This window comes from Isoptericola cucumis (genome assembly GCF_014635665.1).
GTDB classification, from domain to species: domain Bacteria; phylum Actinomycetota; class Actinomycetes; order Actinomycetales; family Cellulomonadaceae; genus Isoptericola; species Isoptericola cucumis.
The window spans coordinates 1-113,138 of record NZ_BMDG01000008.1; the positions used below are offsets into that span (position 1 = coordinate 1).

The following is a 113,138-nucleotide window of genomic DNA, read 5'->3' on the forward strand; positions in this document are numbered from 1 at the left end:
TCGGTGCAGCCATGACTCTCATCCTTCCGTGGAATGAGAGCCTCCATCAGACCCGGGGCGGGACAAACATCGGCCTGGGGCGGCACTGGCACGGACTGGGAGTGACGCTGTGGTTGATCAACGGCCTGCTTTACGTCGTCCTGCTGTTCGGCACCGGCCTGTGGCGGCGGATCGTGCCGACCTCGTGGGATGTGTTCCCCGAGGCGTGGGAATCCATGCGGATCTACCTCGGCTTCGGCGTGCCCTCGATCGAGCATTTCCAGCCCTACGACGCGCTGCAGATGCTCACCTACACCGGCGTCGTCTTCATCTTGGCGCCGTTGCTGATCCTGACAGGTATCGCGATGTCCCCGGCCGTGCGTTCGCGCTTCCCCTGGTACCTGAAGCTGTGGGGTGGGCACCAGGGCGCTCGTTCGCTGCACTTCATCGGCATGGTCCTGATGAGCATTTTCATCGTGATGCACATCGGTCTGGTGTTCTTGGTCCACCCCGAGTACAACCTGCCGCACATGGTCTTCGGTGTCACCGACACCGCCCGATACGCGCAGGCCTTCACCATCGCGATCGCCACGATCGTCGTCGTTATCGGCTTGTGGATCGCTCTGAGCTACCTCACGCTGGCCGACCGCCCGCGCTCCCAGCGCGTGCTCGTGGCGCTGACTGAGCCGATCCGCAAGGTCACCCTGAACTGGATGAAGCCCCGCATGGGACGCCAGAGTACTTACACCGAGAAGGACATCTCGGAGTTCCACTGGACCAACGGGCTCCCGCCGACCAAGGACGAGTCCACGGAGTGGCTCGCCCACCGGGACAGCGGCTTCCGTGACTGGCGCCTCGAGCTCGGTGGTGAGCTGAGCGGTAAGACGCTGCAGCTGAGCCTGGGGGACTTGCGTCAGCTCCCGAAGACCGAGTACATCGCGGTCCACACCTGCATGCAGGGCTGGTCGGCCACCTCCAAATGGGCCGGCGTCCGGCTCCGTGACCTCCTCGAGGTCCTCGGACCTCCCCCGGAGGGTGCCAACTACGTGATGATCACCTCCCACGGCCTGGCCCAGGAGATGTGGGACCACCGGCCGCGGGAACCGTTCTACGCGGTGCTGGACCTCGACACGGTCGCCGAGGACGACACGATCCTGGCGTACGAGCGCAACGGGCACCCGCTGGAGGTGCATCTGGGCGCGCCGCTGCGGCTGCGGGTGGAGTCGAACCATGGGTACAAGATGGTCAAGTGGATCAAGTCCATCGAGTGGATCACCGACTACGCCGCGTACGGTGACGGTCGTGGCGGCACCCGTGAGGACGCCGCGATGCAGGCGTTCAACGGCCGGATCTGACAGGAGCAGGGCATGATCAGCACTATCTACACCGTCGCCGGCATGACCACAGCCGAGGATGCGCGGGCCATCAAGGACAGGCTCTATCTCGTGGCAGGTATCGGTGCCGTCGCCACCGAGATCATTCCCGACGGCGAAGCGCGCATCATCCTCAAGCACAAGGACGACGTCGAGCTGAACCGCTCGGCCATCGAGGCAGCCGTGCAGGAGGCGGGCGAATACACGCTCGCCTGACCATTACGGCTACCAATAATGAGACGAAGCACGTGCTTATTCGTCTCGGCGCATCTAGCATCACTTTCAGGAGGCAATCGTGAGCAGCGAACCCGGCTCCGCCGCATCGCACGGTGCATCCTCCCCGGTCAATTCGGCTACCGGCGCACCTGGCCGACGACGAGTCCCGCTGCGCTCAACCTGCGCCCAGCCCCATCACTGTCCATTGCCGGTACGCATGAAGGTTCTCGGCCAGGTGCCGCTCTTCGCCGGTCTGTCCCACGAGGATCTTGTCGGTATCGACCACCGCATGGTCTCGCTGTCCTGGGCTGAGGACGACCCGCTCTACACAGCCGGCGACGTGGCCGAACATCTCTACGTCATGGCAGCCGGGCGCGCCAAGGTCTCCCGCCCGACCCCGAACGGCCAGGACGTCGTCGTCGATCTCCTGGCCCCTGGCGACCTCTTCGGAGGCATGCACACCCTGGGCCAGCCCACCTACCCCGAAACCGTTCGCGCCCTGACCACCACCTGCGCGTTACGCATCGACACACGCGCTTTCCGCGATGTCATGACGCAACACCCCGAGGTCGCCCTACGGGTGGTGGACGACGTCACCGCGCTGCTAGCGCAAGCGCGTGCGGACGTCACCGCGCAATCCACCGCCACCGTCGCCCAGCGGGTAGCGACCACGCTGTTGCGCCTAGCCGAGAAGTTCGGCCAGGACAGCTCCTCCGGTGCCACATTGATCCAGTTGCCGCTGTCTCGCACTGACCTGGCCGGCATGACCGGCTCGACACCGGAGTCCGTCTCCCGGGTAATGAGCCAGCTCCGCAAGGACGGCATCATCGACTCCGGCCGCAGATGGACCGCCATCCTGGACGGCGACCGTCTGCTCGCCACCGTGGCCGCCAGTGCCTGAGGGGCGAGGACTCTCTCACGTCTGCTGCGGTTGATTGATGCACGTCATGGTTCGGTTCCTGGCCCGCTCGTAACGTCGTAGTCAGCACCCAAGAAGGGTGAGACCTCGTCAGAGAAGGAAGGAACACACCATGAGCACCACCGCTCCCACCACCACCCACACGACCCTGCGCGCCGAAGGCTTCTCCTGCCCCTCCTGCGTGGCGAAGATCGAGAAGCGTGTCGGACGCCTGGACGGCGTCAGCGCCGTGAAGGTCCAGTTCGCCTCGGCACGCATCGAGGTCGACCACGACCCGGCCAAGGCCAGCGTCGAGGACCTGATCGCCGCTGTGGGCAAGGCCGGGTACGTCGCCAAGCCTGCCGCGTTCTGACGCCCGCCGCGCCAAGGAGAAGGACAGTGAGCGTCATGGCACAGGCGGCGCACCTGCAGCTGCGCCTGGGCGAGTTTTTCTGCCCCTCGTGCGCCACCGACATCAACCGGCACCTGAAGCGTCTTCCGGGGTGCAGGCCGTGCACATCGATCTGCACTCGCACCGGGTTGACGTCGACTACGACCCCCGACGCTTGGACGTCGAGGACATCCTGGTGACCGTCGGCGGTGCCGGCGTTACCGCAAGCGTTATCTCGGAGGACAGCTAGGACCCGCCTCCACTAGGGCGACCAGGGACGTCGACCGGTGCCCAGACCAAGCGCGAGCGCACTGCCCGGGCGTCATCCCGCCACCCATCAGGGCCGCACCGGGCCGCCGGGCCCGTCAATGATCAGCGGAAGCCTGCCCGCTGCATTCTCACGTGTGAACCGCTGGTAGACCCACGTCCCAAGAACTCAGGAGAGATTGCTATGAGCGTCAAGCTTCACCATGTCCCGCCGCGCCTGGCGAGCGGGGCCTTCATATTGAACACCGGAATCACTAAGCGGTCATTGGACGTCGACGGGGCAACGGGGCTGCGGGACCAGGCCGCCAACGCGTTCCCGTTCTTGAAGAAGATGGACCCGGTCCGCTTCGGGAAGGCGTTGTCGACCTTCGAGATCGCTCTGGGCACGGCGCTACTAGCCCCGATGGTACCCACCCGGGTGGCCGCGGCCGGCCTAAGTGGATTCTCGGCCGCATTGATGGCCGTGTACCTCAAGACGCCAGGGTTCACCCGTGATGACGGAATCCGTCCAGCGCCGGCTGGCATGGGGATCGCTCGGGACGTCTTCATGCTCGGTAGCGGTCTGGGCCTGATGGTGGAGGAACTGGCAACCAGGCGAACCTGACGGGGCCGTCCCGCCATGCGCGTGACACCCGGCCCCACGGGCCCCGCGGACTGGGGTGTGGTCATGGGCGCCCGCGTGCCGAGGCTACGTGGCTCGTCCGGTCGCATTCTGAGCCGGACCAGCTAAGCGTCACCGCCGATCAACTCGGCGGTGACGCTCTTCATTGCGCCAGCACGCTAGAGCAGCCCCGGCGGCGGTGCACGGATGGGTGTGCGGTTGATTGACGCCGGTCATGGTTGCCCGGTGCCGATCTTCATAACGTCGTTGTCAGCACCCCGAACTGGGGTTGGACAGCTACAGGAAGGTCGAACAGCTATGAACAAGCTGCAGCAGTGGTGGTACGGCAGGTGGGCGATCCCAGTGGTCTCCGGGGCGCTGATCCTCATCTCGTTCTTCGTGGCCCGCGTCCTGGGGTCCGATGCGTGGAGCAACGCCTTCATGGTGGCCGCCGCCGTGGTCGCGGGTACCCCGACCGTGACCAAGGCCGCCCGCGCGCTCATGGCCCGGGTCATCGGCATCGACCTGCTGGTCTCGGTGGCCGCGATCGGCGCGGTCATCATCGGGGAGTACTGGGAGGCCGCCGCGGTGACCTTCCTCTTCGCCATCGGCCACGCCCTGGAGTCCGCAACGCTGAACAAGACCCGCTCGGCGCTAGCCGAGCTGGTGGCCGTGGCCCCCGACGTCGCCGTGGTCATGCGCGACGGTGAGCAGGTCGAAGTCCCTGCCGCCTCGGTGGCCATGGGCGAGATCGTCCTGGTCAAGAACGGCGCCAAGGTCCCCGTCGACGGCGAGGTCGTCGCCGGCACCGGCGCCCTGGACGAGGCCTCCATCACCGGAGAGTCCATCCCCGTGGAGAAGTCCAAGGGCGACCACGTCTTCGCCGGCACCGTCGCCAAGGGCGGGTTTCTCCAGGTGCTGGCCACCGGAATCGGCGCCGACACCACCCTGGCCCGCATCATCCACCGCGTGGAGGACGCCCAGGACGCCAAGGCGAAGACCGCCCAGTTCATGGACCGGTTCTCCGCCTGGTACACCCCGGCCATCATGGTCCTGGCCCTCGTGGTGGGCCTGCTCACCGGTGACGTCGTCCTCGGGCTGACCCTGCTGGTCATCGGCTGCCCCGGCGCGCTGGTCATCTCCATCCCCGTCTCCATCGTCGCCGGCATCGGCCGGGCCGCCAAGGACGGCATCCTCATCAAGGGTGGGGAGTACCTGGAAACCTCCGGCAAGATCACCGCCGTCGCAGTCGACAAGACCGGCACCCTGACCAAAGGCCGCCCGCACCTGACCGACGTCGTCGTCCTGGACCCGACCATGGACCGCTGCCAGGTGCTGACCTGGGCCGCCCGGGCCGAGGCCGGCTCCGAGCACCCGCTCGCCCGACCCATCCTGGAGGCAGCAGCCGCGGAGGGGCTGGCCACGTCGGGGCTGCCCGAGGTCACCGAGCCCGTGCCTGGCAAGGGCATCACTGCCACCATCGGCGGGCGCCGGGTCCTCATCGGCAACGTGGCGCTGCTGGAGCAGTACGGCGTCGCGGACACTGTTGGCGCCGGGCAGGCCGCTGAGGAGCTCGCCGCAGCGGGCAGGACGGCGATGATCGTGGCCGTGGAGGATGCGGTGGCTGGTGTGGTCGCGGTGGCTGATGAGGTCCGTCCCGACGCGGCGCAGATGGTCGCCCGTCTGCACGACGCCGGGGTGAAGAAGGTGGTCATGCTCACCGGTGACGCCCCGCTGGTGGCGAAGGCAGTTGGTGCGGCGACCGGGGTCGATGAGGTCCGCGCCGGCCTGCTGCCCGAGGACAAGCTCGACGCGGTCGCGGACCTGCAGCGTCAGGGTCACGTCGTGGCCATGGTCGGTGACGGCGTCAACGACGCCCCGGCCCTGGCCACCGCCGATATCGGCGTAGCCATGGGTGCGGCCGGCTCGGCCGTGGCCGTAGAGACCGCCGACATCGCCCTCATGGGCGACAACCTGCTCAAGCTCCCCGAAGCGATCGGCCTGGCCCGGCGCACCGTGAACAACATGCGCCAGAACATCACCATCGCCCTGATCACCGTGGCCGTGCTGCTGGCCGGAGTGCTGCTCGGCGGAGTGACCATGTCCATCGGGATGCTCGTCCACGAAGCCTCGGTCCTGGTCGTGATCGTCAACGCCATGCGCTTGCTGCGCCGCCACCAGGACACCACCAGCACCACGGCGACACCTTCCGCGCCAGCCACCGCCGCACCGATCCCAGCTGCGGTCCGGTCCTGACCCTCTACCCCGGGCGGGACGCCTCATCCACCGTCCCGGCCAGGCGCGGATGTATCACCGCCGGGTAAGCCCGGCACAACCACAACAGGAGGAATCATGAGTAACGAAGAACACTTCACCATCGAGGGCAACGTCGAGCACTTCACCATCGCGCGGGTCGCCCAGGACAATCCCGACTTCCGCCGGGTGCTGTGGACCGGCCAGCACGCCCAGATCGTCATCATGACGATCTCCGCCGGTGGCGAGATCGGTGAGGAGGTCCACGAGCACACCGACCAGATCCTGACCTTCGTCAGCGGGGCCGGTCAGGCCGACCTCAACGGCCATACCCACCCGATCGAGGCCGGTGACCAGTGCGCCGTCCCCGCCGGCGCCCGGCACAACTTCCGCAACACCGGCGACGAGCCGCTCGTGCTCTACACCATCTACTCCCCGCCCGAGCACGCGGCCGACGGCGCCTACCCCACCAAGGAAGAAGCCGACGCCGCCGAGGCCGCTGGCCAGGACGAACCTCCCACCGCCGCCTGACCGGCCATCCCCGCGCAGCGAACTCAGCGGCTGTTGGCCGCACCTGTCTCACCCGCTTCGAACACACAGCAGAAGGAGAAGAACCCCATGTCCAAGGTGTACGTATTCACCGACTTCGGCGGCCCCGAGACCCAGGCACTCATCGACCGTCCAGCGCCGCAGCCCGGCCCCGGTGAGCTCGCCGTCCGGGTCCGCGCCGCCGGTGTCAACCCCGTCGACTACAAGATCCGCGCCGGCCGCTACCGTCGGGACCAGCCGTTGCCGGCCCCCATGGGTCAGGAGGTCTCCGGTGTCGTCACCGCCCTCGGTGAGGGAGTCGAAAGCTTCGCCGTGGGCGACGAGATCCTCGGCCCTGTGGTCCCGGACTACGGCGCCTTCGCCGAGGACACCCTCGTGCGCGCTACCGATGCCGTGGCCAAGCCGGACGAGATCGCCTTCGCCGACGCGGCCACCATCCCCGTCGCCGGGGCCACCGCCTACGACGCCACCCACCAGATCGAGCTCGAGCCCGGCCAGCAGCTCCTCATCCTCGGGGCCGGCGGCGGTGTCGGACTCATGGCCGCCCAGATCGGCAAGGTCCACCAGTTCACCGTCATCGGCATCGCCTCGCAGGCCAAGCGCGAGATCGTTCAAGCCACCGGAGCAACGTTCATCCCCTCCGGTGCAAATGTCGCCGACCAGGTGCGCCAGATCGCCCCCGAGGGGGTAGACCTGATCCTGGACCTCGTCGGTGGCGATGCCCTGCGTCAGGTCGCCGGACTCGTCACCGACCCGGCCAGGATCATCTCCGCCGCCGACCCCGACACCGTCACCGAGCTCGGCGGCAGTCCCCTGAAGCGCACCACCGAGGCACTGGAGAAGATCACCGGCGTCATCGAATACAACCTCGTCGACCCCAACGTCTCGGCCCTCTACCCGCTGGAGGACGCGGGCGAAGCCATTGCTGCGGTCGAGAGCGGCCACGCCACCGGCAAGATCGTCATCCAGCCTCACAACGCCTGACGCGGGTTGACCGGTTGCGCATGTGAAGCACCTGGGCCGGGCCCGGTAGCACCGCGAGCACCCTCGTCATCGGCGTCAGCTGACCCGGCCGCCACACAACCCCGATAGAACCCCGCCATATAACGGCGCAAGCCACACTGCTCGCCCGGGCGCACTTGTCACTTAATCCGTCACCCAGTCTAAGTCACGCGAAGGGCCCGCGGGAGCCAATATGGGACAGTCGACGTTGGGTTGAGTTGAGTCTCGCGCGCACCTCGCCTCGGAAGGCGCGTCAGTGGGAGGTTGTCGTGGGGGATGCCGAGGGCAATCAGGTCAGCGCGGGCCCGCACGAAGGCGGCCTCGCTATCGGTCCAGGCGGTGAGGACGGTCAGGAGCTTCCGGGCGGCTGCCGGGTCGTCGCGGGCGAGGGCGATCGCCTCGTGCAGCGCATCCTTGGCCTTCTGCCAGTGGTCATCCGGTCCGGGGACCGCTCGTGTGTCGGCGGGAACAGACGGTTCGGGGGTCAGGAGCGGAGCGAGGGTGCCGTGTGCGGCGATCTCGCCGGTTTCGATCAGGTGCACGGCGGTGGCTGCGGCCTTGAGGAACTTCTGCTGGTGCGGCCAGGCCAGGTCTTCGTAGGGCCGCCAGGCACCGACGATCCCCGCGCGGACGGGGTGGCCGGTCGAGTGCCAGATGTGTTCGAGGGTGCGCCGGGAGTGGGCATCCATCTTCGAGACGGGGGTGGACAGCTCGTCGATGAGCGTGCGCAGCAGCCGGAACCAGACGCCGACATGCACTGCGCGGCGAGGCAGGGTGACGGCGCCGGTGGAGAGGCCCTGGTGGGTGCGCACGTCCATGGCGCGGACGGCCGCTGAGGCGGGCGTGGTGCGGGTGTTCGCCTCTTCCCACCCGAGGAAAATACCGGCGGCGCCGAGGGTCGGCGCCAGGTGGCAGCCGTGCTCGGTGCAGCTGAGCGTCAGCGGGAGCTGCGAGGCGAGAGTGAAGAACGGCGCGGTCGCCACACACAGCGGGCAGGCTCGGCGCATCGGACCTGCTGTGGGTAGCCAGGCCCGCCAGCCGGGCACTGGCCGTCGGTCTCGTAGTCCGGTCGCCCACAGCAGCGAGTCCTGATGGACGTAGGTCTCGAACCCCACCCCGGGCTCTGGCTCCGGGCCGAGGGTGTCCAGCAGCCAGGGCACCTGCCCGGCGATCGTCATCCGGCGGATGTCGCCGAGTGGGACACCGGTGCGGTCGGCCAAGATGAGCAGCGCCCCGGCGGGAGGGTCCAGGTCCAGGTCAGCGCGGGTCAGGCTGGTCGTGTCGGTGCCGGGTGGGGCCACGTCGTGGCGGAGCAGCTCTTCGACCGTCATGCCGTATGGCTTGGCCAGCCGGGTCACCCAGGAGGAGAGGGCCTCTCCCTCACGTGGTGGCGGGTGCAGCGGCCAGCGGCGCGTCATGTCAGTTCGCGCTCGAACGTCCGGCGTCGTTCGGTAGGACCGACGTAGGGCGCGATGCGCAGGGTGCGCTGGTTGATCGCCTCCTCGCCGGACTCGATGGCGGCCACCGCGGCATCGGTGAGCAGGTGGGTGAGTTCGCCGATGGTGCCCTCACTGCGGGTGAGCAGGTAGCGGGCCATGTCCTCGGTCGCGATCGGTGAGGGCCGGTGCAGCGGGAAGGACGCGGCGAAGCTGGCCAGCAACGAGCAGGCCTCCTCGCCCGCCTCCCATCGGGGCAGGGTGAGTGGTTCGAAGCGGTTCTCCAGCTGGTCATCGGAGCGGATCGCCAGGTAGGCCTCCTGGGTGCCGGCCCCGACCAGCGGGATGCGCAGCTCGTTGCCCAGGAAGCGCAGCAGGTTGAGGAACTCCCGCCGGGTGTGCGCCTGTCCGGCCAGGACGTTGTGCAACTCGTCGATGACCAGGACCCGCACCCCGACCGCCCGCAGGAGGCCCAAGGCGGCTTGTTCCATTTCGGCCACCCGTTGCCGGGGGCGTAGCGGTGCACCGAGGGCAGCCAGCAGGGCGACGTAGAACCGGCTGGCCGAGGGTTCGGTGGGTATCTGCACGGCCAGCACCGGCACCTGCTCCCGTTCGGGGTGGGAGGTGGGCGGGTGAAGGCGGCGGAATTTCTCGATGATCATCGACTTGCCGTTGTTCGTCGGGCCGATCAGCAACAGGTTCGGCATCCGCTGCTTGCCCGGCCAGGTGTAGAGGGTCTCCAGCCGCTCCAGCGCCTCCGTGGCGCGGGAGTAGCCGATCCACCGGTCGGCGCGCACGTGCCGCACACGCTCCTGTGCCGGCAGCCGCGCGATCGACCGTGCGCTGACGTGTAGATGCTCCAGTCCGCCATTCACGACGTCTTCGCTGGCCCAGTCCTGGGCTTCGCTCACCATTGCTCAATCACCTCGAACGGCGCCGCAGAGCCCACGGGGGAAGCACTGCCCGACTCGAGCGCGGTGGCCGGGAGATCTTCGGGCGGGACTGACGCAGCAGGTGCGGCCCGTGAGCGCGTCGCGGCACCGGCCTTGTCGCGGCGTTCGGCGTCGCGGCGGGCCTTGCGCGTGCTCGACCGCGCGGTGACGGTGATGGCGCGCATCTGCTCGACCATCCGAAACAGCGCCTGCTCGTCGACCAGCGCCCGGCCCTCGTGGCGGAGTCGCTCAAGTGCAGCGCGGTGCTCCCACACGCTCATCGCTGGACGCGACAGCGTCCGGTAGGGCACCGACAGAAAGGTCTCGCCCTCGGGGTCAAGGACCCAGATGCGGCTGATGTCGCGCGGGTCACGGCGAATCACGAACTGGTCCAGCCGGTCGCGGCGGGCGATCCACGGCTTGAGCGCGTCGCTGAAGTAGTGCACGTGGTCGATGACGAACCCGGTGCGCGTCAGCCTCCGGCGGAACACCGGCAGAAAGTCGACCAGGAACGCGCTCTCGTTGGCCACCGTCACCGCGGGCGTCTCGGCATTGCCGGCCACCCAGCGGGCCTGTGGGGTCTGCCCCGTCGTGCCATGCACTCGCCCGTGATAGCTCGCCACCGCCAGCGCCAGCCACTTCTCCAGCTCCGCGACCGTCAGGGCAGCCTTGGCGTCGGAGTCGTAGCTGCCGCGCTGGGCCGGGTTGGAGAACGTCGTGCCGGGCAGCTCGTGGACCATCTCCATCAGCGTGCCGATGACCCGCTCGATAACCCCGCCATAGTGCGGGCGCCCCACTGGCCGGTAGTCCAGCGTGATCCCGTGCTCCTGGCAGCCCCGACGCAGAGCCTCGCTCTTGAACTCCGCGGCGTTGTCCAGAAACAGCTCGCCCGGCTTGCCGGCCATCGGCCAGTCCACCTCGATCCCCAGCCGCTCGACCCAGGCCCGCTTGTCGGTGACCATGTTCGCCAGGCACAGCCCAACCGACAGCGCCGAGGGGGCCTCCAGCGTGACCACCAGACCCACGATGGATCGAGAGAAGACGTCGATCGCGACCGTCACGTACGGCCGCCCGATCGGCAGGCGGTGCCGCTCGTCGACCACGATGAGGTCCACCACGGTGTGATCGATCTGGACCTGCTCCAGCACGCGGGTGACGGGCGGCACCCGTCCACCGGCCGACTCCAGCGACCGGGCCGCATCTGCTCCCTCGCGCGCCTTCATCGCGGCGAGCGGATCCAGGGCGGCGATGCGGCGCACGATCACGCCACGTGACGGGGCCGGCAGTCCCCGCGTACGGCAGACCCGGATGACCTCTCGGTGGATCGCGGTGATCTTCTTCCGCTGCCGGGTCAGGTAGTGCTTGCGCAGCACCTCCCGGATGACCACCTCGACCGCGCTCGGCAGTCGCTGCCCTCCCCGCCCACCGTTGGAACGACCCGGGATCAGGTCCGAGACCACGCCCTGCCCCTCGCGCCACCGACGCAGCAGGACATACACCTGCCGCCGCGAGATACCCAGCCGCTCGGCCGCCACCTCTGCGGCGACCGCTCCACCGGCCGTCCCGGCCACCGCCAATGGGCCGATCACCTCGGCTCGGCGAACCGCCAGCGCCCACACCTCATCGGAGACGGTCAGCAGACCGCGCTCGGCAACCCTGCCCTCATCGACTGCATCGTCGTGCGCACGACTATGGAACCACCGCGCACCGTCCGTGCACAGGGGTACGGACACGCCGCAAACTCACACCCGCGTGCACACAGCCCAGATAACGCAGGTCGCCGGTGCAGTCGACTTCGGACAATGACATCGTCGGGGAAGATCGAGCCGTGACCTCGCTCGCGCGCCGCCTGACCACCACCGACGCCGTCGTGATCGGGCTGTCCTCGATGATCGGCGCCGGGGTGTTCGCCGCGTTCGGCCCGGCGGCGCAGGCCGTGCTCCCCGCCGGGACGGGCGCCGCGCTGCTCGTCGCGCTCGGGCTCGCGGCCGTCGTCGCGTACGGGAACGCGACCTCGTCCGCGCAGCTCGCCGCCCAGTACCCGACGTCCGGCGGCACCTACGTGTACGGGCGCGAGCGACTCGGCCCCTGGTGGGGGTACGTCGCGGGCTGGGGATTCGTCGTCGGCAAGACGGCGAGCTGCGCCGCGATGGCGCTGACGTTCGCCGCGTACGCCGCGCCGCCCGGCCTCGAGCGGCCCGTGGCCGCGCTCGCCGTCGTCGCGCTCGCCGCCGTCAACTACCGCGGCGTCACGCGCACGGCGCGGCTGGCCCGGTGGATCGTCGCGGTGGTGCTGCTGGCGCTCGCGGTGTGGACGGCGGTGGCGCTGGCCGGGGAGCCGGCGTGGTCGCGCGTCGCCGACGGCACGGGCGCCGCGGGCTTCCTCGGCGGGCCGGCCGGCTGGTACGGGGTGCTGCAGGCGGCCGGCCTGCTGTTCTTCGCGTTCGCGGGGTACGCGCGCATCGCCACGCTCGGGGAAGAGGTGCGTGACCCGCAGCGCACCGTCCCGCGGGCGATCGTCGGGGCGCTGGGCGGCGCCGTCGTCGTGTACGGGGTGGTCGCCCTGACGCTGCTGGCGGTCCTGGGGCTGGCCGGAGTGGCGGGGACGACGGCGCCGCTCGCCGAGGCCGTGGCCGGCACGCCGTGGGCGGGCGTCGTCGTGCGGGTCGGCGCGGCGACGGCGTCGCTCGGGGCGCTGCTCGCGCTGGTCGCCGGCGTGGGGCGCACGACGCTCGCGATGGCGCGCGAGGGCGACCTGCCGCGGTGGCTGTCGGCCGTGCACCCGCGGTTCCGGGTGCCGCACCGGGCGGAGGCGGCCCTCGCCGTCGTCGTCGTGGCGCTCGTGCTCACCGTGGACCTGCGCGGCGCGATCGGCTTCTCGTCGTTCGGGGTGCTCGTCTACTACGCGGTCGCGAACCTTGCCGCGTGGACGCAGACGCCGGAGCACCGGCGGTTCCCGCGCGCGCTGCAGGCGGTCGGGCTGGCAGGCTGCGTGGCACTGTGCGCGACGCTGCCGGTCGCCGCCGTGCTCGCCGGAGCGGGCGTGCTCGCGGTCGGCCTGCTGGTGCGGTGGGCCCGGGTCAGGCCTCGCGCGGCCTGAAAAGGTCCGACCACGTGTCGCGTGGAACCATGACCCGGTGCGCCTCTGGTCCCTCGCTCCCGACTACCTCGACCGGCAGGGCCTGACCGCCTGCTGGCGCGAGGCCCTGCTCGCGCAGGCCGTGCTGGCCGGGCGCACCCGCGGGTACCAGCAGCACAGCCAGCTGGTCCGCTTCCGCGCCACGCCGGACCCCCTGGCCGCGATCGGGGCCTATCTCGACGGGGTCGCCGACGAGGCCGCCGCGCGCACGTACTCCTTCGACCGCGGACGGATCCTCGAGCCGCCGCGCGACGGCCGACCGCCCGTCCCGCGGGTCCCGGTGACCGACGGGCAGGTCGCGACCGAGCGGGACCACCTGCTCGCGAAGCTCCGTGCCCGCAGCCCCGAGCGTGCCGTCGTCCTGGACGGCGCGGGCGTGGTGCGCGTGCACCCGCTCTTCGTCACCGTGCCCGGCCCCCGCGAGGACTGGGAGCGCGCCTGAGCCGCCCTTCCCGCCGCCCAGGTGCGTCGGGGGCAGTCCCGATACAGGTTCCTCGAAGGTGTCGATCCGGGGGCGTCCCGTTCGACCTCGGAATGAGAACAGCCAGACGGCCCCGACACAGGAGCGAAAGATGACACGCGAGCTCGTCTACACCGGATTCATCACCCTCGACGGTTCCGTCGACTCTCCGGGAGGAACGGCCGAGGGCCATCCCGGAGGTGGGTGGGTGTTCGACACCGACTTCGTCCCGGAGGCCTACTCCCTGAAGGCCGAAGAGCTCGAGGAGACGACGGCCCTGCTGTTCGGGCGGCGCAGCTACGAGGCGTTCTCGAGCTTCTGGCCGACCTCCGAAGATCATGCCGCCTACCAGGATCTGCCGAAGTACGTCGCGTCCGCGACGCTCGGCGAGGACGCTCTCGTCGACGGGTGGGGTCCGACGACTGTCCTGCGCAGCACTGAGGACGTCGCCAGGCTCAAGCAGACCGAGGGGGGCGCGATCTTCATCCACGGGAGCGCGGAGCTCGCCCTGCGCCTGGGTGAGGCGGGCCTCATCGACCGCTACAACTTGCTGATGTTCCCCTACCTCCTGCCCGGCGGGAAGACGATCTTCGGCGCTCGTGGCGCCGACCGCCGCGACCTGTCGCTCCGCGACTCCGCAACGTACGCCAACGGCGTGCTCAAGCTCGTGTACGACGTTCGGCGCTGATCACCCGAGCGCCTCAGAAGCGGTCGGTTCTGAGTCGTCAGGCAGGCGAAGGCTTGTGGGCGCGGATTCCTTCGAGGATGAAGCCGGTGCGGCGGTCGTAGTCCGCGCGTCGCGGGCGGGCGCCGTGCTTGAGAGCGATGGCGTTGTCGACCACGAGCGCATGGAGGTCGTCCCGCGTGAACTCGGGCCGAAGCGTGCTTGAGGCATGACCCGCCGCGACGAGCTCGTCGTCGATCTCCTCCGCGGCGTGACAGATCGCCATCAGCTGCGGCGAGTGGGGGAACTCCTGCAGGAGGACGTCGTTGGCGGCGGGCCGGCTGTACTGCAGGTCGCGGATCGCGGTGACGTAGTACGCCATCTGCTCCTGGGCGTCGGCGATGGACCGCGTGCGGTCGACGATGCGGGACAGCTCGGCCGCGACGACCTCGTCGATGACGGCTTCCACGAGGCCGACGCGGCCGCCGAACCTGTTGAAGATGGTGGCCTTGCTCACCCCGGCAGCCGCGGCGACGTCCTCGAGGGGCACGGTGAGGCCACGGTCGCGGAAGACGTCCATCGCGGCACGCCGGATCTGGTCGGCGTTGCGCCGCGCGTCGGCGCGCAGAGGGCTGCCCGAGCTCGCTGCTCCCACACGACCACCTCCACCCGCCCCGACCACACCGGCCTCGACAACTTGACCAGGTCGGTCACCTTACCTAGCATCGCCGGACCCACGGAAACTGACCTTCCGGGTCAACTTACGCTTCCGGCCATCGGTCACCACCCCGACGCGACCTGTCTCGGGGCCACGAAAGGACTGAGCATGATCGTCGTCACCGGCGCGACCGGCACCCTCAACGGCGCCACCGTCGAGCACCTCCTCCGACGCCTGCCCTCCGCAGGGATCGGCGTCAGCGTGCGTGACCCGGCCCGGGCGCAGCACCTCGCCGACCGTGGCGTACGCGTGCGACGAGGGACCTACGACGATCCCGCCGCCCTGCTCGACTCGTTCGCCGGCGCCGAACAGGTCCTCCTGGTCTCCTCGAGCGATCTCGGTGCCGACGTCGTCGCCCAGCACCGCACGGCGATCGAGGCGGCGGTCGCGGCCGGCGCCCGCAGGATCCTGTACACCAGCCAGCAGGGCGCGGGCCCGGACAGTCCGTATCCGCCGTCGGCCATCCACGCCGCCACCGAGGCCCTCCTGGCCGAGTCCGGGGTCGCGTGGACCTCGCTGCGCAACGGCTTCTACGGCCCTCTCGACCAGCTGCTCGGACCATGGGAACAGACCGGGACGATCGCGATGCCGGAGGACGGGCCGTTCACCTGGGTCGACCGTGCAGACGCAGGCGAGGCGGCCGCGGCCATCCTGACCGGCGGACGCCCGTTCGACGGCCCCGTCACCCTGACGCCCACGCGGGCCGTCACCCTCGACGACTTCGCACGGTTCGCCTCAGAGGCGACCGGCCGCACGATCGAGCGCGTCGTCGTCGACGACGAGGAATGGGTCGCCGAGCAGACGACCACCGGCGTCCCGGAGGCCGTCGCCCGATTCACCCTCACCATGTTCCAAGCCACGCGCACGGGCCACTTCGGCGCGGTCGACCCGCAACTGGCCGAGCTGCTCGGACGTGAGCCCCGCAGCGCCACCGAGCTGCTCTCGGACGACCTCGCCCGGCGAAGAGCTGTGCGGGACCCTCAGAATGGTCGGCTCTGAGGCAAGCTTGAGGTCGCACCAACGCAATCTCACCATGGCCCGCGACACCGGAGCCCCAGACGTCTTCGTGAGCGGGCGGATGCCCCGCCTCGGGTTTCGAAGCCTCCGGAACCCGGTACTGGAGCGGCGCAGAATGCGTGGTCGTGCCGCGCCGTCCCGTCCGGACGCGATCCTCAGAGCCGGCCCAGGCTCACGGCAATGAGCAGCTGCGTGACCAGGAACCCGGAGACCATGTTGAGCCACAGGAACCGGCGCCACCCGGGGCGCGCCCGCTCGCACTCGTCGTCGGCGAGGCGGCGCAGCGGCGCGATGCTCACCAGGTACGGCACGGGCAGCACGGCGGCGAGCAGACCCGGCCACCCGGCGGCGAGCATGGCGACGACGGCGGCGGCGTATCCGGCCATGGCCGCCCGGACGGTGGCGCCGGCCCCGAGCCAGGTGGCCACCGAGGCGATGCCCGCCTGACGGTCGGCGCCGATGTCCTGCACCGCGCCGAAGGCGTGCGAGGCCATGCCCCACAGGAAGAACGCGACGACCGTGGCGACCGCGGCTCGGCCGGGCTCCGCCCCGGCGAGGACGAGCCCGAGCACCGCGGGGCTCACGAAGTGGGTGCTCGAGGTGATCGAGTCCAGCACCGGCCGCTCCTTGAACCGGAGCACGGGCGCCGAGTACGCCACCACGGCGACGACGCTCACCGTGAGCACCGCCGTCGAGGCCGGGGTGCCGACGGCGACGAGGAACGCGAGGAACGGCAGGTTGGACAGCGCGGCGGACCACAGGACGGTGCGGTGCCACGCGCGGTCCAGGACCACCCCCTCGACGCCCCCCTTGCGGGGGTTGCGCAGGTCCGACTCGTAGTCGAAGACGTCGTTCACGCCGTACATGAGCAGGTTGTACGGCACGAGGAAGTACAGCGTCCCGACCACGAGGACGGCGTCGAGCCCGCCGCCGCTCACGAGGTACGCGGCAGCGAACGGGTAGGCCGTGTTGACCCAGCTGATCGGCCGGGACGCGCCGACGAGCTGCCGCACCGCCGCGGCGCCGGACGGGCGCGGCCGCGCGGGCCCCGCCACCGTTCCCTTGTCGCTCACGGCTCGTCCCCCTCCGCCGGGGCCCTCGGGGGACGGCGGTGGCCGAGCAGCTCCCACGTGGCGGGCAGGAGCAGCGCGGCGGCGACGGGCCAGGCGAAGTCCTCCACCGGGGCGTCGATGATCCGCAGCCCGCTGAGCGACGCCTCGTCGTAGCGGAACAGGTCGGCGGCGATCATCACCGAGTCGAAGACCGCCGTCAGGACGACGAGCACGGCCGCCACGAGCCCGACCCTGACCCACCACCACGCGGGCGGGCGGACCCGCACCGCGCACACGAGAGCCACGACCGCGGCCGCGCCGACCACCACCCAGCCCAGCGTCGCGTAGCTCATCGCCGCTCCCTCCCGCGGTCCACGCGCCCCAGCAGGCCGAACAGCACCATCGTCAGGTAGCACAGGAACGTCACGAAGACGACCTCCTCGACCGGCAGGTGCGGGAGCACCTCGAGCCCGCTCAGGGACGCGCCGGCGCCGCGGCCGTAGAAGCCCAGCACGATCGCGGCGACGTCCACGAGGAGGAAGAAGGCCACGCCGCACGCGAGGGTGACCAGGCCCCGCCGCGGGCGGGCGAAGAGGAACAGCTTCCATCGCCGGTCCATCGCCACCATGCCCGCCGACGACAGCAGGAGGCAGGCCAGGTAGAGCCACCTCATGCCGGCTCCGGCAACGGCTCGGGCAGCGGGCCCGTCGACCGGTCGCCGTGCAACCGCTTGAGCAGGATCTCCGCGCTGATCAGGCACATCGGCAGGCCGATCCCCGGGATGGTGCTCGACCCGGCGTAGTAGAGGCCGTCCACCTTGCGCGACGCGTTGCGCCCCCTCAGGAAGGCGCTCTGCCGCCAGGTGTGCGCCGGCCCGAGCGCGCCGCCGGACCAGGAGTGGAAGTCTGCCAGGAAGTCCCCCGGGCCGACGGTCCGGCGCACCACCACACGCTCCCGCAGGTCGGGCGCCCGGGCCCAGTCCGCGACCTGGTCGATCGCCGCGTCGGCCACGCGCTCCACCACGGGGTCACCGGCACCGGCGAGACCGCCGCGCCCGATGCCCGGGTCGGGCGGCACGGGCACGAGGACGAAGAGGTTCTCGAAGCCCTCCGGGGCGACCGTCGGGTCGGTGGCCGACGGCCGGCAGACGTAGCAGGACGCCGGCTCCGGCACGCGCCGGTCGGGGCCGAAGATGTCGTCGAAGTTGCGGGTCCAGTCCCGCGTGAAGAACAGCGAGTGGTGCGCCAGCTGCGGCAGCCCGCCCCGCACCCCGAGGTAGACCAGGACGGCACCCGGCCCGGACTCCCGCCGGTCCCACCAGCGCTGCGGGTAGGTCTGCAGCTCCGGGGGCAGCAGCGCGGTCTCCACGTGGTGCAGGTCCGCGGCGCCCACCACGACGTCGGCCGGCACGGTGCGCTCCCGGCCGCCGCCCTCCCGGTAGCGGACGCCCGTGACGCCGGGCCGGCCACGGCGCGGCCGGGTCGTCGTGATCGCCGTGACGGTGGCCCCGGTGCGCAGGCGGGCGCCCTCCTTCTCCGCGAGGGCCGCGATCGCGTCGACGACGCGCACGACCCCGCCCTGCGGGTAGCGGACGCCGTCGACCAGGTCGAGCTGGCTCATCATGTGGTACATGCTCGGCGCCCGGTCCGGGGACGACCCGAGGAACACGGCGGCATACCCGAGGACCTGCCGCAGCCGCGGGTCGGCGAACGACCGGGCCACGAAGCCCTCGAGCGGGCTGCCGAACAGCCTCAGCAGGCGCCGGGACCGGACCAGCACGTCCCGGCGCAGCATCGGCGCCAGGGACTCGAAGCTCGTGTAGAGGAACCGCCGGGTCGCGACGTCGTAGACGTCCCGCGCGGAGGCGAGGTAGCGCTCGAGGCGCGCCCCCGCACCCGGCTCGATCGCCTCGAACGTCGCCAGGTTGGCGGCCTGGTCGGCGTGCACGTCGACCGGCCGGCCCTCCCCCTCGAAGTAGACCCGGTACCCGGGCTCGAGGACCTCGAGGTCCAGCTCGGCGTCGGCGGTGGTGCCGAGCAGGCGGAAGAAGTGGTCGAAGACCTCCGGCATGAGGTACCACGACGGGCCGGTGTCGAACCGGAAGCCGTCCTGCGCCCACGTGCCCGCCCGGCCGCCGAGCCCGTCGCGCTGCTCCAGCACCTGCACGTCGTACCCGTCACGGGCGAGCAGCGCGGCGCTCGCGAGCCCCGCCACTCCCCCGCCGACGACGACGGCCCGACGCGCACCCCGCCCAGCGCTCGTCCCGGTGCTCGTCCCGGTGCCCGCCGTCACGACCGGCCGCCCGCGACGCAGGCCCGCACGAGGATCCAGCCCTTGGCCGGGTTCGGCACCCGGACCCGGGTGGCCCGCAGGCGGCCGGCGGGCACCGCGCGGAGCCGGTGCGACAGCGCGGCGAACAGGCCGTGCGCGGCGCGCACCGCGCGCCGGCTGCTGGGCGGAAGCTGCGCGAGGGCGACGGCGGCGGCCGCGAGGTCGGCGTCGATCTCGTCGAGCAGCCGGTCCTGCCGTGCGGCGTCCAGCCGGCCGGCCGTGCCCGGCAGGTAGGTGCGCCCCCGCAGGTCCTGGTCGGCGCCCAGGTCACGCAGGAAGTTCACCTTCTGGAACGCCGCCCCGAGGCGTCGCGCGCCGGGCGCGAGGTCCGCGTACCCGACGCGGCCGTCGGCGTCCGGCGCCGCGAGGAAGGCCCGCAGGCACATGAGTCCCACCACCTCGGCGGACCCGTACACGTAGTCCCGCAGCGTCGCCTCGTCGTGGGCCGTGACGGTGAGGTCCGTGCGCATGGACGCGAAGAACGGGGCGATCAGGTTCGGCCCGATGCCGCAGGCGCGCGCGGTGAGCGCGAAGGCGTGCACCACGAGGTTCGAGCTGTACCCGGTCCGCACCGCGTCCAGCGTCTGCTCCTCGAGGGCGTCGAGCAGCGGCCCGGCGCGCGCGGGGTCCGGCACCATCGGGCCGTCCACCAGCTCGTCCGCGACCCGTACCAGGGCATAGACGTTCCGCACCTGGGTGCGCACCGGTTCGGACAGCAGCCGGCACGCCCACGCGAACGAGGTGGAGTAGCCGGCGATGACGGCGCGGGCGCTGCGCTGGGCGACCCGGTCGTACAGCGGGTCGGCCGGGACGCCCGCCGCCGGCTCCGCCTCCGTCCTGCTCATCCCGCCGCCCGGGTCAGCGGCGTCCGGGTCCGCGACGTCGTCATGCCTGCCGCCAGCAGCTCGTCCATCTGCGCGACCAGCCACGGGCTGAGCATCCAGGGCGTGAGGAACACGAGCGCCTCCAGGTCCTCCATGCGCACCCAGCGCGCCTCCAGCACCTCGTCGGGGTTCGGCGTGGGCGGTCCGTCCGCGAAGCCGAACAGCACGGGGCAGACCTCGTTCTCGACCACGCCGGCGGCGTCCACGGCCCGGTAGCGGAAGCTCGGCAGGACGAGCTCGAGGGCGGTGACGTCCACGCCGAGCTCGTGCCGGCCGTGGCGGCGCACCGCCTGTCCGACCGACTCTCCGTCGCGAGGGTGCCCGCAGACCGAGCTGGTCCACACGCCCGGCCACGTGCTCTTCGACAGGGCGCGGCGGGTGACGAGCACCTGCCCGTCGGCGCGGAAGAGGTAGCACGAGAAGCCGAGGTGCAACGGGGTGTCGGCCGTGTGCACCGTGGCCCGCGGCGCCGTCCCGACGGGGTGACCGGCGTCGTCGAGCAGGACCACGTGGTCCTGCGGGTCCGTGGCGTGACCACCCATCGTCGCCTCCAAAGTATCTAGCCTGGCTAGCAATAAGGAAAGGTAGCATCACCGGCATGGGACCCACCAGCCGTGCGACGCCGTACTGGTACGAGGACCGTGACGTCGTCGGGATGCTGGAGGCGCTGAGGACGTTCCGGCGGGCCGACCAGGACATGCGCGCCCGGCTCAGCGCGGGCATGCACATGAACGTCACGGACCTGCAGGCCCTGCGGTTCGTGATCGCCGCGGAGAACGCCGGTGAGGTCGCCACGCCGCGCGGGCTCGCCACCCACCTGCACATCTCCACCGCCTCGACCACCAAGCTGCTCGACCGCCTGACCGGCTCCGGCCACCTGGCGCGCGAGCCGCACCCGAGCGACCGGCGGTCGCTGGTGGTGGTCGCGACCGACCATGCGCACGAGGAGGTGCGCGAGCGGCTGGCCCGGATGCACGAGCGGATGGCCGAGATCGCCCGCGAGGTGCCGGTCGACGCGCGCCCCGCGGTCGAGGACTTCCTGGTCCGGATGGCGGCGCACCTGGACACCGAGGGGGACGTCCCGCCCTTGCGGCCCGCGCCCCGTCGCCCGGCTGCACCGACGACGTCGGGGTAATGTAGCTAGCCTGGCTAGCGAGAGGATTCGCCGTGAGCACCGACGAGCTCGTGCTGGTGACCGGCGCCACCGGCTACATCGGAGGTCGGCTCGTCCCGGAGCTGCTCGCGGCCGGCTACGCCGTCCGCGTGCTCGTGCGCCATCCCGAGCGGGTCGAGACGCGGGACTGGGCCGGCGACGTGGAGGTGGTCGCCGGAGACGCCGAGTCGCCCGACGACCTGGCTCGTGCGCTCGACGGCGCCGACGTCGCCTACTACCTCGTCCACGCCCTGGGGGCGGGCCCGGGGTTCGCGGACCGCGACCGCGCCACCGCCCGCGGCTTCGCGGACGCTGCCCGCACGGCAGGGCTGCGCCGCGTCGTCTACCTCGGCGGGCTGCACCCCGACCAGGAACGCCTGTCTCCCCACCTGGAGTCCCGCCGGGAGGTCGAGGAGATCCTGCTCGCCGGCGACGTCCCGACGATCGCGCTCCGGGCGGCGGTGATCCTCGGCTCCGGCAGCGCGTCGTTCGAGATGATGCGCTACCTCACCGAACGGCTCCCCGCGATGGTCGCCCCGCGGTGGGTGGACAACCGGATCCAGCCGATCGCCGTGCGCGACGTGCTGCGCTACCTCGTGGGCGCCGCCAGCATCCCGGGAACGGTCAGCAGGGCCTTCGACATCGGCGGGCCCGACGTCCTCACCTACCGGCAGATGATGCAGCGCTACGCCGCGGTCGCCGGGCTGCGACTGCGGCTGATCCTGACCGTGCCGGTGCTCACCCCCCGACTGGCAAGTCTGTGGGTCGGCCTCGTGACGCCCGTGCCCCCGGCCATCGCGCGCCCCCTCGTCGGCTCGCTGGTGCACGAGGTGGTGGCCCGGGACCAGGACGTCAAGGAGTACCTGCCCGACCCGCCGGGCGGGCTCGTCGGCTTCGACGACGCGGTCGCCCTCGCCCTCGCCCGGGTCCGCGACCTCGACGTCCGGACGAGCTGGGCGGGCGCCTCCACCCCCGGCGCGCCCTCCGACCCGCTCCCCGAGGACCCCGACTGGTCGGGCGGCAGCCTCGTCGTGGACGACCGTTCACGCACCGTCGCCACCAGCCCCGAGTCGCTCTGGTCGGTGATCGAAGGCATCGGCGGCGCCCACGGCTGGTACTCCTGGCGCCTCGGATGGGTGGCACGGGGCGTCATGGACCGGCTCTTCGGCGGCCCCGGCCTGCGCCGGGGCCGGCGGCACCCCGACCGGCTCGCCCCCGGCGACGCGCTCGACTGGTGGCGGGTGGAGAAGGTCGTCCCGGGGCGCCTGCTGCGGCTGCGCGCGGAGATGCGGCTGCCCGGGCTCGCCTGGCTCGAGCTGTCCGTCGAGGACGACGACGGGCGCACGATGTTCCGCCAGCGCGCGATCTTCTCCCCGCGCGGCCTTCCGGGCCAGCTGTACTGGTGGGCGATCAGCCCGTTCCACGGCATCGTCTTCGGCGGCATGCAGCGCAACATCGCCCGCGCCGCCGAGGAACATGGCGCCGCAGGGTGAGCGGCGTACGCCCTCGCCGCGCCACCTTGCCGCCCTCAGCCGCGGGCCCGGCGCGCCCCGAGGGGGCCGCCGAAGACCATCGAGATCCCCAGCACGTAGCCGACGTCGTACCAGTTGCCGTTGTTGTGCACCTCGTAGACGGACACGGTGTCCGTGAACAGGGAGACGACGAACGTCACCGGCAGGATCATCCCCTGCCACAGCCCCCACCAGAACCCGTAGGGGCCCGCGCCGCCGAGCGTCTGCGTGTCCACCCCCGGGTTCGGCCCCGCCGCGCAGGCGGACACGACGAGCAGGACCACCAGGGCGGTCGCGACCGCCGTCGTCGTGCGCACGCGAGCTCGCGAGGTCATGCCGTCACTGTCGCACTGCGGGACCGCCGTCGCGCGCCGTCGCCCCTGCCCGGCGGGTGTCGGTGGAGCGCGGAAGACTTGACGGTGCGCGCCGCCGGCACCGTCGCCGGGGCCGACCCCGAGGAGGTAGCGATGAGCACCGACACGACCGCTGGGCATCCCCCGGACCCCGACTCCGCCGGGACGCTGGGCTCGGTGGTGTTCGACGCCCCTGACCCGCGGGCCTCCGCCGGATTCTGGCGGGCGCTGACCGGGGCACGGGAACAGCCGGGCTACGGGCAGGACTGGGTCGCGCTGCGCACCCCGGACGGCTGGGGGCTGGACTTCCAGCCCGCCCCGGACCTGCGCCCGCCCGAGTGGCCCGGGCAGGACCGCCCGCAGCAGCTGCACCTGGACCTGCGCGTGCCCGACGTGGCGGCCGAGGTGGAGCGCGCCGTCGGCCTCGGCGCCACGGTGCTGCGCGAGAACCCGGAGTGGACCACGCTGGCCGACCCCGCCGGCCACCCGTTCGACCTGTGCCACGCACCCGAGGGCGACGGGCTGACCGTCATGGGCGTGACCTTCGACGTGCCCGACGCGTCCGAGGCGGCGGCGTTCTGGTCACGGATCCTCGGCGACCCGGTGGTCTACGACGCCGAGGGGATGGCGATGCTCGGCGGCGAGCGGGCCGTGCTGTTCCAGCAGGTCGAGGGGTACACCGCCCCGCGCTGGCCCGACCCCGCGTACCCGCAGCAGCTGCACCTGGACCTGCAGGTGCCGGACGGCGACCTCGACGCCGCCGAGCAGGCGGCGCTCGCGGCGGGCGCGACGCGACTGCCCGGCGGGGAGGACACCTTCCGCGTGTTCGCCGACCCGGCCGGCCACCCGTTCTGCCTCTGCACGTCCTAGCCGCGACCTGCCGGAGCCCAGCCCGGGCTAGGCGGGCAGCAGCAGGGCCGGGCGGTCCGGATGGTCGACCCGGACGACGACGTCCGCACGCCGCTCCGGTCGCGCCTCGCGGCGGTAGCGCCCGTAGGCGGCCAGGGTCCAGGCCTCGTCGAGCGGGGTGTTCCGGGTCTCGGTCGCGGGACTCAGCGCGAGGTGGACGGCGAGGTCGGCGTCGAGCCCGCGCCCGAGCAGCAGCGACCCGTCGAGCACGACGACGGTGCCCGCCGGCGCTTCGGCGTAGCCGGCGCGGGTGGAGCGGCCGGTCGCCGGGTCGCGCAGGGACGGCAGCCAGCGGCCCCGCCGCACGACAGACGTGAGCACCTCACGGTTGAGCGCCTCGACGTCGAGCCACGCGTCGAGCAGCGAGTCCGGGTCGCGGTGCCCGTGCTCGAGCCGCAGCGAGCGCTGGCGCAGGAAGTCGCGCGCGCCGACCCGGGCCGTCGGGCGACCCGCGGCACGCAGCGGCTCGACCAGCGCGTCCGCGAGCGCCTCCGGCCGCGTGGAGGGGTGCCCGTCGACGAGCACGCGTACCGGGCGCGCGTCGTGGGTGAGCACCCGTTCGACGACGTGCGCCACCACACCGTCCGGGGTCACGGGCTGCACGTGCACGCCGTCATGCTGCCACCTCGCCTCCGCGAACCGGAGGCGACTCCATCCGTTGTTCACCGAGTCTTCGGTTCCAGGTCCGACGGTCTCGTAATTCGCCGTCACCTTCGCCGGGTGTCCTTTCGGTATCGCCAGTCGCGATACCCCGCCGGTCCTGCCGGCCCACCGAAAGGAACGCCCATGCGTGCCCGCGCCCTCCCCGCTCTGGGCCTGCTCGGCCTCGGAGCTGTCGTCGCCCTCACCGGCTGCTCGACCTCCTCCCCGGACGCCGCTGCCGCCGCCTCCGACCCCGACGCGCCCATCACGTTCGCCACGACCCCGCTCGGCGACGACCCCGGCGCCGAGAACCCCATCGACGCGTTCGCGTCCCTCGTCGAGGCCGAGACGGGCCGCGAGGTCGAGATCGTCGACGTGCCGGACTACACGGCCGTCGTCGAGGCGCTGCGCAACCACCACGTCGACATCGGCTTCATGAGCGGCTTCCCGTCGGCGCTCGCCGTCAACACGGGCGAGGTCGACTCGCTCATCGCGTGGCCCGGCAACGACGACCCGGTCTCCACCTGCCTCGTCCCGGACGACTCGCCGCTGCAGTCGCTGGAGGACATCGCCCCCGAGACGGTCGTCGCCTTCGCCGACCCGGCGTCGTCGTCCGGCTACTTCATGCCGGTGGCGATGCTGCACGACGCCGGCCTCGAGCGGGACGCCGACTACACGCCGCTGTTCTCCGGCGGCCACGACATGAGCTTCACCGCGCTGAAGGAGGGCCAGGCGGACGTCGCGTGCACGTCGACGATCTTCCCGCAGCTGGCCGGCACGGGGGACCCGATGTTCCCGTTCGAGAAGGGCGAGACCCGCTCCATCGGCGAGAGCGCGTCGATGCCCGTGGCGGTGACGGTGCTCGCCGACCAGCAGCTCGCCGACGACAAGCGCGAGCTCCTGCTCGACGCGCTGCCGAACGTCTTCACCGAGGAGAACGCCGAGGAGCTCGGCGCGATGATGGAGGCGATGCAGGGCACCGAGCCGGTGCTCGAGCCCGACGACGCGCTGTTCCAGCCGTTCGTCGACATCGCGGCGATCGCCGACGTCGACATCTCGGACCTGAGCGGGTCGTGAGCACGATGACCACGGCCACCACCCTGTCCAGCGCCCCGCCCAGCACGACGCTGCCGCTCGCGACCGTGCGCGGGCTGCGGGTCGCCTACGGCGACAGGCCGCTCGTGCTCGACGGCGTCGACCTCGACCTGTTCCCCGGCGAGCTGGTGGCGCTGCTCGGGGCGTCCGGTTCCGGCAAGTCGACGCTCATGAAGGCCCTCACCGGCTTCGCCCCGGTGAACGAGGGCTCGGTGCGCGTCGCGGGCTACGACCTGACCAACCTGCGCCACGGCCAGCTGCGGGGCCTGCGCGCGTCGGTCGGGCAGGTCTTCCAGCAGTTCAACCTGGTGGGGCGCCTCAGCGTGCTGACGAACGTGCTCACCGGCGCCCTGCACGACGCGGGCCCGGTCAACCTCGTCGGCGGCTTCTCCGCCGCGCACCGCAGGCGTGCCCTGGAGCTCCTCGACCGGGTCGGCATCGCGCACAAGGCGAACGAGCAGGCCCGTTCGCTGTCGGGCGGTCAGCAGCAGCGCGTCGCCATCGCACGCGCCCTGATGCAGCAGCCGCGGATCGTCCTCGCCGACGAGCCCGTCGCATCCCTCGACCCCAAGATGTCGCACGCCGTGCTCGACCTGCTCCACGACATCGCCCGCCAGGACGGCATCCCGGTGCTCGTCAGCCTGCACGTGCTCCCGCTCGCCCTGGAGCACTCCGACCGGATCGTGGGGCTGCGCCACGGCGAGATGCTCGTCAGCGCCCCGACCCGCGAGCTCGACGCCGAGAAGCTCGACGTGCTCTACGCCGACGTCGACGGCCACGACGACCGCTTCGACGAGGAGGGAGACCACCGTGGCGCTGCTCTCGCCTGAGACGACACCCGACGGCACGACCGGGACCGCGGGGTCCCCCGAGACCGCGCGCCGTGGCCGGCCCGCGGAGCGGCCGCAGCTGGACCCGCGCGAGCGCGAGCGCCTCGAGCGCGCGTTCTCCGTGCCCCGCGCCCGGTTCCTGCTCGGCGTGCCGGTCGCCGCGATCTTGCTGGTCTGGTCCTTCGTCGGCGCGGAGTTCGACTTCGCCAAGCTCGGCGAGGGCGCGGCCAACATGGGCGAGTTCCTCTCGCGCATGTTCCCGCCGACGTGGGACAAGCTCGACGTGATCGTCGAGCTGCTCGTCGAGACGCTGCAGATGGCGATCGTCGGCACCGTGCTCGGGGCCGTGCTGTCGTTGATCGTCGCGTTCGGGGCGGCGTCGAACATCGCACCGCGCTGGCTGTACTACCCCACCCGGTGGGTCATGAACGTCATCCGGTCGCTGCCGGACCTGGTGTTCGCCCTCATGTTCGTCTCCGCCGTCGGGCTGGGACCGTTCGCAGGCATCCTCGCGATGACGGTCGGCTCGATCGGCTCGATCGGCAAGGTCTTCGCCGAGGCGATGGAGGCCGTCGACGACGGCCCCGTCACGGCCATGCAGGCCGTCGGCTCCTCGCGGCGCCAGGTCGTGCAGTACGGCGTGCTGCCGCAGGCCGGGCCGATGCTGGTGTCAGACACGCTCCTGCTGTTCGAGGGGAACGTGCGCGGCGCGACCATCCTCGGCATGGTCGGCGCCGGCGGCATCGGCCTGGAGCTCACCACCGCCATGAAGATGTACGACTACGGGCACCTGTCCGCGATCGTCATCTGCATCATCGTGCTGGTCACGGTCATCGACCAGGCCAGCGCCGTCATCAGAAGGAAGATCACGTGACCCTCACCGACCTGCCCGTCGACGCCACCGACGAGACCGCCCCTGCGCTGCAGCTCAGCCCGCCCGTCAACCTGCGCGACCTCGGCGGCGTGCCCGTGGTCGGCGGCACCGTGCGCGAGGGCTTCGCGATCCGCGCCGACGACCTGTCGATCGTGACGCCGGAGGCGGCGGACGCCCTGGTCGAGCGCGGCCTGCGTGCCGTCGTCGACCTCCGCTCGGCCGACGAGGTCGGCATCACCGGCCGCGGCCCGCTCGGCACGCGGTCGACGGTGACGTACCACCACGTGCCGTTCATGGCGAGCATCGCGCAGGCGGCGGACAGCGCCGCCGAGGACACCGACGGCACCCCGGCCGCCGAGATGCTCGACCAGAGCCGGTTCGGGCGCATGTACCTGCGCATGTACGAGGGCGCGGCGCCCCAGGTGGTCACGGCGCTCGCGATCATGGCGCACTCCCCCGGCGCCGTCGCGTTCCACTGCGCGGCCGGGCAGGACCGCACGGGCGTGCTCGCCGCGTCGCTGCTCCTGGCCCTCGGCGCCGAGGACGACGACATCGTGGCCGACTACGCCCGCACCGGGCGGAACTCGGCGGCGATCATGGCGCGGATCGCGCCGGTCATGCAGCCGCTGATGAGCCGGTACGGCTACGACCTCGACGAGGGCGCGCGAGCCGCGCTCCGCACCGAGTTCTCGCCGGAGCCCATGCGCGAGCTGCTCGCCGCTCTCGCGGAGCGGCACGACGGCGACCGCCTCGCCCCGCTGCGCGCGGCGGGCCTCACCGACGGCCTGATCGCCCGGCTGCGGGAACGGGCCCTCGCGCACGACGGCGCCGCGGGCGCTGCATGACGAGCCTGCCCACGGAGCGTCCAGGGGTCGCGGCGGAGCGCCGCGGCCCCCGGCGCCGTCCCGGCCGACCGCGGGCGGCGGGTCACGACGCGCGCATCCTCGACGCGGCCGGCCTGCTGCTGGAGCGCGGCGAGGAGATCACCGTGAGCCGCGTCGTGGAGCTCAGCGGCGTGAGCCGCGCCGCCATCTACCGCCGGTGGCCCAGCATGACCGACCTCGTCGCGGCGGCCCTCGACCGCGGGCGGGAGCCCTACGAGGTCCCCCTCGACGGCGACCTGCTCGAGAACCTCCTGACGGCGTTCGCGCCGGGTGCCCGGTCCGCCGGACGGGACTTCCCCGAGGAACGCTTCCGCCTGCGCCTCCGGCTCGCGCTCAGCGACCCCCGCCTCGCGCGGGCGTACTGGAGCTCGCACGTGGCCCGCCGCCGGGACGCGCTCGTCGCCGTGCTGCGGGCGGGCGTCGAGCGCGGCGAGCTGCGCCCCGACACCGACGTCGACGCCTGCATCGACCTCGTCAACGGGGTCTTCTACTACCAGTACGTCGTGCGGGGCGTGAGCCTGGACGACCCCGCCGCGGTGGCCCGGTGCCGCGAGGCCGTCCGGGTCGCCTGGCGGGGGATGACCGTCACCCCGGACTGACGGGGCCGATCAGCCGGCGTGCGCCACGCAGCGCGTGGCGGCGGGCCGGACCTCGAGCCGGGCCGCCGGGATCGCGCGGCCGCACACCTCGCAGACGCCGTAGGTGCCGGCGGCCACCCGGTCGAGCGCGGCGAGGAGGTCGCCGCGCTCCCGCTCGGCCTCGGTGGCGAGGGCCGCCTGCTGCTGCCGCTCCCAGGCCAGCGTCGACCCCTCGGGGTCGTGCTCGTCGTCGGCGTTGGTGTCCCGCGCCGCCTCGACGAGGCCGTCCACCGCCCGGCGCTGCGCGGCGAGGCGGGCGTCGACCTCGGCCAGCCGGGCGCGCAGCCGGGCCGTCGCGGCGTCGGGGCCGTCCTCGGGGTCCATCTCCGCAGTCTCGCACCGGAAGTTCGCCCCGCCGTCGCCCACGCGCTACCTCGTCGGCGGGCGCCGCACACCGCACCGACCTAACGTCACGAGAACCGCGGGTCGCCGGGCCGTGGCGACCTCGCACCTGAGGAGAGGACCGCCATGTCCGCGAGAGACCTGACCGCGCTCGGCGCGACCGCACGACGCCGCACGCTGCTCGCGCCGCCGGGTGCGCGCACGATCTCGGGCGCGCTCGCCTTCACGCTCGCCGCGGGGGTGGCCGCCGGGTCGGCGGCCGCGACCCTCGTCGCACCGCCGGTCGCGGCCGCCGCCCCGCTGCCGTCCGCGCCGGGCGACGTCGCCCTCGCCGAGGACTTCGACGACGTCGCCGACGGCGCGCTGCCGGACGGCTGGAACGCCGTCAAGGGCGACTGGGCCGTGCAGGACGGCGAGCTCGTGGGCGAGCCGGAGAGCCTCGGCCGGATCACGTTCGGCCCGCACCTGGAGAACTACCGGCTCGAGGCCACCGTCCGGTTCGACGCCGTGAACAACGACCGCCGCTGGCTGGCCCCGATCCTCGACATCGACCCGGCGGGCGGGGTGCCGTGGTGGCAGGCCGCGATGCGGTCGGCCACGACGGCGGGCAACGGGATCGAGATCGCCCAGCGCACCGCCGCGGACGCGTGGAGCGTGCCGTACACCGCGGCGGCGCCGTCGGACGCCGGCGTGGGCACCGACGTGCCGATCGCGATCGAGGTGCAGGGCCGGGACGTCACCTGGGTCTACGACGGGCAGGAGGTGCTGGAGGGCCGCATCGACCGGTCCTCGGGCGGCGTGCTCGGTTTCGCCGCCGACGGCGCCCGCGTGAGCATCGACGACGTCGTCGTCACGGAGCTGGCGCCGAAGCCCGTCGTGAACGAGCCCGGAGAGCTCCCCGTGACCGCCGCCCACCGCGGCTACTCGGCGGTCGCCCCGGAGAACACGCTGGCCGCGTACGCCTCCGCGGTGAAGTCGGGGGCGGAGTACGTCGAGATCGACGTGCACACCACCGCCGACGGGCTGCCCGTCGTCATCCACGACCAGACCGTGGACCGCACCACCGACGGGTCCGGCGACGTCGCCACGCTCGACGGCGACGCCGTGACCGGCTTCGACGCCGGGTCGTGGTTCAGCTCGGCGTTCACCGGCGAGCTGGTGCCGACGTTCGCCCAGACGCTCGACCTCGTGGACGAGGGCTCGTCGGACATGCTGCTGGAGATCAAGGGGCCGGAGACGCGCGAGGAGGTGCACCGCGTCATCGACATGATCACCGACGCCGGGCTGCAGGACCGCGTGGTCGTGCAGTCCTTCGACGAGAACGCCCTGCGCCACGCGTACGAGCGGGCGCCCGAGATCCCGCTCGGCCTGCTGCGCAGCACCCTCGACGCCGACCCGGTCGCCAAGGCCGACGAGCTGAACCTCACGTACTACAACCCGTCGGCGGCCGCGGTGCGCACGAAGCCGTCCGTGGTCGACGACCTCAACGAGGCGGGGATCGGCGTCTTCGTGTGGACGGTCGACTCCGCCGGCGACTGGGCGGAGATCACCGACCTCGGCGTCGAGGGCATGATCACCAACCGTCCCGGCGCGTTCATCGGGTGGAAGTCGGCGCAGGGCCAGGGCGAGCCCGCCCCCGGGCCGGGTCTCCTCGCCCGCCTGTCGCAGCTCGACCTGAGCACCGGCCAGGCGCAGCAGCTGTTCTCCGCGCTCGCGCACGAGGACTGGGACCGGCTCACCCGCGTCGTGGAGAAGCACGTCGACGACGCCGAGCAGCGCGACGCGCTCCTGGCGGAGATCGACGAGCTGCGCGGCTGACCGCCGTCTGCGTCCTGCCTCCGACGAGGCAGGGGCGGCAGACGAGGCAGACGGAGCACGGGAGAGGCCCGGACGGGCGGCGGTCGCCGCCCGTCCGGGCCTCTCGTCGTTGCTCAGCGGGTCGCCCGCCAGGGGCCGTACGGGTCGCCCGGGGCCTGGTTCCGGGTCCACCACTGGGCCTCGTAGCGCCGCCCGTCGTGGACGACGACGTCGCCGGAGTCGAAGATCCGCGACGGCGTCCACAGGTCCGTGCCGTCGGGGGCCGTCGCGATCTCCTGCCACGGCCCGTACGGGTCACCCGGGGTCTGCCCCCTGGTCCACCACGACGCCTCCCAGACGGCGCCGGAGTAGGTCACCCGCTCGTCGACGAGGTAGACCTGCCCGGCCTCCCAGGCCGGGGGCTGCGGGGCCGGGGCCTCGACCACGACCGGCTCGCTCGGGGCGGACGGCGCCGACCAGCCGGCGGCGTTCCGCGCCCGCACGGTGGCCGTGTAGGTGCCTGGCTCGCGGTCGGCGAACGTCAGGGTCCCCGCGTCGCCGGCCACGGACTTCGCCGTGCCGTCGGACAGCGTCACCTCGTACTCCTCGACGGCTGCCCCGCCGTCGTCGGCCGGCGCGGCCCACGTGACGACGACGTCGGCGCCGTCCACGGTCGCCGCGACGTCGCGCGGCGCGGACGGTGCCCCGGCCTCGGCCGTCACGAACGTGCGCGGCGCGCTCCGGGTGACGTTCCCCGCGGCGTCGCGCAGCTCGACGAACCACTCGTAGCCGGTGCCCGCCTGGACGCCGTCGAGCGTCGCCGTGACCGGCTCGGCCCCGACCGCCCGCTGCACGCCGCCCACCTGCGCCCGCTCCCCCGCGCCGAGCGTGAGGGACTCGGTCGCGAGCGTCCGGGTGGTGCTGCCGCCCAGGTCGAGGTCGAGGACGAAGTTCTCCGAGTCGCTGCCGTGGAAGCCCGGGATCGCGCCGTCCGGCACCTGCTGCCGGTACGGCCCGTCCGACGTGGCGGTGTCGAGCAGCGGGGAGTACGTGTTGACGTGGAGCAGGTCGTTCTCCGCGTCGACGCTGAGGTGCTTGAGGTACTCCTGCCCGCCGTACACCCGTCCCTGGTAGTCGGTGAGGATGCCGTAGACGGTGTGCCCGTCGTCCGCCTTCCGGCTCGCGACGCCCGTGGCGGAGATGTGCCCGCCCAGCACCAGCTTCACGTTGGGGTACGGGTCGATCAGCCTGCTCGTGACGTTCGCGTTGGACCAGGCGTTCACCCCCGCGTTCACGGAGTTGTGGTTGGCGATGATCACCGCGTGGTCGGGGTGCGACTCGATGACGTCCTGCGCCCACGCGAGCCCGGCGTCGTCCGCCTGGTCGGCGGAGAAGAAGCCGACCGTGAGCACCAGGAGCTTCGCCCCCGCCACCTCGCCCGTGTAGTAGTAGTTGTCGATGCTGTCGGAGCCCCCGAACGTCCACGGGCTGCCCTCGAGGCTCGCCTCGAAGCGGCTCATCGGGAAGTACCTCGGCAGCATGACGCGGCCGTTGCGCGCGTCCGAGTAGTCGTGGTTGCCCCACGAGACCATGAACGGCAGGTCGGCGTCCTCGAGCGCGCGGGCCGCGGGCTCGACGCCCTTCCACTGGTACTCCTGCGACAGGTACTCGCGGTTCACCCAGTCGCCCGACTGCACCACGAGCTCGGTCTTGCGCTCGTCGGCGACGTCGGCCACGTACCGGAACTGCTCGTTCATCATCGCGGGCGTGGCCTGCGCGTAGAGCTGGGTGTCGGGCACGTGGTCCAGGCCCCAGTCGTAGGTGGCCCCAGGCGGCAGCGACTCGTAGTCGTGGTCGTCGCCGGTCGGCAGCTCGGTGAGCCCGCGCCACACCAGCAGGTGCAGCGTGCCGCCCGAGACGGCGTGCTCGTCGGCCCGTGCGGTGACGTCCAGGGTGACGGTGCCGCCGGCGGTGTCGGAGCCCGTGTCCTTGCGCACCCACGACCCGGCCTCGTGGTCGTACACGTAGGCCGAGACCTGCCGGGTGTCGCCCGTGCCCCGCCACACCAGGTGGTGCTCCTCCTGGTCGGCCTGCTCGGCGGTCAGGGAGATCTCGTAGAGCTGGAACGGGTTCTCGTTCTCGCCCACCGTCGTGGGGGTCGGCTCGTCCGTCACCGTGCCGGACGTGGGCGTCAGGGCGTCGGGCACCCGGTCCGTCGTGGTCCCGGCGCGCACGACGACGTTCTGGTCGTCCAGCGGGATCGTCGGACCCGCGCGGAACGACACGTCCACCGCCTCGCGGCTCTCGGTGCGCGGCGTCGCCGTCAGGGTCACGGGGTCGCCCGACGACGCCGCGGCGGCGTCGTCGGCCAGCTCCGGCTCGGCCGGTGCGACGGCGTCCTCGACGGTGACGTCGACCTCCGCCGAGGAGGCCCCGCCGCCGTCCGTCGCCGTCGCGGTGAACGTCACCGCCTGCTCACCGGGCGCGTCGACGGGGACCCGCACGGCGAACTCGCCGGCGGCGACCTCCGCGGAGAAGACCTCCTCGCCCGCGACCTCGGCCGCGAGCGCCGACCGCTCGCTCACGGTGCCGGTGACGTCCACCAGGCCCGCGTCGAGCGTGGCGCCCGGCCGGGGCGTGCCCACGACCAGGGTCACCGGCTCGTCGGCCTTGTCGACCCGCTCGCCGGGCGTCACCGCGTCGCCCAGCAGCATCGCGTACCGGAACGCCTCGAAGTCCGGCGTGAACGCGACGCCTGCCACCTGGACCTCGTCGATCGTGCCGCGGAACGGCGACGCGATGCTCCCGTCGTCGGTGGCGACGTCACCGATCGTCGTCGGCAGCGCCGGGTCGCCGTACGTGGTGCGGTACTCGAGGAACTGGCTGTGCACCTCCTCGCCGTCCACGAAGACGGAGTACGTCATCCCGTCGTACGTCTGCGTCACCAGGTGCGGCTCGCCGTCGGCCGGCAGGGCGAAGTCGTGCTTCAGGTCGACGGGGTCGAACTCGAAGCTGTTGCCCGCGATCCGGGTGCCGAGCCGGTCGGCGTCGGCGCGGACGCCCTGCCAGAACGCGGCATGGCCGTCGCCCGTGGCGCTCTGCTTGGCGACCACGGTCGCGTCGCCGTCGGCGGCGGCCACGTCGTCGGCCGTCACCGAGTACACGCCGCTGACCGCGATGCGGTCGAGGTCGCCGCCGACGTCGCCCCCGTACTCCAGCCGCGAGGACTCGAACCGGGTCTGCCCGGTGCCGCGGTCGGACACCGTGCCCTCGAGGTCCTCGCCCACGACGACGCCCGTCGCCCGGCCCGTGGAGTCCGCGCGGCGCTCGCCGCCCGCCTCGTCGCGGCCGAAGTGCTCGACGAGCGCGTAGTCCTCGCTCCAGACCGCCGCCGGGTCGCCCGCGGCAGCCCCGCCGCCGTAGTACGCCCACACGGTGGTCGCGGAGCGGGCCGGCAGGTGCGGCACCCGGACCCAGACGCTCGAGGTCCCGCCCGGCTGCCACGTCTCCACCTCGTGCGGCAGCGGCGCGCCGTCGGGGCCGAACAGTGCCAGCTCCTCCGGCCCGACGTCGGGGGTGTCGGCGACCCGCAGCCGGACCGGGGTGTCGTCGAAGTCGGACCGGGTGTCGTTGCGCACCGTCATCGTCTGGCGCGAGGTCGCGTCGGCGTCCGCCCACGCGACGGTCGCCCCGTCCGTGGACACCAGCCCCCGCAGCTCGCGCAGCCGCAGCTCGACGGCCTCGAGCTTCGCCAGCCCGGTCAGCGCCCCGCGCTGGGCCGACGTCAGCCCGTCCACCGCCGCGCGCACCTCGGCGACGGTGGCCGCGTCGTCGAGCGTGACGTCGCCGGCAGCGGGCAGCGCCGTGATCCGGTCGTCGACCGGCGTGGTCCCGCGGTCGATGCCGAACCCCTCGAAGAGGCGCGGGACGCCCTGGTCGCGCACGTCGTACACCTCGACCGTGAGCCGGTCGGCGGTCACGTTCACGGCGGTGAAGTTCTCGGTGTCCTGCTCGCCCGTGCGGTCGAACAGCGAGAGGTACTTCTCGAGGTCGACGCCGTCCGGGTCCGTCGCCTGCCGGTAGTGCTTGGCGCCCGCCGTGTTGGGCAGGTAGTAGATCGTGCCGCCCGGGTCGACCGCGTACTCGATCCGCTTGCCGCCCCGCACCTCGGTGATGGTCGTCGTCTCGACGGGCCGGGCACCGGCGGTGCCGTCCGGGTCCGCCACGAGCACCTTCGAGCGGCTCATCACGTGGTCGTGACCCTGCAGCACCAGGTCGATGTCGAGCTCGTCGATCAGCGGCACGAGAGTCTTCCGCATCGCCTTCACGTCGGTGTCGTCGAGGTGGTTCGCCGTCGTGTAGACGCCCTTGTGCATCGACAGGACGAGCCAGCGCGCGCCGTCCGCCCTCGCCTGCTCGGCGTCCGCGCGCAGCCAGGCGAGCTGGTCGGCGGACACGCCGTCCGCGCCGCCCTCGTTGGTGTTGAGCACCATGAAGTGCGTGCCCTGGTACGTGTACGAGTAGTACGCGCCCGTGCTGGTGTCCTGCTCGTTCGGGGCCTCGAGCGTGAAGTGGTCGGCGAACGCGTTGGTCGCCGCGTCGTGGTTGCCGGCCGCGGGGGCGAGGGTGGTGCTCGTGAGGCTCGGCCGGGCCGAGTCCAGGAGGTCCTTCCAGTCCTGCTCCTTGTCGCCGTGCTCCACCACGTCGCCGTTGTGCATCATGAACGCCGCGTCCGGCACGGTGGCCAGCGCCTTCGACATCGTCTGCGCCGACAGCTCGGCCTCGCCCAGGTCCTGCGACTGGGTGTCCGTGAGGTCGACGAACGTGAAGTCGCCGTCGTCGCCGGCGGTCTCGAACGTGCCGGTCGCGCTCCACACCTGCTCGCTCGCGTCGCCCAGGCGGTAGTAGTAGCGGCTGCCCGGCTCGAGGTCGCCGGCCACCGCCCGGTAGAACGTCTCGCCGTCCTCGCTCTGCTCCGCCTTCGCCGCCACCTCGACGGTGGCCGCACCCTCGGGGAAATCGCGGTCGGTGCTGAGCACCACCGTGGCCGAGCCGGTCTCCAGCTCGGAGTACCAGGTGAACGCCCGCCGCGTGGCCGGGTCGCCGTGGAACGTGGTCGTGATCCGGTTCGGCGCCTCGGCCGAGCTCACGTACTTCGGCACCGGGTGGCCGGCCTCGTCGTCGAACTCCCACGCGCCGGCGAAGTCCCAGCCCAGCCCCTCGTAGGTGGCCCGCTGCGCGAGCCGTTCGGCCGTCGCGTCCGTGCCGTGCTGGTTCCGGGTGCCCGGCCCGGCGACCGTCTCGCCGCCGACCGTGATCGCGGCGTCCGCGAGGTTGTCGATCGCCGTCCAGCCCTCGTAGCCGGTGTACCCGACGACGCGGCCGGCGAACCCGTCGACCTTGCCGGAGTAGGCGATCGACCCGCCGCGCACGACGTTGCCGGCGAAGCTGCTCGACGTGCTCGGGTTGCCGGGGTAGGCCACGACGTGCGCGGCGTCGACGCCGCGGGTGCCGTCCGCACCGCCGTCGGCGGCCACCGTGAGGTCGCCCTCCACCAGGTTGTGCCGCACGACCGCCGTCTCGTTCGCGTACGCCACGAGGCCGGCCGGCATCTTCGCGGCCGACACGTCGGCGCGCACCCAGCTGTCCGCGACGGTGCCGCCGCGCAGCTCGGCCACGAGGCCGGCGGCCTTTTCGCCCCGGGTGGCCGTGAGGGTGGCGTCGACGACGGAGTTGCCGACCAGGGTGGCGTCGGTCGCGACGACGGCGATGCCGGCGACCAGGCCGTCGCGGTCGCCGCCGTCGGCGGTGAGGTCCGTCAGGGTGAGGTTCTCGACGGTGCCGCCGTCCAGCCGGCGTACCAGGCCGAGGTGGTCGGCGTCGTCACCCGCGTCCGGGTTCGGGGCGTAGACCAGGCCCGCCACCGTGTGGCCGGCGCCGTCGAGCACGCCGTCGAAGCGGTCGATCCCCACGAACGCCTCGCGGCCCGCCATGTCGAGGTCTGCCGTGAGCACGAAGTGCTTGCCGCCCGCGTACCGCGTGCTGCCGGCGTTGAGCTGCGCGGCGAGGTGCTCCAGGTCGTCGGGCGTGCCGATCTCGTACGGCCGGTCGGCGGTGCCGTGGCCGAACAGCGACGGGGTGTAGGCGGGGACGGGGTGGCCCCGCTCGTCGTCGAAGGTCCAGGCGCTGACGAAGTCCCAGCCCAGCTTCTCGTAGGTGGCCTGCTGCGCCAGCTCCGCCGCCGTGGCGTCGGTGCCGTGCTGGTTCCTGGTGCCGGGGCCGGCGACCGTCTCGCCCGCCACGGTGATGGCGGCGTTGGCGAGGTTGTCGCGCGCGGTCCAGCCGTCGTAGGCGGTGTAGCCGACGACGCGCCCGACGAAGCCGTCGACCTTGCCGGAGTACTCGATCGACCCGCCGAGGGCGACGTTCCCGGCGTACTCGCCGCTGTTGGGGGACCCCGGGTAGCCCACGACCATCCCCGCGTCGTTGCCCTTCGTGCCGGCGTCGCCGCCCGGCACGGTCATCGCCAGGTCGGCCTCCACGAGGTTGTGCCGGACGGTCGCGCCCTGGTTCGCGTAGGCCGCGATCCCCGCGGGCATCTCGCCGGCCGTCAGCGTGCCGCTCACCCACGAGCCGGAGACGGAGCCGCCGCGCAGCTCGGCCACGACGCCGCCCACCTTCTCCGCCGCCGGCGCGGACAGGTCCGCGCCCACGACCGACACCCCGGAGATCGTGGCGTCCGTGGCGATCACGGCGACCGCGCCGATGAAGCCCCCGCGCTCGCCGCCGTCGGCCCGCACGCCGTCGAGCGTGAGGTTCTGCACCACCCCGCCGTCGAGCTGCCGGATCAGGCCGAGGCGGTCCGCCTCGCCGCCCGCCGTCGGCTCGGGCACCAGCGTGACGTCGCTGATCGTGTGGCCCGCGCCCTCCAGCGTGCCGCGGAAGGAGTTGATCCCGCCGAACTCCGCTCCGCCCAGGTCGATGTCCGCGACGAGGCGGTACGCCGCGCCGCCGTAGGCGCCCGGGTCGTCGTTGAGGGCGGCGGCGGCGGCCCGCAGGTCGTCACCCGTGCCGATCTGGTACGGGTCGCGGGCCGACCCGGTGCCGTCGAGCCCCGGGATCGGGTCGGCGGCGTGGGCGGCCGGGACGATCCCGCCGACGGCGAGGACCGCACCGAGCACGGTGGCGACGACGGACGTCGTCCGCCCACCGCCGTGAGGACTGGGTCGGGACATGGGATGCTCCTGAACGCGCTGGTCACGGGAGTGGACACGTGCGCGTGCAGTTCATCGGGCCACCGTGAACGCCCCCGGGCCGGGCGCTGAACTCACGATGAAGGGCGGGCGTCAGAGCGCGCGGTGGGTCCACCGGCCGGCGACGAGCGTCCCGCTCACGGGCATCGTCCGCAGGTCGGCGTCGGGAGCGAGCGGGTCGACGTCGAGGACGGCCAGGTCGGCCGGGCCGCCGACGGCGAGGTGCAGCGGCCGGCCGCCGGTCGACGCCGCGAGCGCCGCGGCCACGTCGATGCGCTGCTCCGGGTGCCACGGCTCGCGGCCGTCGCGCGACCGGGTGACGGCGGCCGCGACCGCGACCCACGGGTCGAGCGGCGCGACGGGGGCGTCCGAGCCGAGCGAGAGCCGCACCCCGGCCGCACGCAGCTCGGCCAGCGGGAACGCCCGCGCCGTCCGGCCCGGCCACAGCTCCTCGGCGACGTCCCGGTCGTCCATCGCGTGCTCGGGCTGCACGCTCGCCGTCACCCCGAGGTCGGCGAACCGCGCGACGTCCTCGCGGCGCAGCAGCTGGGCGTGCTCCACCGACCCGCGCGCCCCGGACGCCGCGAACGCGTCCAGCGCGAGGGCGTTCGCCCGGTCGCCGATGGCGTGGATCGCGCACCGCAGCCCGGCCGCGTGCGCGCGGGCCATCAGCGGGACCAGGTGGTCGGTCTCGACGTTGAGCACGCCGTGCGCCGCGTGACCGACCTGGCCGTGGTGGCCGTCGTGCCCGTCGTGCCCTGCGCCGCCGTACGGGTCGAAGCAGTAGGCGGTGAGCGTGTTGAGGGACCCGTCGCTGATGACCTTCAGCGGCCCCTGCCGCACGAGGTCCGACGTCGCCGCGGGCCCGGCCGCGGGGTCGAGCAGCGGGTCGCCGTCGCGCAGGCCGGCGTCGAGCACGGCGTCCAGGTGCTGCTCCCACACGCCCGCTCGGACGCGCAGCCCGTCCCAGCCGCGGGCGACCCGGCGGCGCCAGGTGGTGAGGTTGTCGTCGACCTCCAGGTCGACGACGCCGACCACGCCGCGCGCGGCGGCGGCCCGCGCGGCGTCAGCCACCAGGGCGTCGGCGACGTCGTCCTCCACCGTGACGATGCGCGGGCTGGCGGGCATCCACTCCTCCTCGCGCAGCAGCCCGGAGGGGTGGTGCGCGATGCCGAGGAAGCGCAGGCCCGCCGTCGACGCCCACGCGCTGTGCAGGTCCCCGGACAGCAGGACGACCGGCACCTCGCCGGCGACGGCGTCGAGCAGCTCGGCCGTCGGCTGGTCCGGCCAGGTCGCCCACCGGAAGCCGTAGCCCACGAGCGGCTGCCCGCCCGCGGGCGCGGCGGCGTACCGGAGCCGGTCGCGCACGAGGTCCGCGGCGTGCGCGGCGCTCGTCGCCCACGACACGTCCAGGCGGTGGCGCACCAGCGCCCACTGGGTGAGGTGGGTGTGCGCGTCCCACAGCCCGGGCACCACCGTGCGTCCGTCCAGGTCGACGACGTCGCCCGTGACGACGGCATGGCCCGCGCCCGCCGCGCCCGTCGGCGTCACCGCGGCGATCCGCCCGCCGTCGAGCAGCACGTCCACCAGCCCGGCCGCAGCGCCGACCGCAGGGCCGGAGGCGCCCGCGAGGCGGGCGTTCGTCAGGAGCAGCGTGGTCACGGGCACACCGTAGACGGCCCGTCAGCCGGCGGCGAGCACCCGCAGCGCCTCGACGACCAGCGCGTGGTCGTCGCCCTGCGCCAGGCCCGAGACCGTCACCACGCCGACCGGGCCGACGCCCTCGACCCGCACCGGGAACGCGCCGCCGTGGGCGGCGAACTCCTGCAGCGCCAGCTGGTGCCTGGCGTTGAAGTCGTCACCCTTGGCGCGGGCGCGCAGGCCCACGAGGTACGACGACGCGCCGAACCGCTCGACCACGCGCACCTTGCGCGCCACCCACGAGTCGTTGTCGGGCGTGGTGCCCTCGCGCGCGGCGTGGAACACCTGTTGCGGGCCCTTGCGCACGTCGATCGTCACCGCCAGGTCACGCTCCGTCGCGAGCTCGACGAGCAGGCAACCGAGCTGCCACGCGTCGTCGTGCGTGAACCGCGGCAGCACGAGCTCGCGCTCCTGCGCCTCGACCTCGGCGACCAGGGCCGCCACGTCGTCGCTCGTCCTCTTGTCGGCGTCGCTCATGGGCCCAGCGTGCCACGGGTCACTCGCAGCCGACGCCGTCCCCGTCACGGTCCAGGTGCCCGCCGTACCCCGGGTCGCCGCGGTGGATCGGCGCCGCGCCTGCCGCGCGGACGGCGTCGCAGTTCTCGTAGGAGGTGGAGCCGCCCGACCCCGTGTCCGTCCCGTCGGCCGGGGCGGGCTCACGGGTGGGCTGCGGCTCCTGCGTGGTCGCGGTGCCGGGCAGCAGGGGCGCGGCCGCCTCGGTCACGTCGCCGCCGGGCAGCTTCTTGTCCGGGCAGGCGGACAGCACGTGGCGCATCGCGTCCCGCTCCGCGCGGGTGACCCACAGGTCGTAGGTGTGCTTCACCGCGACCTGCCGCGCCACGTACGTGCAGCGGAACGCCTTGTGCGGCGGGAGCCACGTCGCGGCGTCGGCATCGCCCTTGCTCGCGTTGAGCGACCCGTCCGCGGCCATGAGGTTGAGCGGGTCGTTCGCGAGCAGGCGGCGCTCCTCGGCGTCCAGCTGCTGCGCGCCCTTCTGCCAGGCGTCCGACAGCGCCACCAGGTGGTCGATCTGCACCAGCGAGGAGGTCGACCGACCCCGCTCGAAGCCGATCGTGCTGCCGGAGAACGGGTCGTCGAACGTGCCCGTCAGGACGACGCAGCCGTGCGTCCCCGCCCGGGTGGTGACGTCGTCCAGGTCGCGGCGCAGCACGTCGTTGCGGGTTATCTCCATCCTGGCCTCCTCTGCGAGGTACGTGAGGCACAGCCACGACGACGCGCCGTGCCTCTGCGTTATCCCACAGCTGTGAGGCACAAGGGTCTACCGTCCGGGCATGCCCTGGCGAGTGGAACGTGCGGACTTCGAGGACGGCCGCAGTGGTCACCTCGTCGTCGACGACGAGTCGTTCCGACCGCACAGCGAGGCGATGGAGTTCGTCGCCGCGATGTACGCGGCGGACCGCTCAGCCAACACGGTCCGTACATACTTGCGCCCGGTTGCCGGCTTCCTGAACTGGTGCGAACGGCAGGGGGTGGACTGGCGACGTGTGACGATCCTCGATATGGCCCGCTACAAGCGGTTCTTGGAGACGACCGAGACACGGAGGGGGCAGGTCCCGGCGCCGTCGACCGTGTCGGTCCACCTGACGGCGGTGTGCGAGTTCCTGCGCTACTGCGCTGCTGCCGACCTGATCGATTCGGAGGTGCCGATGCAGCTCGTCGAGCGCAAGTGGATGCCGCGTGCGGTGGGGCGAGGGCCGCTGCTGGAATCCGGGTACACGCGCGATGTCCGCGTCAGCGCGTTGCGGGTGCGTCCGATCGAGCGCGCGCCAGAAACGCTCTCGGAGGATCAGCAGCAGGCGATGATCGACAGCGCGCCCACGGCCCGCGACCTGTTCCTGGTGCGTCTGCTGCTCGACGCAGGGTTGCGCATCGGGGAGGCGCTCGGGCTGCGCTGGGAGGACATGCACTTCCTGCCCGACTCCAGTTCGTTGGGCTGTTCTCTGGCGGGCGCGCACCTCCACGTCGTGCGGCGCGCGACGAACAGCAACGGCGCACTCGCCAAGAGCCTCCGGTCGCGGCCAGTACCTGTGCACGAGTCGCTGGTGCGCCTCTACCGTGACTACCGGTTCGAGCGCGACGAGAAGCTGGCCAACGTGGATCCGTGCGACTTCGTGTTCGTGAATTACACCGGCCCGCGGACGGGCTTGGCGATGTCGTACTCGAACGCCTATCAATTCGTCCAGCGCCTTGCTGGACGAAACGGGTTCCGTGCGGCGCCGCACATGTTCCGGCACACGGCCGCGACTGGGTGGGTCGAGAGCGGCGTGCAGATCGACGTCGTCCAGGAGCTGCTCGGCCACGCCCAGGCAAGCTCGACGAAGATCTACCTGCACCCCTCGCGTGAGCGGATGCGCGAGGCCGTCAACGCGTTGGCCGGGAGGCGATGATGAGCTCGGTCGTTGCGCTTGTCGACCGTCAGACACCGGCCGACGAGCGCGAAGTGCCGTGGTCGCAGTTCCTGGAGTCCAACCTCGACGTCGTCTGGCGCGAGGGAGAGTGGGACCCGGTGACGTTCACCTTCACGGGCGACCCGGCCAGCGCGATGACCGGGGTGAACGTCTGCGCCACACCCCGGTGCACGACCTTGAGATACCTTCACGGTCGCGGTACTGCAACCCGGCGAGGACCTCGCGGCGGACACTCGCTGTCAGGTCGGCCAGCGTGAAGGTGTGCGGGATTGCACCCGGTCGTGGTGCGCGCCGATCGTGAGCGTGGTCAGGGAGGGAAGCGTTGGCGATACGGAAGGCCCGACGAGAGGACCGGCCTCGCGCTCGTTCGAGGGCAGAACTTTTGCTGGGGTGGGACATCCTCGTCCTTTCGGAAACCAAGCTGTGACGACTGCCGCAGCGCTGCGAGGTTAGCGGCGCCCGGCAATTACTGTCACTAGACCTAGCCTTGGTTCCGCGGGTGAAATTTGAGGACCGGGCTAATCGTTGTTGGGAGCAACAAATTCCAGGATGTCGCCCGGCTGACACTCGAGTTCGTGGCAGATGGCCTCGAGGGTCGCCAGCCTCACGGCTTTCGCCTTGCCGGTCTTTAGGATCGACAGGTTGGCCACTGTGATACCGACGCGGTCGGCAAGCTCGGTGAGCGTCATCTTCCGCTCGAGCAACATCCGATCGAGTCTGATCGTGATCGGCATCAGACTGTCAGCCTGTGCTCGGCCTCGATGCGCGCGCCGTAGCGGAAGACCTCGGCGACGAGGAGTATCAGTCCACCGATGGCGAGGTGCGCGATGTTGATGCCGCCCGGGTAGCCCGCTGAGTCGAGCGGTGCCAGGTTTGGCCCGATCCCGAACGCTTCGATCGAGTAACCGAGTTGGCTGGCGCTGGCGAAGTGGTTCAGCGCTGGCATCGCCAACGAGCCGGCGACTATGAGCCATCCGATCCCGCGCAAGTACTGCACGGCGCGCGACCCGAACACGCGACCTGTCGCAGCGGTTGCGAGCAATCGCCACAGGAGGAGCAGCATGCCGCTGAGAATCGCAAGTCCGATGACGTTTCTGGCGACCAAGACCGCGACGAGCGGGCTCCACCCGCCGGTCGTGGCGAGTTCGGCTGCGCCTGCGAGCGTTGCGGAAGTAGGTCTGACGTCTGCGTCCTGCTGGCGATCGCTGGCATTGCCCCACGTGCCCTCGTCCGGGTGCATGAAGAAGTTGAAGCAGTCGCTGGCGGAGTCTTGTGCGCTGATGTCCGCGTCTTGGCATACATCCGCCTGAAGCGTCACAGGCATCGAGATCCCGCTCTGGAAGGAGAGCGGCCCCAGACGGACTTCGACGGGGTATGCGATGCTTCCGGTCAACGCCAGAACGCCAAGGATCGTCGCCACTAGCGCGGCTGCAGCCGACAGCGCGCCAGCGACAAGGGCGGCCCAACTGGCGATCTCGAATGCGCGTCGGTTCATTGGGTGACGCCCCGTTCGTATTGAAAATCGATGCGTGCGTATCGAGACGCGATGATTCCGTATCGCTGCACAACGTGTCAAGAGGTCAGGGCCGATGAGTTCGTCGGGACATCTGGCGGAGTGTGCGGCCTGGGCCCCAGCGTCTCGGCGCGCGCTCCCCGGCGCCGGCGCGCTGACGGTCGCTCCCGTCCGCGCCGGAGTGCGGCCACGGCGTGCCACCGCGGGCTTGGGGTCGATCGCACGCAGAAGGGCGGAGGCCGCGTCGTTGAGTCGAGAGCTCGCCGACGCGCCCCGATCGGATTCGATGCCTCATCGACGGCGGCGCACGATGCCAATGCCAATGCAGCCGCGAGCGAACCGACGGCTCGGATCCCGCGGTCTGTCCCACTCGTGCCAATGACCCCGCAAAGTGCACGACGGGAACGTCACCGCAGGCCATGTGGCACTTCTTGCGCATCGGGGCATCGCTCAACTCAAGATAACGCGGGTGTCGCAGCCGTTGCGGTCGACGTCGGCCCAGGCCGGGCCGAACTCTTCGCGGTCGTAGCCCGTCTTCGGGGCGCGGCCCTTGACCTCCAGCGTCGCGACGGCCGCCAGGGCAGTGCCCTTCGCCGCGGCGGGCTGCTTCGGCGCCTTCGTGGCCGCGTCACCCGTCGGCGCCTTCGGCGCGGCCTCCTTCGTCGGGCGAGGCGCGGCGTCCTCGGGGAGCTCGGCCGTCTCGGCCGGCGCGGACGCCTCGACCGTCGACTCGGTCGTGGCCGCCGGCGACGGCGACCCGCCCGTGGCCGGCACGCCGGCGTCCAGACCCGGCGCGGTCGCGGCGACGAGCACCAGCGCGACCAGCGCGCCGCCCCCGGTGGCCGCCGCCCGCCCGCGCGGCATCGGACCCCACCAGGTGCGGGTGGTGAGCACGCCCCAGCCGGCGCTGAGCGCCAGGTACACGAGCGCGAGCCCGAGCGCCCCGGACCAGCCCGACGTCGCGCCCAGCAGGGCGGCCACCCCCAGCCCGACGAGACCGACCCAGAACGCGGGACGACGGCGTGAACGGGAGGCGGGCATCAGGACTCCGAAGGGTGGGACGGCGGGGGTCGGGACCAGTGTGCGCGACGACCGCGCCGGCCCGTGCACGGGACTCGGGTGAAACGCCGGGCCGGTCACGGATACCCTCCTGCCCATGACTCGACTCGTCCTCGTGCACGGCCGTGACCTCGACGGACACGACCCCGAGGAGGTCGAGCGGGACTGGCTGGGAGCCCTGGACGCCGGGCTGGCCGCCGCCGGGTCCCCGCTGCGGGTCGGCGACGACGACACGGACTTCGTCTACTACGGCGACACCCTCGCCCACCTGCTCGAGGGTCGCGACGGCCCCGCCCCGCCGGTCCTGGCCGAGGCGGTCGGCGCCGAGACCGCGCCGTCGTCCGACGCCGTCGCCCACGCGCTCGCGGACTGGCCCGCCGGGGCCCAGCGGTTCGCGCTCGAGGTCGCCCGCGACGTGCTCGCCGGCGCCGGGGTCGAACCCCCGCCCGCGCCGGAGACGACCGCCCGGTCGCAAGGCCTGCTCGACCCGCTGTTCGAGGCGCTCGCGGCGGCCGTCGCCCTGCTCGACCGCATCCCCGGCGTCAGCGCGGGGGTGCTGCTGCTCATCGCCCGCGACGTGTGGGGCTACCTCCACGAGGACGACGTGCGCGCCGTCGTGGACGAGGGCGTCGTCGAGGCGCTGCCCGACGCGCCGTCCGTCGTCGTCGCGCACTCGCTCGGCTCGATCATCACCTGGTCGGCGCTGACCGGCCGGTACGCCGCCGGACGCGGCCGCGAGGTGCCGCTGCTCGTCACGATGGGCTGCCCCCTGCCCGTGCGGGCGGTGCGCGAGGCGCTGCAGGCGGACGGCCCGCTGGTGTTCCCGACGGGAGTGCGGCGGTGGGTCAACGTGCGCGACCGGCTCGACCTCGTCGGGCTGCGCGACATCACGCCGGAGAGCTTCCCGCTGCCCGCCGGGTCGCCCGCGGTCGAGAACCTCGTCGTCGACAACCGGGCGCCCGGCAATCACGCCGCGTCAGCGCTGCTGGAGGACGGCACGTACACCGGGTACCTGGCGACGGCGCCCGCCGCCGCGGCGATCGCCGGGGCGCTCGGCCGGCAGGCGTAACCCGGCGGAGGACCGTCGGCGCGGCGGCCGTCAGCCCGTAGCCGTCAGCCCGGTCGTCGGTCCGGCGCCGAGGCCCAGCCGGGGAGCAGCCGCTCGAGGGCGTCCGCGAGGTCGATGGAGCTGCCGTCCTTGCCGCCCGCGCCGAGCACCAGGGGCGGGCGCTGCGGGGCGAGCCGGGCGCCGCGCACCCGGTCGACGAGCGTGAGGGGCGCGGTCAGCACGTAGAAGTCGCCGTCCGTCGTGACGCCCGCGGTGCGGTCGTGACGCAGGTACCAGCCGCGCAGCGTCGTACGGGCGACCCCGCGGCCGCCGTAGCCCTTGGCCTCCAGCCGCTCGGGCTCGAGGCCCGTCGCGAGCGCGGCCCGGACGAAGCGTGCCAGGAGCGCCTCGGCCTCCGTGTGCTCGGCGTCCTGGCGCGCGGCCAGGCGCTCCGCCTGCACGCGCGCGGCCTCCGTGCGCTGTGCTGCCCAGTCGTCGCTCACGCGGGGCAGTGTTTCACGGTCGGGGGCAGGCGTGTGCAGGGTCCGGTCGGCATCGGGTGATCTTCGACGCGCGCCGGGTGAAGCCCCGGCGATCCGGGCAATCCGCCTCCGCGGGCCACGTACCTTTCTTGCGACCGACCGTCCACTTTTCCACACCTGGAGCGATCGTGTTCCGTCGCACGTTCGTGGCTTCCGTGCTCGCCGTCGTCCTCGCCGGCGCCGCCCTCGTCGCCCCCGCCGCCGTCGCCCCCGCCGACGCCGCCACCCGCACCGTCTCGGCGAAGACCCTGCTGCGCCAGCTACCGGTGAAGTCGGAGTCGAACTCCGGCTACGCGCGGTCGAAGTTCAAGCACTGGGTCGACACCGCCGACCGGGACCGCTGCGACGCCCGCGAGGAGGTGCTCCTGGCGGAGGCCGTGAAGAAGCCGCGCACGTCCAAGAAGACGTGCGCGATCAGCGGCGGGAAGTGGCGCTCGAAGTACGACGGCAGGACCACCCGGAACAAGTCCTCCTTCGACATCGACCACATGGTGCCGTTGCACGAGGCGTGGGGGTCGGGCGCGAAGAAGTGGACGCCGTCAACCCGCCAGGCGTTCGCCAATGACCTCGGGTACGGGGCGTCGCTCATCGCCGTCTCCGCCAAGTCCAACCGGTCCAAGGGGTCCCGCGACGTCGCGGGCTGGCTGCCGCCCGCCAAGAGCTACCGCTGCACCTACACCAAGCACTTCGTGGCCGTGAAGTGGCGGTGGGGCCTGTCGGTGAACCCGGGTGAGAAGAAGGCCATCACCAAGCAGTTGAACAAGTGCAGCAACGTCAAGGTGACCAAGCCGCGCAAGGCCACCGTGAAGCGCGCGTCGTCCACGTCGTCCCGCCCTCAGGCGAGCAAGCCGTGGAACCGGCCCGGACCGGACCTCGACTGCTCGGACATCCGGCAGAAGGTGCGCGTCTACCCGCCGGACTACCACCGGCTCGACGCCGACGGCGACGGCTGGGGCTGCGTCTCCTACGGCTGACGCGCACTCGCCGAGGCCCGGCTACAGCTCCCGCTCGGCGTAGTGCACCAGGGCGTCGCGAACGAACGTCGCGCCGTCGGTGCCGCCGTAGTTCTTCGCGAACCGCGGGTCCGCGACGTACATGTCGGCCAGGCCGACGAGGTACTCCTTCGTCGGGCGGCCCTGCTCCGACCCGGGCGTGCCAGGGACGGAGCCGAGCCACTCGGCGTGCCGTGCCGCGAGCGCCTGCGCCTCGTCGGACGTCGGGTCGACGCCGCGGCTCGCGGCCTCGCCCCAAGCCTCGCCGAGAGCCTTGGTCCGGGCCTGGAAGGACTTCTGCCCCTCCGGGCCGAGGCCGCGCCACCAGGCGTCGGACCTCGCGTAGGCGTCGGCGCCCCAGCGCTCGGTCACCTCGTCCTTGTACTGCGTGTGGTCGAACCCGTCGAGCATGTCCTCGGCCATGATCCGATCTCCCTTCTCGAGTGCGGTCAACGTCCGTTCCACCGACGTGATCTGCCGGCCCAGGCGGTCCTGGTCGGCGCGCAGCTGGCCGAGGTGCTCGCGCAGGGCGCGCGCCTCGTCCGCCTGCTCGTCGAGCACCGTGGCGATGTCGGCCAGCGGCATGCCCAGGTCACGGAGCAGCAGGATGCGCTGCAGGCGCCGCAGCGCGGCGTCGTCGTAGTGGCGCAGCCCGCCGACCCCGGTGCCCGACGGCGGCAGCAGGCCGATCTGGTCGTAATGACGCAGGGTGCGGCTGCTGACGCCGGCGAGCCGGGCGACGTCCTGGATGGAACGGGTCATGTCACCGACGGTAGAGGTTGACGTTGCGTCAAGCGCAAGGGGGTGCGGTCGCGTCGTGCGCCCCGGTGTTGTCCGATGAGGAGGTTCACATCCGCACGTCATCCGGATGTCATCAGCGCACCGAAGGATCGTCCGCATGAACCTCCGCACCGCTCGCCACGCCACCGCCCCTGCCGCGCTCGCCGTCGCCCTGACCCTCGTCCTCACCGCGTGCGGGGACGACTCCGAGCCCGCCGGCGACAGCCCCGCCGCGACCGAGACCACCGACGACACCGCGACCGACGACGCCACGACCGACGACACCTCGGGGGACGACGCCGACGACGCCGGCACGCCCGACCCGGCGGCGACGCCCGAGGACCTCACGGCCGCCGCCCTGGCCGCGATCGCGACGGCCGAGAAGGAGGCCGACGGCACCGCGTACGCCATCGACGACCCGGACCGGGACGCCACCTGGGAGGTCGACGTCGCGGTCTCCGGCCGCACCGTCGAGGTCGAGGTGGACATCGCCGGGACGAAGGTCGTGGGCACCACCGACGACGACCTGGACCGCGACGACCGCCAGGCGCTGGCCGACGCGAAGATCAGCCTCTCCGACGCGATCGAGCGGACCATGGCCCAGGCCGACGGCACGTTCGACGACGCCGAGCTCGACGAGGACGACAACCGCTACCGGTGGTCCGTCTCGGTCGAGCGCGCTCCCCGGGACAGCATCGACTACCTGGTCGACCTGCAGACCGGCAAGGTCACCCAGGAGCGGGACGACGACAACGACGACAACAACGACGACAACAACGACGACTGAGCGCCGGCCGTCCCGGCGGCGCCGGAGAGTTCACCCCGGCGGGCCGTTGACCACCCGTGCCGGGCGGCGCTCCATGGAAGGATGACCCGCTCGGTCGACACGGACTACCTCGTCGTCGGCGCGGGTGCGGCCGGGATGGCGTTCGTCGACGCGCTCGTCGACCACGACCCGACCGCGCGCGCGACGCTCGTCGACCGTCGCGCGTCGGTCGGGGGCCACTGGCTCGACAGCTACCCGTTCGTCCGCCTGCACCAGGCGTCGCAGCTCTACGGGGTGGCGTCCACGCGGCTCGGGGACGGCCGGGTCCAGGTCTCCGGTCCCGAGGAGGGCCTGCACGAGCGGGCGACGGGCACCCAGGTCTGCGACTACTTCGCGCACGTCCTGGCGGACCGCCTGCTGCCGACCGGCCGGGTCGAGCACCTCGGCGGGCACGAGTACCGGGACGGGCGGCTCGTCGACCTCGCCACCGGGCGGCAGGTCGACGTCCGGGTGCGCCGGCACGTCGTGGACGCCCGGTACCTGGCGCCGGCCGTCCCCGCGCTGTCACCGCCGCCCTTCGCGGTGGACGACGGCGCCCGGGTCGTGCCGTCCGCGCGGCTGCCCGAGCTCGCCGCTGCCGGGGGGTACGTCGTGGTCGGGTCGGGCAAGACCTCGACCGACGCGATCGTGTGGCTGCTCGCCCGGGGCGTCGCGCCGGACGCGATCTGGTGGGTGCGGGCCCGCGACCCGTGGATGTTCGACCGCGCCGTCATCCAGCCGGACCCCGCGGTCTTCCTCGACATGGCGGCCACCCTGATGGCCGCCGCCGCGGCGGCGGGCTCCGTCGACGACCTGTTCCTCCGGCTCGAGGACGCAGGGATCATGCTGCGGATCGACCCTGCGGTCACGCCGACGATGGCCCGCGCCCCCACGCTCGCCCGGTGGGAGCTCGACCTGCTCCGGTCGGTGCACCGCGTCGTGCGCCGCGGTCACCTGCGGCGGGTCGCGCCGGGGCTCCTCACGCTCGACGACGGCGACGTCACCGTGCCGCGGGGCGCCGTCGTCGTGCACTGCGCCGCCTACGGCCTGCAACGCCGGCCCGACCGCCCGGTCTGGGACGACGGGATGACGCTGCAACCCGTCCGAGCAGGCTTCCCGTGCTTCGGTGCCGCGCTCCTCGGCTACGTCGAGGCCACCCGGCACGACCGGCCGGACGGGGAGAAGAACCGCCTGTGCCGGCCGACCCCGTACTGGAGCACGCCTGCCGACTGGGCACTGCAGCAGGCCCGGGGCGCCCGCTCCGCCGCGACGTTCATGGCGGAGCCCGACGTCGCCGAGTGGGCCCACACCGTGCTGCTCAACCCCGCACGGGTGCCGCCGCACGAGGCGGCGCGGGCCGAGGTCCACGCCGCCCTCGAACGACTCAAGGAGCGCTCACCCGCGGGCGTCGCCGGGCTGGAACGGCTGGCGGGGCTGAGCTGAACTGAGCTGAGCTGGGCTGGGCTGAGGACCGTGCCGGCTGACGGACCTCGTGCTCAGCCGGCGAGGACCTCCTTCAGCCGGGCCGCGAAGGCCGCCGGGTCGTTGCCGGGGGACCACTCGTTGGCCATGAACCCGCCGTGGTCGCCCGGGAACACGGCCGGCTCGACGCCGAGCGCCGCCGCCAGCGCCTCCGCGCCACGGCGCGCCATCTCGCCCTCCCCCGCCTCCCCGTGGGCCGGGACGAGGCGCACCGACGTGGCCCGCAGGGCGTCCAGGTCCGGCTCGAAATGCGGCAGCGTGGCCATGTTCCAGCCCAGCAGGAGGTCGTCGCGCGAGCCGTCGTCCTCGGTCGGCAGCCCGAACGCGGCGGGGTCGGGCGCCGGCTGCCGCAGGTAGTCCTCGGTGAGCGGGCCCGGCTGCATGACGAGCTGGATGAACTTCGCCATCGCGGGGCCGAAGCCGTCGCGCTGGTACGTCTCGACGATGTCGGCCGCGACCTTGCGCTGCACGTCGCTGTCCTCCAGCAGCGTCCACAGCGGCGGCTCGTGCGCGACGACCGTGCCCAGCTCGTCCGGGTGGTCGACGACCCACGCGAGCACGTTGACGGCCCCACCGCTGGAGGCGAACACGTCGACCGGCCCCTCGCCGATCACGTCGCGGGCGGCCTGGACGACGCGGTGGAAGTCGTCGGCGTGGATGGGCACCGACACCTTGCCGTCCGGGGAGAGGGTGCTGCGCTCCATGCCGCGCGGGTCGTAGGTGAGCACGGTCCGGTCGCCCAGGTGCCCGACGAGCTGACCGAAGTCCGACGCCGCCATCGGCGAGGCCAGCACGAACAGGGGCCGACGGTCGCTCGGACCGTCCGGCACGTGCACGTCGTAGGTGAGGACGGCCCCGGGGGCGTCCACGGTGAAGGTCTTCTGCGTGCTCATGGGCGGCGCCTCCGTCGGCATCGGTCCGTGCTGGACATCGTGTACCTCTCCTCTGACACGGCGCGAGCGCAGAACTCATCGACGACCGGTCCGCGGCACGCGGTGCGACGCGTTCGCTCGACCGCACGCCACCACGCTGCGCTTCCGAGGCCGCCCACCGGTCGTCGTCGTCCACAGATCACCGCGGCCCCGCCCTCTGCCGACGACGGGTGGCACAGGCTCGGGGCCGGCGCCCGGCCCGGGCGCCGTGACCGACCCGAGGAGTCCGCGATGCCCGTCCGCACCACACCCGCCCGAGCGGCCGCGCCACCCGCCCGGTTCACCCCGCCCGACCTCGTCGACCTGCGCACCGCGTGGACGCGCGAGCGCGAGCTCGCCCAGCGTCCCGACACCAGGCACGACGACGGGTTCGGCGTGGCGTGCGCGGGCCGGCACGGCTGGCTGCTCGACGACGGCTACGACGCCGTCCTCGAGCCGGCGCTCGGCCCGAACGCCGGGGTGGGCGCGGGGTACTACCCGTTCGCCGCCCTCGACGGCACGGCCGCGGCCGGGCTGCTCGAGCGGCTGCCCGAGGAGTACCTCGCCACCGAGCGCCAGAACCTGGGCCCGACCATCGGGGCGGTGCTGCGGGCGGTCGTCCGGCGTCCGGACCGGCTGCGGGCGCAGGGGTACGTCGTCGGCCCGCTGCGCTGCGACGAGCGCATCACCGTCACCGGGGTGCTGCTGCGCACCGATCACGAGCTGCACCTCGACCGCCGGCACTCCGGCCCGTGCGAGTGCCACGACCTCTTCACGCTGCTCACGGGCGAGCTCGGCGTCGACGACATGCACACGCCGCCCGACGAGATCGCCCCGTGGTGGGGCCGTGTCGGGGCGGACGACGCGGCGGACGACGGCGCCGACGACGACACGCACTGGTACCGCCTGTGGTGGGACTGACGGGTGGCCGGGTCTGCCGCCTGTGGATAACTCCGGCCGCGTCCGTCCCGACCTGGCTACCGTCGTCGCCGTGCCTCGGCACAGCCCCTGACGACGACGAGCGGGACAGGACGGGATGGCTCACCTCGACCTCGACACCACGGCCCTGGCCGCTGGCGGCGCGCGCGCCCGCGCGGCGGTGTCCGCGCTGGCGGCGTCGCCCGTCGTCGGCGGGACGGACGACGCGAGCACGCTCGCCGTCGCCGGCGACCCGGTGCTCGCCGGAGCGCTCGTCGACCTGGCGGCGGCGTGGGCCGCGACCCGCACCGCCCTGACGGACGACCTCGACGCGCTGGCCGGCGCACTGAGCGCCGCGTCGGAGATCTTCGGGCAGGCGGAGCAGGTGGCCGCGGGCCGGCTCGGCGAGCTGCTCGCCCCGGCGGGCGGCGGCGGCGCATGACGCTCGACGTCGGCCCGGCCCCGTTGGCGGGGGCACCGGGCGAGCTGGCCGGGCGGGCGCACGACGCCGCGAGGGCGTCGGCGCTGCTCGCGGAGGCACGCACGAGCCTGCGCCCCGTGCACGCCGGCCTGTCGGCCCAGCGCGGCGCCGCGGTCGTGGCCGCGGCCGCACGCCTGGCCTCCGTCGACGAGCGCCTGCACACCTACGCGACCGTGCTGGACGGCGCCGCGACGACGCTCCGGCGGCACGCCACCGTGCTCGCGGAGCTGCAGGCCGGCGCCCGGCAGGCCCTGGCCGACCGCGACGCCGCGCTCGCACGCGAGCGGCACTGGCAGGCGGAGGCCGACGAGGCCCGTCGTTCCACGTGGAACACCGCCGCCCTGGGCGCCACCGCGCTCGGCTCGACCGCGCTCGGCGCGACCGCGCTCGGCTCGACCGCGCCGGGCGACGACCCGACCGGACGGCTGATGGCAGCGGAGCAGCAGCTGGCCGCGGCTCGCGCGGACGTCGTGGGGGCGGAGGCCAGGTGGCGGGCGGCCCGCGACGCCCAGTCGGCGGAGTCCCGGCGGGCGGCGGGCGCGCTCGGCACGTTCGCCGACGTGCGGGCCGTCGGGGTCGCCGCCGCGGCGGGCATGTCGGCGACACAGTACAGCGGGTCCGCCGCGCAGGGGAGGCGTACGGCGGCGCTCCTTTCCCAGGCGGTGCTGGCCGACGAGCAACTCGACCGACGTTCCGCGCGCACCGCGCTGCACGCCCTGCTGGCGGGGCAGCGCGACGACCCCGCCTTCTGGGCCACGTTCTGGGACGAGGCCACACCGCAACAGGTGTACCTCGCGCTCGGCCCGGACCCTGCCGACCCGGGCCCGGTAGACGCCGCACTCCGCGGGACTCTGACGGCCGGCGTCGCGCACTGGGCGCAGACGGCGTCGCCCGCCGAGCGACGCGAACTCGGGCACGCGGCCGTCGTCGACGTCGGCGGCGCGCACCTCGGCTTAACGCTCCGCTCCGAGCTGGCGGCAGCGCTGCTCGCCGGGGACCTGCCTGCGGAGGTCTACGCAGGGGCCGGCGACGCCCTTGAGCAGCGCTGGGCCGAGGTCGCCCAGAGCGGCGCACAGGGCCTTCCCACGGGCACGAACCAGTGGCCCCCGACTGGTGACGTCCTCACCGACGCCACCATCACTGCGCCGTTGGCCGCCGCGGTCCTCGCCGGGTACGCCCGCCACCCCCGGCTCGCCCTTGACCGCCTCGCGCCCGCCGACGGCACCGGAGCCGCCGCTCGCCGCTGGTTGGGCTGGGTGCCGCGCGACGGTTGGCCCGACGGCGGCCGGGCCGTGACCAGTGCGCTCGCCACCGCGGTCGGGGCCGGCACTGCGTCGGACAACAGAAGCGAGCAGACTCGTGCCGCTCTGCTGATCGCGCACGCGACCAAGGAGATGCCGCGCGGGCTGCTGTCGGGCCCCACCCTCTCCGACGCGGCGAGCGGGCGCATCGCCGAGGTATACGAGCCATACCTGTCGAGCGTGGGAGACGCTGCGTGGACGCAGACCATCGACCCCTGCGACGACACAAGTCTCAAGTCCGCGCTGGACGCTCCGCCAGCCCCTGGCGTCGACACCGGTGCCGATGCCAGCACGCGAGCACCTGTGGTCCAGCCCGAGCTGGACGCGTTCGCCCTGCGCGACGTCATCGCCGCGACGTCCCGGACCACGGGGGCCGCGGAGGCCTGGCTCGGCGCGACCGACCGGCACACGGCCGGCATGGTCGACCTCGCGACGTCCGGCGCTTATGACTCCGACGCCGAGCAGCGGAACACGCTCGTCGAGTCGACCCTGGCCGACGTCGGCGCCGTCACCGGGTCGATGCAGGCCGAGAGGCTCGACGAGGCGTACGACACGGTGGCGACGCGCGAGACCTTGGTCTCCCTGACGGGCATCGGGATGGGCGTCGGGACGATCGGGAGGAAGGTCGCGACGAGCTCCACGGCGGCTGCGGCGAGCACCGGCCTCGGGTTCCTCGACATGAGTGCCCCCGTCGCCGAAGCGCTGACCGAGGTGAGCTCGGTGAAGGAGCAGACCTACTTCAGGTATGCGACGACGATGCACGACCTCGTGGTGGCCCACGACCTCGACGTCGGTGTCCCGCTCGACCAGGCGCGGAAGGGCGCCGAGGCCATCGACCCCCTGGACGAGGACAAGCACGCCAGAGGCTCGTTCATCCCGCCCTTCACCACGATGTCCGAGACATCCCACGACAAGGAGTGCGGATGAGTTCCGTCCTGAAGCGCGTCTTCGCCAATCCGCGCGTCACACCGGGCGTGATCGTCGTGCTGGTGATCGCCACGGTGCTGATCGCGCCGCGCGTCGCCGATGCGGTATCGGACGCCCGGGAACGACGAGCGATCGAACTCGCCCGGCACTGGACCCCGAAGCCTTGGGCGCTCACCGCCGCCGACTTCGCCGACCATGACACCGAAGAGCTCGCCGTCGATCCCGGGTGGATGACCGACCAGCGGGGCCCGGGATGGAACGTGGATCCCTTCTCGCCGGACGGCATCGCTCCGCTCTTCTACGACCGGGTCCAGCTCGGCACCACGTACGACGACGACTGGGAGTTGGAGATGGACGCCACCGAGGCGGTCTCGGGCGTGAGGGTCGACGAGGTCGACGTGTACACGTACGTCAGCGCCCCTTGGGGACGGTCCTACTCGGATCCGGAGGGAGCCTTCGACGTCTGGGACCTGCAGGAGAACGCGGCCCGCATCGGTCAGAACCTCGTCGGGTGGAAGAGCGAGCGGCCGGAGCCCCACAAGGTCCTGTCCGCCGGCTATATCGGCGACCGCGTCGGCGCCCGGGGACTCAGCCACTCCTTCGACAAACCGTTCGACGGCGGCGACACCGGCTACTTCGGCGTCACGACCCACCAGCGCGGCGGGGACGGGTCCCAGTTCCGGACCACGACGATCGCCACGGTCGTGGAGGGCTCGCTCGCGGTGGTCGGCGTCGTGGTGCCGGACGGTGTGGAACCCTCCGCGGACCTGGAGCCGGCGCTCCTGCTGGAGCGCCTCTCCGCGGAGGTGCGGGCCGACCCGCCGTCCCACACCGTCCCGTCGGACTCACCTCAGCAGGTGGCCTCCAGCATCGGCACCAGCGCGGTGTTGATGTCGGGCCCCTCGGCTCCGGCGTAGTCGCGGCCGGTGAGACCGACGGTGAGCTGCCGCTCGGCGTCGGGCGAGGCGAGCGTCATGCTCAGCGTGCCGAAGGCGGCGCCGTCGTGCCCGTACAGGTACTCGCCGGGCTCGCACGGGTCGGGGATCCGGTACAGGCCGAGCCCGTACTCGGGGAACACGGGGTCACCGGTGGTGCGGGGCGTGCCCATGTCGGCGACGGTCTCCGGGTCGAGCAGGTCGCCCGTGAGCAGGGCCTCGGTGAACTTCTGCAGGTCGCCCGTGGTGCTCGTCACGGCGCCCGCGGCGTCGAACAGGCTGGGGTCGAAGCCGGTCAGCGAGTACCAGCCGGAGCCGAGGTCGCCCGTGTGCGCCGCGCCCTGCAGGAACGGCCCGTGCTCGCCCGGGTCGTCGGGGAGGTCGGTGCGCCACATCCCGGCGGGCAGGAACACGCGGTGCTCCAGCAGCGTGTCGAGGTCGCGGCCGGTGGCCTCCTCGAGCGCCATCCCGAGCACGACGTACCCGGCGTTGGAGTACGAGAAGTCGGTCCCCGGCTCGAACGCCCACTCGGACGCGCCCATCGCGGCCACGTGGTCGTCCGTCGTGTACTCCTCGCCGAGGACGTCGAAGAACTCGTCGAAGTCGTTCGGGTCGGCCATCCGGCTCGCGATCATGGGCACGACGTGGTCGGGCAGCCCGGACCGGTGGCTGAGCAGCTGCTCGAGGGTGACCCGGTCCTCGTACTCGTCCGGGACGACGTCCGCGATGCGGGGCAGCACGTCGACGACGGGGGTGTCCAGCGTCCACGTGCCGCGCTCGACCTCCTGCAGCACCAGGGTCGCGACCATCGGCTTGGTGATGCTCGCGACACGGAACCGGTCGTACGGGCGCGCCGGTGCCCGCCGGTCGAGCTCGCGCCGGCCGTCCGCGCCGTGCCACCGCAGCTCCGGCGTCTCGACGGTCCCCGTCACCCCGACGGGGACGCCGTCGGCCGTGGCGGCGAGTGCCGCGTCGAGCGCGTCCCCCCGAGCGCCCTGTCCGGTCGACGACAGGGCGCGCGGCGACGCCTGCTCGGCCACGGTCCGGGCCGCGTCGGCGACGGCGCGCGCGATCGACCGCGGCGCGTCGGTCGCCGCGGGGGGCGTGGGCGGCTCGGGGTCGGCCTGAGCGGTGCCGGCCGCGGCCGCACCGAGCGGCAGCGCCAGGGCGACGGTCGTGGCCAGGGTCAGGGGTGCGCGCATGCGACGACGCATGGTGTCTCCTTCTGGTCGGGTGGCCTCACCCTCGCAGGCGGCCGCACCCCTCGGGCGGATCCACCCTCCGACGGAGATCCGCCGCGACCGGCCTCCCCCTTCTCACGGATCACGGCCGGCGATCGAGGTCGGCGAGGTCGAGCACGAGGCGGTAGCGGACGTCGCCACGCTCGAGCCGACGGAGCGCCTCGTCGACCGCGGCCGAGGGCAGCACCTCGACATCCGCGACGACGCCGTGGGTCGCGCAGAACTCCAGCAGCTCGGCGGTCGCGGGGCGTCCGCCGCTGCCCGCCGACATGAGCCGCTTGCGCCCCACAAGGAGGTCCATGACCTGCAGGTCGACGGCTCCGAGGTGGCCGAGCAGGGACAGGGTGCCGTCCAGCCTCAGGAGGCCGAGATACGGGGCGAGGTCGTGCGGGACGGCGACGGTGTCGATCACGACGTCGAAGCGGCCCCGCGCCGTGGCCATCTGCGTCTCGTCGGTCGACAGCACGGTCGAGTGCGCGCCGAGGCGCCCGGCGTCCGCTGCCTTGTCCGGGGTGCGGCTGACGACCGTCGTCTCGGCGCCGAGCGCTACCGCGAGCCGGACGGCCAGGTGCCCCAGCCCACCGAGGCCGGCGACGGCCACCCGCGAACCGGGGCCGACGCCGAGAGCACGCAGGGGCTCCCACACGGTGACTCCTGCACACAGCAGCGGTGCCGCCGCGGCGGGGTCGAGCCCGTCGGGCAACGGGTACACGAAGCCCTCCCGCACGACGTGCTCGCGCGAGTACCCGCCCAGGGTGACGGTGCCGTCGACGCGGTCGGTGCCTCCGTACGTGAGCGTCGGGAACGTGGCGCAGAAGTTCTCCTGGCCGCGGAGACACATGTCGCAGGCGCCGCAGGAGTCGACGATGTTGCCGACGGCGACGGCGTCGCCCGGGACGAACCTGGTGACCTCGGGGCCGACCTCGCTCACGACGCCCGTGAACTCGTGCCCGGGGACCAGCGGGCCGGCACCCTCCGCGGGGTGGGAGTGGATCGCGTGCAGGTCGCTGTGGCACACCCCGCAGTAGTCGACGCGCACCGCGACGTCGTCCGCGCGCAGGTCGCGTCGCTCGAGCGGTGCCCGCCGCAGCGTGCCCCCGTCGAGCTGCCATCCGGTGGTCGTACGCATGATCACTCCTCAAACAGACTGTTCGGTCTATTGACCATAGCATCGAATAGACCGAACGGTCTGTCGTTACGATGGGCGCATGCACGAGACGCCGTCGACCGCCCGCGGGGCCGCGACCAAGCAGCGCATCGTCGAGGTCGCGACACAGGAGTTCGCCGACCACGGCATCGCCGGCGCGCGCATCGAACGGATCGTCACCGGCGCGCGCACGAACAAGGCCCAGCTCTACGGCTACTTCGGCAGCAAGGACGGCCTGTTCGACGCGATCTTCAGGGGTTCGCTCGAGCGGATCATGAACACTGCCCCGATCGACGGCGGCGACCTCGCCGACTGGGCAGTGCGCCTGTACGACGAGTACCTCCGCCGTCCGGACCTGATCCGGCTGGCGACGTGGGCACGGCTGGAACGCCGGCCCACCGGGCATCTCGTGGCGGACGCCGACCGGATGGACGACGCCAAGCTCCGGGCCATCGCCGAGGCCCAGGCCGCGGGACTCGTCCGGGCCGGCGACCCGTTCGACATCATGGCGATGACGATCGCGATGTCGATGGCGTGGTCGCCGGTGAGCAACGTCTACGCCGCGAGCTCCGAGGAGCCGGAGGCCGCGCACGAGCAGCGCCGCGCCCTGCTCCGGGACTCCGTCCGGCGCGCGGTGCGCCCCGAGGCCGCCGGCTAACCCCGCCCGGGTTCGAGCTCGGCCAGGCGCGCGGCGGCCTCGTCGCGACGACGGTCGGCGTCGCCGACGGTCCGCTCGGCGCGCTCCCGGCGCAGCGCCGCTCCCCGCAGCTCCGCCTCGACGGCCTCCGCCTCGTCGTCCAGGGCCTCGAGACGTCGCCGGACGGCGTCCCGCTCGGCGTCCAGCCGGGCGGCTGCCGCCTCGATCCGCACGACGTCGTCCGCGGCCGCCCCGCGCTCCCGCTCCGCCGACGCGAGGTCGTCGGCGGCGTCGGCGGCGTCGCGGCGCGCCTGCTCGCGCGCGGCCTCGGCGGCCTCGCGCTCGGCCTCCGCGGTCCGGCCCCGCGCCTCCCCCTCGCCGCCGGAGGGGCCCGGGGCGTCGGGCACGGCGTGCAGGTGCCGGCGTCGGCCGTCCGGCTGCGGCTCGATGCCGAGCTCGCGCGGTGCGGCGACGGCGGACGCGACGTCCGCCGGGTCCACCCCCGTCGCCTCGAGCGCGCCGACCAGCAGCCCCGCGCGCACCGCCCAGCCCGCGCCGTCGTCGATCATCGCGGCGGTGAGGGTGGACTCGACCTGCGTCGCGACGGCGTCGGACACGGTGGTGCCCTCCTCGGCCGCGAGCGCCCTCGCCCGGGTGGTGACGGCGGCGGTGAGCTGCCGTCGCTGCCGCGTCAGCTCGCGGAGCTGGGCCGCGTCGAGGCCGTCCTGGGCGGCGCGCATGGCCGCACCGAGGTCCACCACCTGCTGGACCTGGTCGGGGTCGGTGCGCACCAGGTGGTTGACGACCCACGCCGCGGTCGACGGCCGGCGCAGCGCCCGCACCTGCCGCGCGAGCTCGGGCTCGTCGGACCGCAGGGCGGCGACCCGCGCGTCGCGCGCCGGGACGAACCCGCCCGGGGCCAGCGCGTAGAGCTCGGCGGCGACCTCCAGCAGCGTGGGCACCTTCCGAGAGTAATGGGCGGCCGGTGCCCGGCGCGGCGCCTAAGATCGTTTCGATCACCATGACAGACACCCCGCCGCAGAGCCGGCCCCCCGTCGCGTCCGCAGGCTCACCGCCGGTCGACGAACGACGCGCCACGATCATCCTCGTCGCGATGGCGCTGTCGACGTTCCTGTTCGTCACCGTCGAGTCGCTGCCGTCCGGCCTGCTGACGCTGATGGCGCCCGACCTGGGGCGCTCGACGTCGCAGATCGGCCTCCTGGTCACCGGCTACGCGCTGGTCGTGCTGCTCACGTCGATCCCGCTCGCGCACTGGACGCGGCGGATCGCGCGCCGCTGGGTGCTGTCCGGCTGCGCCGGGCTCGCGGCCGTCTCGACGCTGTGGGCGGCGCTCGCGCCGACCTACGAGCAGCTGTTCGCGGCACGGCTCGTCACCGCGGGCGCCCAGGCGCTGTTCTGGGTGGCGGTCATGCCCGCCACCATGGGCCTGTTCCGGCCGATCGTGCGGGGCAAGGCGATGGCGCGGCTGGCGCTCGGCAACTCGCTGGCCCCGGTGCTCGGCGTGCCCGCCGGGACCTGGCTCGGGGAGCAGACGACGTGGCGCTGGACGTTCGTCGCCGTCTCGGCGCTGTCGCTGGTGGTGGCGCTCGTCGTCCTCGCCCTCTTCCCCACCATCCCCGCGTCCGAGGGCGGCGCGAGCCGCGCCCCGCACCCCAGCGCGCGCCGGTTCGGCTTCCAGATGGTCACGACCGGGCTCGTGCTGAGCGGCGCGTTCGGCATCATCACGTTCATCACGCAGTACCTCATCGAGGTCGCGGGCTACACCCAGGGCGACATCCCGAAGATGCTGCTCCTGCAGGGCGCGGCGGGCGTGGTCGGCGCGCTCGTCGTGAGCCGGTTCATCGACTCCCGGCCCGTCGGCGTGCTGATCGCGGCCCTGGGCCTGCTCGTCGTGACCCTGGTCGCGATGTGGGCGCTCGGGGAGAACCCGTTCGCGGCGGCGGCGACCCTGGCCGTGTTCGGGTTCGCGTTCTCCACCGTGCCGCCCGCGCTGTCGCACCGCGTGATGCTCGTGGCCCCGCGCTCGACGAACATGGGCGTCGCCGTGTCGTCGTCGATGTTCAACGTGGGCATCGCCGCCGGGTCCGGGCTGGGCGCGGCGCTGGTCGCGGTCGTCGGCATCCGCGCCGTGCCGCTGGCCAGCGCCGCCGTCATGCTGCTGGCGCTGCTCGTCGCCCTCGCGGAGGAGCGGTTCAGCCCGCCGCTGCCCGGGACGTCGGCGGCCGCCGACGCGACGGCGGGCTGACGCCGCACGGAGAATGGGCGGGTGGACGACACCGACCGCTGCCCCTGTCTCTCCGGCGACACGTACGGCGCGTGCTGCGGCCCTCTGCACCGTGACGAGCGCCGTGCCGCCACCGCGGAGGCGCTGATGCGCTCGCGGTACAGCGCGTACGCCCTGCGCGACGTCCCGTACCTGCGCAGCACGTGGCACCCGAGCACCCGGCCGCCGGAGCTGGACCTCGACCCCGACCAGGAGTGGCGGCGGCTCGAAATCCTCGCCACGCGCGCGGGCGGGCCGTTCGACGACGACGGCGAGGTCGAGTTCGTCGCCCGCTACCGCTGGGCGACGACGGGCGACCGCGGGCGGCTGCACGAGATCAGCAGGTTCGTGCGCGAGCGTGGCCGGTGGCTGTACGTGGACGGCGACGTCGCGTAGCCGGGCGGCCTCCTGCGGCGGGCGTCAGACCATGCCGTAGGAGCGGGTGACGCGGAACTCGTAGATGAGGCGACGTTCCTCGGCCATGATCCGCAGGAAGTCGGCCTCGTCGTGCGGGGCGCCCTCCCAGAACAGGGTGCCCGCCGGCGGGTCCATGTGCGCCTGCATGGCGGTGAAGAGCTGCCGGTTCAGCTCGGGGGCGTCCGGGCCGTCCAGGATCGTCACCTCGGTCTCGAGGGTGAGGTAGCTGAACGGGTCGTCGGGCGCGGCGCCGAACACGAAGAGGGTCGCCCGAGGGTCCCGTCGCAGGTGTGCGGTGCGGACCCGGTCCGGACGGCCCGAGCTCCAGATCCGCCCGTCGACCAGCCCGAGGCCGCAGCGCACCGCGTGCGGCGTCCCGTCGGGGCGCAGGGTGATCATCGCCGCGGCACGATGGTCGCTCAGGTAGCGGCGGATGGCGTCGTCGTCCATGCCCCCACCGTAGAGAGGGGCGACGACATCACCCGACGAGCGGCGTGAGCACCGCGATGCGCCAGCCGTCACCGGAGTCGACGAGCTGGTAGACGAAGCTCTCGTCCGGCTCGCCCGTACGGTCGGCGTCGCCGCCGCGCCCGTGGTGCCAGGCGACCTCCGCCCAGATGCTGTGGCCGGTGGCGGCGACCACGCGCACGTCGGCCGTCGTGGTGGTGACGCCGTCGTACTGGCCCATCGCGGAGGCGAAGAACTGCTCGGTCTGCGCACGGTCGGAGACGGCGACGGACTGGCCGGGGAACAGGATCAGCGCCGGGACCGCGTAGAGGTCGGCGACCGCCGACGCGTCGCGGTCCAGGAGCGCGCGGGAGTAACGGTCGAAGAAGTCCCGAGCGATGACGTCGGTGTCCATGGGGGCGACGCTAGCCCTCCGCACCGACAGCCCGGGTCCTGCGCAGGCCTGGGCGCTAACCTGACGCGGTGTCACACACCCACGGCGCGCGGAGCGCGGCCAGCAGGGACGGCGGCCGTGCCGTCGTGATCGGGGGCGGGATCGGCGGGCTGGCGTCCGCGGTGGCGCTCGCGCGGCGCGGGTGGGACGTGACCGTCCTGGAGCGGGCGCCTTCGCTGGAACCCGTCGGCGCCGGGATCGCCGTCGCGCCGAACGCCGTCCGCGCGCTGGCGGCGCTGGGCGTCGGGGAGAGCCTGCGGGACCTGTCGGCGCTGCAGGGCGAGTACGGCCTGCGCCGCCCCGACGGCCGCTGGCTGCTGCGCGCCCACGCCGACGAGGCGGGGTCGCTCTTCGGCGACCGCACCCTCGTGCTCCACCGCGCCCACCTGGTCGGGCTGCTCGCGGACGCCCTGCCGCCCGGGGCGTTGCGCACCGGCATGGAGGGCGTCGTCACCGACCCCGGGTCGGCCGACCGCCCGGCACGGGTGACCACGAGCGACGGAGACGTCGAGGCCGACCTCGTGGTCGCCGCCGACGGGATCGACTCCGCGACCCGCACCCGCTGGTGGCCGGACGCCCCGGCGCCGGTGCCGGGCGGCTCGACGGCGTGGCGCTTCGTCGCCCCGCCGCTGCCCGGCGCCGTCGGGTCCGAGTTCTGGGGGCGCGGGGTCGCCCTCGGCGTGATGCCCCTGGCCGACGGCCGCGTGTACTGCTACGTCTCCGTGGCCGAGGCCGCCGGGATCCCGCGCGACCTGGACGAGCTGCGCGCCCGCGTCGCGGGCTGGCCCACGCCCGTCCCCGCGCTGTTCGCGGCCGTCGACCCGCAGGCCGTGCTGCGGCACGAGCTGAGGCGCCTGCCCCGCCCGCCCGCGTCGCTCGCGGCCGGGCGGGTGGCGCTGGTCGGCGACGCCGCGCACGCGATGCTGCCGAACCTCGGGCAGGGCGGCTGCCAGGCGCTCGAGGACGGCGTGGTGCTCGGCGCCCGGGTGCGTCCCGGCGACGGCGTGCCCGCCGCGCTGGAGCGGTGGTCGGGCGAGCGCCGGCCGCGCGTCGAGAAGGTCATGCGGCTGTCCGCGCGCATCGCCGCCCCGACCCTGTGGACGTCGGCCGTCGCGACCGGCGTCCGCGACGCCGGCATGCGCCTCGCCGGGCGCTGGGGCGGGTCGCTCGGCACGCGTGCGCTGCGGCCGGTCATGGCCTGGCGCCCGCCGTCCTGACGGGCCGCCGCCTCGCGTGCCGGGCGACCTGCCCGGTCAGCGCCCCGCGAGCCAGCCGACCAGCCGGTCGGGCCGGTCGGTGATGATGCCGTCGACGCCGAGCGCGACGGCCCGTGCCCAGTGCTCCGGCTCGTCCAGCGTCCAGACCGACGTGGCCAGCCCGGCGTCGTGCAGCCGCGCCACCAGGGCGGGGTCGTCGAGCAGCGCCGTGCCCCGCGGGTTGCACGTGACGACCCCGAGGTCGGCGCACCGGGCGAGCAGGTCGTCGTCCGGGCCCATGACCAGCAGTCCGCGCCGCAGCTCGGGGTCGGCGTCACGGAGGGCCTCGACCGTCTCCGGCCAGAAGCTCTGCGCCACGGTGCGGTCGTACAGCCCGGCGGCGCGCAACGGCCCGGTGAGCTTGCGGACGTCGTCCGCCGACCACGCGCCCTTGACCTCGAGCAGCAGGTCGAGGCCCGGCCGGGTGGCCAGCAGCTCGATCACCTCGGCGAACGTGGGCACCTGCTGCCGCGAGAACGCGGGCGAGAACCACGACCCGGCGTCGAGCAGCCGCACCTCGCGCAGCTCCAGGTCGGAGACCTTGCCGCTGCCCGACGTCGTCGCGTCGACGGTGTCGTCGTGGATGACCACGACCTCGCCGTCGGCCGTGAGCTGGACGTCGATCTCGATGCTGTCCGCGTCCGCGCGCCACGCCGCCTCGAACGCGGCGAGCGTGTTCTGCGGTGCGACGGAGCTGTTGCCGCGGTGCGCGATCACCTGCGGGCTGCGGGGCTGCAGGGGTGCTGTTGCGTTGTCCACGGGACCCATCCTCACAGGTACGGCTCGACGTTCTCGGAGTACGCCGTCTCGATGCGCGGCGTGATCGACTCGAACGCCGCCTTCGGGTCGGTGCCCTCGATGACGATCTGCTCGAGCGCCTCGTTCAGCAGCGCGTCGGCGCCCGGCACGAAGACGCGCACGTCGTCCTGCACCCGGGCCTTGTCGGCGAGCTGGTCGACGGCGGTGCGGAACTGCGGCGTCTCGGCGTACGTCCGCTGCATCGCGTCGCTCTCGACGGCCGACGTGCGCACCGGCATGTACCCGGTGGCCTGCGAGAACTCGGCCGTGTTCTCGGTGTTCGTGAGGAACTCGAGGAACATCGCGGCCGCGAGCTGCTCCTCGGGCGTCTTGGACGACGGGATGGCGAGCCCGGTGCCGCCGGTCGGCGTGCCGCCGCCCTGCGGGCCGTCCGGCAGGTAGGCCGTGCCGACCTCGAACGACGCCGCGTCGAGCGCACCCTTGAGGGATCCCGTCGAGCCGATGGTCGAGGCGATGACGCCGGACGAGAAGTCGGCCATGTTGTCGTCGGCGGAGAGGGTCGCGACACCCGACGTGTGGAACAGGTCGTGCACGAACTCGCCGCCCGCGAGCGCCTCGGGGGTGTCGAGCGTGAGGTCGAAGCCGTCCGAGTAGGCGCCGCCGGTGCCCCAGATCATGTTCTCGAACCACCAGGCACCCCACGACGGGCCGGTGGACAGGCCGAACGTCGAGCCGTCCTTCGGCGTCTCCTTCTTCAGCGACCGGTCCCACTTCTCGAGCTCGGCCCAGGTCTTCGGGCCGCGGTCCGGCAGGCCCGCCGCCTTCCACAGGTCCTTGTTGTAGTAGAAGAGCGGCGTGCTGCGGGCGTACGGCACGGCCCAGTGCTGGTCGTCGTACTCGTAGTCGGCGTACAGCGCGGGCTGGAAGTCCGCCGCGTCGGCGTCCAGGTGCTCCATGACGTCGTCGACCGGCATGATCTGGTCGTTGAGGTGGTACCGGAACCACCAGACGTCGGACGCGATGACGAGGTCGGGCAGCTCGTCGGTCTGCGACGCGGCCTGGAAGCGCTGCGCGACCTCGTCGTAGTCGGCGCCGGCGGTCACGAGGTCGACGCTGATGCCGGTCTCGGCCTCGAACTCCTCGATGTACTGCTTCTCGAGGTCCTGCGACTGGCCCGGGTGGTTGCTCCACCAGGTGATCTCGGTGGCGGGCTCGACCTGCGACCAGTCGACGGCCTCGGCGTCGGCGCTCGCGTCGTCCGACGTGGCGCCGACGCTCGGGCCGGCGCACGCGGTGAGGCCGAGGGCGGCGACGGCGGCGAGCGCGGCGGCCGCGGTGCGCGCGCGGCGGGCAGGGGTGTGGGACACGGGGTGCTCCTTGCTGGGTGGTCCGGGAGGACGGGGGGTCGGGGGTGGGGTGCTCGGGCGGCGGGGTCAGCCGGTGACGGCGCCCGCGGTGAGTCCGGCGACGAGCCGGCGCTGCAGGACCAGGAAGACGAGCAGGATGGGCAGCGTCACGACGACCGTGGCGGCGAGCAGCACGCCCCAGTTCGTCATGCCGTCGGTGTTCTGCAGCAGCGTGAGGCCGACGGGGAGGGTCATCTTGGTGGGGTCGTCGACCACGAGGAAGGGCCACAGGTAGTCGTTCCACTCCGTCACGACGGACACCAGCGCGACGGCGGCGAGCGTCGGCGTGCTCATCGGGACGACGAACCGCCACAGCTTGCGCCAGTGCCCCGCGCCGTCCAGCTCGGCGGCCTCGAGGATCGACGCCGGCAGCGTGAGGAAGTGCTGGCGGAACAGGAAGGTGCCGAACGCGCTGGCCAGCCCCGGCACGAGGATCCCCTGGTAGGTGTTGAGCCAGCCGAGGCCCGCCACCAGCGTGTAGTTGGGGATGATCGTGATCTGCGGCGGGATCATCAGCGTGGCGATGACCAGCCCGAAGGCGACCTTCTTGAACGGGAAGTCGAGGAAGACCAGCGCGTACGCGCAGCACAGGCCGAGCGCGACCTTGAGGCCGGCGCCGGCGACCGTGAGGCCGACGCTGTTGGCCAGCAGCTGCCCGAGCGGGACCGCCGACGCCGCCTGCGCGTAGTTGTCGAGGCTCGGCGCGCCGGGCAGCCACTGCAGCGGCAGCCGGTACAGCTCCTCCGGCGTCTTGAGGCTGGCGAGGAACATCCACAGCAGCGGGAGGCCGAGGACCACCGTCGCGAGCGTCATCGTGAGGTACCCGCCGAACCTGCCGCCGGCTCCTGCCGGGCGCCGACGGGCGGGGCGGCCGGGGATGGTGGGGCGGCCGAGCGTGGCGGCGGTCATGCGTAGTGCACCTTCCGCTGGACGAACCGCATCTGCACGGCGGTGACCGCCAGCAGCACGAGGAACAGGACGGTGGCGACGGCGGACGCGTACCCGGCGCGGCCGTTCACGAAGCTCTCCTCGTAGATCGAGTACATGAGCGTCGTGGTGGAGCCCAGGGGCCCGCCGGAGGTCATCGCCTTGATGATGTCGAACGACTGCAGCGAGCTGAGCAGCATCGTCACCAGGAGGAAGAACGTGGTGGGCGTCAGCAGCGGCAGCACGACCGCCCGCAGGGTGCGGGACGAGGAGGCGCCGTCGAGCGCGGCCGCGTCCTTGAGGTCCTGCGGTATCGCCTGCAGGCCGGCCAGGTAGATGAGGGCGACGTACCCGAGGTTCTTCCACAGGTACACGACGGTGACCATGACCAACGGCCACGGGCGGTCCGTGTACCACTGGGGCGAGGCGACCCCGAGCCAGCCCAGCAGCTCCTGGATCAGCCCGTACCGCGGGTCGAACATGAACAGCCAGAGGATGCCGACGGCGAAGCCCGACAGGACGTACGGCGCGAACGCGACCGTGCGGGCGACGCCGCGGCCTCGCAGCCTCCGGTTCAGGAGCAGCGCGAGGCCCAGGCCGAGCGCCATCGCGCCACCGACGGTCGCGACGGTGAACACGACGGTGGTCGTGACGATCCGGCCCGTGGTGGGGGCGGTGAACCACTCGACGTAGTTGCCGAGCCCGACGAAGCGGGCGGCCGGCGAGCCGAGGTTCCACTGCAGCGTCGACAGGTACAGGCTCTGCAGCAGCGGCCAGTACACGAACACGAGCAGCAGGGCGACGTTCGGTCCGGCCAGCAGCAGCGCCCACAGGAGCGCCCTGCGCCGGCGGCGGGCGCCGAGACGGCTGCGGTGCGGGTGCTTCTCCGGGGGGCGCGGGGCGGTGGCGCCGGTCGGTGGGGCGCCGGATGCCTCCGGCGCCCGGGGCGTCATGACGGTGGTCACAGCGGTGACTCTAGGAAGCGGTCCGCCCGGTTTGTCCGGCTCGGGGGCGAGGCCCGGCGAGCGTTCCGGGAACGTTCACGCGGCAGCACCCTGGTGGTCATCCGCGCCCCCGGCGGGCCATGCGGACGTCACCCCGACGGCGCCGCCAGGGTCGGTCAGCGTCCCGCGGGTCGTCCTGCCTGCGCGTCGCGCAGCCGCACGTCGGCGGTGCCCATCCCCCACCGGACGGCGCGGACGGCGGCGGCGCCCGCGGGGCCGCCGAGGGTCCGGCGGAACCACGTGTCGACACCGAGCAGGTCGCGCGCCCAGGCCGGCAGGGTGTGGACGGCGCCCGCGGCGAGCAGCCCGTACGGTGCCCGGACCGGTCGGGGCAGGGGCGGCTCGCTCAGCAGGAAGTGCGCCGTGTCGAGCGCGGCGGGCGAGGCCTCCAGCTCGGGGCGGTAGCTCTCGAGGACCTCGGCCAGCTCCGCCGTCGTCTCGGGGACGACGACGGCGCCGAGCGCCCGGGCGACGCGGGCGACCTGCGCGACGTACTCGTCGGCCTCCGCCGGGCTCAGCGCCGGGCGCTCGCCGAAGCGCCGGTGCGCGGCGAGGAAGGAGTCCGCCTCGGCGGCGTGCACCCAGCTCAGCAGGTGCGGGTCGCTCGCGCGGTACGGGCGGCCGTCGGGGGCCTTGCCGCGCACGCGCTCGTGCACCGCGCGGACGCGGTCCACCATCTCCTGCGCGTCGTCGCCCGTGGCGAAGGTCGTGGTGGCGATGAAGGTCGACGTGCGCGCGAGCCGGCCCCACGGGTCGCCGCGGTACCCGGAGTGCCCGGCCACCCCCGCCATCGCCAGCGGGTGCAGCGACTGCAGCAGCAGCGCCCGCAGCCCGCCCACGAACATCGACGCGTCGCCGTGCACCCGCCCGATGGGGCTGTCGGGCGCGAACCAGCGCGGCCCGGGGGTCAGGTGGATGCGATCACGGTGCGCGTACCCGTCCGGGCCCGCGACCTTGAGGAACAGCGCGTCACCGACCCGGAGCCGCACCCGCTCCACGGGGTTCGTCACCGTCGTCATCCCGCCAGTATCGCCCTGGCCGGGCGCCACGTCTTGACACCTCCCCCACCGTCCTCTCTACTGAACACGTTCGATCAGTACTGCTTGATATTCCGCAATGGAGCGCAATTTCAATCACAGGAGCGATCTGAATGACCCTTCCGAGCAGGTACCAACCGTCCCGGCGCGACATGCTGCGGACCGGAGTCGCCATGAGCGCGGCAGCAGGCCTGGGCGCCGTCGGCGCGGACATGGCGACGGCCGCCGAACCACCGCGGGTCAAGGGCCGCGAGCGCACCATGACCGACACCCCGTTCGAGGGCTTCGACGAGGTGCGCATCGGCCTCATCGGCCTCGGCAACCGCGGGGGCGGCCAGGACGTCCGCTGGGGAGCGGTCGGCAAGGTCACCGCGGTCTGCGACATCCGGGCCGACCGCGTCGAGCGCACCACCCAGCGGATCATGGCGCAGGGCTTCCAGGACACCCCGCCCGTCGGCTACTCCGGCGGGGAGGAGGACTTCCTCGCCATGATCCGGCGGGACGACATCGACATCGTCTACATCGCCACGCCCTGGGAGTGGCACTACCCGATGGCGAAGGCGGCCATGGAGCACGGCAAGCACGTCGCCTGCGAGCTGCCGATCGCGCCGCACCTGGACGAGATCTGGGACCTCGTGCGCACGTCGGAACGGACGCGCAAGCACTGCATGCTGCTGGAGAACGTCAACTACTTCCGGCCCGAGCTGCAGATGTTCAACATGGTCAAGGCCGGGCTGTTCGGCGAGCTCCAGCACGCCTCCGGCGGGTACGTGCACGACCTTCGGTGGCCGTACATGTTCGGCGGCGCGTACTACCCGGAACACTGGCGTCGGCGCTGGCACACCAAGATGAACTCCTCCCACTACCCGATGCACGGGCTCGGCCCCGTGTCCGCGTCGATGGGCATCAACCGCGGCGACCGGTTCGCCGAGCTGATCTCCGTCTCTCCCCCGCCCATGGGGCTCGCCCTGTTCCGCGAGGAGGACCCCCGGGTGGGGCCGGACCACTCGTCATGGGACGACGACCCCTACATCTCGGGCGACCGCAACACGAGCCTCATCCGCACCCAGAACGGCCTGATGATCCGGGTCGAGCACGACGTGACCTCGCCGCACCCCTACACCCGGGAGACGACCATCACCGGGACCCGCGGCTCGATCGAGCTCGACAACGCCCGCGTCTACCTCGAGTCCCTCGGCCACGACAACCACAGCTGGCGCACCGGGGCGGCCTACGACGCCATCCGCGCGGAGCACGACCACTGGCTGTGGCCCGCGCTCGAGGAGCTGGCCGGCCAGTACGGCGGCCACGGGGGCGGGGACTTCGTCGCCATCTTCCGCGTGGCCCAGCTGATGCGGCTGGGGATGACGCCGGACATCGACGTCTACGACTCGGCGGCGTGGTGCTCGGTGGTCCCGCTCAGCCACGCGTCGCTGTCGGGCCGGACGATGAAGCCCGTCAAGGTGCCCGACTTCACCCGCGGGCACTGGCAGGACGCCCGCGGCACGTTCGACCGGCCGCGGCCCGACGATCCCTGGCTGGACGGCGGAGCCTGACGCGGCGGGGCGCGAGCGTCTCTGTCCGTCAGGATTCGACGGCTGATTCCTGACGGACAGAGACGCTCGCGTGGCCGCGCCTGTCACGTGTCGTTCCTCGGCGAAGCGACCGTCACGACACACCGCACACGCGCCACTACACGGCTGCGTGTCAACGGGATCCAGCTCGCGCTGCTCGCCGACCGGGCCGGGTGAAATCGCCTAGCAGGTGGGACCGCGCTTCGTGATCCGTTGCGCTCACGCGGCTGCTCTGGTGAGCTCACGTCGTGGATTCGGTCGTCGAAGCGGAGCTGCGCAAGCAGATCATGGCGTGGGTGGGCGAGCGGGCCGAGGCCAACGGCGGCTTCCTTTACCGCGACGAGCTGCTGGAATTCCACCTGGGAGGTCAGAAGCTGCCGGTCATCGACTACTCGCGTGGCATCCGCAACCCCGCCACGTTCAACTCGACCCTGTCGATCGTGAGCGCCGCCGACGGCCCCTACTGCTCCTCGACCTCCACGTCGCGCACATCTGCACCTTCCTGTCGGGCACGATCCCTGATCGGGGGGCACATCGAATGCAGCACGGTTCCAGCCGCAACGCGCATGTTGAAATGCGTGACCATGACGGTCAATCCGCCTGAAGAATCACACGTTCACCAAGTCTCTTCGGGACGTGAATTGCCAGCGCGGTTGCACGCGAACGCGCCCGATGGCCCGCTTCGATGGCGAGCTCGTGAATCTCCACGGTCACGGCGTCGTCGGCCCAGAAGGCACGGTCGCCCGGGTAGACACTGCCGTCGGCCGGGTTGGCACCTTGCATCAGGTTGCCGACCACGAGCGACTCGACATCGTCGATGGCGTCCAGGTCCCAGGCAACATCCTCCAGCACCTCCCGCGAGAGCGCGGAGGGGCCACGATCTCGTGTGGCACCTCCGTCCATGAAGACGAGGTCGACGGGTATCTCGTCATCGATGGTGCCAAGGGCCAGGACGATCGCGTAGAGCCGATCCTTCTCGTCGGCGGTGATGCGCCAATCGACGATGAACTCCACGAGGTTCGCCCAAGTCGTGCGGACGGTCAGGTTCCGGCTGGCCGCACGCTGGTCCCGTTTGTCTGGGACTGCAGCCGCGCGGAGCCCGTCGAGGTGCGAGCGACCCGTCGACTTCGGACCGGTCGGATCCCCGTAGACGTGGGTCTGCGTGAGCGCCCAGCCGGAAAGATCGATGCTGTCAACGTCCAGTCGGACGACCTCCCGCCGCGTGGGGTTCAGGGTGGAATCGAGCAAGATCGATCTCCGCCAACTCGAAAGTTCCTCACCGTTCACGTCCAGGTCGGCGAGCGCGCAACGCATCGCGTCCTCATGCTTGACGTACATCTTGAAGACATCGGCCGTGTCAGGGTTCATCCAGGCTCGCAGCAGGTCAAGATACGACCGCTTATAACCGAAGAAGCGACCACGCTGCTGGACAGTGTCAGCGTTGCGGACACCAGGCCCGCGCGGCATGTAGGTGACCGCAAGGTTCTCCACAGTGAAGCCGCGATCCAACTTGTTTCCACCGATGACAACCCACCCGGGTGCTTGAGTCCACTCGCTCGACGTGATCTCGTTTCCCTGACGGCTGTTGACCGTGCGAACCATGACGGCCTGAAGGTACCCGCCATCGCCGAGCAGGTCGAGGAGAGAGTCGAGTGTGACGATCTCTTCGTGGACAACATTCCCGCCGGTCTTCGCCAGGTCCTCATAGGCGTTGCCGAAGATCTCGTCGACGAGCTGCTGCCTGAGGACGGGATCCCCGTCGGTGAGCGAGGTGTTGAACCGGTCCACGATGCCGTGTGTCCACACCTCGTACGCACGATGCAGATCGGTCCCCGACGAGGGGTGGATGAGCATTGTCAACGGGAGCGGGTTGTTTCGAAGCTGCGCGACGACCATCGCCAGCAGGAAGGTCGCAACAGCAAGTTTCAGGGACTCGGGCGGGCTGATCGACTGGTCATCGAGCGCGTCATCGTCGATCTCGCGGACGAACTCTTCGAGCCGCTCTTCGAAGAGAGTCGACCCACCGACGTACCCGGCACCCGCCTGCAGCACGCTCACCGTACGGGGGGAGAGCGTGTCTTCCAGGGCGATCAGAAGTGGTGCCTGCGGGGTCGCGGTATAGAGCACATAGGAGTGGTTGGATGCGGTCTCTCGCAAGAGCCGGATCGAACGATAGGTGGAACTCTCGTCTTCTTGCTTCCGGGCGACGTTAAGACCGGCCTGGTCCGCTTCGTCGTCGATGAAGAGGACCGGCGCCCCGGGGTTCTGGGCAAGCACGGTCGTCAGGACGTTCCGCGCGCGGCGCAAGGCCGCGTGGTTCTTGAGCACCACAGCAACGGTCGTCACACGAGTGGCGGGCGACTTGGCGCTTCTCCACTGCTGGATCCGAGCCTGGACATTGTGTGCGTCTGAGGGCTGGAGGTCGTTGACGGGGTGCCAGCTGGGCAGCCGTCCGTTCCCATTCATCGCAAGATCACGGACAAGACGCTCGTAGGTCTGGTCGCGCAGGTTCGTCTTGGTGCCCGCGAGGACCACGACGAGCGGGTATCCGTTGTCGTGTGCGGCAGCGATGAGCCCGGTGAACGACAGCGTCTTGCCACTTTGGACCGCGCCGACGACGAGTTCTGCGGACGCCCCATCATCGTCCCAGCGAGGTGCACGGCATCGCCCGAGGATGCGTAGCGTTTCCCTCTCGAGACGGCTCTGCTCATCGGCAGCGAGGCCCGAACGGACGAGCAGGGCCCGAAGTTTTCCGCCTGGTGACGGCGTCCAGAGGTCGGCTTGGGTGGTCATGCTGCTGCCTTCTTCGCGAGGGGGCCGGTGAGGATGCGGTTAAGCTCGGCGATAAGGTACCGAGGTTCCTTCGCACCGCTGCGCTCGGCCTTGATCTGGGCCAGGGCGATCGCTACGGCAAGTCGCAGAACGGGTTCGAGGTCCATGCCCGGCAGGTACGCGAATGACTGAGTGAAGCTATGAGCCCGGTTGACGGTAACCTTCCAGGCCGCGACGCCATCCTCCTGGAGAACGCGGATCCAATGATTGGAGTCCGCCGGGTTGTCGATGACGCTGATCGTTAGGCACTCACCGAGAACATCCCATTCCGTGTCATCGAGGATGACGGACTCCTCGACTGGAGGTGAAGCCGGGACCGCGTTGATCGCTGCGTCCTCGTCTTCCGGATCCTCGACCTCCGGGATTGGCTGGGTAACCGCCTGAACAACCTGCCCGACAATGTCGCGCACGGTGGTCTGGATGGCGCGGCCACGCTCGGTCGTGCGGTGGTTGCGGGCCATCTTCAGCAGCGGGAGCGGTTCGGCGTCGAGAGCCTGACCGAGTTTTTCGAGGAACTCATCCTCTTCGTCGCCGTCCCAGACGAGGGAGTCCTTGGTGTGTGCCACCTCCATCGCTGAGACGTCGAGTTCGCCGACGAGTCGCTGAGACTCGAACGAGTTGCCCCGGCCGAAGACCTTCGCAGGCTTGTACCCGTCGGAGTCGCGTGCCACACCACCGGCACCCTGGACGACCTTGTCACGATAGAGCAGGGCGAATCCTGCACCGGCGGTGTCACCCTTGGAGAAGAGTCCGGCCCAGCCGGTGATCGTCCGTCCAGAGTCAAGGGTGACAGCGACCTCCTTACGCCACTCCTCGGGCTGACCGTCAGTGCTGGTCCACCTGGGTGCCACAAGGAAGGTCGGGTGTTCATACGTAAGCTTGCGACCGCCGACGATGATCTCGACGCGTGGGTCAGCGATGAAACGTCGATAGATCGACGAAAGGTAATCGCGGATCTTGCCGAGCGTGCGGCCGGTCGGTGCGAGGTGGTTGAGGTCGGTGAGGACGAGCGTGGTGCCATGCTCCTCCGGACGGGCCGGGGTCGTCGTGACGGCGATGTAATCCGACTTGGCCTCGACGATCTTCGGGATGTCGAACGTGACCGCGCGACGCACGTCCTCTCCGAGGGCTGTCGTTGTGACCACGAAGTGCTTGGCGTACCAACTGGCAGCGCTTTTCATACCGATGCCGAACTGGGAGAGTCCCGACGAGTCGGCAGGCGGCGCCGCGGGTGTGAACGCGCGGCTGATGTCCTCGGTGTAGATTCCAGCGGCATTGTCCGTCACCGTGATGCGATCGCCGGCACGATCGATCTCGATGTCGATGTTGAGCCGCGCGACGCCGCCACCGACCTCGCCTAGCCGGCCCTCGTGTGTGCGCCACGACTGCAGCGAGTTGTCGACGAACTCCCCGACGGCATACCACGCCTTGTAGTTCATCGAAGGGAAGAGCGCGAGCATGCCTACCCCGGGACGCACTTCGACGTTGTCGACCTGCTGATTCATCCGACTCCTTCCTTCCACGCGAAGGCTAGTTGGACCCTCCGACACCAGCGGCCCAGAACCCGGTGGCGGGCGGGTGAAATGTAACTCGAATGTGTGTGCGACCGTGGCAGGGGTGAGCGGCGGAGTGGAGGGAGATACGCGAAACACCCTTCGGATGCGGCTCAGCGGACCGCGGCCTCGACGCGGCCTGCTGCCTCATCAACGGGCTCATGCTCCCAAACCCTTACAACCACCCAGTCCATCGCCGCGAGGAGGCGGTCGGTGTCACGGTCACGCGCCTGGTTTGCGCCAAGTTTCGTGGCCCACCATTCGTTGTTCGCACGGGGCGTGGTGCCATGGTCAGGACAGCCGTGCCAGAAGCAGCCATCGACGAAGACCGCGACTCTCTGGCGCGTAAACGCAATGTCGATCGTACGTCGCCGCTGACCGGGGACCGGGAAGGCGACACGGTAGCGCAGCCCACGTGCATGGAGCTGGCGTCTGAGTCCGATCTCAGCCTCGGTATCCCGACGTTTCGCCGCACTCATCCGCTTCGACATCATCGGCGATGACGATCCGGGGTGTGCAGGCACGCGCTGCGGCACGGGTGGGTCGACGACGCTCACCGGTCCATCATGCCCTCAAAGGCGACGAGCAGCGTCGTCGCAGCGAAGCCGCTCTGCCGTTCGACGACCACGAGATCCGGGCGCTCGACGGACATCATCTGCTGTACCCGGTGACAGCGCCTGCTATCTCACGCGCAGCGGCGCCGCCGACACGTCCTCAACTTCAGAGGTCGGCACCTCGGCGCGCGCCAAGCCACGTGTGCGACGCGACCTGCCACGGCCTGGCCCTCGCAGGTCGACCCGAAAACTTGTCGTTCCGAGCCCGCCGCGCGGTGCCGGCCCCCCAGTCAGGCTGCCCCTTCTGCGCTAGCCACCCTGCCGCGATTCCGGCGTCGAGATCCGCGGTGTCCTCGATCCAGATCGCACGGAGCTCGATCGGGCTCCAAACAGCCTTGCGGGCACGGGACCTGCCCGTGCTCGCCACGTACCTCCTCAGCGCGCGCCCGTCGGATTCGCTGAAGGCCTTGTGCCAAGCCCGGAAGTCACCACTGGAGTCAAGGCCTGCCAGCCCGTCGACGATGATGAACCCGAGCCCTTGCTCCTCTACACAAGCGCGGACCGCCTTGGCGTCGTTGAGCCACATCTCTGAGCTGGATCGCTTGGACGGCGCGGTTCCGTCCCACGGGTGCTCACGGGTCAATGCTGTGTGAGCCTTCGCGTCCCAGACGCGGGTCGGGGAGGCATAGTCGAAGATGGTGCTGCCGTATCGAACGCGCGGACCACCGACGATCGGAGTCGGGTACCGGCTGTTGAGCACGTCTCGCAGACGCTCCTCGAAGTAGAACCCGAACCACTCCATCTGCCGCCACTGGGTCGATCCGGCCTCGCGCATCCATCGGATGCAGTCGACGCCGTCCCAGTGGTCCGGGAGCTCGTCAGCCAACGCCCCGACCAGTGCCGTGCCCTCTTCAGCGGCCGTCGCCCAACCTGCCGACGAGACATGGGCCGCACGCTCCGCACCGGCGAGCAGGAGGTTTAGCCCGTCGCGCGTGATCGACGCGCCTGTGGATCCCGCGCCGTCCAGCCACGGGACGCCGAACTCCTCGCAGAGAGCAGCGGCAAGCTCGTGCTTCGTCCGCTTCCGATCGAGCAGGTGCGGGGCGAGGCGGCGCGAAACGTCGCGGAGCGTCCAGGTGTGCTCCTTGCCCCCAGGACCGAGCGCGTCGTGCGGAACACCGGCGATGTCGCACAAGCGGTTCACGGCCGACTGCTTATCGGGCGCCGGGCTGAACGCGGGGAATGCCAGCAAGACCTCGGCGACCGAAGTGCTCGAGACGGACTGCTCCCGCGAGAGTCGGATGATGCTCGCAGACGCGGCACGGAGCAGGTTATTCATCCCGATCAACGTCACCTGCAGGCCTTCGTAGTCGACGCCATCGACCCAACCAGTTCCGAGCGAGTCCGCGATCTGCGCCCCGAGAACGGCGTTCACTGCAGCCAGGTCTACGTCGAGCCCGAGACTCTGCGCGAGCGCCACGAGCGAGCGCTTCGGCCCCCGCGTACCGGCGTCGGGCGCCGCAGCGAGCGCAAACATCCTGGCGCTGGCCTCGGGAATCGTCCGCGCCGGGTTGAAGTTCTCGGTAGTGACGTTGGACACCCAGCCACCCAAGCAGACACCTCCGACAGCGGAGCCCGTGGGACGATCAGAGGTCGAAGCGACACCTCGTCGCCGGTACTTGCGCTCCCGCTCCGGATGCGGTTAGCTGTACACACGTTCGAACCTCGGCCTTCTGGAGCCCCCGTGAGCACACCTGACGCACCGGCCTTCAAGTACGTCGACCTCTTCGCCGGGATCGGCGGCTTCCACGCGGTGCTCGACGCCATGGGTGGCGAATGCGTCTACGCGGTCGAGATCGACCCCGCCGCGCAGGCGGTCTACGAGGCGAACTGGGGCTCTCGACCACTGGGCAGGAACGCCAATGGCGACATCACGCTCGACACTGCGAGCCCGGACACGGCGGTGCCGGAACACGACGTGCTCGTGGCGGGCTTCCCGTGCCAGCCGTTCAGCAAGTCCGGCAAGCAGCAGGGCATGGACGAGACCCGCGGCACGCTGTTCTTCAACATCATGGAGATCGTGCGGCACCGTCGACCAGCGGTTGTCCTCCTGGAGAACGTCCGCAACCTCGCTGGACCACGACACACCCACGAGTGGCACGTGATCATTCAGCGGCTGCGCGACGCCGGCTATCGGGTCAGCCACAAGGCCGACATTCTCTCCCCCGCGTCGTTCGCCCCCGAGTTCGGAGGGCACCCGCAGACACGCGACCGGGTCTTCATCGCCGCAACGCGTGTGGAACCGTTGGAAATAAGCGAGGAGTACCGGCGCCTCGCGAAGGAAGGCAGGCTCGACCTCCCCGATCCGCTCGCCCCGTACGACGAGCCCTTGCCCGTCGGGAACCTACGAATGACGGACGAGTGGGACCTCGTGAAGCACCTCCCGCTGGACATCACCATCACTGACGACGGCTCGGTCTCGGAAGCGGAGTGGACGTGGATCGAGCACTGGGACGCGTGGGTCCAGCAGACTCGCCAGATGCTCGCATCCGAGGCGGACCGTGCCGGCGCCAAGGCCAAGGACCTGCCGGGGTTCCCCATCTGGGCCCACGTATGGACGACCGATCAGAACGAGCGTGATACCGCACTGGCGGACGCGGCGGGCATGGCGTGGAAGGTCAGTCACCTTCGGAAGAACTACGAGTTGTTCGACCGTCTTCGCGCGTATGACTCCAAGTGGCTCGGTACATGGCTGGGAAGGACCCGACAGTTCCCCGAATCGAGGCAGAAGTTCGAGTGGCAGGCGCAGGACGCCCCCTCGATCCTCCAGTGCGTCATCTCGTTTCGGCCGTCTGGGCTGAGGGTCAAGCGACTTACCCACCTGCCAGCATTGGTCGCCATCTCGCAGACTCCGATCATCGGACCACTTCGTCGCCGGCTCTCCATCAAGGAGGGCGCGCTGCTCCAAGGCCTCCCCGAGGGGTTCAAGTGGCCACAGAAGGACGCTGCAACCTGGAAGCAGCTCGGGAACGGCGTCAACACCGGCGTCGTCGCTCGCGCACTGTGGGCACAGGTGACGCGTGACCTCGACCTCCTACAGTTCGACCGGCGAGGGCAGTCGATCCATGACGCAGTCACCAAGACGCTCGCGCAGGACGGCAACCTGGAGTTGTCGATTCAGGCCGCTTGGGAACGCTCGCAGGCAAGCCTCGCTAAGCGGCCCGAAACGGAGGATGCCTCCGCGGTAGCGGAGGATCGCGCCGGCTCTTCGCTCTTCGCAGTTCCGGCGATGCCGGCTACTGCGACTCTCTGACCGAACGACAAAGGGCATTGTTCACGTGGTAGGGCGGTAGAACTCTCGAGGTTGGTGATCATGCGGACCACGCTTGGTAGTTCTGTCAGGGTCCGCGGTAGCAGGCGACGAGGTCAGGAACGTGACTTCATTACGGTCCCTCACCGGTTTAATTTGACTCTTAGGATCTCCACCGGCGAGGAACGCGCCGCGGTCGCCCACCCGCCCGTCGGAAGCGACTGCAGCCTGTACGCCCTCGCCCCTTCATCCGGACGAAGAGCTTCTGACCTGCTTCGGTCGACTCGGACCCGCTGATCAGGAAATATGGCCGATATGGCAAGAGCACCGAGAGGTACCGGCATCCGCGAGCCCGAGCGGACCCTGATGTCTGCCATCTCCGACGCGTTGGACATCGACCACTTTACGTGCGCCAAGGGCGCGAGCGTGGAACGATCGTTTCTCGAAGCGGTCGCCGGTGGACTTGGGTTCGATGGAGGCAGACGCCGCTTCCGCAACAAAGGCTTACTGCTGTCCGCAATAATCCAGAAGTCCACGGGCCGCCCGCCAGCGAAGGTCGCACTCAAAGGTGGGACTGTTACCGACGAGGCGCTGGAGAACGTCCTGAAAGGCATCCAGGCCAATGGCCTGGCGAAAGTCTCGCTCACGAGGGGCGCTGCAGCCGGCCGCATCGCCACGACCCTGTACGAGCAGGACGGCGCCCCGGGCGTGTTCGACCCGCTCGATCTGTCGGACGTACGCAAGTGGTCGTTGCGCGAGGTCGTGGTGCGCGGCGGCCAGGCATCGTTCCGCGACCGCGCCCTGAGGGCCTACGGCGGCACGTGTTCGATCACCGGTTGTTCCGTTCCCGAGGTGCTCGACGCTGCACACATCCGCCCCTACAAGGGAACGCGATCGAACGTCGCTTCGAACGGAATCCTTCTGAGGGTGGATCTGCACCGACTTTGGGACCGGGGCCTGATGGCAGTACATGAATCAACCCTTGAGGTCCTGTTCGCGCCGAAGCTCGTGCACACGGAGTATGGGGCGACGTGGGGCGGAACGAAGATGCGGCTCCCGATTGAGGCGTCGAAGCAGCCGTCCACGCTCGCTCTCGAGCAGCAGCGCACATGGGCTGGGCTGTAGCCCAGCGCGCGAACATCGTGGGGCGTCACGGCACTCGATTGTCTCGATCATCTACATGAGTTGACATTCGTGGCGGTGCGCAAGAAAGAGCGCGGCGCACGACCAGACCTGGGACGTAGGTCCATGCGACAGGGAGCGGCTGCCTGTGTGGTGGCCAACCGGACACGCGACTTTGGGAGACAAGCGGCGACTACTTCAATTGTCGTTGAGGTGCCGGACGATCCGGTTCACGGCGTCCCGCCCGGCACGGTTCGCGCCGATCGTGGAGGCGGACGGCCCGTAGCCGATCAGGTGCACGCGAGGCTCGCCGTCCACCTGGGTGCCGTCCATGCGGATGCCGCCACCTGCCCCGCGCAGACCCAGCGGCCGCAGGTGGTCCAGGGCGGCGCGGAAACCGGTGTTCCAGAAGATGACGTCCACGGGCACCAGCCCGCCGTCGGGCATGACGACACCCTCGGACGCGATGCGCGCGAACATGGGCCGGCGGTCGAGCACACCACGCGCCGCGGCGGCACGGAGCGACGGCGTGCGGATCAGGCCGGTCACGGACACGACGCTCAGCGGCGGCAGCCCGTCGCGCACGCGGTCGGCGACCATCGCGACGGCCCGCGACCCGTCCTCGGGGTCGAAGGAGTCCCGCCACACGGGCTCGCGCCGCGTGAACCAGAAGGTCTGCGCCACGTGCGACACCTCCTCCAGCAGCTGCACGGCGGAGATCCCGCCGCCGACGACGGCGACGCGCTGCCCGGCGAAGTCCTCCGCGCGGACGTAGTCGGCGGTGTGCAGCTGGCGGCCGCGGAACGTCTCCTGCCCCGGGTACGCGGGCCAGAACGGCTTGGACCACGTGCCCGTCGCGTTGATGACCGCCCGCGCGGTGATCACGCCCGAGCTCCCCCGGCCCTCCCAGCGGACCAGCAGGTCTCCGTGGCCGCCGTCGCCCCCGTCGCCGAGCTCGTCGTCCGCCTTCTCGACCCGGCGCACCCGCACCGGCCGCACGACGGCGAGCCCCAGCTCGTCCTCGTAGTCGCCGAAGTAGGCGGGCAGCACGTCGACGCTCGCGGCCTCGGGCTCGACGTCGGGCTGCTCGATGCCGGGCAGGTCGTGGATCCCGTTGATCGTGCTCATCCGCAGCGAGCGCCACCGGTGCCGCCACGCGCCTCCCGGCCCGTCCTCCGCGTCGAGGACCAGGTACGTGCGCGCCCCGCCCGCCGGATCACCCGCCGGCACGAACCCGCGCCGCCGCAGGTGGTAGCCGGCGGACAGCCCCGCCTGCCCCGCGCCGATCACCACGACGTCCGCGGCCTGCGGCACTGCCTCGGTCGACGTCATGTCCCGGTGAACGTCGTCGACGTGACCAGGCTTCCAGGTCGCCGTGTGGGCACGGGGCAGCGCGGTCAGGCGACCCGGCTCACCGGACGGCCTCGCCGGCCGCGCGCGCCGCGCGGAACACCCGGGCCTCGCGGGCCTGCCGGACCTCGGGCCCGGGCTGCTGCGCGTCGTCCGACGCGAAGAGCTCGGCCACGAACCGCTCGAACCACTCCTCCGACCGCGGCCGCAGCGGCACCCGGGCGCTCGCGTGGTTCGCCAGGATGCCCGCCCGCAGCGACGCGCAGTACGCGCCGTGGTCGTGACCGACCAGCCGGTCCCAGTCCTCGTGCGTCACGTACGCCAGGTCCTCGTGGAACGTCAGCACCTCGCCCCGGGTGCCGAACACGGGCGCGACGGCGGCGACGTCGAGCGCGACGGGGGGCGCACCCCGGCGGACGACGTCCGCGAACAGCGGCGCGAGCCGGCGCGACCGCACGGGGGCGGCGTCCTCGTCGTCGGGCCCGCCTGCCTCGTCGCCGGCACCGTGACGCCGGGTGGGGAGGGTCCGGGCGATGAGCGTCAGGGCGTCGACGACCCGCCGGCACCGCGGGCACGGCTCGGCGACGCCGGTCGTGACCCAGGCGCGCAACGGCTTCACCGCACGCCGGCAGGCGACGCACAGCACGGCCGGGACGACCGTGCAGCCCTCGGCCCGCCGCAGGCCGGACTGGTGCACCGGGTGCCTCCGGCAGACCACCGTGAAGGCGTCCTGCGCGACCAGCGCCTCGCAGGGGTCCTCCGGCCGCACCAGCTGGATGGTCGCGTCGCCCACGACATCGGTCGATGTGGACATCTCTCGTCCTCCGGGCTCGGGAGGCGACGGCGGTCCCCGCGCTCGCGGTGCGCTCCGGGGCCGACGACAACCTCGCGCTTCCCCAGGCCGGTCGGCCAGGGCGGGTCTTCCTCCTGGGGCACCGTGCGCGAGGGGCGCGGTTGCCGGACCGGCACGCGGAGGGCGTCTCGCCGGTCACTCTTGACCTGGGGAAACATCTACACGACGCGCGGCAGGCACGCAAGGGATTTCACCTGCTGCTCACGCGGCGTTCGGCCCCGGGCCTCGATCGTGTCGGTCGCACGAGGTGGACTGGTCGCCGACAGCCGGGCCGCTGATCTGCAGTGACGCAGGACCCGGGCACTGCGCCCCAGGAGAGATCCCATGCACCGACCTCGAACCACGCGGCTCGTCACCGCGGTCGCCGCGGCGCTCGCGGTGCCGCTCGCCCTGGCGACGCCGGCGGCAGCGAGCCCCGGGCCCGCGCCGGGCGACGACGCTGCACCGCCCGCGGTGGCGAGCCTCCCGCTGGAGCAGAACGGCGGCACCTGGCCCACCAGCCACGTGCAGGGAGTCGCCGTCGACCAGGCGGGCGGCTTCGTCTACTACTCGTTCACGACGCTGCTGGCGAAGTACGACCTCGAGGGCAACCTCGTCGGCACGGTCGAAGGCTTCACGGGCCACCTGGGCGACCTGGACTTCAACGCCGAGGACGGGCGCGTCTACGGCTCGCTCGAGTACAAGGACGACGAGGCCTTCTACGTCGCGGTCGTCGACGTCGACGACGTGGACGAGGTGGGCATGGACGCCCAGGAGTCCGACGTCTTCTCCACCGTGTACCTGCCCGAGGTTCACGACGACTACGCCGCCGACATGGACGGCGACGGGAAGTTCGACGGCAACGTCGGGGACACGGCCGACCACCGGTACGGCAGCTCCGGCATCGACGGCGTGAGCTTCGGCCCGGCGTTCGGCAGGACGGGCGGCGAGCAGCGCCTCACGGTCGCGTACGGCATCTACGCCAACACGTCCCGCACGGACAACGACCACCAGGTGCTGCTGCAGTACGACGTCTCCGACTGGGCGCGCTACGAGCGTCCGCTCACCGAGGAGGACCCGCACCGCAGCGGCCCGGCCGAGGTGGACGGCAAGTACTTCGTCCGCACCGGCAACACCACGTACGGCGTGCAGAACCTCGCCTACGACGACGCGCAGCAGCGCTGGTTCCTGGGCGTGTACCGGGGCACCAAGCCGCAGTTCCCGAACTACCTGATGTTCGCGGTCGACGCCGCCACCCGACCCGTCGAGGGCGACCTGCTCGGCGTGCCCGGCCCGGGCGGCGAGGGCACCGAGCGCGGCCTGCTGCTCGCCCTGGCCGACGACGGCCTCGTCGACGAGGAGACCGGCATCCGCGGCTGGGAGCAGAAGGCCGACGTCGGCCTGCAGCCCCTGGGACACGGGTTCTTCTACCTCGCGACGAACTCCGGGAGCAGCGGCGCACAGACCGCCGACCTGCGGCTCGTGCGCTGGACCGGCGACGCCGAGGCGCCGTTCGCGCCCGCCACGGAGGCTGAGCTCGCGGGCACGTGCGCCGTCGACTACACCGTGCACGGCACCTGGCCGCGCGGGTTCACCTCCCAGGTGTGGGTCGAGAACACCGCCGCCACACCCGTCGACGGCTGGACCGCCGCCTGGCGGTTCGGCGCGGGCGAGTCGCTCAAGAACGTGTGGAGCGTCGAGGCCGAGCAGCACGGCGACGTCGTGCGCGCCGCCAACCTGGGCTGGAACGCCGCGCTCGCCCCCGGCGAGCGCACGACGTTCGGGTTCGTCGGGGACGCACCCTCCGGCACCGCCGCGCCGTCGCTGGTCACCCTGAACGGCTTCCCCTGCGCGACGGCCTGAACACCCTGGCCCGCACCCGGCCGCGTTCCTGGACTTCGACCTTCCGCGTCGTGAAGGTGGACGTGACCGCCGTGCCGGGGGGCCGGTGCGGGCAGCGACAAGGGGGTTGCGATGGCCGAGAAGCGTCTGGACGCGCTGGCGCGTCGACTGGGACTACGGACCGACCCGACGATCTTCTTCGTCTCCGCGGTGCTCATGGTGCTGTTCCTCGCCATGCTGCTGGTCTTCCCCGAGCAGATCGGCGGAGTGTTCGGCGACAGCCGGGAATGGATCGTCACCAACCTGGGCTGGTTCTTCATCCTGGGCGTGACGGTCTGGGTGCTGTTCCTGGCGTACGTGGCGCTGAGCCGGTTCGGGCACCTGCGCCTGGGCGACGACGACTCCCGCCCCGCGTACGGGAACCTGTCCTGGTTCGCGATGCTGTTCGCGGGCGGCATCGGCACGGTGCTGATGTTCTGGGGAGTGGCCGAGCCGATGTCGCACTTCGCCACACCGCCGCTCGACGGGGTGGACCCGTACTCGGCGGAGGCGGCGTCGGACGCCATGTCGATCTCGCTCTACCACCTGAGCCTGCACACGTGGGCGATCTTCACCCTTCCTGGACTGGCGTTCGGGTTCTTCGTGTACCGGTACAAGCTGCCGCTGCGGGTCAGCTCGGTCTTCTACCCGTTCCTCAAGGAGCGGATCTACGGCCCGGTCGGCAAGACGATCGACGTGTTCGCGGTGCTGGGCACGCTGTTCGGGCTCGCGGTCTCCCTCGGCCTCGGGACGTCGCAGATCGGCGCCGGCGTCAACGCGCTGCTGCCGTCGGTCGACAACAGCATGTGGCTCCAGGTCGGCATCATCACCGTGCTCACCGCAGTCGCGGTGTCCTCCATCGTCGCCGGCCTCGACAAGGGCGTGAAGCGGCTGTCGAACCTCAACATCCTCATGGCCGTCGGCCTCATGGTGTTCGTGCTCGTCTCCGGGGACACGCTGTTCCTCCTGCGCCAGATCCCGCAGTCCATCGGCGTCTACCTGCAGGACCTCGTCGGCCTGGCGCTGTGGAACGACGCCATGTCGCCGTTCACCAAGGAGGGCGGCTGGGGCTGGCAGGGTGGATGGACCGTCTTCTACTGGGCGTGGACCGTCACCTGGGCCCCGTTCATGGGAGTCTTCCTGGCCCGCATCTCGCAGGGCCGGACCATCCGCCAGTTCGTCGGCGGCGTGCTGCTCGCGCCCTCGCTCTTCACCGCCGTGTGGTTCGTCGTCTTCGGCTGGTCGGCGATGGAGCTCGACGGCATCGACGGCTCCGGTGGGGCCCTCTCGGAGGCCGTGTCCGACGACGTCGCGCTGGCGATGTTCACGTTCTTCGACAACTTCCCGGCCGCGACGCTGGTCTCCGGGATCGCCGTCGTCGTCGTGGCGCTGTTCTTCGCCACGTCGTCCGACTCCGCGTCGCTGGTGGTCGACATGCTCTGCACCGGCACCCCCGACGCCGGACCGGTGCGCCAGCGAGTCTTCTGGGGGGTCAGCGAGGGTGCGCTGGCAGCGTCGCTCATCATCCTCGGGGGGCTCACGGGGCAGGACGGGCTCGCCGCGCTGCAACAGGTGATCACCGTGATCGGGCTACCGATCTTCCTGCTCGTCTTCATCATGATGTTCAGCCTGGTCAAGGGCATGCACGCCGAACGCGGAGCCGCGCTCGAGGCCCAGTTCGCGGGCATCCTCGACAAGCGGGACGCCGGGCGAGGGCGGCCGAAGGTCGCCGGCCAGGGGCGCAGCCGCGGCTCCTCACCCGTGCCGGCTGCGGCAGGGGCGTCGGACGACCAGGACTCCTCCGAGCCCTGACCGTCGCTCGGCCGACGCCCCGACCTGCGCGCGACGATCCGCCCAGATCCGCTGCCGTCGTACGGTGGGCTCGTGGCAGAGGCCAGGATCCCGGCGGCGCTGTCGGGAGCGACCACGTGCCGGATCGTCACGCGCGGGCGCGTCAGCGGTGCGGAGCACGCCGTGACGGTCTGGTTCGCCCCCGTCGGCGACCGGCTGTACGTCGCGGTGCGTGGTGGGCTGCGCAGCGACTGGCTGCAGAACGCGCTGGCCCAGGAGCGGGTGCGCGTGGGCCGGCGCCACAGCGCATGGCCGGCCGGAGTCGCGCTCGTCACCGACCCGGCCGAGTGCCGGCGCGCCGTCGAGGCGTTCGCCGAGAAGTACGCCCAGCACTCCTCCGTGATCCGCGCCTGGCGCGCCGACGCTCCCACCTTCGCGCGGCTCGACCTCGCGGGCTGATCGCCGTCGGCGAACCCGGAAATTGAGCCGGGGTGGCTCAAGTTGTACCCGTCAGCAGCACCCACCCCGAGGAGGACAGCATGACCACCACCCTGACCCGCACCCCGTTCGCCGACGCCTGGCTCCGCGACCTGTGGACGCCCCGCTTCGCCGACGTCGCCCGCACCGAGGGCGTCAGCCCCGCCGCGGACGTGTACCGCGACGGCGAGGACCTCGTCGCCCGCCTCGACCTGCCGGGCGTGAACCCGGCCGAGGACGTCACCGTCGAGGTCGAGGGCCGCAAGCTCGTCGTGCGCGGCGAGCGCAAGGACCAGCGTTCGGAGGAGTCCGAGGGCCGCCGCATCTCGGAGGTCCGCTTCGGCTCCTTCCGTCGCGTCGTCGCCCTGCCGAAGGCCGTGGAGCCCGACGCCGTCACCGCGTCCTACGACGCGGGGATCCTGACGGTCACGGTCGCCGGCGTCTTCGCCGGCACCACGCCGCAGCGCATCGAGGTCACCACCGCGGCCTGACAGCACCGCAGCCTGGCCCTCCAGGCACGCACGACGGCGCCCGGTCATCCTGTGATGGCCGGGCGCCGTCGCGCGCACCTAGGGAGCGCGTTCCACCAGCTGTTCGAGGGCCGCTCGCAGAGCGCCGAGGTCGTTCTCGACAGTCGCGCGCACGATCTGAGCGTCGATCGTCGTGTACCCGTGGACGATGCGGTTGCGCGTCGCCCGGACCACTGGCCACGCGTCACCGAACGCTCGGTCGCGACCATCGGCGCTGAGCCGCGCCGCAGCATCGATCGCCGCAGCGAGCCTGAGGCAGACCGCGTCCACGGTGACCTGTGCCGACCATGAACCTTCCGCGACATGCCGCTCCAGCATCGCCAGGTGTTCCAGCGACTCCAGAGCAAGCTGATGGTCGGAGCGCCTCACAAGGTGATCGCACCGATCGACTCCCGCACCGCCGAGCGCAGCGATCGTTCGGGCACGATGTCGACCGGCCGGCCGAGCATCTGCTCGAGCTCGACCTCCAGCGCGCCCAGCGCGAAGTGCCCGACCCCGTCGTCGAGATCGACCAGCAGATCGACGTCGGATCCCGCGTCAGCGGTACCGGCAGCCACCGACCCGAAGACGCGCACGTGCCGCACGCCATGGCGACTCGCCGCCGCCACGATGTCATCCCGACGGCGGCGCAAGACGTCATCCAGGACCGACTGGCAGGCCGGCCGTACGCCCACGTTCGCCACATCAGGATCGCTCTCGAGCGCCCGGTGCAGGAGTCGCTTGACCTCGGGCTGACTCCGTCCGAGCGCCCCTGCGATACGCCGCTGGCTCCAGCCCAGGTCGTGCGCCTGTCGGGCCCCTCGTTCCAAAGTTGTCCGAGCCTCGTCCCGCAACGCCTCCGCGCGCTCCGCAAGGGAACCGAGGTAGTCCTCGAACGCGCGCTCGACAGCCGACACGTCGCCGTCATCCACCACACCACCTCCGATAGGTGATGCTATCAGCGGGCGTCACGTCTCCGCACCCGCTCTCGTCGTGGTGACAGAGAGACTGGGAACGAGGGAGGCACCATGCGTGAGAAGACCGAGGTTCTCGTCGTCGGCGGCGGGTACGCCGGCGTGATGGCGGCCAACCGCCTGACGAAGCGTGACGACGTGGCGGTGACGCTGGTGAACCCGCGGCCGACGTTCGTGGAGCGGATCCGCCTGCACCAGCGGGTGGCGGGCACGCACGACGCGGTCGTCGACTACCGGGATGTGCTGGCCCGCGGGGTCCGGCTGGTCGTGGACGCGGCGGAGCGGATCGACGCCCCCGCACGGACCGTGACGCTGGCGGGCGGCGGCAGCCTCGGCTACGACTACCTCGTCTACGCCGTCGGCAGCGGCAGCGCCGACCCGGGCGTCCCCGGGGCGGCGGAGCACGCCTACCCGATCGCGTCCCTGGAGGAGGCGGAGCGCCTCCGGCCCGTGCTCGAGGCCACCGGTCCCGGCGCCGCGGTGACCGTCGTGGGGGCGGGGCCGACGGGCATCGAGGCCGCGACCGAGCTGGCGGAGCAGGGGTACGCGGTGACGCTGGTCTGCGACGTGCTCGGCCCGTACCTGCACGCGAACGGCCGGCGCACGGTCGCCGCCCGCATGGCGCGGCTCGGGGTCACGGTCCTCGCCGGCCCGAACGCGACGGTGACGTCCGTGACGCCCGAGGCCGTGCGGCTCGCCGACGGCCGGGAGGTGCCGGGCGCCGTCACGATCTGGACCGCCGGCTTCGGCGTCCCCGACCTGGCAGCGCACAGCGGCCTCGCCACCGACCCGGTCGGCCGGCTCCGCACCGACGAGACGCTGACCAGCGTCGACGACGACCGCGTCGTCGCGGCGGGCGACTCGGCCGCGCCGTCGGACCTCCCGTTCCGGATGAGCTGCCAGGCCGCCGGCCAGCTGGGCGCCATCGCGGGCGACACCGTGCTCAGCCGCATCGCGGGCACCGAGCCCGCGCCCGTCGCCCTCGCGTTCGCCGGGCAGTGCATCAGCCTCGGGCGCGGGGCCGGGATGTTCGAGTTCTCCCGCCGGGACGACGTGCCCGTCGGCGTCCACCTCGGCGGCCGCGCGGGCTCGCGGCTGGGCGCGGGGGTCAAGGAGCTCGTCTGCCGGAGCACCGTCCTGATGCTCCGCTGGGAGGCGCGCCGGCCCGGCCTGGTGCGGTTCCCGGCCTTCGTCACCGACCCGCGCCGCCGCGAGGTGCTGCGGCAGCGCTCGGTGCCGGCGCCGGCCGGCGCCGCCTCGGCCTGACCTACCCCGGCCCGCCCGAGCCGCCGGAAGGTCGCACGTCGCCGCCGCCCGACCGCGACCACGTCTCACGACGCCACCGCACCGGGGTCACCCCGTACCGCTCCCGGAAGCGCCGCGCCAGGTATCCGGCGTCGCGGTGACCGGTGCGCTGCGCGACGGCGGCCAGCGGCAGGTCGGTCTCCGCCAGCAGCCGCCGGGCCTCCGTCATGCGCCGCTCGGTGAGCCACTCCTGCAGGGTGCGGCCCGTGCGCTCGCGCACCAGCGTGCTCAGGTGGCCGGTCGTGTACCCGAGGTCGTGCGCGACGTCCCGCGGCGAGACCGGCTCGCGGAAGCGCGCCTCCACCACGGCGAACACGCGCGCCACCAGCGGGTCCGCCACCGGGCCGGCCGACGACGCGTCGGACGACGCCCCCTCCGTCGACGCGGCACGCAGCCGCGCCAGCTCCACCAGCATGCGGGTGAGCAGCGCCGACGCCGCGGCCGACGCCCCGACCCGTTCCGGCGCGGCCGTCTCGGCGGCCAGGTCGGCGAACCAGGCCGACCAGCGCGCCCGGTCGGCGGGCGGCACCGCGAGCCCGCGCGGGTGGCCGCCCGGCTCGGCGGCGAACGGGGCCGCCAGGGGGTGCCCGGCCCACGCCATCGGTGGCACGTCCGCGAGCGCCGGCACGGCGTCGGGCATGAAGAAGACGCTCCACGCCCGCGCGTGCGCGAGCGTCGTGACGTCGCCCGCGCCGAGCACCTGCCCGGGCCCGACGGCGAACAGGTCGCCGTCGCGCAGCTCGTGCTGCCCGTCCCCGAGGCGGACCGTGCCGCCGCCCTGCTCCACGAGGACGAGGACGAGGAAGTCGTGGACGTGCCGGTGGCCGTCGGGCAGCGGGTCGTGCTCCGGCCCGTCGAAGCGGAGCACGGTGATCGGCGGCGCTCCCGGTCGCGGGTCGTAGCGGTAGACGGGCGTGCCGTCGGCGCGCACGGTGCGCAGGCGCGTCGCGCGCGGGCGGTGCCCCGGCCCCACACCGCGCGTGCCCACGTCCCCGTGCCCGCCCGCGGGGGCGGCCGCCGGGGTGTCCGAAGAATGTCGCATCCCCGCCTACTTTCGTCCGCTCCGGCCCCGCCCGCCCGCCGCAGGATGGGCAGCGGCCGGAGATCCCGGCCCTCACGCAGAAGGGTGCCGGACATGACCGCACACCGCTCGCACGACGCCGCACCGAACGGCGTGCGGATGCTCGACGACGTCCACCCGGGCGAGCAGGGCAAGGCGTTCCTGCCCGGCATGGGCAAGGCCTGGCTCATGCCGCTGTACGACCCGATGACGCGCGCGCTGGGCGTGCGCCGCCTGCACCGTCGCACGGTCGAGGCTGCGGGCGTCTCCCCCGGGCAGCGCGTCCTGGACGTCGGGACCGGCACCGGCAGCCTCGCCTTCGCCGTGCTGCGCGCCGTCCCGGACGCCGTCGTCACCGGGCTCGACCCGGACGCGGGCGCGCTGCGCACCGCCGCCCGCAAGGCCCGGCGCCGGCGGTACGCCCGCACCGCCGACCTCACGCTCGTGCGCGGGTACGCCGACCGGCTGCCGCTGCCGGACGCGAGCCTCGACCACGTCGTGTCGTCGCTCGCCCTGCACCACGTGCCGATGGCGGAGAAGGAGTCCATGGCGGCCGAGCTGATGCGGGTGCTGCGGCCCGGCGGGTGGGTGACGATCGCCGACTTCGGTGGGCACGGGCAGGGCCACGGCGGAGGCACGGGCCACGGGCACGGTCACGACGCGCACGCCCAGGGCCATCGGCACGGTCACGACGCCGACGGCCACGGTCACGACGCGCCCGCCGGCGGCTACCGCGACGACGCGGCGGACGACGGGATCCCGCGCCTGCTGGCGGCCGCCGGGATGGTCGACGCGCGCGAGGTGGGACGCACGACGCTGCTGGGCGGCACGGTGCTGCTGGTGCGCGCCCGGCGACCCTGAACCGGACCTGAACCGGCCGCCGCCCGCGAGCCGTGCCGGCCGGCGTCACCGCGTCTGGTTACGGTGCCGCCATGACGTACGCGAACGTGGGGTGGCTGGGCGCCGCGCCCGGCAGGCGCGACGACCTGGTCGCGTTCCTGACGCGGCCGAGCGACGACCTGGCGGACGCCGGCTGCCTGCTCTACGAGGTGGGCGTGAACGACGAGCACCCCGACCGCGTGTTCGTCGCCGAGCTGTGGACGTCCGCCGAGGCGCACCGCGCGTCGCTGGAGCTCCCGAGCGTGCAGGCGTCGATCTCGGAGGCGCGGCCGCTGCTGTCCGGGGAGTTCGGCGGCGACCGGTTCACCGTCGTCGGCTCACCCCTGCGCCGCTGACCCCTCGCCCTGCGGGGCGAACTGCGACAGCACCAGCACGGCGCCCTGCGGGTCGCGCACGGTCGCGGTCCGCGCCCACTCGCCGTCGCTCGAGTGCAGCACGACTCCCCCGGCGCGTTCCGCGGCCTCGGCAGAGGCGTCCCGGTCGGCGACGGCGAACGTGACCTGCCAGTGGGCGGGCCCGTCGGACGGCAGGATCCCGGCGACCGCGTCGGCGAAGCCCGGCGGCGCGACGTCCTGCTGCCGCTCGTGGATGCCCGGGTCGTTGGTCGCGGCCAGGTGGTCGCCGTAGCCGGGCACCCGCGCCATGCCGATGGCCAGCGCCGGGTCGACCTCCCACCCGAGCAGCGGGCCGTAGAACGCGAGCGCCGCCTGCGGGTCGGGCGTGGCCAGGTCGCTGAAGTTCCACGTGCCCGGCTCGTTCACCCGCTGCGCGCCCAGCCGGGTGCCCGCCTGCCAGAGCCGGCTCGGCGCCCCCTCCGGGTCGACGATCCGCGCCATCCGACCGGCCGGCCGACCGGGCGGGCCCACGGCCTCGGGCGGCGAGCTCACGGTGCCGCCGAGCTCGACGACGCGGGCCGCGGCCGCCTCGACGTCGTCCACCGCGAGGTACGTGTGCCACGCGACCTCGCCGTCGTACCCCGGGTCCGCGGTGGCGATCCCCGCGATCGCCGTGTCGTCGGTGCCGTCCCACGACGCGACGACGTACCGGCCGGGCGCCCCTGCCGGCAGCTTGTCGGTGAAGCGCCACCCGAACAGCGCGCCGTAGAACGCGGTCGCGGCGTCGACGTCGGGAGGCTCCAGGTCGATCCAGCTCGGGACCCCGTGCGGGTACGTGTGCGGTGTCATGTCTCCACCCTGGCCCGCACCACCGACACCACGCACGGCCAACGGCCGAGCGCGCTCAGAAGGGCACGCCGCACCGGAGCACGACGTTGGCGTAGGGCGTCGACTCCCCGGTGCGCACGACGAGCGCGGCCCCGGCGGTCAGCTCCTTGAGCCGCTCGTGCGGCACGGTGGCCGGTTCCAGGCCGCGCGCGGTCACCCACCGCTCGACGACCGTGCCGCGCGCCTCGTCCGCGAGGGTCGACGCCTCGACGACGAGCTCGTCCAGCAGCGCGTCGAGCACCTGCTCGAACGAGGGGACGCCGGCGACGAGCGCGAGGTCGACGACGGCGACCTCGCCGCCGCGCGGCAGGGGCAGGCCCCGGTCGGCGACGACGACGTGGTGCGTGTGGCCGAGTCGCGCGACCTCGCGCGCCAGGTCGGCGTGCAGGATCCCGCGCCGCTTCACGACGCCACCTCCGAGACCTCCGGCAGCTCGTCGCCGACGCCGGGGTAGGACGCCTGCGCCCCCTCCGCGCGCACCGCGAACGCCCCGACGCGGGCCGCCGTCCGTGCCGCGTCCACGAGGCGGTCGCCCCGGCTCAGGCCGCACGCGAGGGCTCCGACGAACGCGTCCCCCGCGCCCGTCGTGTCGACCGCCCGCACCCGCGGGGACGGCACCCGCACGACGGCGGCCGCGCCGCCGACCAGCCCACCGTCCGCCCCGCCGACCAGCGCGCCGCGCGGACCGACGGTGAGCACCACCGAGCGCACGCCGCGCGCGAGCAGCCCCCGCACGAGCGCCGCCTCGTCGTCCGACCGCCCGGCCGCCACGCCGAGGCGCTCCCCGACCAGCCGGGCCTCGTGCTCGTTGAGCACCAGCGGGTCGGCACGCAGCAGCACGTCCTCGGCCACGTCGACCACCGGCGCGAGGTTGACGACGAGGCGGCCCGTCGCCGCCCGCGCCGCGGCCTCGATCCCGGCCACGGGGATCTCGCCCTGCAGCACGACCACCGCCGCGCCGGCAACGAGCGCCTCGTGCGCGCGCACGACGTCCGCGTCCACCGTCCCGTTGGCGCCCGGCACGACGACGATCGAGTTCTCCCCGTCGTCGCTCACGGTGACGACCGCGATCCCGGTGGGCGCGTCCGCCACGGCCACGGCGTCGAGGTCGACCCCGGCCGCGCGGAGCCCGGCGAGCGCGGCCACGGCGAACTCGTCGTCGCCGACCGCGCCCACGAGGGCCACCTCGGCGCCGAGCCGGGCGGCGGCGACCGCCTGGTTGGCGCCCTTGCCCCCGGACATGACCTGCATGCCGTGCCCGAGCACCGTCTCGCCGGGCGCGGGGTGGGCCCGGACGCCGAGGACCAGGTCGGCGTTCGTCGACCCGACCACCACGATCCCGGCACGCCGGGCGTGCGCGCCGTCCGACGTCACTTGACGAAGTCCGCGACGTTGTCCGAGGTGACCGTCTCCACCGGCACGGGGATCTCGGCGTCGACGCTCTCGCCCGCGAGCACCTGCGACATCACCTCGACGGCCTGCTTGCCCAGCTCCACGGGCTGCTGGGCGATGGTCGCGACCATGGTGCCCTCCTGCACGGCGGCCAGGGCGTCGTCGGTGCCGTCGAAGCCGACGACCGCGACGTCGTCCCCGGCCCGGTCGCCGAGCGCCTGGACGGCGCCGAGCGCCATCTCGTCGTTCTCGGCGAACACGCCCACGGCGTCGGGGTGGGACTGGAGCAGGTTGGTGGCGACGTCGAGCGCCTCGGCACGGTCGAAGTTCGCCGTCTGCGTCGCCACGACCTCGATGTCCGGGTAGGCGGCGATGCCCTCGGCGAAGCCCTCGCCGCGGTCGCGGCTCGCGGACGTGCCGGCCACGCCCTGCAGCACGATCACCTCGCCCTTCTCGCCGATGGCGGCGGCGAGCGCGTCGGCGGCCTGCTTGCCGCCCGCGACGTTGTCGCTGGACACCAGCGAGTCGACCTCGGCGCCGTTGACGGCACGGTCCACCGCGACCACGGGGAGGTCGGCCTGCACGGCCGGCCCGATCCCGGCGCCGGCGGCGTCGGAGTCGACCGGGTTGATGATGAGGCCCTCGGCGCCGCCGGTCACGGAGTTCGCGACCTGGTTCGCCTCGGCCGTGGAGTCGTTCTGCGCGTCGACGACCTCGAGCTCGATGCCGAGCTCGTCGGCGGCGCTCTGGGCGCCGTCGCGCACGTCGACGAAGAACGGGTTGTTCAGCGTGGACAGCGACAGGGTGACCGACGCGCCGTCGGCGGCGCCCCCGTCACCGCCCTCGCCGTCCGTGCCCCCCGAGTCGCGGTTGCAGGCCGCGAGCGTGAGGGCGAGCGTCGTGCCGAGCGCGACGGTGGCCGTGAGACGGCCGGTACGAGAGACGTTCCGCAGCATGGTGATGCTCCTTCAGCGGGTCGGTGGTCAGTGACGGGTGTTCTTGCGGCGCAGGACGTCGATCCCGACCGCGACGGCGATGACGACGCCGATGACGACCTGCTGCCAGAACGAGGACACGTTCATGAGGTTCAGGCCGTTGCGGATCACCGCGAGGATGAGGGCGCCGACGAGGGTGCCGGACACGCGCCCGACCCCGCCGGCCAGCGACGCGCCGCCGATGACGACCGCCGCGATCGCGTCCAGCTCGTAGCCCGCGCCCGCCTGGGGCTGGGCCGACGTCAGCCGGCCGGCGAGCAGCATGCCCGCCAGCCCCGCGTACAGGCCGGAGAGCGTGAACACGGTGACGAGCACCCGGCGCACGCGGATGCCGGACAGGCGCGCCGCCTCGACGTTGCCGCCGACGGCGTACATCTCGCGCCCGACGACGGTCCGGTTGAGGATCAGCGACGCCACGAGGCCCGCCACGAGCAGCACCAGGATCGGCACCGGCACGCCGAGCACGGTGCTGCCGAGGAACGACACCTCGGACGCGGTGGCGATCGGCCGGCCGTCCGAGACGACCAGCGTGAGGCCGCGCGCCACGGACAGCATCGCCAGGGTGGCGATGAACGACGGCAGGCGCCCGTACGCGACGGCCATGCCGGAGACGGCGCCCGTGAGCGCGCCCGTCGCCAGCCCGGCGACGACGGACAGCCAGCCCGGCATCCCCGCCGAGGCGTACGACCAGGCGGAGATCATCGCCGCCAGCGCCGCGACCGAGCCGACCGACAGGTCGATCCCGCCCGCGACGATGACGAAGGTCATGCCGAACGCGAGCACCGCGATGGTGGACGCCTGGACGCCGATGTTCAGCAGGTTGTTGCCCGTGAGGAAGTCCGGGGTCGCGACGAACAGCGCGACGCACAGCACGACGAGGCCGACCAGGGCCCCGTTCTCGGCGAGGAACCTCCCGACGCGGGAGTGCCCCCGGCCCGTGGGCCTGGTGGTGGTGGCGGTGGTCATGACTCGGCTCCTTCGGCGCGGTCCTCGGCGTCCCGGTCGACGTCCCGGACCGCGAGGGACATCACCTGGTCCTGGGTGGCACCGGCGGCGTCCAGCTCGCCCGCGAGGTGCCCACCGCTCATCACGAGGATGCGGTCGCTCATGCCCAGCACCTCGGGCAGGTCGCTGGAGACCATGACGACCGCGCCGCCGGCGGCGGTGACGGAGTTGACGAACTCGTAGATCTCGACGCGGGCGCCGACGTCGACGCCGCGGGTCGGCTCGTCCAGCAGCAGCACGCGGGAGCCCGCGAGCACCCAGCGCCCGAAGACGACCTTCTGCTGGTTGCCGCCCGACAGGTCGCCGACCGTCTGGTCGACGTCGCGCATCCGCACCCGCAGCTGCTCGGAGACCGTTCGCGCGCGCGAGCGCTGCCCCGCCCGGTCGACGAACCCGGCGCGGGCGGTGGACCGCAGCGTCGCGTACCCGAGGTTCTCCGCGACGGTCGCGCCGAGCACGAGCCCCTGCGTCTTGCGGTCCTCCGGCACGTGGCCGACCCCGGCCCGGATCGCCCCGGCGACGTCCTTGCGCCGCAGCGGGCGCCCCTCGACCAGCACGGTGCCCGAGTCGTACGGGTCGGCGCCCGCGATCGAGCGCAGCAGCTCCGTGCGGCCCGCGCCCACGAGGCCCGCGACGCCGACCACCTCGCCCGCCCGGGCCTGGAAGGTCACGTCCTGCAGCACGCCCGAGCGGGTCAGGCCGCGCACGTCGAGCAGCACGTCGTCGGGCCCGTCGTGCTCGCGGCGGCGGGGGAACTGGTCGGCGATGTCGCGACCCACCATGAGGCGCACCAGCTCCGGCTCCGGCGTGGTCGCGGGGACCTCGTCGACGAGTCGCCCGTCGCGCAGCACGCTGACGCTGTCGCCGATCTCCGCGATCTCGTCGAGGTGGTGGCTGATGAAGACCATCGCCACCCCGGCCTCGCGCAGCTCGCGCACGACGCGGAAGAGCTGGTCGATCTCGGTGCGCGTCAGCGCGGCGGTGGGCTCGTCGAGGACGAGGATGCGCGCGTCCAGGCTCAGGGCCTTCGCGATCTCCACGAGCTGCTGGCGCGCCACGCCCAGCTCGCCCACCTGGTGGCCGGGGTCGACGTCGAGCCCGATGCGCTCCAGCGCACGGCGCGCCGTGTCGCGCATCGCCTTCCGGTCGAGCAGGCCGCCGCGCCGGGGCATGCGGCCCAGGGAGATGTTCTCGGCCACCGTCATGCTCGGCACGAGGTTGAGCTCCTGGTGGATCGTCGCGATCCCCAGCGCCTCCGCGGCCCGCACGTCCGGCAGCGTCACGGCCTCGCCGTCCACGACGACCCGGCCGCCGTCCGGCTGGTAGATGCCCGACATCATCTTGATGAGCGTGGACTTCCCCGCGCCGTTCTCGCCGAGCAGCACCTGCACGCGCCCGGGGCGCACGTGCACGGTGACGTCCTCGACCACCGTGACCGGGCCGAACGTCTTGGTGACGCCCTCCAGCGACAGCAGCGGGGCGGGGGCGCCGTCGGGGCGCTCGGGGGCGTCGGGTGTCGACGGGTTCATGCGGGCCTCCTGGCGGGTCCGGTGGACCCGCGGACGACGAGGTGGGCGGGCAGGACGGCCGACGACGCCGGACGCCCCGCGAGCAGGTCGCGCACCGCGTCGGCGGCGAGCGCGCCCATGCGGGCGGGGTCGTGGGCGACGACCGTCAGGGCGGGGGTGACGAGGGAGAACGCGGCCAGGTCGTCGTAGCCGACGAGGGAGACGTCCTCGCCGACGCGCACGCCGCGCTCGCGCAGCACCTCGAGGGCGCCGAGGGTCATGGGCGAGTCGGCGCCGATGATCGCCGTCGGCGGGTCGTCGAGGTCGAGGAGCCGACGCGCGCCGGCGACGCCGCTCGCGTGCTGGAAGTCCCCCTGGGCGACCAGCGCCGGGTCCGGGTCGAGGTCGCCCGCGGCCGCCGCCTCGCGGTAGGCGCGCAGGCGCTCGCGGCCGGTGGACGTCTCCTGCGGGCCGGCGATGAGCCCGACACGCCGGTGCCCCAGCGCGACGAGGTGCTCCACCGCCTCCCGCAGGCCGGTGCGGTTGTCGGAGGTGATGCTGGGGACGGACACGTCGCCGGAACCGTCGGAGCCGTCGGAGCCGTCGGAGCCGTCGGAGCCGTCGGCGAGCGTCCGGTCCACGAAGACGACGGGGATGCCCAGGCCGAGCACCTCCCGCAGGGTGCCGGAGCCGTCGCCCTGCGGGGCGATGACCATCGCGTCGACCCGCTGCTCGACGAGCAGGTCGAGGTACCGGTCCTGCTGGTCGACGGACTCGTCGGCGTTGCACACGACCGTCGCCATGCCCGCCTGCAGGGCCCGGCGCTCGACGGCGTAGGCGATCTCGGCGAAGAACGGGTTGCGCACGTCCGAGACGAGGATGCCGATCGTGCCGGTGCGGGTCTTGCGCAGCGACCGGGCGCGGGCGTCGGGCCGGTAGCCGAGCTCGGCGACCGCCGCGTCGACGTTCGCCCGGGAGGCGGGGGACGTCGCGGGGTGGCCCGAGAGCACGCGCGACGCCGTCGCGACGGACACCCCGGCACGTGCCGCGACGTCCCGGATCGTCACCGACCGCATCTCGTCCCCACCTCGTCGTGTCCCGTCCATCCGGTGATCGTCCACCTCGTGGAACCGTTTCCATGGAAACGGTTACACGAGCGTGGCACACCCGGCGCCGCCGGGCAAGCCTCCGGCCGCCCACCCCTTCCGTCACCCGCCCACCCGACCGTTCACCCGCTCTTCCCCCTGCCGTCGGGCGGGCGGCACCGGGGGCCGCTAGCGTCGCGGGCGTGACCACGCGACGCCGCACCCGCACCGCCGCCACGGCCCTCGCCGTGGCCCTGCCCGCCCTGCTGCTGCCGCTCGCCGCCAGCGCCCACGGCGGGCCGGGCGACGGGCCCGGCAGGCCCGGGCACCCCGGCCACGGCGGCACGCACCAGACCCTGCGCGTCGCGACCTACAACCTGTCGCTCAACCGCGCCGCCGAGGGCGAGCTGCAGGCGGACCTGGCCACCGGCGGCGACGCCCAGGCGCGCACCGTCGCCGAGGTGATCCAGCGTGCCGACCCCGACGTCGTGCTCCTCAACGAGTTCGACTTCGACGACGCCCACGCGTCGGTCGACCTGTTCCGCGAGAACTACCTCGAGGTGTCCCAGGGCGGCGCCGACCCGGTGCGCTACCGCTACGCGTACACGGCGCCGTCGAACACCGGCGTCCCCAGCGGCTTCGACCTGAACAACGACGGCACGGTGGGCGGCGGCGACGACGCGTTCGGCTTCGGCGAGTTCGAGGGCCAGTACGGGATGGTGGTCCTGTCGAAGCACCCGATCGACACCGCGAACGTGCGCACCTTCCAGCACTTCCTGTGGAAGGACATGCCCGGCGCGCTGCTCCCGGACGACCCGGCCACGCCCGAGCCGGCCGACTGGTTCGACGACGACGAGCTCGACGTCGTGCGCCTGTCGAGCAAGTCGCACTGGGACGTGCCCGTCCGCGTCGGCCGCCAGACCGTGCACGTGCTGGCGTCGCACCCGACGCCGCCCACGTTCGACGGCCCGGAGGACCGCAACGGCCGCCGCAACCACGACGAGATCCGCTTCTGGGCCGATTACGTGACGCCCGGCAAGGCGTCCCGCTACGTCTACGACGACGAGGGGCGCCGCGGCGGGCTGAGCCCGCGCGAGAGCTTCGTGGTCCTCGGCGACCAGAACGCCGACCCGCACGACGGCGACTCGGTCGACGTCGCGATCGACCAGCTCCTCGACCACCCCCGGATCACCGACCCGCGCCCGACGTCCGCCGGCGCCGTCGAGGCCGCGGCCCTGCAGGGCGGCACCAACGCCACCCACACAGGTGACCCCGCCCTCGACACCGCCGACTTCGCCGACACCGCGCCCGGCAACCTGCGCGCCGACTACGTGCTGCCGTCGAAGAGCCTGCGGGTGCGCGACACCGGCGTGTTCTGGCCGACGCAGGCCGACCCGCTGTCCCGGCTCACCGGCGTCTACCCGTTCCCGTCCAGCGACCACCGGCTGGTGTGGACGGACGTCGCGGTCCGCTGACGGCCCGGTTTCACCCGGCGCTTCACCTCGTCGCTGCGTGCCGTCGCTGGCGAGCGGGCCGGAGCGCTCGCAGTCTCGAAGGTGCTGTGTCCCCCGCACCGACGAGCCCTGGAGCATCCCATGAGACGCACCCTCACCGCGGTCGCCGCGGCAGCGACGGCGCTGCTGCTGACCGCGAGCCCGGCCCTCGCCCACGGCGGCGGCAAGCCGTCGCCCCGGCCGCCCGTCGTCACCGACCTCGCGACAGGCCTGGTCACCCCGCTCTCCGCCGCGTCCGGTCCGCGCGGCAGCACGTTCGTCACCCAGAACTTCGCCGGGCTGCTCACGTCCGTCGCGCGCGACGGCACCACCGAGGTCGTCTACGCGTCCGAGGGCGGCGCCGAGGTCGGCGGGGTCTCGTACTCGGGCCGCACGGTCACCTTCACCGAGACGGAGTACGGCGCGACGGGGCCGTCGGCGTCGAGCCTCAGGACCGTGCGGGTGGACCGGAACGGCGCCCCGGCCGGCGCGGCCCGCACCGTCGCGGACCTCCGGGCCTACGAGGACGCCCGCAACCCGGACGGGCGCGTGACCTACGGGCTGCGCGACGCCCCGCAGTCGTGCCTCGACCAGTTCCCCGCCGAGATGCCCGGCAGCTACACCGGCATCCAGGACTCCCACCCGTACGCCACCACGACCCGGCACGGCACCACCTATGTGGCGGACGCCGGCATGAACGCGATCCTGTCCGTGAGCGACCGCGGCCGCGTCCGCACCGTCGCTGTGCTCCCGGCGCAGCCGGCGGTCGTCACGGCCGAGGCGGCGGAGGCGAACGGGCTGCCCGACTGCGCCGTCGGGGAGACGTTCTGGTTCGAGCCCGTGCCCACGGACGTCGAGGTGGGGCCCCGGGGCAAGCTCTACGTGACCACCCTGCCGGGCGGACCGGAGGACGCGAGCCTCGGGGCGCGCGGCGCCGTCTACACGGTCGACCCGTGGCGCGGCTCCGTGCGTGAGGTCGCCGACGGCTTCCTGGGCGCCACCAACCTCGCCGTCTCCCCGTGGGGCACCGTGTACGTGGCCGAGATGTTCGGCGGCGCGATCACCCGGGTGACGTGGCACGGCCACCGGACCGTCGTCGAGGAGGCCACCCCAGCCGGCCTGGAGTGGTCGCGGCACGGCCTGCTCGCCACGGTCGACGCCCTGGGCGACGAGACCGCCCCGCCCGCCGGCCGGCTCGTGAGCATCGACCTGCACCGGCACGGCTGGCGCTGACCCCCGCCGGGCCCGACGGGATCCCCGCCGGGCCCGGTGGCCGCGCTCAGGGCGTGAGCACCCGCGCCTGCTGCTGCGCGAGCACGCTCAGCTCGGCCGCCTTGAAGGCGTGCTCCTGCGTCATGGCGTTCTCGGTGCGCTCCAGGCAGTCGAGGACGAGCTGCCCGAAATAGGGGAACCCGGCCTTGCCGTCGGCGACGAGGTGGTGCTCGCCCTCGCCGGCGACGAGGAAGACGTGCCCGCCGCCCTCGCCGGTGCCGACGTTCACGTACTTGCGCAGCTCGAGGTAGCCGTCCGTGCCGAGGATGATCGTGCGCCCGTCGCCCCACGTGCTCAGGCCGTCCGGCGTGAACCAGTCGACGCGGCAGTACCCCGTGGCGCCGTTGTCCATGACGATGCCGGCCTCGCCGAAGTCGTCGAGCTCGGGGTGGTCGGGGTGGTGGTAGTTCGCGATCGCCGCGTGGCTGACCTCCGCGTCCTTCGCCCCGGCGAAGTGCAGCATCTGGTCGAAGTTGTGGCTCCCGATGTCGCACAGGATGCCGCCGTACTTCTCCTTCTCGAAGAACCAGTCCGGTCGCCCGGTGCCGAGGCGGTGCGGGCCCAGACCCATCACCTGCAGCACCCGCCCGATCGCGCCCCGGTCGACGAGCTGCTCGGCCAGCACGGCCGCCTCGACGTGGATCCGCTCGGAGTAGTAGACGGCGTACTTCCGCCCGGTGCGGGCGGTCGCCTCCCGCGCGGCGGCGAGCTGCTCGAGCGTCGTCAGGGGCGCCTTGTCCGTGAAGTAGTCCTTGCCCGCCTCCATGACGCGCAGGCCGAGCGCGCACCGCTCGGACGTCACGGCCGCGCCCGCGACCAGGCGCACCTCGGCGTCGTCGAGGATCTCCGCCTCGCTGCGCGCCACCCGCACGTCGGGGAACTTCCGCCGCATCGCCTCGACCCTGGCCGGGTCCGGGTCGTGCACCCACTTCAGGGTGCCGCCCGCGCCCGCGAGGCCCTCGCACATGCCGTACACGTGGCCGTGGTCGAGGCTGGTCGCCGCGAACGCGAACTCGCCCGGCTCCACCACCGGCGCGGGCACAGGGTCCGGCGCGTACGCCGCGCCGCTCGCGCTACCTCCGCGGGGGCTCCTCAGGTTCATGCCGTCGCCCCGACCGTGATGTCGCCCGGCAGCTCGCCCACCGACGCCGTCTTGGCGAAGAAGCGCGGCGCGCGCTCCAGGAGCGCGCCGGTGCGGTAGTACGGGTCGTCGGGGCCGAACGGCAGGTCGACGGTGCGGCGCTCGATGCCCGCCGCGTAGATCGCGGTCACCAGCTCGACGGCGCGCCGCCCGTCCTCGCCGTCGACCGCGGGGCGACGGCGCTGCCGCACCGCGTCGAGCATGTCGCCGACCTGGCCGGCGTGACCGGTGTGCTCCAGCGGACGGTGGGCGGCCGCGACCGCCTCGATCTCGGCGACCAGCGCGGCGTCCCCGGACTCCGCGGGGAACCCGTTGTCGCGCGTGACCGTCGCCTCGACGTCCCAGGGCTGCGACACCCGCGCGCGGCGGCCCTGCACGACGATCGTCTGCTGCTCGCCGTGGTGCACCACGGACGCGGTCACCTCGGCGAGCGCCCGGTCGTACTGCAGCACGCTCACCGACAGGTCCTCCACCTCGGCGTTCTCGTGCGCGGCGTTGGCGAGCACCGCCGTCACCGCGCGGGGCGCGCCGAGCATCCACAGCGTGAGGTCGAGGTGGTGGATCGCGTGGTTGAGGGTGCAGCCGCCGCCCTCGCTCTCCCAGGTGCCGCGCCACCACAGGTCGTAGTAGGCGGTGCTGCGGAACCAGGCCGAGCTGACCTGCGCGTGGGTGACCGGGCCGGCGAGGCCGGAGTCCAGCACCTCCTTGAGGGTGGCCATGTCGTCGCGGAAGCGGTTCTGCGCGACGACGGACAGCAGGCGACCGCTCTCGCGCGCCGCGGCGATCATCGCGTCGCACTCCTCGAGCGAGGGTGCCATCGGCTTCTCGACCAGCACGTCGGCGCCGGCGCGCAGGGCCGCGACCGCCAGCGTCGCGTGGGTGGACGGCGGCGTCGCGACGCTGACGAGGTCGAGGTCCTCGGCGCGGAGCATCTCGGCGGCGTCGGTGTAGACGCGGGCGTCGTCGAGGCCGCGCTCGGCGCGCAGGGCGGCGGCCCGGCCGGGGGCGGTGTCGCACAGCGCGACGACCGCGCACTCCTGCCCGAAGCGTTGGTAGGCGTCGGCGTGCGCGCGGGCGATCCCGCCCGTGCCGACGATCCCGATCCTGAGCATGGTTCCTCCGTCGGAACGAGCTGGTGATGGTGACATGATACGTATCATGGGATCTGTTCCCCCCACCAGCCGCGACGTCGCCCGCCTCGCCGGGGTGTCGCAGACGACGGTCTCCTACGCGCTCACCGGGCGCGGCACCGTCTCCGCGGCCACGCGCGAGCACGTGCTGCGGGTGGCCGAGTCGATCGGCTACCGCCCCAACCTGGCGGCCCGGTCCATGCGCACGCGCCGGTCCGGCCGGCTCGCCGTCGTCACCGGCGCGACGCTCGACACCCAGCTCCGGGTGATCACCGGGGCGGCCGAGGCCGCCGAGGCCGCCGGCTACGCGATGGAGACCCACAGCATCGACGGCACCGTCGCAGAGCGCACCGCCCGCGTGCGCGACCTCGCCGGGAGCCGGCAGTACGAGGCGGTCCTCACGCTCGTGCCCGTGCTCCCCGCCGTGCTGACCGGCGCGTCGGACGGCGCGACGCCGGTGGTCGCCGAGGCCACCTTCGACCAGCAGATGCGCAGCCTCGGCACGCTCGCCGACGCGAGCGCCGTCGAGGAGCTCGTCCGGGGCCTCGCCGACGCGGGGTGGCGCCGGTTCGTGCACGTCGCCGGGCCGGAGCAGTACGCCTCCGCGCGCGCCCGCCGCGACGTCTACCTCACGACCGTCGCACGCCTCGCCACCGAGACGGGCGCCGAGTCGCTCGGCGTCGTCGGCGGGGAGTGGGACGCCGAGTCCGCCCGTCGCGCGGTCCGCGCCCTCCCCGACGACGCGCCGCCCGTCGCCGTCGTCGCCGGCAACGACGTCCTCGCGGCCGGCGTGCTGCGCGGCGCGGCCGAGCGGGGCTGGTCGGTCCCGCACGACCTCGTCGTGACGGGGTGGGACAACTCCGAGGTCGGCGCCTACATGGCGCCGTCGCTCACCACGGTGGACGTCGACTTCCCGGAGGCCGGCCGTGCCGCCATGCGGCGCCTGCTCGCGAGGCTGCGGGGCGAGCCTCCCGCCGCCGCGGGCCCGATCCACCGCGTCGTCTGGCGCGAGTCGACGGGCGGATCACCGGCTCCGCCCTCGGACGATCTCCCGGGCGGCTGACCCGGCCGGTCAGCCGGCGCGGCCGCCGTAGTACGCGGCCAGCCGGTCCAGACCCTCGTCGACGCTCACCGCGGGCCGCCAGCGCAGGTCGGCGCGGGTGGCGCGCTGGTCGAACCAGTGCGCGGTGGACAGCTGCTCGGCCAGGAACCGCGTCATCGGCGGCTCGTCCGCGCCGGGGCGCACGCGCCACAGCGCCTCGACGGCGCCGCCGGCCGCCCCGGCGAGGCCGGCGGGCACCCGCCAGGCGGGCGGGCGCACCCCTGCGGCGCGGCAGATGCCGGCCAGCAGGTCGGCGACGGTGCGCGGCTCGCCGTTGGTCAGGACGTAGGCGCGGCCGTGCACGTCCGGGGCGCGGTCGAGGGCAGCCACGATGCCGTCAGCGGCGTTGTCCACGTACGTGGAGTCGATGAGCGCGGCGCCGTGGCCGAGCAGCGGCAGCCGGCCGCGCGCCGCCCGGTCGATCACCCGCTCCACGAGCTGCGTGTCCCCCGGCCCCCAGACCAGGTGCGGCCGGACGGCGACGACGCTCGTTCCGGCGGGCCCGCCGTCGCCGGCCAGCGCGAGCAGCTCCGCGAGCGCCTTCGTGCGCGCGTAGTCGCCGTGCGCGCCGACCGGGTCCGCGGGCTCGGCGCCGACGCCGACGAGCGAGGTGCCGGCGTGCGCGACCGACGGCGAGGAGACCTGCACGAACCGCGGGACCCCGGCCCGCCGGGCGGCCTCGAGGAGCGTCGCCGTGCCGCCGACGTTCACGGCGTCGAACTCCTCCGGCTCCCCCGCCAGCGACACCTTGGCGGCGAGGTGCACGACGCCGTCGACGCCGTCGCCGAGGGCGCGCGTCACGACCGCGGGGTCGGTGACCGACCCGGCCACGTCGGTGGCGCCCGCGACGCCCGACGCGCGGCGCTGCAGGGTGCGCACGTCGTCGCCGCGGGCCACGAGCGCCCGCGCGACGGCCCCGCCGAGCAGCCCGGACGCGCCCGTCACCAGCACCCTCACGGCGCACCCACCCGGCCCCCGGTGAGCACGCCGTCCGCCCAGGCGGCGAGCCGGGCCCGGTCGATCTTGGAGTTGTGGCGCACGTCGGTGGGCATGGCGGGTGCCACGAGCACCGCGGCGAGCGGCACGGGCGACGCGGCGCGGACGGCGGCGCCGAGCTCCGCCGGTGCGAGCCCGGGCCGCCGCAGCCCGGCGGACGCGACCGGCTCGACGACCGCGACCGCCTGCTGCACCCCTGCCGGCCCGACGCCGACCAGGGCGGCGCGCCGCACCTGCTCCACCCGCTCCACGTGCTGCTCCGTGCCCACGGGGGCGAGCGGCCCGTCCGGGGTCGTGAGCACGTGCGCCAGCCGCCCCTCGATCCACAGCCGGCCCGCAGCGTCCAGGTGCCCGACGTCGCCGGTGCGGTGCCAGCGCCCCGGCGGCACGTCCCGCACCGCGGCCAGGTCGGTGAGCCGCAGCCGGTCGTAACGTTCCTTGAGGTGCCCGGCGCGCACCACGACCTCGCCGAGCACGCCCGGCGTCGCCTCCGGGCGGCCCGTGGCCGCGCCGTCGTCGTCGAGCGCGGCGACCAGGACGTCGACGCCGTCGATGGCGGCGCCCACGCAGACGCCGGCGTCCGGGGCGGCGGCCGCGTCGCGCACGCCGCCTGACGTGATGTCGGTGACGAGCAGGCACTCCGTCATCCCGTACGGGGTGTGCGCCGTCGCCCGCGGCATCAGGGTGCCGGCGGACGCGAGCAGGTCCGCGCTGATGGGGGCGCCCGTGGACAGGAACGTCCGCACCCGCCCGAGCGCCGCCCGGTCCGCGGCGCCCAGCTCGCCCCCCGTGTCGACCACGTTGAGGACCGCGGCGGGCGACAGGAAGACCATGTCGCCGTCGGCGGCGCGCACCGCGTCGGCCACCGCACGCGCGGTGAGCGTGCGGGGCGCGGACACGTCCATGCGCGGCGTGACGGAGCGGGTGCCGAGCGCCGGGCCGAGCAGCGCGAACGGCGCGAACCCGGTGACCAGCCCCGTGGCGGGCCCGACGTCGAAGTGCGTCGCCAGCACGTCGCGCAGCGCCGAAAGCTGGGCGTGCGTGTACACGACGCCCTTCGCCGGGCCGGTCGAGCCGGAGGTGAAGAGCACCGCGGCCTCGTCCTCGGGTCCGGGCTCGGGCGGCAGGTCGCGGCCCTCGCCGGAACGGGCCACGTCGACCAGCTCGTGCCGGACGCCGAGGGCGCGGCGGGCGGCCGCGGGCAGCGGGTCGGCGGAGATCCGCACCCCCGGCCAGCCGAGCGCGCGCGCCGCGGCCAGGCCCTTGCGCTGGGCGACGACGTACCCCGGCCACGCGCCGCGCTGGGCGCGGGTCAGCCCGCGCACCCCCAGCCCGGCGTCGGCCACCACGACCACCGCGCCGATCCGCAGGCACGCGTAGACCAGCGCCGTCAGCGTGGGACCCGGCTCCACCAGCAGCGACACGCGGTCGCCCCGGCGCACCCCGATCCCGTGCAGCCCCGCCGCGATGCGCCGCACCTGGCGGTCGAGCGCCCGCCAGCTCACAGACCGCGCGGCGTCGTGCTCGCCCACCGTCATGTCCAGCACCGCGGGCGAGTCGTCCGCAGCCCTCGCATCCAGCCCACCCCAGATCGGCACGAACGAGGACGGCGACCCGACCGACGAGGCGGAAGGGGCGGAGAGCTCGGACCGGGCCGCTCCCCCGAGCCAGGTCATGATCGGCGACGCGACGTCCACGTCCTCCGCCACCAGGTGCCCGGCGCCGGCGAACCGGTGCACGTGCGCGTGCGGCAGGCGCCGCACCAGGTCGTCGAGGTACCGGTCGGAGAACACCGGGTCGTGCGGCCCCCACAGCAGCAGCGCCGGGACGTCGAGCCGGGTGACGCCGTCGGAGATGCGGTCCAGCTCGGGGCGGCTCGGGTGGTCGGGCGTCGCGGGGATGTCGACGACGAACCCCTCGATCCCCCGCCGCGCGGCGGGGGTGCGGTACGGCAGGCGGTAGGCCTCGGCGACGTCGCGCGGCAGTCGCGGGCGGGCGAGCGCGAGCGTGGTCTCGAGGAACGCGCGCGTCGTGCGGGTGCCGAGCGGCAGCACGGGGCCCGCGAGCGCCAGCCGCAGGGCGGCGGGGAGCGGCACGTCGTCGCTCTGGTGCACGGCAGTGTTGAGCAGCGCGACGCCGGCGAGCTGCTGCGGGTGGTCGACCGCCCACCCGAGGGAGACGACGCCGCCCCAGTCGTGCCCGAGCGTCACGACCGGGCCCTCGAGCCCGAGCGCGTCGGTGAACGCGGCGAGGTCGGCGACGCGCTGCGGCAGGGTGCGCGGCTCGCCCGTGCGCTCGGAGAGGCCCATCTCCAGCTGGTCGACGGCGACGACGCGCCACCCGACGTCGGCCCCGGCGGCGACGACGCGCCGCCACAGGTACGACCAGGTGGGGTTGCCGTGGACGGCGAGCACCGTGCCGGCGGGCTCGACGCCGCGGTCGGCGAGGTCGGGCAGGTTGTCGAGGAAGTGCCACCGCGCGCCGCGCGCGTCCTGCAGCACGTGGCTGTACCGGGGGTCGAGCCCGGGCAGCGCCGGGGGGACGGTGTCGGCGGCCCGCGGGCTGGTGCGGCTGGTGCGGCTCGTGCGTCCCGTCGCTCGGGCACTCACCAGGCGAGCTCCAGCATCGCGGTGTTGATGCCGGAGCCGACGCCCATCAGCAGCACCCGGTCGCCGGAGGCGAGCGAGTCCTGCTCCTCGACGAGCGTGATCGGCACGGACGCCGGTCCGACGTTGCCGAAGCGGGGGTACGTCACCGGGACCTTCGACCGGTCGAGGCCGACGGCCTTGACGATCGCGTCGGTGTGCACGCGCGAGACCTGGTGGGTGATGTACCGGTCCATGGACGACCAGTCCCAGTCGGCGGTCGCGTCCTTCCAGGCGTCGACGACCAGCTCCAGGCCGCCCTCCAGCAGGGCCTTGGCGTCGGTGAACATCCCGTCGGCGCTGCCGACGCACAGGTCGTGGAAGCGGGTGGCGGCGCGGGTCACCCCGCCGAGCACGCGGTGGCCCTCGGGGTGCTGGTCGGCCGGGCCGAGCACCGCCGCGGCGGAGCCGGACCCGAGCGTCAGGGTGGCGAACTCGGCCATGAAGTCGTCGCGGCCGACGTCGTCGCGCAGCAGCCGCTCGACGGTGGCGTCCTGGATGTCGTCGGCGTCCTCGCCGTCGACGACGACGGCGTAGCGCACCTGGCCCGACTCGATCATGGTCGCGGCCAGGCTCATGCCGTTGATGAAGCCGAGGCAGGCGTTGGCGACGTCGAAGTTCACGGCGGACGACGGCAGCCCGAGGCCGTGGTGCAGGCGCACCGCGACCGACGGCTCCAGGTGCTTGCGCGTCACGGACGTGTTGATGAGCAGCCCGACGTCGGCGGGGTCGACGCCGGCGGCGTGCAGCGCCTGGTGGCCGGCGGCGATGGTCGCGGTGTCGGAGTCCTCCCCCGCGGCCCAGTTGCGTCGTTCGTCGACGCCGGCGACGCGCTCGAGGAGGCGGGCGGGCAGCCGGAGCCTCTTCATCGCGGCGCCGAGACGCTCCTGGACCTGGGCGGACGGCGTGACCCGGGTGGGCAGCCTGCTCGCGACGGCGAGCAGCGAGACGTTGGCGAACCGGGTGGTGGCGTTTCCTGACACACGAGCTCCAGACAGCCGGGAGTCAAGGGACACCGGCACAGCGATGGACGACGCGGACCGGCCGGAGAGAGTCGCCCGCCCAACGAGGGTAAGACGCACAGGCGGTTCGTCGCGTTCCGTACCGGACAGTGGCGTCGGACACGCTGTCGCACCGCGGCCCCGGCCCGGGCTCCGCTCCGGGCGGGCGACCGGCCGCGAGCGGGGTCACGATGAGAGGGAGCCCGGCCGCCCGGCCGGCGTCCTGACCAGCGAGGAGCAACGATGACGACCTCCGTGGCTCGGATCACCACCATCACCGCCCGCTCGAGCACGAGCTTCGAGGACGCGGTCCAGGCGGGCCTCGCCCGCGCCTCGTCCACGCTGCGCAACGTGCAGAGCGCGTGGGTCAAGGAGCAGAAGATCGACGTGCGCGACGGCGTCGCCTCGGCGTACCAGGTGACGATGGAGGTCACCTTCGTCCTGGACGACTGACGGCCACCGGGCCCCGGGGCGTGGGCGGAGCGGAGCCGGCGGGGCGGCGTGGTCCGGACCCTAGGCTGTGCGGGTGACCGCACCGCTCCTCCCGCCGTTCGCCTCCGACAACTACGCGCCCGCGCACCCCGACGTGCTCGCGGCCGTCACCGCCGCCAACGAGGGGTACGCCGTCGCGTACGGCGAAGACCCGGTCACGGCGCGGCTCGACGCCCGCGTCCGTGAGGTGTTCGGCCCGGGTGCCTCGGCGTTCCCCGTGATCAACGGCACGGGCGCCAACGTCGTGTCGCTCACGGCGCTGTCCCCGCGCTGGGGCGGCGTCGTGGTGTCCGACGTCGCGCACGTGAACACCGACGAGAACGGCGCGCCCGAGCGCGTCGGCGGGCTCAAGCTGCTGCCGTGCCCGTCCGTGGACGGCCGGATCACGCCGGACGACGTCGCCCGCTGGGCCGGCCAGCGCCACGACGTGCACCGCGCCCACCCCGCCGTCCTGTCCCTCACGCAGTCCACCGAGCTGGGCACCGTGTACCCGCTCGACGACCTGCGCGCCCTGACCCACGTCGCGCACGACCTGGGGATGGCCGTGCACGTGGACGGCTCCCGCCTGGCGAACGCGGCGGCGGCGCTGGGCTGCTCGCTGCGCGCCCTGACCACGGACCTCGGCGTCGACGTCGTGTCGCTCGGCGCGGCGAAGAACGGGGGCATGCTCGGCGAGGCCGTCGTCGTCCTCGGCCCGGACGACGGTCCCGACGGCGGCGCGGGGCCCGCGCGCGAGTCCGCCGCCGCCGCGATCCCGTACCTGCGCAAGGCGACGATGCAGCTCGCGTCCAAGGCGCGGTTCGTCTCCGCGCAGCTCCTGGCGCTGCTCGGCGAGCCGGGTGCCGCCGTCGCCGGGACGGGTGACGACGCCCCGCTGTGGTGGCGCAACGCCGCGCACGCCAACGCGATGGCGGCCCGGCTGCGCGACGGCGTCCTCGCGTCGGCAGGCACGGCACCGGGCGGCGGGACCGGCGTGCGCGTGACGCGGCCGGTGGAGGCGAACGCCGTCTTCGCGACGCTCCCCCGCGCCGCGGCGGACCGCCTGCGCGAGCGCGCCCGCTTCTACGACTGGGCCGCCGGCGAGACCCCGGACCGCGTGGAGGTGCGCTGGATGTGCGCCTGGGACACCCGCCCCGAGACGGTGGACGCGTTCGTCTCCGCCGCCGTCGACGCGCTCGGCTGACCGGGAGCGAGGTCGGCGGTCCGGGGCGAGGTCGGTCGTCCGGACCGCCGACCTCGACCCGAACCACCGACCTCACCGGGTACGCGCCGAGGAGGAGCCCGGGCGCTCGCCGGGCTAAGGTCGTGGGGCGAGACCGACGACGGTGGAAGGACTCCCATGACCACTCCGACCAGCCCCGATACCCCCGGGGGCCCAGCAACGCAGTGGACCGGGCACGCCGCGACGGCGTCCGTGCACGTGGCCCAGCCGCCCGAGCGGGTGTGGGCGGAGCTCGTGCACCCGGGAGCCCGCTGGATGCTGGGGGCCAACGTCGAGACCGACTACCAGCCCGGCAGCCCGGTGACCTTCGAGGGGCACTTCTTCGGCCGGCAGTTCGCGGACAAGGGGCAGGTCGTCGCCGTCGACCGGCCGCGCCTGCTGCACTTCACGCACTTCTCGCCGCTGAGCGACCTCGAGGACGTCCCCGAGAACTACCACGACATCCGGATCACGCTGGAGCCGGACGACTCCGGGACCCTCGTGACGGTGCTGCAGCAGAACGTCGACACGGCCGAGCACGCCGCCCGCTCCGAGGGGCACTGGCGCCAGGCGCTCGACACCCTCGCCCACCGGGACGGCGCACCGCGTGCCCGCTGAGCTCCACCCCGCACCGCCCCCCGCTCCACCGGCCCACCGGCGCCCGGCCCGCCGACCACCGTCCCGGCGGCTCGCAGCCGGCGCGCTGCTGACCGGCCTGCTGCTGGCCGGGTGCGGCGGCCCCGCCGACGACCCCGACCCGAGCCCGGCCACGTCCGCCGGGACGCAGCCGACGGCGGACGCCCCGACGACCGACGACCCGACGGCCGACGAGTCCCGGACGGCCTCGCCCTCGGCCCCGTCGCCGGACGCCTCGTCGTCGTCCGACCCCGCCGACGACGTGCTCGCCGGCTGGTCGCTGGAGGAGAAGGTCGGCCAGCTGGTCATGGTCGGGGTCGCGGTGGACGACCCGGCCCCGGTGAGCGCGGACGTGGTCGGCGCCCACCACGTCGGCAACGTGTTCCTCCACGGCCGCAGCGAGGCCGGCGTCGACGCGACCCGTGAGCTGGTCACCGAGTACACGGGCCTCGTCTCCGACGAGACGACCCACGGCACGCAGATGCTCGTCGCCACGGACCAGGAGGGCGGGCTCGTGCAGGTGCTGCGCGGCCCCGGCTTCTCCGAGCTCCCGGCCGCGACCGAGCAGGCGACCTGGGCGCCCGGAAAGCTGCGCGACCGGGCGGAGACCTGGGGCGACGAGCTCGCCGCCGCGGGGATCAACCTCAACCTCGCGCCGGTGATGGACCTCGTCGACGAGGCCGACGCCGGCGACAACCCGCCGATCGGGTACTTCGACCGCAGCTACGGCTTCACCCCGGCGTCGGTGGAGCGGTCCGCGACCGCGTTCTCGGCAGGCATGCAGGCGGCGGGCGTCGAGCCGGTGATCAAGCACTTCCCGGGCCTCGGCCGCGTCACGGCGAACACGGACACCGACGCCGACGTCGTCGACGACGTCACCGGGCCGGACGCCCGGTCGGTCGACGTGTTCGGCGCCGGGATCGACGCCGGCGCGCGGTACGTGATGATGTCGTCCGCGACGTACACGCGCATCGACCCCGACGCGCCGGCGGTGTTCTCGCCGAAGGTCGTGGGGGTGCTGCGCGACGACCTCGGCTTCGACGGCGTGGTCGTGACGGACGACGTGTCCGCGGCGGCGCAGGTGCAGCAGTGGTCGCCGGGCGAGCGCGCCGTCCGCGCCGTCGAGGCGGGGGTGGACCTCGTGCTGGCGTCCGCCGACCCGAGCGTCGTGCCCGAGATGGCGGACGCCCTGGTCGAGCGGGCCCGCAAGGACGAGGGGTTCGCGAAGAAGGTCGACGCCTCCGCCGAGCGCGTCCTCGAGGCGAAGGCCGGGCTCGGAGGATGACGGCCGGGCCGCCGTGGGCTGCCCGTGACCGGGCGGAGTCTGCCGCCCGCGAACACCGTTGACCGCGGCACCCGCGAGGTCTTGGCTGAGGCCATGGCCACCGACCCCGCCGAGGCCCGGAGCGCCGCGTCGTCCTTCGGGAGCGACGCCGGTCGTTACGACCGTGCCCGCCCGCGCTACCCGGACGCCCTGATCCGCAGGATCGCCGACGGCGCGCGGGACGTCGACC

The 113,138-nt window shown here is 72.9% G+C and carries 106 protein-coding genes and 1 riboswitch (1 of these 107 running past the window's edge); of the genes, 52 read left to right on the top strand and 54 right to left on the bottom strand.

Annotated elements, in window-relative coordinates; genetic code table 11:
- Window positions 1-11: 11 nt before the first annotated feature.
- From IEW03_RS12330 to IEW03_RS12365, 8 genes are all read left to right on the top strand, one after another.
- Window positions 12-1,334 (top strand): molybdopterin-dependent oxidoreductase, encoded by a 1,323-nt coding sequence (locus IEW03_RS12330; protein WP_188524002.1) that lies wholly within the window; start codon window positions 12-14, stop codon window positions 1,332-1,334.
- Between the two features lie 12 nt (window positions 1,335-1,346).
- Complete coding sequence (locus tag IEW03_RS12335) at window positions 1,347-1,568, top strand: hypothetical protein (RefSeq protein WP_168631482.1); 222 nt, start codon at window positions 1,347-1,349, stop codon at window positions 1,566-1,568.
- 79 nt (window positions 1,569-1,647) lie between these two features.
- Complete coding sequence (locus IEW03_RS12340; RefSeq protein WP_225563477.1) at window positions 1,648-2,469, top strand: Crp/Fnr family transcriptional regulator; 822 nt, start codon at window positions 1,648-1,650, stop codon at window positions 2,467-2,469.
- A gap of 130 nt (window positions 2,470-2,599) precedes the next feature.
- On the top strand, window positions 2,600-2,839 hold the full coding sequence (locus IEW03_RS12345; protein ID WP_154795784.1) for a heavy-metal-associated domain-containing protein: 240 nt from the start codon (window positions 2,600-2,602) through the stop codon (window positions 2,837-2,839).
- A gap of 469 nt (window positions 2,840-3,308) precedes the next feature.
- Window positions 3,309-3,728 carry a hypothetical protein gene (locus tag IEW03_RS12350; RefSeq protein WP_013882306.1) on the top strand — a complete coding sequence of 140 codons (420 nt, stop codon included), beginning with the start codon at window positions 3,309-3,311 and terminating at the stop codon, window positions 3,726-3,728.
- 315 nt (window positions 3,729-4,043) lie between these two features.
- On the top strand, window positions 4,044-5,981 hold the full coding sequence (locus tag IEW03_RS12355) for a heavy metal translocating P-type ATPase (RefSeq protein WP_188524177.1): 1,938 nt from the start codon (window positions 4,044-4,046) through the stop codon (window positions 5,979-5,981).
- 96 nt (window positions 5,982-6,077) lie between these two features.
- Window positions 6,078-6,509: a cupin domain-containing protein gene (locus IEW03_RS12360; protein WP_188524003.1), complete on the top strand. Its 432-nt coding sequence runs from the start codon at window positions 6,078-6,080 to the stop codon at window positions 6,507-6,509.
- An 87-nt stretch (window positions 6,510-6,596) separates the two neighbouring features.
- Window positions 6,597-7,511 (top strand): NADP-dependent oxidoreductase, encoded by a 915-nt coding sequence (locus tag IEW03_RS12365; RefSeq protein WP_188524004.1) that lies wholly within the window; start codon window positions 6,597-6,599, stop codon window positions 7,509-7,511.
- A 179-nt stretch (window positions 7,512-7,690) separates the two neighbouring features.
- On the opposite strand, the gene IEW03_RS12370 is transcribed toward IEW03_RS12365, so the two are convergent.
- From IEW03_RS12370 to IEW03_RS12380, 3 genes are read right to left on the bottom strand one after another with little or no spacing between them, the layout of a single operon-like run.
- The gene (locus tag IEW03_RS12370) at window positions 7,691-8,947 is read right to left on the bottom strand and encodes a TniQ family protein (RefSeq protein ID WP_188524005.1); all 1,257 of its coding nucleotides are present in this window, start codon (window positions 8,945-8,947) and stop codon (window positions 7,691-7,693) included.
- Complete coding sequence (locus IEW03_RS12375; RefSeq protein WP_188524006.1) at window positions 8,944-9,879, bottom strand: TniB family NTP-binding protein; 936 nt, start codon at window positions 9,877-9,879, stop codon at window positions 8,944-8,946. Before IEW03_RS12375 ends, IEW03_RS12370 begins: the two co-directional genes overlap by 4 nt.
- Window positions 9,873-11,630, bottom strand: a complete 1,758-nt coding sequence (locus tag IEW03_RS12380) for a TnsB C-terminal domain-containing protein (protein WP_229737961.1) — start codon at window positions 11,628-11,630, stop codon at window positions 9,873-9,875. Before IEW03_RS12380 ends, IEW03_RS12375 begins: the two co-directional genes overlap by 7 nt.
- Window positions 11,631-11,725: 95 nt before the next feature.
- Between IEW03_RS12380 and IEW03_RS12385 the strand changes: the two genes are divergently transcribed.
- From IEW03_RS12385 to IEW03_RS12395, 3 genes are all read left to right on the top strand, one after another.
- The gene (locus IEW03_RS12385) at window positions 11,726-12,997 is read left to right on the top strand and encodes an APC family permease (RefSeq protein WP_188524007.1); all 1,272 of its coding nucleotides are present in this window, start codon (window positions 11,726-11,728) and stop codon (window positions 12,995-12,997) included.
- 37 nt (window positions 12,998-13,034) lie between these two features.
- Window positions 13,035-13,478, top strand: a complete 444-nt coding sequence (locus tag IEW03_RS12390; protein ID WP_188524008.1) for a pyrimidine dimer DNA glycosylase/endonuclease V — start codon at window positions 13,035-13,037, stop codon at window positions 13,476-13,478.
- Window positions 13,479-13,608: 130 nt separating this feature from the next.
- A complete protein-coding gene (locus IEW03_RS12395) occupies window positions 13,609-14,184 on the top strand; it encodes a dihydrofolate reductase family protein (RefSeq protein WP_188524009.1) in 576 nt (191 codons plus the stop codon).
- Window positions 14,185-14,221: 37 nt separating this feature from the next.
- On the opposite strand, the gene IEW03_RS12400 is transcribed toward IEW03_RS12395, so the two are convergent.
- Window positions 14,222-14,815, bottom strand: coding sequence for a TetR/AcrR family transcriptional regulator (locus tag IEW03_RS12400; RefSeq protein WP_229737962.1), 594 nt, complete (start codon window positions 14,813-14,815; stop codon window positions 14,222-14,224).
- Window positions 14,816-14,986: 171 nt separating this feature from the next.
- Here IEW03_RS12400 and IEW03_RS12405 point away from each other — a divergent pair, with 171 nt between their 5' ends.
- On the top strand, window positions 14,987-15,877 hold the full coding sequence (locus IEW03_RS12405; RefSeq protein ID WP_188524010.1) for an NmrA family NAD(P)-binding protein: 891 nt from the start codon (window positions 14,987-14,989) through the stop codon (window positions 15,875-15,877).
- A gap of 173 nt (window positions 15,878-16,050) precedes the next feature.
- Here IEW03_RS12405 and IEW03_RS12410 read toward each other — a convergent pair whose 3' ends face one another.
- The 6 genes from IEW03_RS12410 to idi are packed head-to-tail and all read right to left on the bottom strand — an operon-like array spanning window position 16,051 to window position 20,704.
- On the bottom strand, window positions 16,051-16,968 hold the full coding sequence (locus IEW03_RS12410) for a prenyltransferase (RefSeq protein WP_371870624.1): 918 nt from the start codon (window positions 16,966-16,968) through the stop codon (window positions 16,051-16,053).
- Window positions 16,965-17,300, bottom strand: a complete 336-nt coding sequence (locus IEW03_RS12415) for a lycopene cyclase domain-containing protein (RefSeq protein WP_188524011.1) — start codon at window positions 17,298-17,300, stop codon at window positions 16,965-16,967. The genes IEW03_RS12410 and IEW03_RS12415 overlap by 4 nt, the downstream gene beginning before the upstream one ends.
- Complete coding sequence (locus IEW03_RS12420; protein ID WP_188524012.1) at window positions 17,297-17,620, bottom strand: lycopene cyclase domain-containing protein; 324 nt, start codon at window positions 17,618-17,620, stop codon at window positions 17,297-17,299. The genes IEW03_RS12415 and IEW03_RS12420 overlap by 4 nt, the downstream gene beginning before the upstream one ends.
- Window positions 17,617-19,239 carry a phytoene desaturase family protein gene (crtI, locus tag IEW03_RS12425; RefSeq protein WP_188524013.1) on the bottom strand — a complete coding sequence of 541 codons (1,623 nt, stop codon included), beginning with the start codon at window positions 19,237-19,239 and terminating at the stop codon, window positions 17,617-17,619. The genes IEW03_RS12420 and crtI overlap by 4 nt, the downstream gene beginning before the upstream one ends.
- Entirely contained in the window at window positions 19,236-20,123 is an 888-nt protein-coding gene (locus IEW03_RS12430; RefSeq protein WP_188524014.1) for a phytoene/squalene synthase family protein, read from the bottom strand. The genes crtI and IEW03_RS12430 overlap by 4 nt, the downstream gene beginning before the upstream one ends.
- Complete coding sequence (gene idi / locus IEW03_RS12435; RefSeq protein WP_188524015.1) at window positions 20,120-20,704, bottom strand: isopentenyl-diphosphate Delta-isomerase; 585 nt, start codon at window positions 20,702-20,704, stop codon at window positions 20,120-20,122. Before idi ends, IEW03_RS12430 begins: the two co-directional genes overlap by 4 nt.
- Before the next feature lie 56 nt (window positions 20,705-20,760).
- Here idi and IEW03_RS12440 point away from each other — a divergent pair, with 56 nt between their 5' ends.
- Together IEW03_RS12440 and IEW03_RS12445 are read left to right on the top strand one after the other, a co-directional pair.
- On the top strand, window positions 20,761-21,297 hold the full coding sequence (locus IEW03_RS12440) for a MarR family winged helix-turn-helix transcriptional regulator (protein ID WP_188524016.1): 537 nt from the start codon (window positions 20,761-20,763) through the stop codon (window positions 21,295-21,297).
- Between the two features lie 32 nt (window positions 21,298-21,329).
- Window positions 21,330-22,808: an SDR family oxidoreductase gene (locus IEW03_RS12445; RefSeq protein WP_188524017.1), complete on the top strand. Its 1,479-nt coding sequence runs from the start codon at window positions 21,330-21,332 to the stop codon at window positions 22,806-22,808.
- Window positions 22,809-22,843: 35 nt separating this feature from the next.
- Here IEW03_RS12445 and IEW03_RS12450 read toward each other — a convergent pair whose 3' ends face one another.
- Entirely contained in the window at window positions 22,844-23,161 is a 318-nt protein-coding gene (locus IEW03_RS12450) for a hypothetical protein (RefSeq protein ID WP_188524018.1), read from the bottom strand.
- 132 nt (window positions 23,162-23,293) lie between these two features.
- Here IEW03_RS12450 and IEW03_RS12455 point away from each other — a divergent pair, with 132 nt between their 5' ends.
- Window positions 23,294-24,049, top strand: a complete 756-nt coding sequence (locus IEW03_RS12455; protein ID WP_188524019.1) for a VOC family protein — start codon at window positions 23,294-23,296, stop codon at window positions 24,047-24,049.
- A gap of 27 nt (window positions 24,050-24,076) precedes the next feature.
- Here the strand turns inward: IEW03_RS12455 and IEW03_RS12460 are convergent, their stop codons facing one another.
- Window positions 24,077-24,697, bottom strand: a complete 621-nt coding sequence (locus IEW03_RS12460; RefSeq protein ID WP_188524020.1) for a nucleoside/nucleotide kinase family protein — start codon at window positions 24,695-24,697, stop codon at window positions 24,077-24,079.
- Between the two features lie 177 nt (window positions 24,698-24,874).
- Here IEW03_RS12460 and phnD point away from each other — a divergent pair, with 177 nt between their 5' ends.
- The 5 genes from phnD to IEW03_RS12485 are packed head-to-tail and all read left to right on the top strand — an operon-like array spanning window position 24,875 to window position 29,012.
- The gene (gene phnD, locus IEW03_RS12465) at window positions 24,875-25,807 is read left to right on the top strand and encodes a phosphate/phosphite/phosphonate ABC transporter substrate-binding protein (RefSeq protein ID WP_188524021.1); all 933 of its coding nucleotides are present in this window, start codon (window positions 24,875-24,877) and stop codon (window positions 25,805-25,807) included.
- Window positions 25,808-25,812: 5 nt separating this feature from the next.
- Window positions 25,813-26,655 (top strand): phosphonate ABC transporter ATP-binding protein, encoded by an 843-nt coding sequence (locus IEW03_RS12470; RefSeq protein ID WP_188524181.1) that lies wholly within the window; start codon window positions 25,813-25,815, stop codon window positions 26,653-26,655.
- Complete coding sequence (phnE, locus tag IEW03_RS12475) at window positions 26,636-27,529, top strand: phosphonate ABC transporter, permease protein PhnE (protein WP_229737963.1); 894 nt, start codon at window positions 26,636-26,638, stop codon at window positions 27,527-27,529. Before IEW03_RS12470 ends, phnE begins: the two co-directional genes overlap by 20 nt.
- Entirely contained in the window at window positions 27,526-28,374 is an 849-nt protein-coding gene (locus IEW03_RS12480) for a tyrosine-protein phosphatase (protein WP_229737964.1), read from the top strand. Before phnE ends, IEW03_RS12480 begins: the two co-directional genes overlap by 4 nt.
- The gene (locus IEW03_RS12485; RefSeq protein ID WP_188524022.1) at window positions 28,371-29,012 is read left to right on the top strand and encodes a TetR/AcrR family transcriptional regulator; all 642 of its coding nucleotides are present in this window, start codon (window positions 28,371-28,373) and stop codon (window positions 29,010-29,012) included. The genes IEW03_RS12480 and IEW03_RS12485 overlap by 4 nt, the downstream gene beginning before the upstream one ends.
- Before the next feature lie 9 nt (window positions 29,013-29,021).
- On the opposite strand, the gene IEW03_RS12490 is transcribed toward IEW03_RS12485, so the two are convergent.
- Window positions 29,022-29,375 carry a TraR/DksA family transcriptional regulator gene (locus IEW03_RS12490; RefSeq protein ID WP_188524023.1) on the bottom strand — a complete coding sequence of 118 codons (354 nt, stop codon included), beginning with the start codon at window positions 29,373-29,375 and terminating at the stop codon, window positions 29,022-29,024.
- Window positions 29,376-29,519: 144 nt separating this feature from the next.
- Between IEW03_RS12490 and IEW03_RS12495 the strand changes: the two genes are divergently transcribed.
- Complete coding sequence (locus IEW03_RS12495; RefSeq protein WP_188524024.1) at window positions 29,520-31,211, top strand: glycerophosphodiester phosphodiesterase; 1,692 nt, start codon at window positions 29,520-29,522, stop codon at window positions 31,209-31,211.
- Window positions 31,212-31,324: 113 nt separating this feature from the next.
- Here IEW03_RS12495 and IEW03_RS12500 read toward each other — a convergent pair whose 3' ends face one another.
- The 4 genes from IEW03_RS12500 to IEW03_RS12515 all read right to left on the bottom strand — a co-directional run bounded on the left by IEW03_RS12500 (window position 31,325) and on the right by IEW03_RS12515 (window position 41,336).
- On the bottom strand, window positions 31,325-38,425 hold the full coding sequence (locus IEW03_RS12500) for a DUF2341 domain-containing protein (protein WP_188524025.1): 7,101 nt from the start codon (window positions 38,423-38,425) through the stop codon (window positions 31,325-31,327).
- A 111-nt stretch (window positions 38,426-38,536) separates the two neighbouring features.
- On the bottom strand, window positions 38,537-40,105 hold the full coding sequence (locus tag IEW03_RS12505) for an amidohydrolase (RefSeq protein ID WP_371870625.1): 1,569 nt from the start codon (window positions 40,103-40,105) through the stop codon (window positions 38,537-38,539).
- Window positions 40,106-40,126: 21 nt separating this feature from the next.
- Window positions 40,127-40,621, bottom strand: a complete 495-nt coding sequence (locus tag IEW03_RS12510; RefSeq protein WP_188524027.1) for a heme-degrading domain-containing protein — start codon at window positions 40,619-40,621, stop codon at window positions 40,127-40,129.
- A gap of 19 nt (window positions 40,622-40,640) precedes the next feature.
- Entirely contained in the window at window positions 40,641-41,336 is a 696-nt protein-coding gene (locus IEW03_RS12515; RefSeq protein ID WP_188524028.1) for a GmrSD restriction endonuclease domain-containing protein, read from the bottom strand.
- A gap of 100 nt (window positions 41,337-41,436) precedes the next feature.
- On the opposite strand from IEW03_RS12515, the gene IEW03_RS12520 reads away from it, so the two are divergent.
- Window positions 41,437-42,552: a tyrosine-type recombinase/integrase gene (locus tag IEW03_RS12520; RefSeq protein WP_188524029.1), complete on the top strand. Its 1,116-nt coding sequence runs from the start codon at window positions 41,437-41,439 to the stop codon at window positions 42,550-42,552.
- A 539-nt stretch (window positions 42,553-43,091) separates the two neighbouring features.
- On the opposite strand, the gene IEW03_RS12525 is transcribed toward IEW03_RS12520, so the two are convergent.
- The 3 genes from IEW03_RS12525 to IEW03_RS20610 form a co-directional block, all read right to left on the bottom strand.
- On the bottom strand, window positions 43,092-43,307 hold the full coding sequence (locus IEW03_RS12525) for a helix-turn-helix domain-containing protein (protein ID WP_188524030.1): 216 nt from the start codon (window positions 43,305-43,307) through the stop codon (window positions 43,092-43,094).
- The gene (locus IEW03_RS12530; protein ID WP_188524031.1) at window positions 43,307-44,068 is read right to left on the bottom strand and encodes a DUF2975 domain-containing protein; all 762 of its coding nucleotides are present in this window, start codon (window positions 44,066-44,068) and stop codon (window positions 43,307-43,309) included. Before IEW03_RS12530 ends, IEW03_RS12525 begins: the two co-directional genes overlap by 1 nt.
- Before the next feature lie 468 nt (window positions 44,069-44,536).
- Window positions 44,537-45,127, bottom strand: a complete 591-nt coding sequence (locus tag IEW03_RS20610) for a hypothetical protein (protein ID WP_308808212.1) — start codon at window positions 45,125-45,127, stop codon at window positions 44,537-44,539.
- A gap of 115 nt (window positions 45,128-45,242) precedes the next feature.
- Here IEW03_RS20610 and IEW03_RS12540 point away from each other — a divergent pair, with 115 nt between their 5' ends.
- Window positions 45,243-46,214, top strand: a complete 972-nt coding sequence (locus IEW03_RS12540; protein WP_188524032.1) for a hypothetical protein — start codon at window positions 45,243-45,245, stop codon at window positions 46,212-46,214.
- 44 nt (window positions 46,215-46,258) lie between these two features.
- Here IEW03_RS12540 and IEW03_RS12545 read toward each other — a convergent pair whose 3' ends face one another.
- The gene (locus tag IEW03_RS12545) at window positions 46,259-46,696 is read right to left on the bottom strand and encodes a hypothetical protein (protein WP_188524033.1); all 438 of its coding nucleotides are present in this window, start codon (window positions 46,694-46,696) and stop codon (window positions 46,259-46,261) included.
- Between the two features lie 167 nt (window positions 46,697-46,863).
- On the opposite strand from IEW03_RS12545, the gene IEW03_RS12550 reads away from it, so the two are divergent.
- Entirely contained in the window at window positions 46,864-47,709 is an 846-nt protein-coding gene (locus IEW03_RS12550) for an HNH endonuclease family protein (protein WP_229737965.1), read from the top strand.
- A gap of 21 nt (window positions 47,710-47,730) precedes the next feature.
- Here IEW03_RS12550 and IEW03_RS12555 read toward each other — a convergent pair whose 3' ends face one another.
- Window positions 47,731-48,489 (bottom strand): MerR family transcriptional regulator, encoded by a 759-nt coding sequence (locus IEW03_RS12555; protein WP_188524034.1) that lies wholly within the window; start codon window positions 48,487-48,489, stop codon window positions 47,731-47,733.
- A 136-nt stretch (window positions 48,490-48,625) separates the two neighbouring features.
- Here IEW03_RS12555 and IEW03_RS12560 point away from each other — a divergent pair, with 136 nt between their 5' ends.
- Window positions 48,626-49,294 (top strand): PepSY domain-containing protein, encoded by a 669-nt coding sequence (locus tag IEW03_RS12560; protein WP_188524035.1) that lies wholly within the window; start codon window positions 48,626-48,628, stop codon window positions 49,292-49,294.
- A gap of 81 nt (window positions 49,295-49,375) precedes the next feature.
- The gene (locus tag IEW03_RS12565) at window positions 49,376-50,755 is read left to right on the top strand and encodes an NAD(P)-binding protein (RefSeq protein WP_188524036.1); all 1,380 of its coding nucleotides are present in this window, start codon (window positions 49,376-49,378) and stop codon (window positions 50,753-50,755) included.
- Between the two features lie 53 nt (window positions 50,756-50,808).
- On the opposite strand, the gene IEW03_RS12570 is transcribed toward IEW03_RS12565, so the two are convergent.
- Window positions 50,809-51,687: an alpha/beta fold hydrolase gene (locus tag IEW03_RS12570; protein ID WP_188524037.1), complete on the bottom strand. Its 879-nt coding sequence runs from the start codon at window positions 51,685-51,687 to the stop codon at window positions 50,809-50,811.
- A 270-nt stretch (window positions 51,688-51,957) separates the two neighbouring features.
- On the opposite strand from IEW03_RS12570, the gene IEW03_RS12575 reads away from it, so the two are divergent.
- The 4 genes from IEW03_RS12575 to IEW03_RS12590 all read left to right on the top strand — a co-directional run bounded on the left by IEW03_RS12575 (window position 51,958) and on the right by IEW03_RS12590 (window position 56,249).
- Entirely contained in the window at window positions 51,958-52,626 is a 669-nt protein-coding gene (locus tag IEW03_RS12575) for a hypothetical protein (RefSeq protein WP_188524038.1), read from the top strand.
- Window positions 52,627-52,741: 115 nt separating this feature from the next.
- Window positions 52,742-53,065 carry a hypothetical protein gene (locus tag IEW03_RS12580; RefSeq protein ID WP_188524039.1) on the top strand — a complete coding sequence of 108 codons (324 nt, stop codon included), beginning with the start codon at window positions 52,742-52,744 and terminating at the stop codon, window positions 53,063-53,065.
- Window positions 53,062-55,332, top strand: a complete 2,271-nt coding sequence (locus IEW03_RS12585) for a hypothetical protein (protein ID WP_188524040.1) — start codon at window positions 53,062-53,064, stop codon at window positions 55,330-55,332. Before IEW03_RS12580 ends, IEW03_RS12585 begins: the two co-directional genes overlap by 4 nt.
- Entirely contained in the window at window positions 55,329-56,249 is a 921-nt protein-coding gene (locus tag IEW03_RS12590) for a hypothetical protein (RefSeq protein ID WP_188524041.1), read from the top strand. The genes IEW03_RS12585 and IEW03_RS12590 overlap by 4 nt, the downstream gene beginning before the upstream one ends.
- Here the strand turns inward: IEW03_RS12590 and IEW03_RS12595 are convergent.
- Complete coding sequence (locus IEW03_RS12595; RefSeq protein WP_188524042.1) at window positions 56,183-57,469, bottom strand: serine hydrolase domain-containing protein; 1,287 nt, start codon at window positions 57,467-57,469, stop codon at window positions 56,183-56,185. The genes IEW03_RS12590 and IEW03_RS12595 overlap by 67 nt on opposite strands.
- A gap of 121 nt (window positions 57,470-57,590) precedes the next feature.
- Window positions 57,591-58,637, bottom strand: a complete 1,047-nt coding sequence (locus IEW03_RS12600; RefSeq protein ID WP_188524043.1) for an NAD(P)-dependent alcohol dehydrogenase — start codon at window positions 58,635-58,637, stop codon at window positions 57,591-57,593.
- A 79-nt stretch (window positions 58,638-58,716) separates the two neighbouring features.
- Here IEW03_RS12600 and IEW03_RS12605 point away from each other — a divergent pair, with 79 nt between their 5' ends.
- Complete coding sequence (locus IEW03_RS12605) at window positions 58,717-59,313, top strand: TetR/AcrR family transcriptional regulator (RefSeq protein ID WP_188524044.1); 597 nt, start codon at window positions 58,717-58,719, stop codon at window positions 59,311-59,313.
- Here IEW03_RS12605 and IEW03_RS12610 read toward each other — a convergent pair.
- On the bottom strand, window positions 59,310-60,254 hold the full coding sequence (locus tag IEW03_RS12610; RefSeq protein WP_188524045.1) for a hypothetical protein: 945 nt from the start codon (window positions 60,252-60,254) through the stop codon (window positions 59,310-59,312). The two genes, IEW03_RS12605 and IEW03_RS12610, sit on opposite strands and share 4 nt — an antisense overlap.
- A 59-nt stretch (window positions 60,255-60,313) precedes the next feature.
- Here IEW03_RS12610 and IEW03_RS12615 point away from each other — a divergent pair, with 59 nt between their 5' ends.
- The gene (locus IEW03_RS12615; protein ID WP_188524046.1) at window positions 60,314-61,558 is read left to right on the top strand and encodes an MFS transporter; all 1,245 of its coding nucleotides are present in this window, start codon (window positions 60,314-60,316) and stop codon (window positions 61,556-61,558) included.
- A gap of 21 nt (window positions 61,559-61,579) precedes the next feature.
- A complete protein-coding gene (locus IEW03_RS12620) occupies window positions 61,580-61,972 on the top strand; it encodes a YchJ family protein (RefSeq protein ID WP_188524047.1) in 393 nt (130 codons plus the stop codon).
- Between the two features lie 24 nt (window positions 61,973-61,996).
- Here IEW03_RS12620 and IEW03_RS12625 read toward each other — a convergent pair whose 3' ends face one another.
- Together IEW03_RS12625 and IEW03_RS12630 are read right to left on the bottom strand one after the other, a co-directional pair.
- Window positions 61,997-62,443, bottom strand: a complete 447-nt coding sequence (locus IEW03_RS12625) for a pyridoxamine 5'-phosphate oxidase family protein (protein WP_188524048.1) — start codon at window positions 62,441-62,443, stop codon at window positions 61,997-61,999.
- A 28-nt stretch (window positions 62,444-62,471) separates the two neighbouring features.
- Complete coding sequence (locus tag IEW03_RS12630; protein WP_188524049.1) at window positions 62,472-62,855, bottom strand: DUF6841 family protein; 384 nt, start codon at window positions 62,853-62,855, stop codon at window positions 62,472-62,474.
- A gap of 68 nt (window positions 62,856-62,923) precedes the next feature.
- Between IEW03_RS12630 and IEW03_RS12635 the strand changes: the two genes are divergently transcribed.
- Entirely contained in the window at window positions 62,924-64,111 is a 1,188-nt protein-coding gene (locus IEW03_RS12635) for an FAD-dependent oxidoreductase (protein WP_188524050.1), read from the top strand.
- A 36-nt stretch (window positions 64,112-64,147) separates the two neighbouring features.
- On the opposite strand, the gene IEW03_RS12640 is transcribed toward IEW03_RS12635, so the two are convergent.
- The 5 genes from IEW03_RS12640 to IEW03_RS12660 form a co-directional block, all read right to left on the bottom strand.
- Window positions 64,148-64,918: a glycerophosphodiester phosphodiesterase gene (locus IEW03_RS12640; RefSeq protein WP_188524051.1), complete on the bottom strand. Its 771-nt coding sequence runs from the start codon at window positions 64,916-64,918 to the stop codon at window positions 64,148-64,150.
- Window positions 64,919-64,920: 2 nt separating this feature from the next.
- Window positions 64,921-66,276, bottom strand: a complete 1,356-nt coding sequence (locus IEW03_RS12645; RefSeq protein ID WP_188524052.1) for an ABC transporter substrate-binding protein — start codon at window positions 66,274-66,276, stop codon at window positions 64,921-64,923.
- Window positions 66,277-66,342: 66 nt separating this feature from the next.
- Window positions 66,343-67,224, bottom strand: a complete 882-nt coding sequence (locus tag IEW03_RS12650; protein WP_188524053.1) for a carbohydrate ABC transporter permease — start codon at window positions 67,222-67,224, stop codon at window positions 66,343-66,345.
- Window positions 67,221-68,195, bottom strand: a complete 975-nt coding sequence (locus IEW03_RS12655) for a carbohydrate ABC transporter permease (RefSeq protein ID WP_188524185.1) — start codon at window positions 68,193-68,195, stop codon at window positions 67,221-67,223. The genes IEW03_RS12650 and IEW03_RS12655 overlap by 4 nt, the downstream gene beginning before the upstream one ends.
- Before the next feature lie 167 nt (window positions 68,196-68,362).
- Window positions 68,363-69,265 (bottom strand): oxygenase MpaB family protein, encoded by a 903-nt coding sequence (locus IEW03_RS12660; RefSeq protein ID WP_188524054.1) that lies wholly within the window; start codon window positions 69,263-69,265, stop codon window positions 68,363-68,365.
- A 191-nt stretch (window positions 69,266-69,456) separates the two neighbouring features.
- On the opposite strand from IEW03_RS12660, the gene IEW03_RS12665 reads away from it, so the two are divergent.
- Window positions 69,457-70,839 carry a Gfo/Idh/MocA family protein gene (locus IEW03_RS12665; protein WP_229737968.1) on the top strand — a complete coding sequence of 461 codons (1,383 nt, stop codon included), beginning with the start codon at window positions 69,457-69,459 and terminating at the stop codon, window positions 70,837-70,839.
- Window positions 70,840-71,448: 609 nt separating this feature from the next.
- On the opposite strand, the gene IEW03_RS12670 is transcribed toward IEW03_RS12665, so the two are convergent.
- From IEW03_RS12670 to IEW03_RS12685, 4 genes are all read right to left on the bottom strand, one after another.
- A complete protein-coding gene (locus IEW03_RS12670) occupies window positions 71,449-73,650 on the bottom strand; it encodes a Z1 domain-containing protein (RefSeq protein ID WP_188524056.1) in 2,202 nt (733 codons plus the stop codon).
- Window positions 73,647-75,194, bottom strand: coding sequence for an ATP-binding protein (locus tag IEW03_RS12675; RefSeq protein ID WP_188524057.1), 1,548 nt, complete (start codon window positions 75,192-75,194; stop codon window positions 73,647-73,649). Before IEW03_RS12675 ends, IEW03_RS12670 begins: the two co-directional genes overlap by 4 nt.
- A gap of 161 nt (window positions 75,195-75,355) precedes the next feature.
- Entirely contained in the window at window positions 75,356-75,799 is a 444-nt protein-coding gene (locus tag IEW03_RS12680) for a very short patch repair endonuclease (RefSeq protein WP_229737969.1), read from the bottom strand.
- 163 nt (window positions 75,800-75,962) lie between these two features.
- Window positions 75,963-77,396: a hypothetical protein gene (locus IEW03_RS12685; protein WP_188524058.1), complete on the bottom strand. Its 1,434-nt coding sequence runs from the start codon at window positions 77,394-77,396 to the stop codon at window positions 75,963-75,965.
- Window positions 77,397-77,540: 144 nt separating this feature from the next.
- Here IEW03_RS12685 and dcm point away from each other — a divergent pair, with 144 nt between their 5' ends.
- Both dcm and IEW03_RS12695 read left to right on the top strand, forming a co-directional pair.
- The gene (gene dcm, locus IEW03_RS12690) at window positions 77,541-79,109 is read left to right on the top strand and encodes a DNA (cytosine-5-)-methyltransferase (RefSeq protein ID WP_188524059.1); all 1,569 of its coding nucleotides are present in this window, start codon (window positions 77,541-77,543) and stop codon (window positions 79,107-79,109) included.
- Between the two features lie 363 nt (window positions 79,110-79,472).
- Window positions 79,473-80,231: an HNH endonuclease gene (locus tag IEW03_RS12695; protein ID WP_188524060.1), complete on the top strand. Its 759-nt coding sequence runs from the start codon at window positions 79,473-79,475 to the stop codon at window positions 80,229-80,231.
- Between the two features lie 195 nt (window positions 80,232-80,426).
- On the opposite strand, the gene IEW03_RS12700 is transcribed toward IEW03_RS12695, so the two are convergent.
- Entirely contained in the window at window positions 80,427-81,560 is a 1,134-nt protein-coding gene (locus IEW03_RS12700; RefSeq protein ID WP_188524061.1) for an FAD-dependent oxidoreductase, read from the bottom strand.
- A 79-nt stretch (window positions 81,561-81,639) separates the two neighbouring features.
- Window positions 81,640-82,392, bottom strand: coding sequence for a hypothetical protein (locus IEW03_RS12705; protein WP_188524062.1), 753 nt, complete (start codon window positions 82,390-82,392; stop codon window positions 81,640-81,642).
- 69 nt (window positions 82,393-82,461) lie between these two features.
- Window positions 82,462-82,578, bottom strand: a riboswitch (SAM riboswitch).
- A gap of 177 nt (window positions 82,579-82,755) precedes the next feature.
- On the opposite strand from IEW03_RS12705, the gene IEW03_RS12710 reads away from it, so the two are divergent.
- The 4 genes from IEW03_RS12710 (at window position 82,756) to IEW03_RS12725 (ending at window position 87,050) form a co-directional block, all read left to right on the top strand.
- Window positions 82,756-84,273, top strand: a complete 1,518-nt coding sequence (locus IEW03_RS12710) for a cellulose-binding domain-containing protein (protein WP_188524063.1) — start codon at window positions 82,756-82,758, stop codon at window positions 84,271-84,273.
- 111 nt (window positions 84,274-84,384) lie between these two features.
- Window positions 84,385-86,103 carry a BCCT family transporter gene (locus IEW03_RS12715; RefSeq protein ID WP_229737970.1) on the top strand — a complete coding sequence of 573 codons (1,719 nt, stop codon included), beginning with the start codon at window positions 84,385-84,387 and terminating at the stop codon, window positions 86,101-86,103.
- A 72-nt stretch (window positions 86,104-86,175) separates the two neighbouring features.
- Window positions 86,176-86,541, top strand: a complete 366-nt coding sequence (locus IEW03_RS12720; RefSeq protein ID WP_188524064.1) for a DUF2255 family protein — start codon at window positions 86,176-86,178, stop codon at window positions 86,539-86,541.
- A gap of 80 nt (window positions 86,542-86,621) precedes the next feature.
- On the top strand, window positions 86,622-87,050 hold the full coding sequence (locus tag IEW03_RS12725; RefSeq protein ID WP_188524065.1) for an Hsp20/alpha crystallin family protein: 429 nt from the start codon (window positions 86,622-86,624) through the stop codon (window positions 87,048-87,050).
- 78 nt (window positions 87,051-87,128) lie between these two features.
- Here IEW03_RS12725 and IEW03_RS12730 read toward each other — a convergent pair whose 3' ends face one another.
- Both IEW03_RS12730 and IEW03_RS20430 read right to left on the bottom strand, forming a co-directional pair.
- Window positions 87,129-87,458: a HepT-like ribonuclease domain-containing protein gene (locus IEW03_RS12730; RefSeq protein ID WP_229737971.1), complete on the bottom strand. Its 330-nt coding sequence runs from the start codon at window positions 87,456-87,458 to the stop codon at window positions 87,129-87,131.
- Complete coding sequence (locus IEW03_RS20430; protein ID WP_229737972.1) at window positions 87,455-88,000, bottom strand: nucleotidyltransferase family protein; 546 nt, start codon at window positions 87,998-88,000, stop codon at window positions 87,455-87,457. The genes IEW03_RS12730 and IEW03_RS20430 overlap by 4 nt, the downstream gene beginning before the upstream one ends.
- Before the next feature lie 96 nt (window positions 88,001-88,096).
- Between IEW03_RS20430 and IEW03_RS12740 the strand changes: the two genes are divergently transcribed.
- The gene (locus IEW03_RS12740) at window positions 88,097-89,308 is read left to right on the top strand and encodes an NAD(P)/FAD-dependent oxidoreductase (protein WP_188524066.1); all 1,212 of its coding nucleotides are present in this window, start codon (window positions 88,097-88,099) and stop codon (window positions 89,306-89,308) included.
- Between the two features lies 1 nt (window position 89,309).
- Here IEW03_RS12740 and IEW03_RS12745 read toward each other — a convergent pair whose 3' ends face one another.
- Window positions 89,310-90,389 (bottom strand): AraC family transcriptional regulator, encoded by a 1,080-nt coding sequence (locus tag IEW03_RS12745; RefSeq protein WP_188524067.1) that lies wholly within the window; start codon window positions 90,387-90,389, stop codon window positions 89,310-89,312.
- Between the two features lie 93 nt (window positions 90,390-90,482).
- On the opposite strand from IEW03_RS12745, the gene IEW03_RS12750 reads away from it, so the two are divergent.
- Both IEW03_RS12750 and IEW03_RS12755 read left to right on the top strand, forming a co-directional pair.
- Window positions 90,483-91,268 (top strand): class I SAM-dependent methyltransferase, encoded by a 786-nt coding sequence (locus tag IEW03_RS12750; protein ID WP_188524068.1) that lies wholly within the window; start codon window positions 90,483-90,485, stop codon window positions 91,266-91,268.
- A 71-nt stretch (window positions 91,269-91,339) separates the two neighbouring features.
- Entirely contained in the window at window positions 91,340-91,642 is a 303-nt protein-coding gene (locus IEW03_RS12755) for a putative quinol monooxygenase (protein ID WP_188524069.1), read from the top strand.
- On the opposite strand, the gene IEW03_RS12760 is transcribed toward IEW03_RS12755, so the two are convergent.
- Genes IEW03_RS12760 through IEW03_RS12790 form a run of 7 tightly spaced genes read right to left on the bottom strand, consistent with a single transcriptional unit; the run spans window position 91,625 to window position 98,506 of the window.
- Window positions 91,625-92,491 (bottom strand): VOC family protein, encoded by an 867-nt coding sequence (locus IEW03_RS12760; protein WP_188524070.1) that lies wholly within the window; start codon window positions 92,489-92,491, stop codon window positions 91,625-91,627. The two genes, IEW03_RS12755 and IEW03_RS12760, sit on opposite strands and share 18 nt — an antisense overlap.
- Window positions 92,492-92,546: 55 nt before the next feature.
- Window positions 92,547-92,936, bottom strand: a complete 390-nt coding sequence (gene rbsD / locus IEW03_RS12765; RefSeq protein WP_188524071.1) for a D-ribose pyranase — start codon at window positions 92,934-92,936, stop codon at window positions 92,547-92,549.
- Window positions 92,933-93,904, bottom strand: a complete 972-nt coding sequence (locus IEW03_RS12770; RefSeq protein ID WP_188524072.1) for a ribokinase — start codon at window positions 93,902-93,904, stop codon at window positions 92,933-92,935. The genes rbsD and IEW03_RS12770 overlap by 4 nt, the downstream gene beginning before the upstream one ends.
- On the bottom strand, window positions 93,901-94,878 hold the full coding sequence (locus tag IEW03_RS12775; protein WP_188524073.1) for a substrate-binding domain-containing protein: 978 nt from the start codon (window positions 94,876-94,878) through the stop codon (window positions 93,901-93,903). The genes IEW03_RS12770 and IEW03_RS12775 overlap by 4 nt, the downstream gene beginning before the upstream one ends.
- A gap of 27 nt (window positions 94,879-94,905) precedes the next feature.
- Entirely contained in the window at window positions 94,906-95,883 is a 978-nt protein-coding gene (locus IEW03_RS12780) for an ABC transporter permease (protein ID WP_188524074.1), read from the bottom strand.
- Complete coding sequence (locus IEW03_RS12785) at window positions 95,880-97,451, bottom strand: sugar ABC transporter ATP-binding protein (protein WP_188524075.1); 1,572 nt, start codon at window positions 97,449-97,451, stop codon at window positions 95,880-95,882. Before IEW03_RS12785 ends, IEW03_RS12780 begins: the two co-directional genes overlap by 4 nt.
- The gene (locus tag IEW03_RS12790) at window positions 97,448-98,506 is read right to left on the bottom strand and encodes a LacI family DNA-binding transcriptional regulator (RefSeq protein ID WP_188524190.1); all 1,059 of its coding nucleotides are present in this window, start codon (window positions 98,504-98,506) and stop codon (window positions 97,448-97,450) included. The genes IEW03_RS12785 and IEW03_RS12790 overlap by 4 nt, the downstream gene beginning before the upstream one ends.
- 212 nt (window positions 98,507-98,718) lie before the next feature.
- On the opposite strand from IEW03_RS12790, the gene IEW03_RS12795 reads away from it, so the two are divergent.
- Window positions 98,719-99,990: an endonuclease/exonuclease/phosphatase family protein gene (locus tag IEW03_RS12795; RefSeq protein ID WP_229737973.1), complete on the top strand. Its 1,272-nt coding sequence runs from the start codon at window positions 98,719-98,721 to the stop codon at window positions 99,988-99,990.
- Between the two features lie 120 nt (window positions 99,991-100,110).
- Window positions 100,111-101,241 (top strand): ScyD/ScyE family protein, encoded by a 1,131-nt coding sequence (locus IEW03_RS12800; protein WP_188524076.1) that lies wholly within the window; start codon window positions 100,111-100,113, stop codon window positions 101,239-101,241.
- Window positions 101,242-101,287: 46 nt separating this feature from the next.
- On the opposite strand, the gene IEW03_RS12805 is transcribed toward IEW03_RS12800, so the two are convergent.
- Together IEW03_RS12805 and IEW03_RS12810 are read right to left on the bottom strand one after the other, a co-directional pair.
- A complete protein-coding gene (locus IEW03_RS12805; RefSeq protein WP_188524077.1) occupies window positions 101,288-102,382 on the bottom strand; it encodes a Gfo/Idh/MocA family protein in 1,095 nt (364 codons plus the stop codon).
- The gene (locus IEW03_RS12810; protein ID WP_188524078.1) at window positions 102,379-103,533 is read right to left on the bottom strand and encodes a Gfo/Idh/MocA family protein; all 1,155 of its coding nucleotides are present in this window, start codon (window positions 103,531-103,533) and stop codon (window positions 102,379-102,381) included. Before IEW03_RS12810 ends, IEW03_RS12805 begins: the two co-directional genes overlap by 4 nt.
- A 46-nt stretch (window positions 103,534-103,579) precedes the next feature.
- Here IEW03_RS12810 and IEW03_RS12815 point away from each other — a divergent pair, with 46 nt between their 5' ends.
- Window positions 103,580-104,614 (top strand): LacI family DNA-binding transcriptional regulator, encoded by a 1,035-nt coding sequence (locus IEW03_RS12815; RefSeq protein ID WP_229737974.1) that lies wholly within the window; start codon window positions 103,580-103,582, stop codon window positions 104,612-104,614.
- Window positions 104,615-104,623: 9 nt separating this feature from the next.
- Here IEW03_RS12815 and IEW03_RS12820 read toward each other — a convergent pair whose 3' ends face one another.
- From IEW03_RS12820 to IEW03_RS12830, 3 genes are read right to left on the bottom strand one after another with little or no spacing between them, the layout of a single operon-like run.
- Complete coding sequence (locus tag IEW03_RS12820; RefSeq protein WP_188524080.1) at window positions 104,624-105,610, bottom strand: NAD-dependent epimerase/dehydratase family protein; 987 nt, start codon at window positions 105,608-105,610, stop codon at window positions 104,624-104,626.
- Window positions 105,607-108,258 (bottom strand): alpha/beta fold hydrolase, encoded by a 2,652-nt coding sequence (locus IEW03_RS12825; RefSeq protein WP_188524081.1) that lies wholly within the window; start codon window positions 108,256-108,258, stop codon window positions 105,607-105,609. The genes IEW03_RS12820 and IEW03_RS12825 overlap by 4 nt, the downstream gene beginning before the upstream one ends.
- Complete coding sequence (locus IEW03_RS12830) at window positions 108,255-109,277, bottom strand: 3-oxoacyl-ACP synthase III (protein WP_188524082.1); 1,023 nt, start codon at window positions 109,275-109,277, stop codon at window positions 108,255-108,257. The genes IEW03_RS12825 and IEW03_RS12830 overlap by 4 nt, the downstream gene beginning before the upstream one ends.
- A 261-nt stretch (window positions 109,278-109,538) precedes the next feature.
- Here IEW03_RS12830 and IEW03_RS12835 point away from each other — a divergent pair, with 261 nt between their 5' ends.
- The 5 genes from IEW03_RS12835 to IEW03_RS12855 all read left to right on the top strand — a co-directional run.
- The gene (locus tag IEW03_RS12835; protein WP_188524083.1) at window positions 109,539-109,748 is read left to right on the top strand and encodes a dodecin family protein; all 210 of its coding nucleotides are present in this window, start codon (window positions 109,539-109,541) and stop codon (window positions 109,746-109,748) included.
- A 73-nt stretch (window positions 109,749-109,821) separates the two neighbouring features.
- Entirely contained in the window at window positions 109,822-110,970 is a 1,149-nt protein-coding gene (locus IEW03_RS12840) for a threonine aldolase family protein (protein ID WP_229737975.1), read from the top strand.
- Between the two features lie 156 nt (window positions 110,971-111,126).
- On the top strand, window positions 111,127-111,606 hold the full coding sequence (locus IEW03_RS12845) for an SRPBCC family protein (protein ID WP_188524085.1): 480 nt from the start codon (window positions 111,127-111,129) through the stop codon (window positions 111,604-111,606).
- Window positions 111,596-112,909, top strand: coding sequence for a glycoside hydrolase family 3 N-terminal domain-containing protein (locus IEW03_RS12850; RefSeq protein WP_229737976.1), 1,314 nt, complete (start codon window positions 111,596-111,598; stop codon window positions 112,907-112,909). The genes IEW03_RS12845 and IEW03_RS12850 overlap by 11 nt, the downstream gene beginning before the upstream one ends.
- Window positions 112,910-113,002: 93 nt before the next feature.
- A protein-coding gene (locus tag IEW03_RS12855; protein ID WP_188524086.1) for a class I SAM-dependent methyltransferase crosses the window boundary here: on the top strand, window positions 113,003-113,138 show its 5' end (the start). The gene runs 668 nt beyond the window's last position; 136 of the gene's 804 nt are visible here — the first part of the coding sequence; its start codon is at window positions 113,003-113,005; its stop codon lies off the right edge, out of view.

Coding starts and splice junctions, on each gene's coding strand:
- IEW03_RS12675 (WP_188524057.1), bottom strand. CDS start 75,194: ATGAATCAGCAGGTCGACAACGTCGAAGTGCGTCCCGGGGTAGGCATG.
- IEW03_RS12360 (WP_188524003.1), top strand. CDS start 6,078: ATGAGTAACGAAGAACACTTCACCATCGAGGGCAACGTCGAGCACTTC.
- IEW03_RS12375 (WP_188524006.1), bottom strand. CDS start 9,879: ATGGTGAGCGAAGCCCAGGACTGGGCCAGCGAAGACGTCGTGAATGGC.
- IEW03_RS12725 (WP_188524065.1), top strand. CDS start 86,622: ATGACCACCACCCTGACCCGCACCCCGTTCGCCGACGCCTGGCTCCGC.
- IEW03_RS12585 (WP_188524040.1), top strand. CDS start 53,062: ATGACGCTCGACGTCGGCCCGGCCCCGTTGGCGGGGGCACCGGGCGAG.
- IEW03_RS12540 (WP_188524032.1), top strand. CDS start 45,243: ATGACTCGACTCGTCCTCGTGCACGGCCGTGACCTCGACGGACACGAC.
- IEW03_RS12785 (WP_188524075.1), bottom strand. CDS start 97,451: ATGAACCCGTCGACACCCGACGCCCCCGAGCGCCCCGACGGCGCCCCC.
- IEW03_RS12395 (WP_188524009.1), top strand. CDS start 13,609: ATGACACGCGAGCTCGTCTACACCGGATTCATCACCCTCGACGGTTCC.
- IEW03_RS12510 (WP_188524027.1), bottom strand. CDS start 40,621: ATGAGCGACGCCGACAAGAGGACGAGCGACGACGTGGCGGCCCTGGTC.
- IEW03_RS12625 (WP_188524048.1), bottom strand. CDS start 62,443: ATGGACGACGACGCCATCCGCCGCTACCTGAGCGACCATCGTGCCGCG.
- IEW03_RS12595 (WP_188524042.1), bottom strand. CDS start 57,469: ATGCGCGCACCCCTGACCCTGGCCACGACCGTCGCCCTGGCGCTGCCG.
- IEW03_RS12605 (WP_188524044.1), top strand. CDS start 58,717: ATGCACGAGACGCCGTCGACCGCCCGCGGGGCCGCGACCAAGCAGCGC.
- IEW03_RS12485 (WP_188524022.1), top strand. CDS start 28,371: ATGACGAGCCTGCCCACGGAGCGTCCAGGGGTCGCGGCGGAGCGCCGC.
- IEW03_RS12630 (WP_188524049.1), bottom strand. CDS start 62,855: ATGGACACCGACGTCATCGCTCGGGACTTCTTCGACCGTTACTCCCGC.
- IEW03_RS12525 (WP_188524030.1), bottom strand. CDS start 43,307: ATGCCGATCACGATCAGACTCGATCGGATGTTGCTCGAGCGGAAGATG.
- IEW03_RS12440 (WP_188524016.1), top strand. CDS start 20,761: ATGGGACCCACCAGCCGTGCGACGCCGTACTGGTACGAGGACCGTGAC.
- IEW03_RS12495 (WP_188524024.1), top strand. CDS start 29,520: ATGTCCGCGAGAGACCTGACCGCGCTCGGCGCGACCGCACGACGCCGC.
- IEW03_RS12665 (WP_229737968.1), top strand. CDS start 69,457: ATGAGCGCGGCAGCAGGCCTGGGCGCCGTCGGCGCGGACATGGCGACG.
- IEW03_RS12775 (WP_188524073.1), bottom strand. CDS start 94,878: ATGCTGCGGAACGTCTCTCGTACCGGCCGTCTCACGGCCACCGTCGCG.
- IEW03_RS12715 (WP_229737970.1), top strand. CDS start 84,385: ATGGCCGAGAAGCGTCTGGACGCGCTGGCGCGTCGACTGGGACTACGG.
- IEW03_RS12470 (WP_188524181.1), top strand. CDS start 25,813: ATGACCACGGCCACCACCCTGTCCAGCGCCCCGCCCAGCACGACGCTG.
- IEW03_RS12530 (WP_188524031.1), bottom strand. CDS start 44,068: ATGAACCGACGCGCATTCGAGATCGCCAGTTGGGCCGCCCTTGTCGCT.
- IEW03_RS12695 (WP_188524060.1), top strand. CDS start 79,473: ATGTCTGCCATCTCCGACGCGTTGGACATCGACCACTTTACGTGCGCC.
- IEW03_RS12835 (WP_188524083.1), top strand. CDS start 109,539: ATGACGACCTCCGTGGCTCGGATCACCACCATCACCGCCCGCTCGAGC.
- IEW03_RS12355 (WP_188524177.1), top strand. CDS start 4,044: ATGAACAAGCTGCAGCAGTGGTGGTACGGCAGGTGGGCGATCCCAGTG.
- IEW03_RS12430 (WP_188524014.1), bottom strand. CDS start 20,123: ATGAGCAGGACGGAGGCGGAGCCGGCGGCGGGCGTCCCGGCCGACCCG.
- IEW03_RS12615 (WP_188524046.1), top strand. CDS start 60,314: ATGACAGACACCCCGCCGCAGAGCCGGCCCCCCGTCGCGTCCGCAGGC.
- IEW03_RS20610 (WP_308808212.1), bottom strand. CDS start 45,127: ATGCCCGCCTCCCGTTCACGCCGTCGTCCCGCGTTCTGGGTCGGTCTC.
- IEW03_RS12815 (WP_229737974.1), top strand. CDS start 103,580: ATGGGATCTGTTCCCCCCACCAGCCGCGACGTCGCCCGCCTCGCCGGG.
- IEW03_RS12570 (WP_188524037.1), bottom strand. CDS start 51,687: ATGAGCACGCAGAAGACCTTCACCGTGGACGCCCCCGGGGCCGTCCTC.
- IEW03_RS12405 (WP_188524010.1), top strand. CDS start 14,987: ATGATCGTCGTCACCGGCGCGACCGGCACCCTCAACGGCGCCACCGTC.
- IEW03_RS12600 (WP_188524043.1), bottom strand. CDS start 58,637: ATGCGTACGACCACCGGATGGCAGCTCGACGGGGGCACGCTGCGGCGG.
- IEW03_RS12660 (WP_188524054.1), bottom strand. CDS start 69,265: ATGACGACGGTGACGAACCCCGTGGAGCGGGTGCGGCTCCGGGTCGGT.
- IEW03_RS12760 (WP_188524070.1), bottom strand. CDS start 92,491: ATGACACCGCACACGTACCCGCACGGGGTCCCGAGCTGGATCGACCTG.
- IEW03_RS12810 (WP_188524078.1), bottom strand. CDS start 103,533: ATGCTCAGGATCGGGATCGTCGGCACGGGCGGGATCGCCCGCGCGCAC.
- IEW03_RS12700 (WP_188524061.1), bottom strand. CDS start 81,560: ATGACGTCGACCGAGGCAGTGCCGCAGGCCGCGGACGTCGTGGTGATC.
- IEW03_RS12420 (WP_188524012.1), bottom strand. CDS start 17,620: ATGAGGTGGCTCTACCTGGCCTGCCTCCTGCTGTCGTCGGCGGGCATG.
- IEW03_RS12455 (WP_188524019.1), top strand. CDS start 23,294: ATGAGCACCGACACGACCGCTGGGCATCCCCCGGACCCCGACTCCGCC.
- IEW03_RS12565 (WP_188524036.1), top strand. CDS start 49,376: ATGACCCGCTCGGTCGACACGGACTACCTCGTCGTCGGCGCGGGTGCG.
- IEW03_RS12350 (WP_013882306.1), top strand. CDS start 3,309: ATGAGCGTCAAGCTTCACCATGTCCCGCCGCGCCTGGCGAGCGGGGCC.
- IEW03_RS12790 (WP_188524190.1), bottom strand. CDS start 98,506: ATGCGGTCGGTGACGATCCGGGACGTCGCGGCACGTGCCGGGGTGTCC.
- IEW03_RS12415 (WP_188524011.1), bottom strand. CDS start 17,300: ATGAGCTACGCGACGCTGGGCTGGGTGGTGGTCGGCGCGGCCGCGGTC.
- IEW03_RS12555 (WP_188524034.1), bottom strand. CDS start 48,489: ATGACCCGTTCCATCCAGGACGTCGCCCGGCTCGCCGGCGTCAGCAGC.
- IEW03_RS12560 (WP_188524035.1), top strand. CDS start 48,626: ATGAACCTCCGCACCGCTCGCCACGCCACCGCCCCTGCCGCGCTCGCC.
- IEW03_RS12710 (WP_188524063.1), top strand. CDS start 82,756: ATGCACCGACCTCGAACCACGCGGCTCGTCACCGCGGTCGCCGCGGCG.
- IEW03_RS12365 (WP_188524004.1), top strand. CDS start 6,597: ATGTCCAAGGTGTACGTATTCACCGACTTCGGCGGCCCCGAGACCCAG.
- IEW03_RS12515 (WP_188524028.1), bottom strand. CDS start 41,336: ATGGAGATAACCCGCAACGACGTGCTGCGCCGCGACCTGGACGACGTC.
- phnD (WP_188524021.1), top strand. CDS start 24,875: ATGCGTGCCCGCGCCCTCCCCGCTCTGGGCCTGCTCGGCCTCGGAGCT.
- IEW03_RS12750 (WP_188524068.1), top strand. CDS start 90,483: ATGACCGCACACCGCTCGCACGACGCCGCACCGAACGGCGTGCGGATG.
- IEW03_RS12450 (WP_188524018.1), bottom strand. CDS start 23,161: ATGACCTCGCGAGCTCGCGTGCGCACGACGACGGCGGTCGCGACCGCC.
- IEW03_RS12335 (WP_168631482.1), top strand. CDS start 1,347: ATGATCAGCACTATCTACACCGTCGCCGGCATGACCACAGCCGAGGAT.
- IEW03_RS12575 (WP_188524038.1), top strand. CDS start 51,958: ATGCCCGTCCGCACCACACCCGCCCGAGCGGCCGCGCCACCCGCCCGG.
- IEW03_RS12705 (WP_188524062.1), bottom strand. CDS start 82,392: ATGTCCACATCGACCGATGTCGTGGGCGACGCGACCATCCAGCTGGTG.
- IEW03_RS12805 (WP_188524077.1), bottom strand. CDS start 102,382: ATGAACCTGAGGAGCCCCCGCGGAGGTAGCGCGAGCGGCGCGGCGTAC.
- IEW03_RS12650 (WP_188524053.1), bottom strand. CDS start 67,224: ATGACCGCCGCCACGCTCGGCCGCCCCACCATCCCCGGCCGCCCCGCC.
- IEW03_RS12745 (WP_188524067.1), bottom strand. CDS start 90,389: ATGCGACATTCTTCGGACACCCCGGCGGCCGCCCCCGCGGGCGGGCAC.
- IEW03_RS12780 (WP_188524074.1), bottom strand. CDS start 95,883: ATGACCACCGCCACCACCACCAGGCCCACGGGCCGGGGGCACTCCCGC.
- idi (WP_188524015.1), bottom strand. CDS start 20,704: ATGGGTGGTCACGCCACGGACCCGCAGGACCACGTGGTCCTGCTCGAC.
- IEW03_RS12755 (WP_188524069.1), top strand. CDS start 91,340: ATGACGTACGCGAACGTGGGGTGGCTGGGCGCCGCGCCCGGCAGGCGC.
- IEW03_RS12330 (WP_188524002.1), top strand. CDS start 12: ATGACTCTCATCCTTCCGTGGAATGAGAGCCTCCATCAGACCCGGGGC.
- IEW03_RS12580 (WP_188524039.1), top strand. CDS start 52,742: ATGGCTCACCTCGACCTCGACACCACGGCCCTGGCCGCTGGCGGCGCG.
- IEW03_RS12655 (WP_188524185.1), bottom strand. CDS start 68,195: ATGACGCCCCGGGCGCCGGAGGCATCCGGCGCCCCACCGACCGGCGCC.
- IEW03_RS12520 (WP_188524029.1), top strand. CDS start 41,437: ATGCCCTGGCGAGTGGAACGTGCGGACTTCGAGGACGGCCGCAGTGGT.
- IEW03_RS12370 (WP_188524005.1), bottom strand. CDS start 8,947: ATGACGCGCCGCTGGCCGCTGCACCCGCCACCACGTGAGGGAGAGGCC.
- IEW03_RS12670 (WP_188524056.1), bottom strand. CDS start 73,650: ATGACCACCCAAGCCGACCTCTGGACGCCGTCACCAGGCGGAAAACTT.
- IEW03_RS12590 (WP_188524041.1), top strand. CDS start 55,329: ATGAGTTCCGTCCTGAAGCGCGTCTTCGCCAATCCGCGCGTCACACCG.
- IEW03_RS12490 (WP_188524023.1), bottom strand. CDS start 29,375: ATGGACCCCGAGGACGGCCCCGACGCCGCGACGGCCCGGCTGCGCGCC.
- IEW03_RS12345 (WP_154795784.1), top strand. CDS start 2,600: ATGAGCACCACCGCTCCCACCACCACCCACACGACCCTGCGCGCCGAA.
- IEW03_RS12845 (WP_188524085.1), top strand. CDS start 111,127: ATGACCACTCCGACCAGCCCCGATACCCCCGGGGGCCCAGCAACGCAG.
- IEW03_RS12640 (WP_188524051.1), bottom strand. CDS start 64,918: ATGGGTCCCGTGGACAACGCAACAGCACCCCTGCAGCCCCGCAGCCCG.
- IEW03_RS12740 (WP_188524066.1), top strand. CDS start 88,097: ATGCGTGAGAAGACCGAGGTTCTCGTCGTCGGCGGCGGGTACGCCGGC.
- IEW03_RS12500 (WP_188524025.1), bottom strand. CDS start 38,425: ATGTCCCGACCCAGTCCTCACGGCGGTGGGCGGACGACGTCCGTCGTC.
- IEW03_RS12800 (WP_188524076.1), top strand. CDS start 100,111: ATGAGACGCACCCTCACCGCGGTCGCCGCGGCAGCGACGGCGCTGCTG.